Source organism: Acinetobacter piscicola (assembly GCF_002233755.1).
In the GTDB taxonomy this organism is placed as follows: Bacteria; Pseudomonadota; Gammaproteobacteria; order Pseudomonadales; family Moraxellaceae; genus Acinetobacter; species Acinetobacter piscicola.
Map to the genome: position 1 here is coordinate 1 of NZ_NIFO01000005.1, position 115,343 is coordinate 115,343.

104 protein-coding genes, 1 tRNA gene and 3 pseudogenes (1 of these 108 running past the window's edge) are annotated in these 115,343 nt (G+C 37.0%); 51 read left to right on the plus strand and 57 right to left on the minus strand.

The window, feature by feature from the left end:
* Positions 1-290 (minus strand): SDR family NAD(P)-dependent oxidoreductase (locus CDA10_RS09790; protein WP_157909352.1); only part of this gene is annotated, 290 nt, incomplete at its 3' end.
* Between the two features lie 119 nt (positions 291-409).
* On the opposite strand from CDA10_RS09790, the gene CDA10_RS09795 reads away from it, so the two are divergent.
* Positions 410-997, plus strand: a complete 588-nt coding sequence (locus CDA10_RS09795; protein WP_089605432.1) for a TetR/AcrR family transcriptional regulator — start codon at positions 410-412, stop codon at positions 995-997.
* 104 nt (positions 998-1,101) lie between these two features.
* On the opposite strand, the gene ggt is transcribed toward CDA10_RS09795, so the two are convergent.
* Complete coding sequence (gene ggt, locus CDA10_RS09800) at positions 1,102-3,066, minus strand: gamma-glutamyltransferase (protein WP_089605433.1); 1,965 nt, start codon at positions 3,064-3,066, stop codon at positions 1,102-1,104.
* A gap of 228 nt (positions 3,067-3,294) precedes the next feature.
* Between ggt and CDA10_RS09805 the strand changes: the two genes are divergently transcribed.
* Together CDA10_RS09805 and CDA10_RS09810 are read left to right on the plus strand one after the other, a co-directional pair.
* Positions 3,295-4,005, plus strand: coding sequence for a glutamine amidotransferase (locus CDA10_RS09805; protein ID WP_089605434.1), 711 nt, complete (start codon positions 3,295-3,297; stop codon positions 4,003-4,005).
* Positions 4,006-4,577: 572 nt separating this feature from the next.
* Positions 4,578-4,654 (plus strand) — tRNA-Ile (locus CDA10_RS09810).
* Positions 4,655-4,919: 265 nt separating this feature from the next.
* On the opposite strand, the gene CDA10_RS09815 is transcribed toward CDA10_RS09810, so the two are convergent.
* Positions 4,920-5,420, minus strand: coding sequence for a hypothetical protein (locus CDA10_RS09815; protein ID WP_089605435.1), 501 nt, complete (start codon positions 5,418-5,420; stop codon positions 4,920-4,922).
* 250 nt (positions 5,421-5,670) lie between these two features.
* On the opposite strand from CDA10_RS09815, the gene CDA10_RS09820 reads away from it, so the two are divergent.
* On the plus strand, positions 5,671-6,102 hold the full coding sequence (locus CDA10_RS09820; protein ID WP_089605436.1) for a hypothetical protein: 432 nt from the start codon (positions 5,671-5,673) through the stop codon (positions 6,100-6,102).
* Between the two features lie 157 nt (positions 6,103-6,259).
* On the opposite strand, the gene CDA10_RS09825 is transcribed toward CDA10_RS09820, so the two are convergent.
* From CDA10_RS09825 to CDA10_RS09835, 3 genes are all read right to left on the minus strand, one after another.
* Entirely contained in the window at positions 6,260-7,897 is a 1,638-nt protein-coding gene (locus CDA10_RS09825; RefSeq protein WP_089605437.1) for an AMP-binding protein, read from the minus strand.
* A 250-nt stretch (positions 7,898-8,147) separates the two neighbouring features.
* Complete coding sequence (locus CDA10_RS09830) at positions 8,148-9,284, minus strand: acyl-CoA dehydrogenase family protein (RefSeq protein ID WP_089605438.1); 1,137 nt, start codon at positions 9,282-9,284, stop codon at positions 8,148-8,150.
* 204 nt (positions 9,285-9,488) lie between these two features.
* On the minus strand, positions 9,489-10,259 hold the full coding sequence (locus CDA10_RS09835) for a 3-hydroxyacyl-CoA dehydrogenase (RefSeq protein ID WP_089605439.1): 771 nt from the start codon (positions 10,257-10,259) through the stop codon (positions 9,489-9,491).
* Between the two features lie 222 nt (positions 10,260-10,481).
* Here CDA10_RS09835 and CDA10_RS09840 point away from each other — a divergent pair, with 222 nt between their 5' ends.
* Together CDA10_RS09840 and CDA10_RS09845 are read left to right on the plus strand one after the other, a co-directional pair.
* The gene (locus tag CDA10_RS09840; RefSeq protein WP_171333984.1) at positions 10,482-11,462 is read left to right on the plus strand and encodes an AraC family transcriptional regulator; all 981 of its coding nucleotides are present in this window, start codon (positions 10,482-10,484) and stop codon (positions 11,460-11,462) included.
* A gap of 211 nt (positions 11,463-11,673) precedes the next feature.
* Entirely contained in the window at positions 11,674-12,021 is a 348-nt protein-coding gene (locus CDA10_RS09845; protein ID WP_089605441.1) for a hypothetical protein, read from the plus strand.
* A 69-nt stretch (positions 12,022-12,090) separates the two neighbouring features.
* Here the strand turns inward: CDA10_RS09845 and CDA10_RS09850 are convergent, their stop codons facing one another.
* Complete coding sequence (locus CDA10_RS09850; RefSeq protein ID WP_089605442.1) at positions 12,091-12,351, minus strand: hypothetical protein; 261 nt, start codon at positions 12,349-12,351, stop codon at positions 12,091-12,093.
* Between the two features lie 120 nt (positions 12,352-12,471).
* Here CDA10_RS09850 and CDA10_RS17150 point away from each other — a divergent pair.
* A pseudogene (locus tag CDA10_RS17150) lies at positions 12,472-12,758 on the plus strand (bestrophin family protein); the annotation flags it as partial.
* A 478-nt stretch (positions 12,759-13,236) separates the two neighbouring features.
* Here the strand turns inward: CDA10_RS17150 and prmC are convergent.
* A complete protein-coding gene (gene prmC, locus CDA10_RS09860; protein ID WP_089605443.1) occupies positions 13,237-14,055 on the minus strand; it encodes a peptide chain release factor N(5)-glutamine methyltransferase in 819 nt (272 codons plus the stop codon).
* Positions 14,055-15,143 carry a peptide chain release factor 1 gene (prfA, locus tag CDA10_RS09865; protein ID WP_089605444.1) on the minus strand — a complete coding sequence of 363 codons (1,089 nt, stop codon included), beginning with the start codon at positions 15,141-15,143 and terminating at the stop codon, positions 14,055-14,057. Before prfA ends, prmC begins: the two co-directional genes overlap by 1 nt.
* 391 nt (positions 15,144-15,534) lie before the next feature.
* On the opposite strand from prfA, the gene CDA10_RS09870 reads away from it, so the two are divergent.
* Positions 15,535-15,969: a hypothetical protein gene (locus CDA10_RS09870; protein WP_089605445.1), complete on the plus strand. Its 435-nt coding sequence runs from the start codon at positions 15,535-15,537 to the stop codon at positions 15,967-15,969.
* Positions 15,970-16,214: 245 nt separating this feature from the next.
* Here CDA10_RS09870 and CDA10_RS09875 read toward each other — a convergent pair whose 3' ends face one another.
* From CDA10_RS09875 to CDA10_RS09890, 4 genes are all read right to left on the minus strand, one after another.
* Positions 16,215-16,748: a hypothetical protein gene (locus CDA10_RS09875; RefSeq protein WP_089605446.1), complete on the minus strand. Its 534-nt coding sequence runs from the start codon at positions 16,746-16,748 to the stop codon at positions 16,215-16,217.
* Between the two features lie 204 nt (positions 16,749-16,952).
* Positions 16,953-18,260 (minus strand): type VI immunity family protein, encoded by a 1,308-nt coding sequence (locus CDA10_RS09880; RefSeq protein WP_089605610.1) that lies wholly within the window; start codon positions 18,258-18,260, stop codon positions 16,953-16,955.
* An 18-nt stretch (positions 18,261-18,278) separates the two neighbouring features.
* The gene (locus tag CDA10_RS09885) at positions 18,279-19,292 is read right to left on the minus strand and encodes a nuclease (RefSeq protein ID WP_089605447.1); all 1,014 of its coding nucleotides are present in this window, start codon (positions 19,290-19,292) and stop codon (positions 18,279-18,281) included.
* Positions 19,293-19,307: 15 nt separating this feature from the next.
* Positions 19,308-19,835, minus strand: a complete 528-nt coding sequence (locus CDA10_RS09890; RefSeq protein WP_089605448.1) for a PAAR domain-containing protein — start codon at positions 19,833-19,835, stop codon at positions 19,308-19,310.
* 408 nt (positions 19,836-20,243) lie between these two features.
* Between CDA10_RS09890 and CDA10_RS09895 the strand changes: the two genes are divergently transcribed.
* The 4 genes from CDA10_RS09895 (at position 20,244) to CDA10_RS09910 (ending at position 23,611) form a co-directional block, all read left to right on the plus strand.
* On the plus strand, positions 20,244-20,792 hold the full coding sequence (locus CDA10_RS09895; RefSeq protein ID WP_089605449.1) for a glycine zipper domain-containing protein: 549 nt from the start codon (positions 20,244-20,246) through the stop codon (positions 20,790-20,792).
* 170 nt (positions 20,793-20,962) lie between these two features.
* Positions 20,963-21,976 carry an LLM class flavin-dependent oxidoreductase gene (locus CDA10_RS09900; RefSeq protein WP_089605450.1) on the plus strand — a complete coding sequence of 338 codons (1,014 nt, stop codon included), beginning with the start codon at positions 20,963-20,965 and terminating at the stop codon, positions 21,974-21,976.
* A 242-nt stretch (positions 21,977-22,218) separates the two neighbouring features.
* Positions 22,219-22,695: an inner membrane protein YiaA gene (gene yiaA / locus CDA10_RS09905; RefSeq protein WP_089605451.1), complete on the plus strand. Its 477-nt coding sequence runs from the start codon at positions 22,219-22,221 to the stop codon at positions 22,693-22,695.
* Positions 22,696-23,056: 361 nt separating this feature from the next.
* On the plus strand, positions 23,057-23,611 hold the full coding sequence (locus CDA10_RS09910; protein WP_089605452.1) for an NAD(P)/FAD-dependent oxidoreductase: 555 nt from the start codon (positions 23,057-23,059) through the stop codon (positions 23,609-23,611).
* 648 nt (positions 23,612-24,259) lie between these two features.
* Here CDA10_RS09910 and CDA10_RS09915 read toward each other — a convergent pair.
* The gene (locus CDA10_RS09915; protein ID WP_089605453.1) at positions 24,260-24,679 is read right to left on the minus strand and encodes an OsmC family protein; all 420 of its coding nucleotides are present in this window, start codon (positions 24,677-24,679) and stop codon (positions 24,260-24,262) included.
* Positions 24,680-24,830: 151 nt separating this feature from the next.
* Here CDA10_RS09915 and crp point away from each other — a divergent pair, with 151 nt between their 5' ends.
* The gene (crp, locus tag CDA10_RS09920; RefSeq protein ID WP_089605454.1) at positions 24,831-25,541 is read left to right on the plus strand and encodes a cAMP-activated global transcriptional regulator CRP; all 711 of its coding nucleotides are present in this window, start codon (positions 24,831-24,833) and stop codon (positions 25,539-25,541) included.
* Between the two features lie 299 nt (positions 25,542-25,840).
* Positions 25,841-26,890: an NADP(H)-dependent aldo-keto reductase gene (locus tag CDA10_RS09925; protein WP_089605455.1), complete on the plus strand. Its 1,050-nt coding sequence runs from the start codon at positions 25,841-25,843 to the stop codon at positions 26,888-26,890.
* Between the two features lie 107 nt (positions 26,891-26,997).
* On the opposite strand, the gene CDA10_RS09930 is transcribed toward CDA10_RS09925, so the two are convergent.
* From CDA10_RS09930 to CDA10_RS09945, 4 genes are all read right to left on the minus strand, one after another.
* Entirely contained in the window at positions 26,998-27,783 is a 786-nt protein-coding gene (locus CDA10_RS09930) for a M48 family metallopeptidase (RefSeq protein ID WP_089605456.1), read from the minus strand.
* A gap of 114 nt (positions 27,784-27,897) precedes the next feature.
* Complete coding sequence (locus tag CDA10_RS09935) at positions 27,898-28,203, minus strand: hypothetical protein (protein WP_089605457.1); 306 nt, start codon at positions 28,201-28,203, stop codon at positions 27,898-27,900.
* 276 nt (positions 28,204-28,479) lie between these two features.
* The gene (locus CDA10_RS09940; RefSeq protein WP_089605458.1) at positions 28,480-29,799 is read right to left on the minus strand and encodes an adenylosuccinate synthase; all 1,320 of its coding nucleotides are present in this window, start codon (positions 29,797-29,799) and stop codon (positions 28,480-28,482) included.
* Between the two features lie 72 nt (positions 29,800-29,871).
* Entirely contained in the window at positions 29,872-31,038 is a 1,167-nt protein-coding gene (locus CDA10_RS09945; protein WP_089605459.1) for an ATP phosphoribosyltransferase regulatory subunit, read from the minus strand.
* 333 nt (positions 31,039-31,371) lie between these two features.
* On the opposite strand from CDA10_RS09945, the gene CDA10_RS09950 reads away from it, so the two are divergent.
* Positions 31,372-31,881: a hypothetical protein gene (locus CDA10_RS09950; protein WP_089605460.1), complete on the plus strand. Its 510-nt coding sequence runs from the start codon at positions 31,372-31,374 to the stop codon at positions 31,879-31,881.
* Positions 31,882-31,974: 93 nt separating this feature from the next.
* On the opposite strand, the gene CDA10_RS09955 is transcribed toward CDA10_RS09950, so the two are convergent.
* Positions 31,975-32,517 (minus strand): cysteine hydrolase family protein, encoded by a 543-nt coding sequence (locus CDA10_RS09955; RefSeq protein WP_089605461.1) that lies wholly within the window; start codon positions 32,515-32,517, stop codon positions 31,975-31,977.
* Positions 32,518-32,641: 124 nt separating this feature from the next.
* On the opposite strand from CDA10_RS09955, the gene CDA10_RS09960 reads away from it, so the two are divergent.
* Complete coding sequence (locus tag CDA10_RS09960; protein WP_089605462.1) at positions 32,642-33,052, plus strand: Lrp/AsnC family transcriptional regulator; 411 nt, start codon at positions 32,642-32,644, stop codon at positions 33,050-33,052.
* Positions 33,053-33,075: 23 nt separating this feature from the next.
* Here the strand turns inward: CDA10_RS09960 and CDA10_RS09965 are convergent.
* Positions 33,076-33,536, minus strand: a pseudogene (locus tag CDA10_RS09965) (Lrp/AsnC family transcriptional regulator).
* 150 nt (positions 33,537-33,686) lie between these two features.
* Here CDA10_RS09965 and CDA10_RS09970 point away from each other — a divergent pair.
* Together CDA10_RS09970 and CDA10_RS09975 are read left to right on the plus strand one after the other, a co-directional pair.
* Positions 33,687-34,430 (plus strand): AzlC family ABC transporter permease, encoded by a 744-nt coding sequence (locus CDA10_RS09970; RefSeq protein ID WP_089605463.1) that lies wholly within the window; start codon positions 33,687-33,689, stop codon positions 34,428-34,430.
* Positions 34,427-34,726, plus strand: coding sequence for an AzlD family protein (locus tag CDA10_RS09975; RefSeq protein ID WP_089605464.1), 300 nt, complete (start codon positions 34,427-34,429; stop codon positions 34,724-34,726). Before CDA10_RS09970 ends, CDA10_RS09975 begins: the two co-directional genes overlap by 4 nt.
* An 80-nt stretch (positions 34,727-34,806) precedes the next feature.
* Here CDA10_RS09975 and CDA10_RS09980 read toward each other — a convergent pair whose 3' ends face one another.
* Together CDA10_RS09980 and CDA10_RS09985 are read right to left on the minus strand one after the other, a co-directional pair.
* Positions 34,807-35,106 (minus strand): hypothetical protein, encoded by a 300-nt coding sequence (locus tag CDA10_RS09980; protein ID WP_089605465.1) that lies wholly within the window; start codon positions 35,104-35,106, stop codon positions 34,807-34,809.
* 104 nt (positions 35,107-35,210) lie between these two features.
* On the minus strand, positions 35,211-36,236 hold the full coding sequence (locus CDA10_RS09985) for a type I glyceraldehyde-3-phosphate dehydrogenase (RefSeq protein ID WP_089605466.1): 1,026 nt from the start codon (positions 36,234-36,236) through the stop codon (positions 35,211-35,213).
* Positions 36,237-36,680: 444 nt separating this feature from the next.
* Between CDA10_RS09985 and alaS the strand changes: the two genes are divergently transcribed.
* Positions 36,681-39,371, plus strand: a complete 2,691-nt coding sequence (gene alaS, locus CDA10_RS09990; protein WP_171333980.1) for an alanine--tRNA ligase — start codon at positions 36,681-36,683, stop codon at positions 39,369-39,371.
* A gap of 933 nt (positions 39,372-40,304) precedes the next feature.
* Here alaS and hfq read toward each other — a convergent pair.
* From hfq to tsaE, 4 genes are all read right to left on the minus strand, one after another.
* Positions 40,305-40,820: an RNA chaperone Hfq gene (gene hfq / locus CDA10_RS09995; RefSeq protein WP_089605468.1), complete on the minus strand. Its 516-nt coding sequence runs from the start codon at positions 40,818-40,820 to the stop codon at positions 40,305-40,307.
* A gap of 90 nt (positions 40,821-40,910) precedes the next feature.
* Positions 40,911-41,855, minus strand: a complete 945-nt coding sequence (miaA, locus tag CDA10_RS10000) for a tRNA (adenosine(37)-N6)-dimethylallyltransferase MiaA (RefSeq protein ID WP_089605469.1) — start codon at positions 41,853-41,855, stop codon at positions 40,911-40,913.
* A 6-nt stretch (positions 41,856-41,861) separates the two neighbouring features.
* Positions 41,862-43,919: a DNA mismatch repair endonuclease MutL gene (gene mutL, locus CDA10_RS10005; RefSeq protein ID WP_089605470.1), complete on the minus strand. Its 2,058-nt coding sequence runs from the start codon at positions 43,917-43,919 to the stop codon at positions 41,862-41,864.
* A gap of 132 nt (positions 43,920-44,051) precedes the next feature.
* Positions 44,052-44,522: a tRNA (adenosine(37)-N6)-threonylcarbamoyltransferase complex ATPase subunit type 1 TsaE gene (tsaE, locus tag CDA10_RS10010; RefSeq protein WP_089605611.1), complete on the minus strand. Its 471-nt coding sequence runs from the start codon at positions 44,520-44,522 to the stop codon at positions 44,052-44,054.
* A gap of 133 nt (positions 44,523-44,655) precedes the next feature.
* On the opposite strand from tsaE, the gene CDA10_RS10015 reads away from it, so the two are divergent.
* From CDA10_RS10015 to CDA10_RS10030, 4 genes are all read left to right on the plus strand, one after another.
* Positions 44,656-45,297 (plus strand): hypothetical protein, encoded by a 642-nt coding sequence (locus CDA10_RS10015; protein WP_089605471.1) that lies wholly within the window; start codon positions 44,656-44,658, stop codon positions 45,295-45,297.
* A 36-nt stretch (positions 45,298-45,333) separates the two neighbouring features.
* Complete coding sequence (locus CDA10_RS10020) at positions 45,334-46,242, plus strand: pseudouridine synthase (protein ID WP_089605472.1); 909 nt, start codon at positions 45,334-45,336, stop codon at positions 46,240-46,242.
* Between the two features lie 106 nt (positions 46,243-46,348).
* Entirely contained in the window at positions 46,349-46,663 is a 315-nt protein-coding gene (locus CDA10_RS10025) for a type II toxin-antitoxin system RelB/DinJ family antitoxin (RefSeq protein ID WP_089605473.1), read from the plus strand.
* A 100-nt stretch (positions 46,664-46,763) separates the two neighbouring features.
* Entirely contained in the window at positions 46,764-47,207 is a 444-nt protein-coding gene (locus CDA10_RS10030; RefSeq protein ID WP_089605474.1) for a GNAT family N-acetyltransferase, read from the plus strand.
* A gap of 130 nt (positions 47,208-47,337) precedes the next feature.
* Here CDA10_RS10030 and CDA10_RS10035 read toward each other — a convergent pair whose 3' ends face one another.
* Complete coding sequence (locus CDA10_RS10035; RefSeq protein ID WP_089605475.1) at positions 47,338-48,063, minus strand: pseudouridine synthase; 726 nt, start codon at positions 48,061-48,063, stop codon at positions 47,338-47,340.
* A gap of 312 nt (positions 48,064-48,375) precedes the next feature.
* Between CDA10_RS10035 and CDA10_RS10040 the strand changes: the two genes are divergently transcribed.
* On the plus strand, positions 48,376-48,834 hold the full coding sequence (locus tag CDA10_RS10040; protein ID WP_089605476.1) for a DUF441 domain-containing protein: 459 nt from the start codon (positions 48,376-48,378) through the stop codon (positions 48,832-48,834).
* A gap of 139 nt (positions 48,835-48,973) precedes the next feature.
* Here the strand turns inward: CDA10_RS10040 and CDA10_RS10045 are convergent, their stop codons facing one another.
* Positions 48,974-49,987 (minus strand): sensor domain-containing diguanylate cyclase, encoded by a 1,014-nt coding sequence (locus CDA10_RS10045; RefSeq protein ID WP_089605477.1) that lies wholly within the window; start codon positions 49,985-49,987, stop codon positions 48,974-48,976.
* Between the two features lie 197 nt (positions 49,988-50,184).
* The gene (locus CDA10_RS10050) at positions 50,185-51,105 is read right to left on the minus strand and encodes a LysR family transcriptional regulator (RefSeq protein ID WP_089605612.1); all 921 of its coding nucleotides are present in this window, start codon (positions 51,103-51,105) and stop codon (positions 50,185-50,187) included.
* Positions 51,106-51,436: 331 nt separating this feature from the next.
* On the opposite strand from CDA10_RS10050, the gene metE reads away from it, so the two are divergent.
* A complete protein-coding gene (gene metE / locus CDA10_RS10055; RefSeq protein ID WP_228704618.1) occupies positions 51,437-53,764 on the plus strand; it encodes a 5-methyltetrahydropteroyltriglutamate--homocysteine S-methyltransferase in 2,328 nt (775 codons plus the stop codon).
* A gap of 317 nt (positions 53,765-54,081) precedes the next feature.
* Here the strand turns inward: metE and CDA10_RS10060 are convergent, their stop codons facing one another.
* Positions 54,082-55,065: an ion transporter gene (locus CDA10_RS10060; protein WP_089605478.1), complete on the minus strand. Its 984-nt coding sequence runs from the start codon at positions 55,063-55,065 to the stop codon at positions 54,082-54,084.
* A 242-nt stretch (positions 55,066-55,307) separates the two neighbouring features.
* On the opposite strand from CDA10_RS10060, the gene CDA10_RS10065 reads away from it, so the two are divergent.
* The 3 genes and pseudogenes from CDA10_RS10065 to mqo all read left to right on the plus strand — a co-directional run bounded on the left by CDA10_RS10065 (position 55,308) and on the right by mqo (position 59,220).
* On the plus strand, positions 55,308-56,657 hold the full coding sequence (locus CDA10_RS10065; RefSeq protein WP_089605479.1) for an amino acid permease: 1,350 nt from the start codon (positions 55,308-55,310) through the stop codon (positions 56,655-56,657).
* A 211-nt stretch (positions 56,658-56,868) separates the two neighbouring features.
* Positions 56,869-57,310 (plus strand): annotated as a pseudogene (locus tag CDA10_RS10070) (Lrp/AsnC family transcriptional regulator).
* Between the two features lie 266 nt (positions 57,311-57,576).
* Positions 57,577-59,220: a malate dehydrogenase (quinone) gene (mqo, locus tag CDA10_RS10075; protein ID WP_089605480.1), complete on the plus strand. Its 1,644-nt coding sequence runs from the start codon at positions 57,577-57,579 to the stop codon at positions 59,218-59,220.
* A 66-nt stretch (positions 59,221-59,286) separates the two neighbouring features.
* On the opposite strand, the gene CDA10_RS10080 is transcribed toward mqo, so the two are convergent.
* The 6 genes from CDA10_RS10080 to CDA10_RS10105 form a co-directional block, all read right to left on the minus strand.
* On the minus strand, positions 59,287-59,502 hold the full coding sequence (locus tag CDA10_RS10080; RefSeq protein ID WP_089605481.1) for a hypothetical protein: 216 nt from the start codon (positions 59,500-59,502) through the stop codon (positions 59,287-59,289).
* Positions 59,503-59,521: 19 nt separating this feature from the next.
* On the minus strand, positions 59,522-61,207 hold the full coding sequence (locus tag CDA10_RS10085) for an ATP-dependent nuclease (RefSeq protein WP_089605482.1): 1,686 nt from the start codon (positions 61,205-61,207) through the stop codon (positions 59,522-59,524).
* A gap of 58 nt (positions 61,208-61,265) precedes the next feature.
* A complete protein-coding gene (locus tag CDA10_RS10090) occupies positions 61,266-63,905 on the minus strand; it encodes a bifunctional aconitate hydratase 2/2-methylisocitrate dehydratase (protein ID WP_089605614.1) in 2,640 nt (879 codons plus the stop codon).
* A 307-nt stretch (positions 63,906-64,212) separates the two neighbouring features.
* The gene (locus CDA10_RS10095) at positions 64,213-64,482 is read right to left on the minus strand and encodes a hypothetical protein (protein WP_089605483.1); all 270 of its coding nucleotides are present in this window, start codon (positions 64,480-64,482) and stop codon (positions 64,213-64,215) included.
* Between the two features lie 132 nt (positions 64,483-64,614).
* A complete protein-coding gene (locus CDA10_RS10100) occupies positions 64,615-64,989 on the minus strand; it encodes a hypothetical protein (protein ID WP_089605484.1) in 375 nt (124 codons plus the stop codon).
* A 169-nt stretch (positions 64,990-65,158) separates the two neighbouring features.
* Positions 65,159-65,923 carry a glutathione S-transferase family protein gene (locus tag CDA10_RS10105; RefSeq protein WP_089605485.1) on the minus strand — a complete coding sequence of 255 codons (765 nt, stop codon included), beginning with the start codon at positions 65,921-65,923 and terminating at the stop codon, positions 65,159-65,161.
* 378 nt (positions 65,924-66,301) lie between these two features.
* Between CDA10_RS10105 and CDA10_RS10110 the strand changes: the two genes are divergently transcribed.
* The 8 genes from CDA10_RS10110 (at position 66,302) to ychF (ending at position 76,023) form a co-directional block, all read left to right on the plus strand.
* Positions 66,302-67,507: an SfnB family sulfur acquisition oxidoreductase gene (locus tag CDA10_RS10110; RefSeq protein ID WP_089605486.1), complete on the plus strand. Its 1,206-nt coding sequence runs from the start codon at positions 66,302-66,304 to the stop codon at positions 67,505-67,507.
* Between the two features lie 43 nt (positions 67,508-67,550).
* Positions 67,551-68,795, plus strand: a complete 1,245-nt coding sequence (locus CDA10_RS10115; RefSeq protein WP_089605487.1) for an SfnB family sulfur acquisition oxidoreductase — start codon at positions 67,551-67,553, stop codon at positions 68,793-68,795.
* The gene (locus CDA10_RS10120; RefSeq protein ID WP_267284017.1) at positions 68,795-70,258 is read left to right on the plus strand and encodes an LLM class flavin-dependent oxidoreductase; all 1,464 of its coding nucleotides are present in this window, start codon (positions 68,795-68,797) and stop codon (positions 70,256-70,258) included. The genes CDA10_RS10115 and CDA10_RS10120 overlap by 1 nt, the downstream gene beginning before the upstream one ends.
* Positions 70,259-70,659: 401 nt before the next feature.
* Positions 70,660-70,854 carry a hypothetical protein gene (locus CDA10_RS10125; RefSeq protein ID WP_089605488.1) on the plus strand — a complete coding sequence of 65 codons (195 nt, stop codon included), beginning with the start codon at positions 70,660-70,662 and terminating at the stop codon, positions 70,852-70,854.
* 138 nt (positions 70,855-70,992) lie between these two features.
* The gene (locus tag CDA10_RS10130) at positions 70,993-71,961 is read left to right on the plus strand and encodes a ThiF family adenylyltransferase (protein WP_089605489.1); all 969 of its coding nucleotides are present in this window, start codon (positions 70,993-70,995) and stop codon (positions 71,959-71,961) included.
* The gene (locus CDA10_RS10135) at positions 71,954-72,421 is read left to right on the plus strand and encodes an HIT family protein (protein ID WP_089605490.1); all 468 of its coding nucleotides are present in this window, start codon (positions 71,954-71,956) and stop codon (positions 72,419-72,421) included. Before CDA10_RS10130 ends, CDA10_RS10135 begins: the two co-directional genes overlap by 8 nt.
* Positions 72,422-72,846: 425 nt before the next feature.
* Entirely contained in the window at positions 72,847-74,760 is a 1,914-nt protein-coding gene (locus CDA10_RS10140) for a TonB-dependent siderophore receptor (protein ID WP_089605491.1), read from the plus strand.
* Positions 74,761-74,931: 171 nt separating this feature from the next.
* The gene (gene ychF / locus CDA10_RS10145) at positions 74,932-76,023 is read left to right on the plus strand and encodes a redox-regulated ATPase YchF (RefSeq protein WP_089605492.1); all 1,092 of its coding nucleotides are present in this window, start codon (positions 74,932-74,934) and stop codon (positions 76,021-76,023) included.
* 107 nt (positions 76,024-76,130) lie between these two features.
* Here ychF and CDA10_RS10150 read toward each other — a convergent pair whose 3' ends face one another.
* Positions 76,131-76,661 carry an Mpo1 family 2-hydroxy fatty acid dioxygenase gene (locus CDA10_RS10150; RefSeq protein ID WP_089605493.1) on the minus strand — a complete coding sequence of 177 codons (531 nt, stop codon included), beginning with the start codon at positions 76,659-76,661 and terminating at the stop codon, positions 76,131-76,133.
* 116 nt (positions 76,662-76,777) lie between these two features.
* On the opposite strand from CDA10_RS10150, the gene CDA10_RS10155 reads away from it, so the two are divergent.
* Together CDA10_RS10155 and CDA10_RS10160 are read left to right on the plus strand one after the other, a co-directional pair.
* A complete protein-coding gene (locus CDA10_RS10155) occupies positions 76,778-77,473 on the plus strand; it encodes a Crp/Fnr family transcriptional regulator (protein WP_089605494.1) in 696 nt (231 codons plus the stop codon).
* Positions 77,474-77,670: 197 nt separating this feature from the next.
* Positions 77,671-78,003, plus strand: coding sequence for a hypothetical protein (locus tag CDA10_RS10160; RefSeq protein ID WP_089605616.1), 333 nt, complete (start codon positions 77,671-77,673; stop codon positions 78,001-78,003).
* A 385-nt stretch (positions 78,004-78,388) separates the two neighbouring features.
* Here the strand turns inward: CDA10_RS10160 and CDA10_RS10165 are convergent, their stop codons facing one another.
* Positions 78,389-78,871 carry a hypothetical protein gene (locus CDA10_RS10165; RefSeq protein WP_089605495.1) on the minus strand — a complete coding sequence of 161 codons (483 nt, stop codon included), beginning with the start codon at positions 78,869-78,871 and terminating at the stop codon, positions 78,389-78,391.
* A gap of 102 nt (positions 78,872-78,973) precedes the next feature.
* Between CDA10_RS10165 and CDA10_RS10170 the strand changes: the two genes are divergently transcribed.
* From CDA10_RS10170 to dapC, 5 genes are all read left to right on the plus strand, one after another.
* The gene (locus tag CDA10_RS10170; protein WP_089605496.1) at positions 78,974-79,711 is read left to right on the plus strand and encodes an AzlC family ABC transporter permease; all 738 of its coding nucleotides are present in this window, start codon (positions 78,974-78,976) and stop codon (positions 79,709-79,711) included.
* Position 79,712: 1 nt separating this feature from the next.
* A complete protein-coding gene (gene ygaH, locus CDA10_RS10175) occupies positions 79,713-80,054 on the plus strand; it encodes an L-valine transporter subunit YgaH (RefSeq protein ID WP_089605497.1) in 342 nt (113 codons plus the stop codon).
* Positions 80,055-80,270: 216 nt separating this feature from the next.
* A complete protein-coding gene (gene purT / locus CDA10_RS10180) occupies positions 80,271-81,491 on the plus strand; it encodes a formate-dependent phosphoribosylglycinamide formyltransferase (RefSeq protein ID WP_089605498.1) in 1,221 nt (406 codons plus the stop codon).
* An 85-nt stretch (positions 81,492-81,576) separates the two neighbouring features.
* Positions 81,577-84,243, plus strand: a complete 2,667-nt coding sequence (gene glnD, locus CDA10_RS10185; protein WP_089605499.1) for a [protein-PII] uridylyltransferase — start codon at positions 81,577-81,579, stop codon at positions 84,241-84,243.
* A 336-nt stretch (positions 84,244-84,579) separates the two neighbouring features.
* Positions 84,580-85,749, plus strand: coding sequence for a succinyldiaminopimelate transaminase (gene dapC, locus CDA10_RS10190; RefSeq protein ID WP_089605500.1), 1,170 nt, complete (start codon positions 84,580-84,582; stop codon positions 85,747-85,749).
* A 240-nt stretch (positions 85,750-85,989) separates the two neighbouring features.
* Here the strand turns inward: dapC and CDA10_RS10195 are convergent, their stop codons facing one another.
* A complete protein-coding gene (locus CDA10_RS10195; RefSeq protein WP_089605501.1) occupies positions 85,990-86,361 on the minus strand; it encodes a DUF4345 domain-containing protein in 372 nt (123 codons plus the stop codon).
* Positions 86,362-86,589: 228 nt separating this feature from the next.
* On the opposite strand from CDA10_RS10195, the gene CDA10_RS10200 reads away from it, so the two are divergent.
* The 3 genes from CDA10_RS10200 (at position 86,590) to CDA10_RS10210 (ending at position 93,372) form a co-directional block, all read left to right on the plus strand.
* Positions 86,590-87,780 (plus strand): efflux RND transporter periplasmic adaptor subunit, encoded by a 1,191-nt coding sequence (locus CDA10_RS10200; protein WP_089605502.1) that lies wholly within the window; start codon positions 86,590-86,592, stop codon positions 87,778-87,780.
* Position 87,781: 1 nt separating this feature from the next.
* Positions 87,782-90,955, plus strand: coding sequence for an efflux RND transporter permease subunit (locus CDA10_RS10205; RefSeq protein ID WP_089605503.1), 3,174 nt, complete (start codon positions 87,782-87,784; stop codon positions 90,953-90,955).
* Positions 90,956-91,314: 359 nt separating this feature from the next.
* Positions 91,315-93,372: a TonB-dependent receptor domain-containing protein gene (locus CDA10_RS10210; RefSeq protein WP_089605504.1), complete on the plus strand. Its 2,058-nt coding sequence runs from the start codon at positions 91,315-91,317 to the stop codon at positions 93,370-93,372.
* Between the two features lie 74 nt (positions 93,373-93,446).
* Here CDA10_RS10210 and CDA10_RS10215 read toward each other — a convergent pair whose 3' ends face one another.
* Together CDA10_RS10215 and msrB are read right to left on the minus strand one after the other, a co-directional pair.
* Entirely contained in the window at positions 93,447-93,929 is a 483-nt protein-coding gene (locus CDA10_RS10215; RefSeq protein ID WP_089605505.1) for a glutathione peroxidase, read from the minus strand.
* Positions 93,926-94,345 (minus strand): peptide-methionine (R)-S-oxide reductase MsrB, encoded by a 420-nt coding sequence (gene msrB / locus CDA10_RS10220; RefSeq protein WP_089605506.1) that lies wholly within the window; start codon positions 94,343-94,345, stop codon positions 93,926-93,928. The genes CDA10_RS10215 and msrB overlap by 4 nt, the downstream gene beginning before the upstream one ends.
* A 229-nt stretch (positions 94,346-94,574) precedes the next feature.
* Between msrB and CDA10_RS10225 the strand changes: the two genes are divergently transcribed.
* Both CDA10_RS10225 and CDA10_RS10230 read left to right on the plus strand, forming a co-directional pair.
* Positions 94,575-96,005, plus strand: a complete 1,431-nt coding sequence (locus CDA10_RS10225) for a pyridoxal phosphate-dependent aminotransferase (RefSeq protein WP_089605507.1) — start codon at positions 94,575-94,577, stop codon at positions 96,003-96,005.
* A gap of 582 nt (positions 96,006-96,587) precedes the next feature.
* Positions 96,588-97,646: an asparaginase gene (locus CDA10_RS10230; RefSeq protein ID WP_089605508.1), complete on the plus strand. Its 1,059-nt coding sequence runs from the start codon at positions 96,588-96,590 to the stop codon at positions 97,644-97,646.
* Positions 97,647-97,729: 83 nt separating this feature from the next.
* Here the strand turns inward: CDA10_RS10230 and CDA10_RS10235 are convergent, their stop codons facing one another.
* Both CDA10_RS10235 and tsaD read right to left on the minus strand, forming a co-directional pair.
* The gene (locus tag CDA10_RS10235; RefSeq protein ID WP_167374963.1) at positions 97,730-99,082 is read right to left on the minus strand and encodes an esterase-like activity of phytase family protein; all 1,353 of its coding nucleotides are present in this window, start codon (positions 99,080-99,082) and stop codon (positions 97,730-97,732) included.
* A gap of 325 nt (positions 99,083-99,407) precedes the next feature.
* Complete coding sequence (gene tsaD, locus CDA10_RS10240) at positions 99,408-100,418, minus strand: tRNA (adenosine(37)-N6)-threonylcarbamoyltransferase complex transferase subunit TsaD (protein WP_089605509.1); 1,011 nt, start codon at positions 100,416-100,418, stop codon at positions 99,408-99,410.
* Between the two features lie 146 nt (positions 100,419-100,564).
* Between tsaD and rpsU the strand changes: the two genes are divergently transcribed.
* Entirely contained in the window at positions 100,565-100,780 is a 216-nt protein-coding gene (gene rpsU / locus CDA10_RS10245; protein ID WP_001136722.1) for a 30S ribosomal protein S21, read from the plus strand.
* 38 nt (positions 100,781-100,818) lie between these two features.
* Positions 100,819-101,265: a GatB/YqeY domain-containing protein gene (locus CDA10_RS10250; protein ID WP_089605510.1), complete on the plus strand. Its 447-nt coding sequence runs from the start codon at positions 100,819-100,821 to the stop codon at positions 101,263-101,265.
* Positions 101,266-101,493: 228 nt separating this feature from the next.
* On the opposite strand, the gene CDA10_RS10255 is transcribed toward CDA10_RS10250, so the two are convergent.
* The 14 genes from CDA10_RS10255 to CDA10_RS10320 all read right to left on the minus strand — a co-directional run bounded on the left by CDA10_RS10255 (position 101,494) and on the right by CDA10_RS10320 (position 115,097).
* Entirely contained in the window at positions 101,494-101,907 is a 414-nt protein-coding gene (locus tag CDA10_RS10255; protein WP_228704619.1) for a GNAT family N-acetyltransferase, read from the minus strand.
* Positions 101,908-102,009: 102 nt separating this feature from the next.
* Entirely contained in the window at positions 102,010-102,369 is a 360-nt protein-coding gene (locus CDA10_RS10260) for a hypothetical protein (protein ID WP_089605511.1), read from the minus strand.
* Positions 102,370-102,473: 104 nt separating this feature from the next.
* On the minus strand, positions 102,474-103,919 hold the full coding sequence (locus CDA10_RS10265) for a M48 family metallopeptidase (RefSeq protein ID WP_089605512.1): 1,446 nt from the start codon (positions 103,917-103,919) through the stop codon (positions 102,474-102,476).
* A gap of 99 nt (positions 103,920-104,018) precedes the next feature.
* Positions 104,019-104,984: a 2-hydroxyacid dehydrogenase gene (locus CDA10_RS10270; RefSeq protein ID WP_089605513.1), complete on the minus strand. Its 966-nt coding sequence runs from the start codon at positions 104,982-104,984 to the stop codon at positions 104,019-104,021.
* 53 nt (positions 104,985-105,037) lie between these two features.
* Positions 105,038-105,757, minus strand: coding sequence for a hypothetical protein (locus tag CDA10_RS10275; RefSeq protein WP_089605514.1), 720 nt, complete (start codon positions 105,755-105,757; stop codon positions 105,038-105,040).
* 115 nt (positions 105,758-105,872) lie between these two features.
* Positions 105,873-107,762: a M48 family metalloprotease gene (locus CDA10_RS10280; RefSeq protein WP_089605515.1), complete on the minus strand. Its 1,890-nt coding sequence runs from the start codon at positions 107,760-107,762 to the stop codon at positions 105,873-105,875.
* Positions 107,763-107,901: 139 nt separating this feature from the next.
* Positions 107,902-109,446 carry an amidophosphoribosyltransferase gene (gene purF / locus CDA10_RS10285; RefSeq protein ID WP_089605516.1) on the minus strand — a complete coding sequence of 515 codons (1,545 nt, stop codon included), beginning with the start codon at positions 109,444-109,446 and terminating at the stop codon, positions 107,902-107,904.
* Between the two features lie 24 nt (positions 109,447-109,470).
* Positions 109,471-110,064, minus strand: coding sequence for a CvpA family protein (locus tag CDA10_RS10290; RefSeq protein WP_089605517.1), 594 nt, complete (start codon positions 110,062-110,064; stop codon positions 109,471-109,473).
* Positions 110,065-110,067: 3 nt separating this feature from the next.
* On the minus strand, positions 110,068-111,072 hold the full coding sequence (locus tag CDA10_RS10295; RefSeq protein WP_089605518.1) for a quinone-dependent dihydroorotate dehydrogenase: 1,005 nt from the start codon (positions 111,070-111,072) through the stop codon (positions 110,068-110,070).
* Positions 111,073-111,162: 90 nt separating this feature from the next.
* The gene (locus CDA10_RS10300; RefSeq protein WP_089605519.1) at positions 111,163-111,642 is read right to left on the minus strand and encodes a type II secretion system protein GspM; all 480 of its coding nucleotides are present in this window, start codon (positions 111,640-111,642) and stop codon (positions 111,163-111,165) included.
* Positions 111,642-112,784: a type II secretion system protein GspL gene (gene gspL, locus CDA10_RS10305; RefSeq protein ID WP_089605520.1), complete on the minus strand. Its 1,143-nt coding sequence runs from the start codon at positions 112,782-112,784 to the stop codon at positions 111,642-111,644. Before gspL ends, CDA10_RS10300 begins: the two co-directional genes overlap by 1 nt.
* 38 nt (positions 112,785-112,822) lie before the next feature.
* A complete protein-coding gene (locus CDA10_RS10310; protein WP_089605521.1) occupies positions 112,823-113,278 on the minus strand; it encodes a SixA phosphatase family protein in 456 nt (151 codons plus the stop codon).
* 93 nt (positions 113,279-113,371) lie between these two features.
* Complete coding sequence (locus CDA10_RS10315; protein ID WP_089605522.1) at positions 113,372-114,445, minus strand: NAD(P)H-dependent glycerol-3-phosphate dehydrogenase; 1,074 nt, start codon at positions 114,443-114,445, stop codon at positions 113,372-113,374.
* A gap of 76 nt (positions 114,446-114,521) precedes the next feature.
* Complete coding sequence (locus CDA10_RS10320; RefSeq protein ID WP_089605523.1) at positions 114,522-115,097, minus strand: nitroreductase family protein; 576 nt, start codon at positions 115,095-115,097, stop codon at positions 114,522-114,524.
* 237 nt (positions 115,098-115,334) lie between these two features.
* Here CDA10_RS10320 and CDA10_RS10325 point away from each other — a divergent pair, with 237 nt between their 5' ends.
* Positions 115,335-115,343, plus strand: partial view of a putative periplasmic lipoprotein gene (locus CDA10_RS10325; protein WP_089605524.1) — the 5' end (the start) only. The gene runs 372 nt beyond the window's last position; only the first 9 of its 381 coding nucleotides appear in the window; it begins with the start codon at positions 115,335-115,337; its stop codon lies beyond the right edge, outside the window.

Sequence of the window (115,343 nt, forward strand, 5' to 3'; positions counted from 1 at the left end):
GCATACTTTTTAAAACACCACCAAATATCAATTTCACCAATATTTGACTCAATCTCTTCAACCAATTGCATCACTTGTTCTTCTTTACGTGCATCTGAAGCAAAACCATATGCAACACCACCCGCCTGTTCAATTTCCTCAATCAATGGCTGTAATTTTTCTGCATTACGACGTGTCATACAAGTGATATAACCACCTTTTGCAAATCTTTTAGCAATTGCACCACCTGTCGCATCTCCTGCGCCAATCACTAATGCGACTTTTTGCTTTTGCTGTTCTAATCCATTCATAAGCTTTCTCGACAGAGGGTTTTAATGCTTTTATAAAATAACGGTCGTTATTATAACGATCACTATGTTATAATTTTTGGAAATCGTCAAGATCATTTTTTGATTTAGGAATAGTCAGTATGCGCTATAAATCAGGCTATAAAGAACAAAAGCGTCAAGAGCTGTTAGACATCAGCGGACAGTTGGCAAAAAGAAATGGTTTTAATGCCACAGGTGTAGATGGCTTTATGAAAGCTGCGGGTGTAACCAGTGGTGCTTTTTATTCACATTTTTCTTCAAAGAATGATTTATTTAAAGCGCTGATTGAAAATGAATTACAGCACAGCATTCAAATGTGGCAAGACAATCCTTATGACGAACCTTCACAATGGATTGATTTTGAACTGAATCGGTATTTAGCTTTATCACATGTTGAACAGCCTGATCGTGGTTGCGCACTGCCTTCACTTGCCTCAGAAATTGCGCGTTCAGATGATGAAATCAAGCAGGCCTATCAAAATGAGCTGATTCGAGGGCAACAAATTTTTCTAAAATATTTAGACAGTGAAGAAACAGCTTGGGCTGTCATGTGTCAATTGGTTGGTGCAATTTTAATGGCACGTAGCATCGCTGATGATGCATTGAAAATCACCATTTTAGAAGCGTCTAAAAAATCGATTAAAGCATTTATTACACATTCAGCGAATGATAAAGCGGATGTATTTTAAATCGATTGGGTTCATTGATATTCCGTTTTGATCAATCAAGTTAAATTATCAACAAACCCGAATCTGATTTAGATTCATTTACACGTTATAAGTAAAATGCAAGCTTATAGCGCTCCATTACCCAGTACTAATCCTTCACGGCGTGGATCAACACCACCAGCGTATTTTTTTTGATTATTCAAAGCAACTTGCATAATCGTTGAAACACCACTCGATTGTGCAGCCTGATTCACAACATGACCTTTATCCTGCAATTCTGTCACCAGTTCACTTAAATTCAATATTGTATTTGACCCATCGACATTGGTAATTAAACTATTGGTTGCACCAAAATTCACCAAGGATGTCGCTTGTTGAGCATCCAAATTCCAATCTAAAATACCCACCAATGTTTTCACAACAAACTGAATAATCGTTCCACCACCCGGTGAACCTGTCGCAACATAGAAATCGCCCGGTTGTGTGCCTTTAAATACGATTGTTGGCGCCATAGTACTTCTCGGTCGCTTATTTGCTTCAACACGATTGGCAACCAAAGCACCTGTTGCATCCATTGGATTGGCTGAAAAATCCGTAAGCTGATTGCTTAATAAGAAACCATCGACCATATGAAAAGAACCCATGCTGGATTCAACCGTTGAAGTGACAGATGCAACATTTCCATAAGCATCCACAATGGTAAATTGCGTCGTACCATGCTCAAGCGTTTTATCAACACCCGCAGCACTACTAAAATCACCAGCAGATGCGACGCCCATTGATTTATTTGGATTGATTAAAGCCGCGCGTTGTTTTAAATAGTTTTTATCCAAAAGACTTGGAATACCTTTTGCAGGTAGTGGCACAAAATCTGTATCCGCTACATATTTATCACGATCCGCATAAGCTAGACGTTCAGCTTCTGATACCAAATGCACACCCATTACATTGGGAATACCACCTTCATTGGTGGTTTGTGATGGTGGATATTGCGCTAAATCAAAATTCTCTAAAATACCTAAAGTTTGAAGTACCGCTATACCTCCTGAAGATGGTGGTGGCATGGTGCAAACATAATAAGCACTACGATATACAGAACAAATCGCTTCACGTTTAATCGCTTTGTAATTTTTTAAATCATCCAGTGTCATTAAACTTGGTGTGATTGGTGTTCTTGCGCTGTCATCTCCCACTGTTTGGCTGGCTTTTTGGATAATATTTTGAGCAATTTTACCCTGATAAAATGCTTGGGCGCCGTCATCAGCGATTTTCTTTAAAGTTTCTGAATATGCGACATTTTTCAATGTTTCGCCTACGTTATATGCTGTCCCATCTGCTTTAAAATAAGTTTGTACTGCATTTTTATCCAAAGCTAAATTGTCTTTGTTCGCGACTATTGCATTGGCTAAACGTCCCGGTACTTTAAATCCATTTGACGATAAATGAATTGCATTATCAAAGAGTTTGTTCCAAGCCAACTTTCCATGTTCGCTATGTGCCATATCAAACATTTTCATCGTACCGGGTACACCAATCGAACGCCCACTCCGTCGTGTAGTTGGCACAGGTGTTAATGAATTTGTATCCGCTTGATTTTGGCGAGCCAAATAATATTGTGTTGCAGCAGCGGGGGCCGTTTCACGACCATCATAGGCAGTCACTTTCTTAGATTTTGCATCGTAATACATCAAAAATGTACTACCTGCAATGGTGCTTGATTGCGGTTCAACCAGTCCTAATACAGCTTGTACCGCAATTGCAGCATCGACCGCAGAACCACCTGCTCGCAGCACGTCACAACCTGCCTTTGTGGCAAGCGGCGTATTTGCCACAACCATATACTTGTCAGAGTATTTAACTTTTAACCCAGTGCGATAACCAGATGCAGGCTCAGGAAATGCAGGATCCCCTGCTTGATCTGAGCCAACAACGACATTAGACCCATCATTTGCGGTTGCAGAACAACTATATGGGTTTGTATCTTTGTCTAAATCATTACGTACATGATCAGAATCAGAGTCATCATTACAACCATATAAGCTTAAAATGATGGAACAACAACACACCGTTAACATACGTTTTTTTAACATGTAGAACTCCTTTCTTCATTTTTATCAGCTTATCTATGGGTGAAATTTAAATTATATTATTGAATTACATAATAAAATTATTTATTTAATTTCAATAATTGATAAGCGGTTTTTATATAGTAGGTTCTCTTACAAATGAACTCCAATAAATTGTGGAAATATCAATTTAATTTCAATAATGTTATCTTGATATAAACACTTTTGCTTGCTAAGCAGTCAGATCAGGCTATGAATTCAAACTTTCCAAAAACTATTTATGCAATCCAACATCTCGCTTTTGAAGATCTCGGTTCACTTGAAGATTTATTTTACCAACTTGGCTTTCGAGTACGTTATTTCGAAGCAGGTATAGATAATTTAAAACAAGCTTTTGAATATGAAGGTCTGACGATTATTTTAGGTGGTCCAATTGGTGTTTATGAAACAGAGGATTATCCTTTTTTAAAAGATGAAATTCGCTATTTAAAACAGCGTTTAGAAAAGAATTTACCAACGATTGGTATTTGTCTTGGCGCACAATTGATTGCGCATGCATTGGGTGCAAAAGTGTATGCGGGACATGCGAAAGAAATTGGTTGGAGTACGTTAGATATTCGTTATGCGAACAATAATATTTTAGCGCCTTTAGCAGATACGGCTGTTTTGCATTGGCATGGTGATACTTTTGATCTTCCCGAAAATGCGACATTATTAGCAAGTTCAAAAATTTATTCTAATCAAGCTTTTCAAGTGGGACAACAGATTTTGGCATTACAATTTCATATTGAAGTTGCAGCAGATAGTTTAGAAAAATGGTTGATCGGACATACTTGTGAACTACGTAAGGCCAATATTAATATCCAAAATTTACGTGAAGATAATACTAAATATGCTGAGAATTTAGCAGACAAGGCAGAAATTATTTTTAAAGAATATCTAAAGAATATTGGATTGGTTTAATCAATTTTTTTATTTATTTTCAATAACAAAGCATCCAATTGGATGCTTTATTCTTTTTGTTATTTATTTTCCTGCATATACTTTATTTTGAGAATAAATAACCCATCAATTTACTAAACAATTAATATTAATAATTTTAAGAAAAATTTATTAATTAGTATTTAAAATACAATAACATAAGTATTTTTCGTTTTAAAATTAATCAAATTAATGCTTGCAGCACATCTTAAATCATATAGACTTTAGTTGTATAAGAATCATAAATTTAAGATGGCTATATGCTCAAAAGGATTGCAGCATGTTAATGACTTTGTTGATCGTTATTGTTTTGGTATTTTTTGTGATATGTGCATGGAGTGCATTTGAAATTTATATTGAAAAGCGAAAAAATCGCACTACCGTTTACAAACAAATTTCTCAAACTACAGATGAGAATCAATAATTTAATTAAAATTCCATCTCAATGCTTAAAAAACATGCATATCAATAATCTTGCTTTTAAAGTTCTTGTAATTCAATTCTAATTTCGCTAGTATTCTTTCTCGAAAATACTTGAAACACTAGTATTTATAGGGCCTGTAGCTCAGTTGGTTAGAGCAGCGGACTCATAATCCGTTGGTCCCCAGTTCAAGTCTGGGTGGGCCCACCAAATATTAAACCCTCTAAGCCATGAGTTTAGAGGGTTTTTCTTTTTAAATTAGAAAATATTTACAATCTCACTATCTGTTTACGTACTGTTCCAATTAGAAACCTTATAAAACTCGTTGATCCATTTGTTCAAAATCATTGAAATTGGCTTGATCCGATTTAGCACACATTGATTTATTCTTGATTAATCAAAATTTTTCCATTCATCTGAGAATCTCAGAAATAAAAAACCTCCTAAATAAGGAGGTCTTTTACCATGCAACGCATTAATTTAATGCAATCGCTCTTGCCATAATTTCTTGAGGTATATTTTCTTTTAAAAGGACGGTAAGCGTTTGCTCTTTCGAGTTAACTTCAACATTATTTTCATTGAGTACCGCATTTACATCTTTAGGCGTAAGTGTGTACATTGCACCTGTAATTGGATCAACAATTAATATTCCGATTAAACCACCAAAAATAATATTTCCGAAATACCAGCCACTAAGTCTTGATTTAACATCGACAGTTGTCGTTTGGTAACCCTCTTTAGCGAATGTAACCTTATAGCTTTCTGGTCTAAAATAGCCAGCTCCTTTGCGTAAGGTTACTGTCGCAGGTGTTTGCCCAACATGGATTTTTTCACCCTTCTTGTTGGTAATCGTGATTTGACTTAGCTCAGGAACACTTTTAAATGAGAGCGTTTGACTTGAGCCAGTAATAATACTCGCACAGCCTGTAAACGTAGTTGTTAGGACTAACATTGAAGCTGTAAATATTTTCTTCATAAAATTTCAATTCTGGAAGTTTGTTGCTAAATTATATGAATTGTATGTATTTTTGTAATCAACAACAATTAACCATATGACTGTTTGAAGATGTTTTAGTCAGTGAGCATTTTCCTTTTTGGGGACACGAATAACGTATAAATTTTTTGCTATGTAAATAAAGCAAATAATTTCAGTAGATTAATGGTTGTAATTATCGAATATAATGGATGATATATACAGGGTTGCGACGAAAAGCGGTTCATCAATTATGAGTCAAATATTATTCATTTTGGGTTTTATAATGCTGCCTGCTGCTCCACTATTTAGTCATTTATATTTTTATGAAAAAATTCAAAACTCTGAAAAAGCCAAACTTATATATTATCTAAGTTTAGTTCCTAGCATCATCCTTTTATGTAGTGCTGTTTATCTTTCACCCTCACAAACGTTAATCAAATCTGTAGAATGTGGCATCGTTAAACAATATAAAACGTATAAAACTCGACATCGATCTACATTTGAACGGATTACCATTGTGATGGATTCATCTGGCTATATTCGCTACTTGGATTTTGATAAAAATTTACCTCGTTTACAAAGCAATCAACATATCTGCTTTGAACTCTATGATCGGTTTAAAAATAAGGGCTTAAGTGAATCACGTATTATCAAAATCACATCGAATAAATCAGCGATGTAAAATGCTTATTAAAAAATGTTTATACATATTTTTATGTATTCAATCAAAATTATACTGTCGAATTCATTGTTAACTTCTCGCTCAATACATAAAAAAAAAGCACCCTTTCGGGTGCAAAATAAGCATTTAAAAGACACTAAAATAAAAACAAATAGATTTATTGAGTTTCTAACATTTTAGCGATTTCTTGCTGTTTCAATAAATTACGCTGAATTTTACCACTTGATGTTTTTGGTAAGCTTTCCACAAATTCGATTTCTTTAGGATAAGCATGTTTCGATAATCGAGAACGTACATAATCTTGAAGTTTGTCACTTAGCTGTTCAGATGCGGCATGTTGTGGTTTGAGCACCACAAAAGCTTTCACGATTTCAGTACGCTCAGGATCAGGTTTGCCGATCACTGCTGATTCTAAAACTTCTGTGCATTCGAGTAAGGTACTCTCAACATCAAAAGGGCCAACTCGATATCCTGATGTGGTAATCACATCATCTGCACGACCAATGAAATCCACTCCTCCTAAATCATTCAAGCGAACTGTATCTCCAGTTAAATAGTAATCGCCTACAAATGATTTACGATTATTTCCACCATAACCTTTAAACCATGTTAATGGTGATTGTGAAAAATCGATGGCGAGTGTTCCTATTTCACCACGCTCAACTTCTTCATTTTGAGTATTTAATACAACAAAACGATGACCCGGATTGGCAAAACCAGCTGAACCAATTTTAATTGGATGGTCTAAAGCGTGGTGATTACCAATCACCATACCCAGTTCAGTTTGTCCATATTGGTCATAAATATTGACATCTAAATCATGCTTAAACCAATGAATGACTTCAGGTGTTAATGGCTCTCCTGCACTACTCACAGCTCTTAAGTGATCTTTGATGGATGCATCAAACTTTTCTTTAAATCCAAAAAACATACGAAAAGCTGTAGGGGAACCCGTTAAATTACTTACTTTATATTTTTGAATCATTTGTAAGGCATGATCTACACTGAATGGACGTTCATCCATAATAATGCTATGCCCTAAGCCTAAAGGCCCTGTAATACCGTAATATAAGCCATATGCCCAACCTGGATCTGCGAGATTCCAAAATGAATCTTCTTCACGTAAATCTACCGCATGACGCATATATTCTTTAAAAGCTAAAATGGCTTTAAGCGGTACAGGGACAGACTTTGCCAAGCCTGTCGTTCCTGAAGTAAACATCATTAAAAAATCATCTTCAAAGGTCAGCATGACAGGCTGAGATTCTGCCGATTGCTTTTCCGCTTCTTGCCAAAAATTTGCATCTGACTGTGCTGTTGTATCTATGTGATAGACCGTTAAAATGTGAGGAATATCAATATTATTGAGTTTAATCCGTTGTTCTTCGTTGGTTACGATCAATTGCGTCTTTGCCGTTTCAACACGATGTTCAATCGCTTTTGACTCAAAGGCTGTGAATAAGGGCTGATAAATTGCACCGATACGCCAAGTTGCAAAAATGGTAATGAGTAATTCAGGTGTTCGAGGCAACAACCCTGCAATACAATCACCTGTTTTTAAACCAATTGACTGGAAATAGTTGGCTAATTTTCCTGATGCCTCAGCCAATTTTTCAAATGTCCATTGAGAAGTTTCACCGTTTTTACCTTCCCAAATTAATGCAACTTTATTTAAACCGACAAAACGTTCACAACATTCTACATAGGCATTGATTGATTGAGAATTTCCAACCAATTGCTCATTGATGAGTTTTTCATAATCAAACTCTTGATACGCTTGTTCTAGTGTTTTCATAGCAATACCTTTGCATTTGTTTTACAAATCATTTTGATTTGTAGTTCCATATTCTGCTTTCTAGCTTTTATTGAAAATGCCGAATCATTCAGCAAGCTTCTGTTCCTATAACCATATTTATAAAACACTGACAATTTCCAAACACCTCAATTGTGTTGCAGTTTTTGAACACTCATTTTTAAGTAAAAAAAAGATCAGCCTAGCGCTGATCTTTGGATTTTGATGCTTTTATTTATTCAATGAAAATATCTCAGCGATTAATCACAGCTCTTGCAATCACTAAGCGCTGAATATCTGAAGCACCTTCGTAAATTTGGCTGACTCGTACATCTCGATAAATGCGTTCTACGGGGAAATCAGAAACATAGCCATATCCACCATGAATTTGAATTGCATCTGAACATACTTTCTCTGCGATTTCCGAAGCAAAAAGTTTAGCCATCGAAGCTTCTTTTAAACAAGGTAGACCAGCATCTTTTAAGCTTGCCGCATGATAAATCAATTGTCGTGCTGCTTCGATTTGAGTTGCCATATCTGCCAGTCGAAAGGCAACTACTTGATGTTGCACCAATTCGACACCAAATGATTTACGTTGATTGGCATATTCAACCGCAGCATCTAAAGCGGCACGTGCCATACCGACACACTGCGAAGCAATGCCAATACGTCCTGATTCAAGATTAGACAAAGCAATTTTGTATCCCTCACCTTCATTACCGAGAATATTTTCAGCTGGAATTCGGCAATTTTCAAAGACAATTGTTGCTGTATCTGAGCAATGTTGTCCCATCTTTTCTTCAATTCGAGAAACGATATAACCGTCTGTATCTGTTGGTACAATAAAACAAGAAATACCTTTTTTACCCGCGGCTTTATCTGTAATTGCAAAGACAATCGCAAGTTGGGCATGCTGTCCTGTAGTGATGAATTGCTTGGTACCATTAATAATCCACGAGTCACCATCGCGTTCTGCTTTACATAGCAATGCACCAGCATCTGAACCTGCTTGCGGTTCAGTTAAACAAAAGCATCCTAACCACTCGCCTGTAGCGAGTTTTGTTAAATAGTCTTGCTTATGCTGCTCTGTGCCATATTTTTGAATAATGCCGCAGGGTAATGAATTCTGCACACTGACAATAGTTGAGATTGCGCCATCACCTGCTGCAATTTCCTCAATTGCAGCAACCAGTGAAATATAATCTAAGCCTGCACCGCCCCATTGCTCAGCAACAGTCATGCCTAAAGCACCCAGCTCACCTAATTCTTTCAGTTCTTGTGCAGGAAATCTTGATGTTTTGTCACGCTCTGCTGCGGTTGGTTTTAATTTATTCTGCGAATAATTTCGCATCATTTCCTGAACCATTTTTTGTTGTTCATTTAGAATCATTTGAGCATCCTTCCTCAGCAAATTTAAACAGAGTGTGATATAAAAATATGAATAAAATCATAACAAAGCTTTGCTGCTATGCCTTAAATGCATACTCGCTATTCAGTTTTTTGATTTAAAATTAGCTTATTAACGACCAATATCTAAATCCTAAATGTAACGTTATTTAGGATTTAGCAAATTTGGTCTATGAATATTTATAAATTATTTAGGTTGCATACGAATTGCACCATCTAAACGAATGGTTTCACCATTTAAATAACTGTTTTCACAAATATGCCCCACCAAATGAGCAAACTCTTCTGGTTTAGCCAAACGCGGTGGAAATGGCACCATTGCGCCTAAAGCATCCTGAACTTTTTCAGGTAAACTTTTTAACATTGGTGTTTCCATGATCCCAGGAGCAATGGTCATCACACGAATTGCATGTTGAGCAAGCTCACGTGCTAAAGGTAAAGTCATCGCAACCACAGCACCTTTAGATGCTGCATACGCAGCTTGACCAATTTGACCATCAAAAGCGGCAACAGAAGCTGTATTGACGATGACACCACGATCTTCTTCGCCTGCTTTTAATTCATAACGAGAAATCACATCTGCCGCAAAGCGCAGCATATTAAATGTACCAGATACATTGATATCTAATACTTTTTGAAATGCATCGAGTGCATGAATACCATTTTTACCCAAAACTTTCGCAGAAGGCCCAATCCCTGCACAATTAATTAAGCCATTTAATTGACCGTATTCTTGTTCTACATTTTTAAAAAAATGTTCTACTGCGACTGCATCTGTCACATCCAATTGAACAAATTTAGATTTTTCGCCTAAGCGTTGCTGCATTTCTTCACCAAGTGCTTGATTCATGTCTACCATGATCACTTTCGCACCTTTCTCAACCAAATGTGTTGCTGTTGCTGCACCAAGACCTGATGCACCACCCGTCACAACAAAAACTTTTCCTTCAATTTTCATCCTGTATTCCTATTAATTGTTTGAATCAATACGTTTAAAATAAACTTAATTAGACTTAAGATGCAGAGTAAACTGAGTCTCGCTTGAGTACAATTTCCAAAAGTTGCATCTGTTATGATGGATTTGGACAATTGAAAATTTACTTTAATTAAAGTTTTTCACAAAATCATGGAATAAGATGTGAATAATCAACAATTCAGTGAATACAAAGGAAGCATTTCTATGGCTTTGGTACATGAAGCTTTGTTTCATGTCAAAGAGAAAGGTTTTGATCTGCAACAAATTTTATATAACGCTGAAATTCCATCTGAATTACTCCATTCACCGAAAGCTCGTATTTCTGTTTCTGCATATGCAAGGCTCTGGACTGAAATCGCCAATCAAATGAATGATGAGTTCTTTGGCATGGACGCTCATCCAATGCGTCGTGGTAGCTATAAATTACTTTCCAAAATGGTGATGCATACAGATACATTACGCAGTGCAATTGAACAAATTTTGCAATATTTTAATTTTATTTTGGATGATTTCCACGGCAAATTGATTATTGATGAAAATTACGCCTACATTGTCATTACAGACAAATTACAAACCAAACGTATGTTTTGCTATGCAACTTATTTCATGCTGATTCATAGCTTGATTTGTTGGTTGGCTGATCAGCGTATATTAATCAATCGCATTCAATTGAAATGTACACAACCAATTGATGATTTAGATTATCGTGTGCGTTTTTGTGAAAAAATTAGCTACCAAGCGGATAATCATTATCTGCAATTTGATGCAAATTATTTAAATATTCACATAAAACATGACAAAAAATCTTGGTATACATTTATTCAAAATACACCAGAAAATTTATTAATTCGTTTTAAAAATCCTCATGCATTAAGCTCGATGATTCGTAAACAATTATTATCTGTCCCCCCTGCTGAATGGTATGAATTGAGTGAGTTGTCACAACAATTGAATATTTCAGAAGCGACCATTCAACGGCGTTTAAAAAGTGAAGGAATCAGTTACCAACAACTCAAGAATGATATTCGTCGAGATTTAGCCATCGAATTACTGAGTAAATCAACGCATAGCTTACAAGAAATTAGTGAGCAATTAAATTTTCAAGAACCCAGCGCTTTTCATCGCGCTTTTAAGAAATGGACAGGTGTAAGTCCAGGTACTTATCGTGAACTCAAAGTAATTTAAACAGCCCAGTCATTTTCTTCGTTTTAATTAGCATGCTGTTTTTATGTCACTTTTATAAAAATTCATTTTTTATATCTTATCGATGATTGCAGTCGATCTTAAAATGGTTGATTTTTATGCGATATAAGTGTAATTTTCACACAATTCAGAGCAACTTTTTCGCTCATTCTGTTGTAACTCCTCCCCTTTAATCAGCCTTTAGGTCAATACTATGCTTAAGATGATTGATGTACTAGATCAGAACCTAGTTCAAAACTTTATCAACTCCCTTTCAACCCAAACAGAACACCTCGATGAACTTATCGAAGGTATCTTAAACACATCTAATCACGATTTTGACAACGTGATGAATCAATTTTTCACGACTAATAATGCACAAGAAATTGCTCAAGCACTTGATATCAATCAAGATCGTCTACAAGCAATTCAAACAGGTTTTGCGATGCAGCAAGAATACATTGCTGATACTGCCAAAATCGTAGCACTTTGCCTTGCACTTGAAACCAATGCTTTAAAGCAAGTGGATATTGCAGATAGTTTAGAAGGCTATCCAATTTAATTGATTCGATAGCGTTGGATTATCTATTCGAAAGCAGCCTGAATGGCTGCTTTTTTATTAATTATTTTTTTAATATTTATAATGAATGAACAACACTAAATAACTCAATCCGAAAAAAACAGATGCAAGCAATCTTTTCCAGCGTTGTTCATTTTTGAGAGCACTTGTTTCTTTATTCTCTAATATGGTTTTTAAAAAATAAAAACTAATATAAAACAAAGCAATAATGATAGGAATACTGAAAAGAGCCAAACCTAAACATCCATCACCACTACAATCTACATTTCCGCTTCGGACTAAAATGGCTACGACCAAATTAATCGTGTTCATTATAAAAAATTTTGAATACGTCATATCTATCTATTTTTTTTAATTCTGTCTTTATCATTGTATGTCATTGAATACATCATGAAAATACCTGTATCTTATGCTTCTATTATAAAACACCCTGCTTTATTGCATCATCTAGTATATTGTTTTTGTTTAATTTTACCTTTTAACTAAGAAATCAGTTTTGGAATATGAACACCTGTTTTAGTTAGCTTGATTGCTTACTTATTCTTAGGATTAGATACGCTGAGCGCATAATTGGAAAAACCTTTGGGTTTGCAAGAAAGCGACCTTCCTTTAAATGCAATGACTCGCTTACTCGCTTAATTGAAAGAGAAATGCTGAATTCTGTAGATGAACCACTTTTAGAGCCAATTCGCGCGGTAAATAACAATCTTTCTGAATAAACAGCCTTTTTTAATTACGTTTAATACACTTACTTTATTATTTCTATGCATAAAAAAGCCTTGTTGATATTTGGATCAACAAGGCACTTATCACAGTAAAGTTACAACATTTAGACCAATAAACTAAGTTAACGTCAGTTCTAGATAAACTCTGATGTAAGTCATTGAAAAGATTGATCAGACACAGCGGAGTCTTACCGTTTAAAGTCAAGTGTAAGGATTAACCTTCGGTTCGACCTGAGAGGTATTACCTCGCAAGGCTTTCGGGATGAGTGGTACTGCCACGCAAGGGCAAAACCATTTGTCAGTCGCCAACTCGACAGATGCTATCAAGTACCTAATATATTGCAAAAACAGTACATTACAGATCTTGCGGAATATATTCCTCATGCCTCGAACAATGCGACTGACGTTTCCGTGTATCATATAGTTGGGAATATATCTTATTCCGAGCTCAGGTTAAGTTATTTAAATGAGGTTATTGCATCCAACGACCCAATGTTACACGATCATTACCGCCATAATCTTTTACAGTTCTGACTTCTTTAAAACCAGCACCTTTAAAAAGATTACTCACCGCTTCACCTTGATCATAACCATGTTCAAGGACAATCCAACCTTGCACAGCTAACCATTTTTTTCCTTGTTGGATAATATGTTCAATATCAGCCAAACCTTGTTTATCTGCAACCAAAGCTCGTTCAGGTTCAGAAGCTAAATTCAGCATATGCTGATCTTTTGCATCAATATAAGGTGGATTCGATACAATCACATCAAAATATTGACGATTCAATGCATCAAACCAACTGCCTAAAAAGAATTTAACCTGAGTTAAATCATGCTTTTCGGCATTATGCAACGCAACTTCTAAAGTCGGTTCATAAATATCTGTTGCGATCACTGACCAATTCGGACGCTCACTCGCGAGTGATAAGGCGATTGCACCCGTACCTGTACCTAAGTCAACAATACGTGCATCTTCTGGTAAATCAAGACGTAACACCGTTTCAACAAGAACTTCGGTATCTGGACGAGGTACTAGAGTATCACTCGTCACTGTAAGATCTAATGTCCAAAAGGGTTGCGAACCCGTGACATAAGCCAATGGTTCACCCGCTGCAATACGCTCTAAACCATTCACATAATCTTGTTCTTGCTCTGCTGTGAGCTCTTGTGCAGATTTGAGTGATAAATCGAAAGCATCAATTTTTAGAATATGCTCAAGAAGCCAAGCATTTTCTTGACGCTCGTAACTTTCAACTTCTCCACGTAAGGCTAAAGCCTGTGCAATATTCATTAGCCACCATTTTGCTGTGCAAGAAGTGCCAACTGATCGGCTTGATATTCACGATGTAAACTATTTAACAACTCGGTCAAATCGCCTTCCATCACCGCATCTAACTTATATAAAGTAAGGTTAATACGGTGATCTGTCATACGCCCTTGCGGATAGTTATAAGTACGAATACGTTCTGAACGATCACCCGAACCCACTAAATCACGACGCATTTCAGAGGTTGCGGCATCTGCGGCAGCACGTTTCGCATTTTCCAATCGCGAAGCCAATAAAGCCAATGCCTTAGCTTTGTTTTTATGTTGAGAACGCTCATCCTGACATTCAACCACAATTCCTGTTGGAATATGGGTAATACGTACAGCAGAATCTGTTTTGTTAATATGCTGACCACCTGCACCCGATGCACGATACGTATCAATACGTAAATCCGAAGGATTAATTTCAACCGTTGTATCCACATCAACTTCAGGAAGAATCGCCACGGTACATGCCGAAGTATGTACACGACCTTGTGATTCTGTCGCAGGAACACGTTGTACACGATGTGCACCACTTTCAAATTTTAAGCGACCATAAACCCCTTCGCCACTAACAAGGCAAATGATTTCCTTATAGCCACCGTGTTCGCCTTCATTTTCCGACAAAACTTCAATACGCCAGCCTTGAGACTCAGCATATTTACTATACATACGATATAAGTCACCTGAGAAAATGGCAGCTTCATCCCCACCTGTTCCTGCACGAACTTCTAAATACGCCGAATTAACATCATTCGGATCTTTAGGAATCATGAGAATGTTCAACTCAGCTTCGAGTTGTTCAATTAAAGCTTTATTCTCTTTAATTTCTTCTATCGCCATTTCCTTAAAATCAGGATCTGACAACATCGCTTCGGCAGTTTCTATATCGTCTTCAGCTTGTTTATACTTTTTCCAAACATCTGTAATTTCAGTTAAATCATTATGTTCACGTGACAAATTACGAAAACGCTTATTGTCTGAAATCACTTCGACATCTGCCAATAATGCTTCTAACTCTTCATGTCGATCACAGAGTTGATCTAATCGTAAACGTAACGATTCTTTCATTTTAAATACATTCTCAATCTAAGCCTTAGCGATGGCTATCTATATAAACCCATATAAACATTGATCAGCTAAGAAAATTCTATAATTGTGCATAGTTTACCGATTCTGCCCTTTAAATAACACATCTATATCAGTAACTATTGCAGAACGGATGATATTTACGTCCGCTAAGCCTTTTTTATTCGAAAATGAATATTATTTTCTTCATGATTTTTGCCTTTTATTGATCATTTGCACATTTAAACGCCAATTTTAATAGAAAGCATACATTCAGATACTAAACACTATCAATTTAAAGATACATCTCCATTTTCTCAGAAAATATTTTTGTTACATTCACCTCCATTGAATAAAGACAGAGCTGTCCAAATATTAGGACATGGAGAAACATATGAAATTAAATACGATCTTAATGACGACTGCATTGACAGTTTCATCTATGTTTACAATGAGTGCCCACGCAGACAACTCAACTCGAATCGCAGCAACTTCAGCTTTAGGTAGTGTTGTTGGTACTGCTGTAGGTAAGCAAATGGGTGGTAACACGGGTGCAATGATTGGTTCGGCTATTGGTGGTGCAGGCGGTGCTGCTGCTGCAACCAATAAACATGACCGTACTGCTGCTGCAATCGGTGGTGGTTTAGGTGGCGTTGGTGGTTATAGCGTTGGTAAAAGCATGGGCGGAACAACAGGTGGATACATCGGTGCTGCTGCTGGTGCTGCGGGTGGTTCAGTCTTAGGTAAAAAAGTTTCTGAAGACCGTCATGCAGATCAACGTAAGTACAATAAAAAGTACTACAAAAAACACCGTCGTCATAACCACTAAGCTATGTAATATGCAAGTTATGAAATATGCAAAAGCACCTTCGGGTGCTTTTTTATTTGTATCATTGAAAATATTTAAAATAAGCTTGCATCTCTTGTTTTGATTTAATCATGCTTCATTTTTTCTTGATACGCACAATTTCACAGACTAAGTGCGATTTAACTTTCTTTGCTTGTTTTAAAACCACTTTAAAACAATGCGTTTATAAAATTCAATTTGAAGCCCTTGAATATGAAATACACTTGTTAATACAAAAGTAATTTTGTATCACCACCATCTGCAAACACTTGATTAAAAGCATCTACAATTTTTTTATTTTTATCAGGATTATTAGGTAAAACAAACCAATAAGGATTTTCTCTGACGACGACAAAAAGTTTTAAATTTTTTTCTTCTGCCACTTTTTTGATATTACTAAATAATGCTTTTTCAACTTCATAATCTAGTTCAATTTTAATATCAAATTGCTCGTCGATACTCAATTTTTCAAAATCTTCTTTTGTGTATTTATCACCATATTCTTTCCAAACTTGCCGTACATCTTGCTCTATTTTCTTCTCTAGCGCTGTCGTATCTATTTGAGCATCTTTTAAAATTTCAGAATCTGAAATTCCATTGTCATAAAACTCTTTTATCTCTACATATTGCATATAAGAATGGTGTTCATTTAACCAATCACGAAAATTTGTAAACTCTTGACTATTTTGGGGAATCTCTTGTTTTTTTAACTCAGGAAGCGCTTCCTGAAGTAGGTAATAAATCTCATCTGAATTGCCCATTTTTGCTACCTTTGCTGTTATAGAAGTGTTTGTTGAAATTTCTGAAGTGTGAAAAACGGCTTCACATTTGGTAACGATGAAACTGATGAATATAATCAAAATAGTAAATACGTATTCCATTTTAAAATTCACTTATTAACTTAAAAAATAGGTCGAAAACTGCTTTATTCATCGTCTAGATAAGTGCAGTTAAGCTTTTATTGATTATTTATCAACTCTGACAATCTCACTGACCAAGTGCCATTTAATTTTTTTAGCTTCTTTCAAGACGGCATTTTCATAAAAATCTAAAAATCGAGGTGCAATATCACCTTTAAGTAAAACCACATGTTGACGATAGTCAGAAGTTGAATTTTCCTTATAAAAATTTATTGGATCATCTCTATGTTTAATACCAATACTAACAGGCTGCCCATCTAAATCGACTTGTTCGTCATAACGATAAATACCATCAATTTCACAAGATCGCCCAGACTCAAGGTAAATATTCTGTTTACGTGGTTTTCTTTCTTCATAGTGTCCACAATCTGGAAAAATATCTGGCGCATCCAAACGACGTATCCATTTACGACTGGCATCTACATCCAATACTTTATAGTGATTACCAACATCCCAACTAATTGACCAATATGCACCATTGCGTAAAGGGCGTAGTGCTTTATTTAAATTATAGTAACTTGCTAAAACAGGCAGATTGCTAGGTAATAATTGTGGGTAATCTTCCAGTTGAAATAAAAAACCATTCTCTTGCTGTTGCGGTTTTAAATCAAAAAATTCACAATATTTAGCAAAAGTTTTTACTTCACAAATCCGTTGTACCAAGGTGTTACTCAAATAAGTGAGCCAGTCAATACTTTTGATCCCATCTGCAATACGGCTTCTTTCCATAATATCAGCGCCTTGATAAATCCCCCAAAAGCGTTCACCTTGTGCCAAAGCATAATCACCAATACCAATCGGTTTAAAAGGACGCACATTCTGAAATCCTGCTATAGCATGATACACACTCAATTTATCAATACACATTTGAATTAAAGACATTAAAATTCTTTTTTGTGCTACATCAAAAGCTAGTTGATTGGGTACATGGAATGTTAGAGTTGAACCATCTAGAATTCGACCTTCCCATTCTCGATTGGTAAATGTCATCAGTGCATATTCAGGTGCCTCATCACGCTCACCTGATGCGCAATACCATTCAATTTGGTCATCGGGATGTGTATGTTTAGCAACAGCTTCTTGGATACTGGGCATCTTGGCAATATCATAATATCGACCTTTGCCTTTTTCACTCACATAAGCTCCCCAAGTGAAATGTTCTGCATAATGCTGATTGTATGCTTCTACACATTCGATAAGTGCCTGACGTTTTTCTGGGGTATGTCCTGCAAAATACAAAAAGTGCGCTTGAAACTCTGCTCCTGTAATAAATAGATCCGGTTGATCTTGACGATGTTCAACCCATTGAAAGTCTTTAAAATAAGGATCTAAATCTTCATAACTTTTAATGATCATCTTATTATTCTCGCCTTATGAATGTGCCAAAGTGGCAAAACCTGTAATCAATATCCCACCACCAACAGCTTCTGTAGCACTTATTGCTCCTGCGCTTGCAACTACTCCACCTGCGGCTCCTGCCAAAACCACCGTACCACAAATAAAAGCTCCTCCAATCCCGACACTGGCGGTGATCGGAATCATCAAACTTTGATATTCTTTTAAGGGAACATATTTGCGATAAAACTGTACTTGTGGAGATGGTGGTGCAAGCAGTTTGCCTAGACCACCCAACATACTGGGAATACCTTTCTTAGCCGTTAAACCCGTATTGGCAGGGCGAAATATTGCATTTTTATAAGGTGTTGGATTTTTAATTGGAGGATAGACTGGAATTTTTATTCCTCCACTTGGTGGTTTTCGAGTTTCACAACTACAATCTTTATCCGATACTTCTTTGACTCGATCTGGTGCAATTTTGATATAAGCTGCATATTGACCTGGAAACCAATCATCTTTACCGAATTTAATTTCAACCAAACGTTCTATATTCTCATCTTCAGGATAGAACCGACCCCAATCAATAGTACCTGACATGCGCATTTCAATAATTTCAGCAGCTTTGATTGTTAAAATGGTCAGGTCTGGAATACGAAAATCACCTTTTGAAAGATTTTCAATTTGTTTTTGGGCTGCACCGAGTGGAAATTCTGAAGGACGGTGCATTCGTTCTGGTTTACTACTCATAAGAGGTTTTGGTGCTTTACCTGTCATGTCATAACCAACTTCTGCTAAATACGCCCAAACGCCAAAATTTAAATCCGCTTCGCCACGAATGGCTTTAGTGACGGTCTGCTGATAAAGACTTTGTCCAATTTTCCCGATTTTAGGCGCTTTACTAGCAGCACAAATATGCGCACATAAGTAGCTTTTATTGGTTCCTGTTTCTAGTTTTATCTTTGCGCCTTTGGTCATGGTTTTTGTTTCTGAGGGTTCTGTCTTATTCGGACTATTAGAACCTGAACCACCTGTATTACGACCTGCCATTTTTATTTTCCTAATTTATAAGTCAGTTATATGGTATTGGTCAAATTCAGGTTCCTCTTCATCATCAAATATTTGCAGATTTACAGGGAGTTTTTCATGTGTCCAAAGATGCTCAGTTTGACCTTGTTCATTGGTATAACCTTCAATCACCGAGCCATCTCCAGCGGATAATCGATATTTTTGATTGGCTATAGGCTGATTATCATTATCCAACAACGTAAAAAACTCATGGTATTTTTGCGGTGTTGCAGTGAGCTGTTCTGGAATTGTGGTTTCACTGCTGCCATCTGACCATCCCATCAAGTTTTGACTTGAAATCACTTGATGACCGCAACTGAGCAAACAACCATGATATGCAATCTGACTTCCGTGATCGAGATGCCCAGCCCAACCTTGTTGAATCTTTTGAAGAGCATTACAGCACATGACCTTCATCCCCATACTTGCCACAGGGCGTCCCATAATAATTGTTCTAACATTACCCTCTACAACGACACCACCACCTGTGGTTCGATCACCCATACAAATATAATATTTCATCATTATGCCACCTTATTGTTTAGTTATTTTAATTTAAAAATAAAGCACAACTTTAGTTAACAATCACAACGATGTCTACTTAAACGCTATGGTAAATTTAACTCAACACTTAGATTTTTCACGTTTTTTTGTTCAAACATTTAATTGATTAATAATAAAATTTGAACAAATTCACAAACAATAATGGGACTAAGTTTTCTTGATATTTGTTTTAAAATTTAAACATTTCTAATACATTTCAAAAATTTGGGTTAGCAAAAACCCAATCATGTAGAAATTAAAGAGAGAAAAATACAATCCAGACACTAAACGACAAATCTAATTACCTTGCCATCCATAATTATTGCAAGATATTTCTATATTCTAAGCTCAAGTTCAATAAAACGAAGAAGCTTCGACAAGGAGTTTGATATGAAATTACAAGCAATTCTTGGCGCAACTGTAATTGCAGCCACAATGATGACTACAGCACATGCCGATAATTCGAGTCGTGTCGCTTTAACCTCTGCCCTTGGTGGTGTTGTCGGTGCAGCGATTGGACAACAAATGGGTGGATCAACAGGTGCAATGATCGGTTCAGCAATCGGTGGTGGCGCAGGTGCAGGTGCCGCAACCAATAAAAGAGACCGTAACGGTGCAATTATTGGTGGTGCGCTTGGCGGCGCAGGTGGTTATACCGTAGGTAAAAATGTAACAGGTACATCAACAGGTGGTTATGTAGGTGCAGGTCTTGGTGCTGCGGGTGGCGCAGCACTTGGTAAAAAAGTCAGCGCTGACAACCGATACGATGATCGCTATGACGACAGATATGATGATCGTTATGACCGTCGCTATGATGATCGCTACGATCGTCGTTATAATAGCAAAGGCTATCGTAATAACAGTTACCGTTATAATGACCGTAATTATCGCCATGACAATGGCAACCATTATGGTTGGTACAAAAACAAAAACCGTTAATTCTGTTTATCTTTAAGAAAACTAAGTAACAACGATCAAAGCACCTACGGGTGCTTTTTTACATGATAAGTACACTAATTATTGCAATATATCGAAATTACTCGATATACATTCTGTTTTTTATATCGTATTATATCGATATAAAATACACTCAGGTTTAGAGTCTCACTATGCCCGCTTTAACAGATACTCAATTAAAAGATACGAAATTTTCTATTCTTGAACTTGCACCAGTTCGCGAAGATCAAAATGCCGAATTCTCATTGAAGCATGCTTTAGCATTGGCTCAACATGCTGAGAAGCTTGGTTATGAACGTTTGTGGCTTGCAGAACATCATAATATGGATGGTATCGCAAGTTCAGCAACGGCTGTATTACTCGGTTATATACTGGCAAATACCCAAAAAATTCGTTTAGGTTCTGGTGGCATCATGCTTCCGAATCATGCTCCTCTCGTTGTTGCGGAACAGTTTGGGACATTGGCAACACTTTACCCAAACCGTATTGAACTGGGTTTAGGTCGTGCGCCTGGAACTGATCCTACAACCATGCGTGCCTTAAGACGTGGACATCAAGAAACTGAAGAACAATTTCCTCAAGATGTTTTAGAAATACTGAGCTATTTTGCAGATGCTCAACCTCACCAAAGAATTAAGGCAACACCTGGTCAAGGTACACACGTTCCAGTTTGGTTATTAGGTTCAAGCTTATTTAGCGCACAACTTGCTGCACGTTTAGGTCTTCCTTATTCATTTGCCTCTCATTTTGCGCCACGCATGTTAGGACAAGCCATTCAATTGTATCGTGACAATTTCCAACCCTCTGAATATTTAGATAAACCTTATGTTTCGATGGGTGTTCCAACTGTAGTCGCTTCGACAGATACAGAAGCTGAATATTTAGCAACCAGTGTTTATCAACGAATTTTGGCTTTATTGACAGGCCAAAGTTTAAAACTTAAAGCACCGATCGAAAGTATGGAAGGTCGCTGGTCAGTTTCTGAGAAAATGGCTGTACAAAACTTTCTTGCAATGGCGCAAATTGGCTCGCCTGAAACCGTGAAAAAAGGCTTGGAAAATCTGTTAGAGAAATATCAAGTCGATGAGTTTATTTTTACTTGTGATATTTACGATACAGATAAACGCTTAGAAAACTTTAGTTTATTGATGGATTTAAAAAAATAATTTTTAAAATTACTTTTCCTCTTTACCAAAATGAAATGCTAAGTTTCATTTTGGTTTTTTTAACTTGTATTCTAATAACACTCATACAATATTGATTTTAAATAACTTTATTTAAATAATAAAAATTTATGTCTATTTATTTTCATGCTTTACAATTCAATAATCATGAAGTGCTTTGCCATCTATTTTGATGTAGGCATAATAGATTATATAAAAACCAGTAAAATCAATAAGGAATAACAATGGATCAATACATCAACAAACCAACATCTGCTTTCATTGCTGTAAGTTGGGTCGCATTATTGGCTGGGGCAGCAGCTTATTGTATTGGCTTATTCAATGCACAATTGGCATTGAATGAAAAAGGTTATTATTTGATCTTGATTTTGTATGGCTTATTTTCGGCTGTATCTTTGCAAAAAATCGTTCGTGATAAACTAGAAGGTCAACAAGTTACGGCGATTTATTATGGACTGTGTTGGGCATCTGTCGTCATCTGTTTAGTGCTCTTAGCCTTAGGTTTATGGAATGCAACCATGGCTCTCAGTGAAAAAGGTTTCTATATCATGGCCTTTTTACTCAGCTTATTTGGTGCCGTCGCTGTTCAAAAAAATATTCGAGATTTAGAGTACTTGAAAAATCATAATAGTCACAGCCAGTTTGAAATTAATCCAAAAATCAATCCATTAGAAATTAAAGAAACTGAGGACCAGTTTTAAACTTATTCAGTTAATCATTAATCAATAAAAAGCAAAGGCTTGTAATATTCTACAAGCCTTTGCTCATATATCAACAACTTATAATTTATTACTTTTAAAACACAATTTTATTCAAATTAAAGTTTAACTTCACATATAATTAAATATCGTTAATGACGTACTACAAAATAAATCGAGTGATTCAATCTTTCAAATCCATTCATTGACTGGGTCATGCATATATAGGTATTTGATCAAACGATACAATAATGAAAATGACTGACAAGATTTCAAAAAAATCTTTACCTAATAGTCCAAGTTTAGTTATATGAATGTATATCAAAGCCAAGAGCTTTGAAAATAAAACAAAAAGGATATTGATATGCACACCAAGAAAAAAAGCCAAAGGGACGGTTTTTTTCAAAATACACCAGAGTTTTTTAAACATTATACAGGGACGCTCATTTCTGCGAGCGAAATTAAACATGCAAATTTTACAGGCTTAAATGTAGCAATTATTGGTGCAAATCAGTCAACAGCAGCGCATTTAGACTTTATTACACAACATGCTGAATCTGTGAAAGTTTTTCAAATTAAACCGTCTTTCATTTTACCGCAAACTGAAAAAGGCATTCATCGATTAATTTCTCACCCACTCATTATTAAAAATCGTCGTTTATTTAATAACCGCGTAAAATCATTATTAGCGATTCGTTACTTAGATTCGCAAGTGCAAGAACAATGGTTAAAACGCCAGTTAATGCCAAATTCAGCTGATGAAAATAAAGTTTTCCTCAAATCAGATACGTATTACACAGCCTTACAACGTCAAAATTGTAAATTAATGACTTGGCCGATTGTTAAAATCAACAATCATGCCGTACAGAGCATGGAAGGAATTGAACACCTAGCCGATGTCATTGTCACCACTTACTAAGTTTTGCGTTGTAAAAAGCATCTTTGAGAATGGTTTAATACCTTTCTCAAAGATTGAACAAACCATGAAATATTAACGCTGATCTTTTGAAATCATCGTTCATATTTAGCTATATACTCAACATTATTACGAATCGTCTTATATTTTTTTCATATTATTGATTGTCTAGTTCTTATTCTTTACTACACACTACATTAAAATTTTAGCTTTCCTTTCATTACTCAAAAGTACAAATCATCGTCTTCTATACATGTAGCGAATTGACAGTCTACAATTTCTCTTTTCGTGAAGGATGTATTATTTGCATATTGGCAACCACTCGCTTTATACCGCAGATAGATTCTACGGAATCAGTGGCTTGGGTTGAGTATTAAGTTTTACATTAAACCTCTTAAAGTCTTTGAGAATAAAAGCATATAGACACTGCTTATAGAGTAAAAATTATACAAAATTAGTATAAAAATAATTAAGTTAGTTTAAAAAAGTGGCTAGAAATATGTGTTTTTTAAGTTAATACACATTTTGAAACAATTTATTTCACAAAAAATAATACCTGATTAGTCATTATTTTTATATTTAATTTATATCTAAAAAACCATAAAAAAAGCCAATATCGATATTGGCTTTTTAAATTAAATGCTAACTTGGTTATAAGGCAATAATTTCAAAATCGTGGGTAATTTCAACACCGCCATCAGAGAGCATTTTACTTGCAGAACAATACTTTTCAGCAGACAACTCAACAGCTTTAGCCACTTGTTTTTCTTTAACATCTCGCCCTGTTACCACAAAATGTAAATGTATTTTTGTGAATACTGCAGGAATAGAATCTGCTCTTTCGGCCTTAAGCTGACATACTACGTCCGTCACGTCTTGGCGTGATTTCTTTAAAATAGTCACAATATCAAATGAAGCACACCCACCAAGTCCCATTAGTATTAACTCCATAGGACGTGGGCCACGGTTTTCACCACCATACTCAGCAGAGCCATCCATTACGATTTGGTGACCACTCTCCGATTTTGCTTCAAAAGCAACATTCTCTAACCAATGAACGCTAGTTTGCATTGCAACTACCTAAAAAAAGCTATAAATTTACAGGGTACCTGTACACTAGCATAAAATGAGTTGATAAGGAATTTCATCTCTACTGCTTCTACGTGACGAGTTCAATTTAGATCAAAAGATCTAGTTATTATCCAATTCGGAATTTTTAAGCATGCCTTCTAATTTTGCACAACTTAGTACAGATGCTTTGTCTCCTGGTCAACTACCTGAGTCAGTCAAAGCTTTACTCAAAAGAGCTCACATCAATCGTTTTCCAAAACGATCTACAATTATCGATGCAGGTTCTGAGTCAAAATCGCTGTATTTAATTTTAAAAGGTTCAGTTTCAATTATTTTACGCGAAGATGATGAGCGTGAAATTGTTGTTGCGTATTTGAACCCAGGGGATTTTTTCGGGGAAATGGGATTATTTGAGCAAAATCCTCAACGTACAGCGGAAGTGAGAACCCGTGACGTATGTGAAATTGCTGAAATTTCTTATGATAATTTCCACGAAATTAGCAAACAGTATCCAGACTTAAGCTATGCAGTATTTGCACAGCTTGTTCGCCGTTTGAAAAATACAACTCGCAAAGTAACAGATTTAGCATTTATTGACGTATCTGGTCGTATTGCACGTTGCTTAATCGATCTATCCTCTCAACCTGAAGCAATGATCTTGCCAAACGGTCGTCAAATCCGTATTACTCGCCAAGAAATTGGACGTATTGTTGGTTGTTCACGTGAAATGGTTGGTCGTGTTCTTAAAACACTTGAAGAACAAGGTATGATCGAAACTGATGGTAAAGCAATCCTAATTTTTGATGTCTCTTTAGATGAATCAACTTTTTCTGAAGATGATGCTGATCATGACGAAGAATAAAATAATTTAAGCTAAATTGAGAACTGACTCTTCTTATAAAATATTTGGCTGAAATAAGATCATCATTCTCTTATCGTTTAAATCTTGTATCTAAATAATGTTAAAAGCAAACTTTCGAGTTTGCTTTTTTTAGATTTATAGAGCTAAATTTCACCATTTATATAAGAATTTTTAACAAATTTATCACATATAGATAATAATATCATTTTATTAAAACCCCTGTTGTGAATTGATTTACGCTATGATTAACCTGCATCAATTATCCAACAAATTTTTAATTATTATTCTAAGGATGTTCAATGAAATCAAATCGTTTAGGGCAATCTGATCTTATCGTTCCAGAAATTTGCCTAGGTACAATGACCTTTGGTGAGCAGAATGATCAAAATCAAGCCTTTGAACAATTGGCTTACTCACTTGATCATAATCTCCATTTTTGGGATACAGCCGAGATGTATCCAGTGCCACCCAAACCTGAAACGCAAGGTTCAACAGAAACCATTATCGGAAATTGGATTGCTCAAAATGGGCAGCGCGACAAACTTATTTTAGCAACAAAGATTGCAGGCCCACAACAAGGTGGTAGCCATATTCGTGATGGTCATACAAAGTTCATTCAATCTGAAATTGAATCTGCGCTAGATTCCTCTCTAAAGCGATTACAGACAGATTATATTGACCTATACCAACTGCACTGGCCACAGCGCGCTACCAACTTCTTTGGCTCGCTAGGCTACACCAATCAGCATGCAGCGCTTACAGAGAATATAACTCCACTTGAAGAAACACTCATTGCACTATCTAACGAAGTTAAAAAGGGGCGCATTCGTCATATTGGACTGTCCAATGAAACCCCTTGGGGAACAATGAAATTCCTACATCTCGCTGAACTGCTTGGCCTAGAAAAAGTTGTAAGTGTGCAAAATCCTTATAGCTTGCTCAATCGTACTTATGAAGTAGGTATGGCTGAAATTGCTCAGTATGAAAATGTGGGATTGCTGGCATACTCTCCTCTTGCATTTGGTTTTTTAACTGGAAAATACCGTCATGGCGCTCGCCCTGCGGATGGACGTATTACATTATTTTCACGTTTTAGTCGTTATACCAACCCACAAAGTGAATGGGCAACTGAGCAATATGCCTTACTTGCCGAAAAACATGGACTCAGTTTAACGCAAATGGCTCTAGCTTTTATTAAACAACAGTTCTTTGTAGATAGTACCATTATCGGTGCAACGACCATGAATCAATTAAAAGAGAATATCGATGCATTTCAAATTGATTTGTCTGAAGAAATTTTGACTGAAATCAATGCAATTCATCAACAGCAGCCAAACCCAGCCCCTTAATACAAATTAACGATTCAGCTGAGTATTTTTATTGTTTTACAAATGATGACGTGCTTAAAAAACAAAAGGATGCTTACGCATCCTTTTGTTTTTAGACAAATTGTCTATTATCTTCCGCCACGTGCATTATAAACTGCCATTGCAGCAGGCAAATTCTTTTTCATCGCATTGATACGTGCCGCATCGGATGGATGTGTTGACAATATTGCAGAACCTTGGGCCCCACCTTGTTTTGCCATTTTTTCCCACAATGTAATCGAAGCCTGAGGGTTATATCCTGCTTTCGCCATCATGATCAGTCCACCTTGGTCAGCACGGCTCTCTAAGCTACGTGAGTATGGCAACCCAACACCAACTTGACTTCCCAAGTCGATTGCAGCATTACCTAACTCACCAATTTGGCTACCTGCATACGATTTACCAATGCCTACAGCTATATTTGTTAGAGCTTGTGCACCTAACTTTTGTTTAGAATGTTCTTCTAAAGCATGCGTCATTTCATGTCCCATCACAGCCGCAACTTCAGCTTCTGATAGATTCAATTTATTCACAATACCTGTATAAAATACAACCTTACCACCTGGTGCTACATAAGCATTAATCGTGTCAGATTTTAATACAGCCAATTGCCAATCAAACCTTTGCCCTGTCTGGTTCATTTGATCTGCATATGGTTTTAATTTAACAAATGCGCTATAAATTTTTTTATAGGTAGCAGATGAAGTATCTAAAGTATTGTTTCCACGTGCTTCTTGTACAGTTTTATTAAAACCTTGAGCCGCACTCATATTCAAAGTCGCTGAATCAGCACCAGCCATATCTGCAAACGTTGTACAACCCGAAATTGACAATGTAGCTGCAGCACATAAACCTAGCAGTAATTTGTTCTTCATTATAATTTTCTCCATAAAAAAGTTGAACTTTACAATGACGCGATTATATTCAATAACTTGGGAGCAATAAAATAAAATAAGTTACAGATTCATAGGATTTATGTAAGTGTTCTGTTATAAAAACTGCACAATTAACCAATAAACGAGACAAATCACATTTAAAATTAAATAAACTTGGCTTAATGGTTTTATTTTTTCATTAAGTTCGACATTTTTCCGTTTCGCAAAAAGAATCGCATTTTGAACCAAAATAATAGGAACCAAAATACAAGCAATAATCACACTCAAGCCTAATAGTGCACTATTAATCAATGTTTGGTCTGTTGTTTGTGCCTGAATAATCATTAATGCTATCGTCGGTGCTCCCCCCATAGCAAAGATCAGTGAGTAAAAGATTGTATTTGAAATATTTTTTAGCATCCCACAAACCCAGTTCCATTTTATTAATGATCTATTCTAACAAGCTTGCAATCTATGCATAGCATATTCAATCACGACTTTAGTCTTTATTCTTGAATTAAATAACTAAATAAAACACTTCAAAATAATCATAGTTGGATCAATTTAACGCTATTTATAATATACACATATATTGAATACTGATGATAAAAATAAATATCAGTGTCACTCACACTAAATTCTTAAATAAAAAAGCCTCGTAAATACGAGGCTCTCTTACTTTACTTAATTTAGAAATTAAGCATCAAATGGATGACGCAATACAATTGTTTCATCACGATCTGGACCAGTTGAAATAATATCAATTGGACATTCAATCAATTGCTCAATGCGTTTCACATAATTAATCGCATTTTGTGGCAATTGATCAAGTGATTTAGCACCGAAAGTAGACTCAGACCAACCTGGCATCGTTTCATAAATTGGTTTTAAAACTTCAAATGCAAGTGCATCTGATGAACCTGCACAACCAGAGTCAGCAGCTTCATAACCTACACAGATTTTTACTTCTTCCAAACCATCTAAAACATCAAGTTTAGTTAAGCAAATACCTGAAAGTGAGTTTACATCTACAGAACGGCGTAAGATTTCAGCGTCAAACCAACCACAACGGCGTTGACGACCAGTAGAAGCACCGAACTCTGAACCTACAGTTCCAAGATGTTTACCAATTGCATCACCCACGTCATTTGCAGCATCGTAAACCAACTCAGTTGGGAAAGGACCTGCACCTACACGTGTTGTATAAGCTTTAGTAATACCTAATACATAATCAAGGTGCAATGGACCAAGACCTGAACCAGAGCTTACACCACCTGCTGTTGTATTAGACGAAGTAACATACGGATATGTACCATGGTCAACATCTAGAAGTGAGCCTTGAGCACCTTCAAACATGATGTTTTCGCCATTTTTACGATAGTTATGAAGCTCAGTAAAAACATCAATTACTAATGGAGCAACAACTTCACGCCATTGATCACACAACGCAAGCACATCTTCAACTTTAACTGGCTCAACACCAAAGAATTGAGTCAATTGGAAGTTATGGTATTCAAGCAACTCTTCAAGTTGAGCTTTAAGATGATCACCACCACGTACTAAATCCGCAACACGAATCGCACGGCGAGCAACTTTATCTTCATAAGCTGGACCAATACCGCGGCCTGTCGTACCAATTTTCGCATTACCGCGTTTAATTTCACGAGCTTGATCAAGTGCAATATGGTGTGGAAGAATCAATGGACAGTTTGGAGAAATACGTAGACGCTCACGAACTGGAACACCTTCTTTCTCAAGAATATCCATTTCTTTAATCAATGCTTCTGGTGAAAGTACAACACCATTACCAATTAAGCACAGTACGTTTTCACGTAAAATACCTGATGGAATGAGGTGAAGAACTGTTTTCTTTCCACCAACAACGAGCGTATGACCTGCGTTATGTCCACCTTGATAACGAACAACCGCTGCCGCTTGATCTGTGAGCAGGTCAACGATTTTACCTTTACCTTCGTCGCCCCATTGGGTACCGAGTACCACAACATTCTTGCCCATAATAGCCTCATTACATCATGCTGTTAAAATTGAAAACCACACATCAATGAGAGAAACATTGATGCCTAGCGATTAAATATTTTCGATCTTCCATTCACCTGCAACAAGTATCATTTGGTGTGTTGCATTTGGAATAGAGCTTAAATCATCATTACCCAACAACTGTATTACACTTAAACCTTGGCTACGTGCTGTTACAATTGCTGCCGATAAGGCTTTGTCAGCACCCTTTGGTGCTACAACAGTTTCAATCTTTTTGAATTGACCGACACTCAGTGCATAAAGGTCACAACTAAAACCTGTTGCAGGACGTGCACGACCAAAATGCTCACCGATACCATCATAACGACCACCTAAAGCAAGCGGCGCCGCACGATTCGGGGCATATACAGCGTAGGTTAAACCTGTGTGGTAATGGTATGAACGCAATTCCACAACATCAATACCAATACGCAACTTAGGCCAACGTGCTTGAATCTCAACTTGAGTTGTCACAAGCACATCAAATGCATGCTTAAACGCTTCATCAGTTAAAATATTTGCACTTAAATTTGCTTGTAACGCAGTTAAATCACTTGCATAGCGACCTAAAGCGTAAAAATCTGAGCCAAATTTCAATTCTTTTGTAAATTCAGCAAGTTCAGGCAATGCTTTACGTTGATACAAGTCAGAAAGTTGATGCTCTGTATCTTTACTTAAGCCTGCTTGTTTCACTAAGCTTCTAAATAGACCAACATGCCCTAAATCTAAATGAACACTTTCAACTAACTCTGCTGTCTCAAGCAAACCTAGCATCACGTCAATCATTTCAACATCAGCGTCAATGCTATCTGAACCAAAGAGTTCTGCACCTAATTGTAATGGTGCACGGGTGGTATTAAAACCTTGAGGCTTGGTATGAAGTACAGTACCTGCATAGCAATAACGTGCCACGCCTTCTACTGGATGTACATGCGCATCAATACGTGCCACTTGTGGTGTCATATCGGCACGCACACCAAGTAAACGACCTGAAAGTTGGTCGATGACTTTAAAAGTGGCTAAGTCTAAATCTTGATTCGATTCGGAAAGAGAAGAAAGCGATTCGATGTATTCGATAAATGGCGTGTACACCAACTGATAACCTCGAGTTGCGAGGAAATCTAAAGCTTCACGGCGCAATTGTTCAATAATCTGCGCTTGCTCTGGTAATACATCAGCTACACCATCAGGTAATAACCATGTCTCTGAAATGGGCATGTTGTAAACCTAAATCCTGTCTGCGCGGAACTAATCCGCATAAAAAAATCGGGAGCACACCCGATTTCTCTTAGTTTACCACGTTCATTTACACTGTGCATTAATAAAATGACTTTTACCTAGGGAATAATAGGCTGCTCTAGACACATTTTAATCAAATCACAAAATGCATTGCAAAATAGTACCAATAGCGTCCTCTTATATTACATTTTCCAAACTTAAGTCATTTTATTACAAAGATTTAGATTGATATTTTTACGATTAAATTTATAATTTTTCACTCAAAAAACATACAAAGATTGAAGACACAACAAACTCTCTGGGGAAATATTAATGGAAATGCATAGCAATCTGTACTACAAACATCCTGACTCAAAAGTCATGGCTGAATTAAATCGTTTATTCGAAGAACACAAAGGAGATCAAGATAAATTTATTGCCTCGGCAATAGTACTTAATCCTGAGCAAGGTCAAGAACTTGCAACAGATATTGTAAATAGTGTTGATAATGTCGAATTCGATCTTGGGCCAGAATCACTTTATTCTATCGAAGGCTATTCTATTGCTCATTTTGTACATGGTTCATCTGGTGATGAATTTATCGAAGCAATTTTACTTTTTTTAAAAGCCTTAGTTCCAGATATTCATGCACAAGCTTGGGGTTGTGGTGATGATGATCCTTGGGAATTTTGGTTTAAATTTGAAGGTGATGAACTGGTTCGTGAAGATGACGAACCCTTTAATGATCCTGAGGAAGATGAAGAAATCAAAGCCTCAATTTACACATGGTGGCATGCAGATTTACCGAAGAAGATCAAAGAAGGTTTTTTAAACGAAGAATAACGTTGGGGCTTAGGAAGTTAAGCAAATTTAAAGGGAAGTATAAAAATCAAAATGAATATACTTCCCTTTTACTTAGGCTATTTTAAGTTTTGACTATTTTAAATAATCATCAATACTCACGACTTCTGAAAACATTTGAAACGCCGACAAACAGGCAGTTTGTACATCTTCTGCTTGAACCGTTCTGTCTGAATAGCTCAGTTGACGAGTGGCTGTAGCTTCCGCAATGATCGTAGGTTGGTATCCTAACTCTGCTGCTGCACGTGAGGTTGCATCAACACACATATGCGTCATCATGCCACTCACTACTAATTTTTCAATACCAAGCCGCTCTAATTCTGCTTTTAAAGTCGTTTGGAAAAAACTATTGGGATAGTGCTTTTCAATCACGATAGAATCAGCCTTTACACGTAAACCTGAATGAAGTGCTACACCCTCCGTCTCGGCTTCAAAGAATGATGCATTGGGCTGATTGGCTATATGTTGAATATAAATAATCGGTTGATCATTCTTTATAAAGCTAGCCTCCAGTCTATTGACTTGTTTTAGAGCCTGCTCTGCACAGAACAATTCCATCTTCCCTTGAGGGAAATAATCATTTTGTACATCTATGACTAATAATGCAGTTTTACTCATATTCTTTTCCTAACAGTTGTGTTGATGTTTTTATAAGATTAATCAAAACAGCTGGTGATTTGCAGTCACTCATGAAAGAATAATTCTCTAGAAACTTTCAAACTGAAAATTTGTTCAATTTACTATGTTGCCAAATGACCCGATTGATCTAAAAATCTTAAAAATACTGAAAACTGATTCTCGCCTAAGCAATAAAGAGATCGGGAAATTAGTACATCGTACAGGTCAAGCTGTAGGAAGTCGTATTGCCCGAATGCAAGATGAAGGAACAATTCAGAAATATACGATTACGCTGCACCATCAATCGACACAATTTATCCGTGTAATGATGCAAAATAATGACTTTGAACAGTTTGAAGCTTTTATCGCTCAATTTGATTCAATTGAAACTTGCTATAAAGTATGTGGTTCTGCCTGCTATATGTTGGTTACGCATTTCGATACTCATGCAATCAATCATTTTATAGAACAACTTTCTGAATGGGGACAATACTCAGTCGATAGTGTAGTAAGAGCGATAGAAACACAGCCTTAATTTTTATCTCCTCATCAACAAGATCAATCCAACGGTAGTTCCGTTGTATGCTTAATTTTTTGTAAAGGAATTTCAGTTTTAACATTTTGAATCCCTGAAATTTTATTCAAATGACTAATTTGAAACTTACGATAGGCTTCTAAATCTGATACCACGATTCTTAAAAAGAAATCGCAATCCCCTGCCATGAGCTGACATTCTACAATTTCTGGAATGTCCATATGGTATCAATGAATTGATTTACTGCACGTTCATCTTGGCTTTTCAACCAAATCCGCGCAAAAACAATGAGGCTTAAATTGACTTTCTGTGGATTCACTAAAGCGACATATTGGTCAATCACACCCGCATCTTCCAATTGCTTTACTCGACGCAAACATGGCGACGCAGATAATCCAATTTGTTCAGCTAATTCATTATTTTGCAATTTACCATCACGCTGCAAAGCTTGCAGAATACGGCGATCTGTTTGGTCTAGTTTCATAAAAACCTTTTTGGTATTTAAATTTAAAAAATTAAATATTTAAGCAATATTATTTCAAAATTAGTTTTTATAACAGCAACTTTAGCGAAATATAGCGAATCAATTGGCATAAAATAGAATCCACTCGTTCTACTTACCTTTGAGCTACGCATGTTTAGTTTTAAAAACACGATGCTAGAACTTTCTTATTCTTTAGGATTTAGGGAGTTTTTACGTGGGATTAAAGTTTCTATTCCAATGTTATTAGGGATTATTCCTTTTGCATTGGTTTTAGGAACACAAGCGGCTCAAAAAGGTTTTTCAGCTTTAGAAGTTCCTTTGCTCACAGGTTTAAATTTTGCAGGAGGTTCAGAATTCGCCATTATTGAAGTCTGGACACAACCACCACAACTTTTATTCTTGATTTTAATAACATTTTTGGTCAATAGCCGTCATATTCTAATGGGTGCAAGTCTTGCACCCTATATTCAACATCTACCTAACCGAAAAGCACTGCCATTATTGTTTTTTATGTGTGATGAAAGTTGGGCATTGAGTATTACAGATGCTCATAAAAATAATCCACGTAACCCCTATCATGGCTTTAGTGTGTTCTTTTATATCGGTTTATGTTTTGCCCTATATGTCATGTGGGTCGTTTTTACCACTTTAGGCGTAGGAATAGGCTCATTCCTTGGAGATGTGACTAAATTTGGCTTTGACATGGCATTTCCAGCTGTTTGTTTAGTGCTTTTACGAGGTATGTGGAAAGGCTTTAAACCTGCATTACCATGGTTATTTAGCTTAGTCGCAGCAGCATTGGCTTATCTCTATTTGCCGAATGGTTGGTACGTTTTAATCGGTTCTATTACTGGAGTTATAGCCGCATTTTTCTTAATAGGAGATGAAGAGTGATTCATACAGCGACTTTTATTGCGATTATATGTGTTGCGCTTACTACTTATTCAACACGTGTTTTAGGTTATTTATTACTCAAAAATAAAACATTAAGCAAAAAAACTACACGTATTTTACAAGTGATTCCGGGTTGTGTACTTATTTCAGTGATCGCTCCTTATTTTGTTTCAGACAATCCAGCGAATTTAATTGCAATTGTGCTTACTTTAGCTGCTGCTTGTTACTTATCGCTGTTGCCTACAGTAATGATCAGTATTGCTGCCACAGGTGCTTTGAGATACTTTTTAAACTAATTAAATGCGTATCTCTTTAATCGTGAATAATAACTTGAATAATCAAATGTAGTGATTCAATCGCTTCAAAATACGATGAATCATTTACCTGAAAAATTCTGTTGTAATAAACGAATGAATTCTGCATTTTGTAATTCAACTTGCGCCATACGACTTGTGGTTTTATCAATCACTTCTTGCTGTACATGCATTTTTTTTGCTAAATCCTGCATAATTTGTAAAGTCTGTTTGAGATGTTCTTCTTGCGCATTGATATGCTGCTCTTGATCTTGCTGAATCGTCAAAAGTTCTTGATTGTCTTTAGAAAGTTTTCCAGTTTGCCAAATTAAAAAAATCATTGCCAAATAAAGGAATACGATTCCTGTAATTATAAATATCATTGTATTCCCCAAAATAAAACTTGATATAACAGTATAAGTAAGTTACTCATCAAAAAATAATCATTAAATCTATCTAGAATGAATAAAACATTCATACGAAGTCATTATGAATTAAACAACTCACATAAATCGAGTAAACGATTTGCATAACCCCATTCATTATCATACCAAGCAAATACTTTCGCTTGATTCCCCACTACCATCGTTTGAGCTAGATCAACAATTAAAGAGTAAGGTGAATGATTAAAATCACTAGAAACCAATGCTTCGTCAGTGACTGACATGATCTCAGCATAATCATATTTAGCTGCTTGAATTAAGGTCTGATTAATTAAATGATTGGTAATTGGTGATTTTGCAATAAAAGTTAAATCAATCGCTGCAACATTGATGGTCGGAACACGAATCGAATAACCATCTATACGATTTTCCATCTTCGGCATCACTTGTTTCAATGCACCCAATGCGGAAGACGTGGTTGGGATAATGTTTTGACCAGAAGCACGTGCCCGACGTAAGTCACGATGCGCATGGTCTAAAACCGATTGATCTGCGGTTACGGCATGAATTTCCGTCATTAACGCAGTTTCTATGCCAAAAGCATCATCGATAATTTTAACCAATGGAACGAGTGCTTGCGTGGTACACGACACACTAGAAATAATTTGATCGGTTTCTTTGAGTTCATAGTGATTTACACCATAAACAATGGCTGCATCGACTGTATCAAAAGGTGCAGCACCAATAATGACGCGCTTCGCCCCTGCTATAAGGTGCTGCGTTGCCGCCTCTCTTGAACGAAATAGTCCAGTACATTCCAAAACCACATCAATATTTAAATCTGCCCATGGCAAATGCACTGGGTCTGCTTGTCTTAAAATTTGAACTTTAAGTTTGGTCTGTCGTGCATCGATAGACATGTAAATATGTTCATTTTCCTGAACAATATCTACAGCGCCATCAAAACGACCATGCGTAGTATCGTATTTAAATAAATGGACTAAGGTTTCAACATCTGCAATATCATTGATCGCAACGATTTCAAAATGGAAGTTTTTCGGATTTTCAAACCAAGCTCTTAATACATTTCGCCCAATTCTACCAAAGCCATTAATCGCCACACGTTGCATCATTTATCCTTAAAGTTGAAACAATAAATTTCAGCATTATATGTTATCGGATTTCTAAGCTTTACGGCGAATATTTATCAAAAAATTAACAGTAAATATTTGTTTTGAAATGATGCTTAATCCATACGAAATTTGATAAAAACTATAGGAATGACTTGGATATTCATGGTTATCATTTCTTAGATATCAATTTTTTTTAAATGCTAACCTTAGATTGTCATGACAAAATATTTACAATTTTAAAATACTGACTTTAAATCCGAGTTTCAACACAATGTAAATTACAGAGAAAACCAATAATTCACCTTAAAATCATTGGTGACGTTAGTATTTTCCGTTATACTTTGGCGTTTTAAAAAATTAAGCCTGTGTGAGCACTGAGCATAAAAATCAGACTCAGCAACACACTTTTAGCCAATATGAAAATTAAGGAGTGACTTGGTCGTGAGTACTCGTATTATGACAACTGCTGAAATACGTGAAGCTTTTTTGCGTTACTTTGAATCGCAAGGACATACACGTGTCGCGTCGAGTTCACTTGTACCCGCCAACGATCCTACTCTGCTCTTTGCCAATGCGGGGATGAACCAATTTAAAGATTGTTTCCTTGGCTTAGAAAAACGTGATTATGTTCGTGCAACATCTTCACAAAAAGTTGTACGCGCAGGTGGTAAACACAACGATTTAGATAACGTTGGTTATACCGCGCGCCACCATACATTCTTCGAAATGTTAGGTAACTTCTCTTTTGGTGACTACTTTAAACGTGATGCAATTAAATTTGCTTGGGAATTCCTAACGGGTGATGAATGGTTAGCGCTTCCTAAAGATAAATTGTACGCCACTGTTTACCATACAGATGATGAAGCTTTTGACATTTGGAACAAAGACGTTGGTCTAGATGCAAGTCATATTATCCGTATTGGTGATAAAGGCGAAAAATACGAATCAGATAACTTCTGGACAATGGGTGACACAGGTCCTTGTGGCCCTTGTTCAGAAATCTTCTTTGACCATGGCGACCACATTTGGGGTGGTTTACCAGGTTCACCTGAAGAAGATGGCGACCGTTTTATCGAGATCTGGAATAACGTTTTCATGCAGTTCAACCGTACTGCTGATGGTGTGCTTCATGCTCTGCCTGCACCATCTGTAGATACAGGTATGGGTTTAGAACGTATTTCAGCTGTCATGCAACATGTTAATTCAAACTATGACATTGACTTGTTCCAACACTTACTCAAATCTGCTGCTGAAATTATCGATGTAGATATGAGCCAAGCGGAAGCTGATGCCCAAGCCAATAACAAAGCAATTGAATACCCTGCCTCACTTAAAGTCGTTGCTGACCATGCTCGTTCATGTTGCTTCTTGATTGCTGATGGCGTAAACCCATCGAATGAAGGTCGTGGCTATGTGTTACGTCGTATCATCCGTCGCGCAATTCGTCACGGCAATAAAATGGGCGCAACAGGTACATTCTTCTACAAAATGTTGCAACCATTAATCGATGTTATGAGTGAAGCTTACCCTGAACTTGCTGAACGTCGTCAAGTCATTGAAGCTGCTTTAATTCGCGAAGAAGAATTATTTGCTAAAACACTTGAACAAGGTTTGAAATTACTTGAGGGTGAACTTGCCAACCTTAAAGGCAAAGTCATTCCAGGGGCAACAGTTTTTAAACTTTACGATACTTACGGCTTCCCTGCAGATTTGACCGCGGATATTGCACGTGAACGTGAATTAGAAATTGACGAAGCTGGTTTCGAAGTTGAAATGGCTGCTCAGCGTCAACGTGCACGTGATGCAGGTAAATTTGCTATTGACTATAACAGCATTGTTAAAGTTGATGGCGAAACTCAATTTGATGGCTATGCTGCGACTCAAGGTCAAGGTCAAATTATCGCGATCTATAAAGATGGCGAACAAGTTGATGAAGTCTTTGAAGGTGATGAAGCACTCATCGTATTAAACCAAACTCCTTTCTATGCAGAAAGCGGTGGTCAAATCGGTGATACAGGTATCTTCAAAAATGATACAGGTATTTTTGAAGTTCAGGATACCAAGAAGTCTGGTGGTGCTTTTGTACACCAAGGTATCGTGACGATGGGTAGCTTAAAAGCAACTCAACGTGTTGAAGCTATTGTTAAAGCTGATTTACGTGAAGCTACTGCGCGTAACCATTCTGCAACTCACCTGTTACATGCTGCTTTACGTCAAGTTTTGGGTGAGCATGTTCAACAAAAAGGTTCACTGGTTGCTTCAGACATCTTACGTTTTGACTTTGCCAATGACCAACCTGTAACTTTCGAACAACTACAACAAGTTGAACGTATTGTGAATGGTGAAGTGATTGCCAATACAGCTGTTTCTACAGAACTTCTAGACATCGAAGCCGCTAAAGAAAAAGGCGCAATGATGTTGTTCGGTGAAAAATACGGTGATGAAGTTCGTGTACTTTCTATGGGTTCAATCCAAGGTGAGAAAAATTTCTCTATCGAACTTTGTGGTGGTATCCATGTAAAACGCACGGGTGATATTGGTCTATTCAAAATCACTTCAGAAGGTGGTGTTGCAGCGGGTGTACGTCGTATCGAAGCCGTTACTGGTACAAAAGCACTTGAAATCGTTCAGAAAATTGATGCTGATATTCTTCATATTAATGATTTATTGAAAGCTCAAAAAGACCAAACTGTTGAAAAAGTGGAAGCAACTGTTGAAACAGCACATCAATTGCAAAAGCATATTGAGCAATTGAATCAAAAATTGGCGAACTTCCAAGCGAACGACTTAATGGGTCAAGTTCAAAATATTGCAGGTCGTCAAACGCTTATTGCCACAGTTCAAGGACAAGATGCGAAATCAGTTCGTCATCTTCATGATAGTGTCAAATCTAAATTAGAAAATGCAGTCATCGTACTTGCAGGTGTTGAAGGTGACAAAGTCAGCTTAATCGCATCTGTAGCGAAAGATTTTACTGCAAATCTAAAAGCGGGTGACATCATCAAACACTTAGCGACTGAGCTTGGTGGTAAAGGTGGTGGTAAACCTGACTTAGCACAAGGTGGCGCGCCACTAAACGAGAAGTTTGATCAAGTTATGGCAAATTTAACTGCTTGGCTTGCTCAAAAATAATACTTCACCTTTTGTGTCATGATCCTAATGCCAATTAGGGTCATGGCATATATGATGGTATGCTAAAAAACGAAAGCTTTAGTTTGATAAACTACAAAGACTTATGAAAAGTTTACCGTGAGCAAAAAAATTTCATAGAGCTAAATTTAAAGCAATTGAAATTAATAATTAGTTGATGCACAGCAATATTCACCTGATCCCATAGCTCTACTTGAAGAAAATAAAAAGCTCAAACAACAGCTAAGAATTGCTGAAATTGAAAGAGAATTTCTAAAAAATTAATAACGCACTTTTCCAAATAAAATCAGTGATATAAGCATACATTTTCTATAACCATCATACCTTGCCTACAACCTTATTAAATATATCAATTTCAAGATTTTGTGATTGGATAAAGTATGGTGTGAGGAAAAGAGTTATTCAAAGGAAAACACAATAATTCACAATGTGCAGTTCAAATCCAGTATGGGTAAATGATATTACTTATATTTGAACAGCCGAAGGATGGTTATATTTAGCTACCTTAAAAGATCTTTATAGCGAACAAATCGTTGGCTACAGTTAAATGAACGAATGACAACGCAACTTGTTTACCATGCTTAGAGCGATAAGTGAGTTCATCATCGTAATTATAAAACTAAGGAGAAAGCTAAAACAGATATTATCAAATGCAGTGAATTATTTTATAATCAGCAGAGAATTCAGAAAGAACTACATTTTAAGACATCAAATCAAATGGTCAGAGATTTTTACAAATGCGTTGCCTAGAATCTCTCAAATAGAAGTCTCCTGTAATTTCAACACACAATCATTATTTTCATTACATCGCTTTAAAACAGACCTCTCAGCGATATCTAATTTTACTCAGAACAAAAATACAAAAAAGACGCCATTTAGGCGTCTTTTCTAACAATTAGATTGAACAATCAAAAATTAACGATTGTTTTCATCTTCTTGTGAATCTTCAAATTTAGTTTCGCCACCAAAGTCAGAACCTTGACCACCAAAACCACCTTGACCACCAAAACCACCTTGACCGCCGAAGCCACCTTGACCGCCGAAGCCACCTTGGCTACCGAAACCGCCTTGACCACCAAAACCGCCTTGGCTACCAAAACCGCCCTGACCACCAAAACCGCCTTGTTGACCACCGAAGCCGCCTTGTTGACCACCGAAACCACCAGGTTGACCACCACCGAAACCACCAGTAGTACCTTGAGCACCAGCAGGAGCACCAGCAGGACGAGGATTACGTGCAGGAACAACTGTTGAAATCGCATGCTTATAAACCATTTGGCTTACAGTATTTTTCAACAAAACAACGTACTGGTCGAAAGATTCTATATGACCTTGTAGTTTGATACCGTTTACAAGAAAAATAGAAACAGGAATGCGTTCTTTACGGAGAGAATTTAAGAACGGATCTTGCAAAGTTTGACCTTTAGACATTTTATACTCCAAAAAAAATTAAAATCAGCGCAAAAACTATCTTTATTTTTCAATTAAAATTTATAAAAAAGATAGTTGTTAAATTTTGCTTTATCCGTATAAGTTTCGCAAGTCTTCTTGCGCCTGCTTTATCGTAAAAAAAGTTGTAAATTGATGTAATTCTTGCAAAGAACGCAACCATGTGTATTGACGTTTTGCTAATTGTCGTGTTGCAAATAACGCCTTATCACACATTTCTTGATAACTTTCTTGACATATATCACCATTTTTCAAAAAATCAATAGCTTGACGATATCCAACAGAGCGAAAAGCGGGTAAATTTTCATCGAGATCGTATTTTTTCATAAGAGTCTCCACCTCATTTAAAAATCCGATATCCCACATTTTCTCTAACCGCATTTCGATACGTTTATGCAATTCTACACGATCAGGCATTAAAGCATAATTATGAAAATTGTAGCGATATGGTTGTCTTTTTGGCTGTTCAGCTTGTAATTGTGTAATAGGTCGACCTGTTATTTTATAGACCTCTAGTGCCCGAATAATACGTTGCTTATCACTTACTTTAAATTTCTCACCTGCCAAAGAATCCACGGCTTTTAATTCATCATAAACCGCTTGCCAGCCTTCCGTTTCCCCCTTCAACTCAATCGCTGCTCGAATATCATAATCAGCGCTGGGTAAATTTGTTGCTAAGCCTTCAAGCAATGCTTTGAAATAGAGCATCGTTCCGCCGACCAAAATTGGGGTTTTCCCATGTGCATGGATATCATCAATCAAACGGCATGCATCCTCAACAAATTCTGCCGCAGAATAAACTTCAAGTGGTGTAATGATATCAATCAGATGATGCGGATAACGCTCCTGTTCGGCTTTTGAAGGCTTCGCCGTACCAATATCCATATCTTTAAAAACAAGCGCAGAATCAACTGAAATAAGCTCATAATTGCCTTGTTCGTATAGCTCGCATGCCAAAGCCGTTTTACCGCTTGCAGTCGGTCCCATTAAATTGATGACGGGCAATTGATTTGACATGTACAACTACTCTCCTCGAGCAAATAATTTATCTAATTGAGCCAATGGAAATGCACGCCATGTTGGACGACCATGATTACATTGACTCGCAAATTCTGTTTGTTCCATTTGTCGCAACAAAGCATTCATTTCTGAAAGGCTGAGTACCCGATGTGCTCTGACTGCCCCATGACATGCCATACCTGCCAAAATATGATCACGCTTTTGTTGTAATGCTTGAGCCTCATCATTCGGATCTAAATCATTTAATAATTCAGGCACTAGCGAATCAAAATCAGCTTTATGCAATATCGCAGGCACGCCACGTACAATCACTTGTTCATCACCATATTGGTCAATATCCAATCCCAATCGTTCTAATTGTGGTTTTAATTCATCAATACGCGTGGCTTGCATACGTGTAATAGAAATTACTTTAGGGATAAGCAGTTGTTGCGAAGTCCAAAACTCGGGTTTATCCCACGCTGACTTCATTTGCTGCAATAGAATTCGCTCATGTGCTGCATGCATATCAACAATGATTAAACCTTCGGTATTTTGCGCAAGAATGTAAATCGCATGCAGCTGTGCTATTGCAATCCCCAAAGGATATTCATCGATTTGAGATGTCGTAGACTGTGAAATGGCTTGTACTGAACGATTATAAGACTCTTGATCACTTAAACCTTGCGAGTTATTCCCTACTGCATGATTTGAATTGCTATGATCATTTTCACGTAAAGGCGCTAAATAGCTTTTTAATGCATTGTTGAGTTGCTGTGTGCCTTTGTATTGTTGCTGATTTTGGCTTTGATAATGAACCGCTTGTGGTTGATTTGAATTAAAATCAGTTAAACCATCATTGTGGAATTGATTCATTTGCACAGCATCGGTATTGCTTAGGCTATTTTCTGTCTGAGTATCAAAATAAGGGTTGCTCTGTAGATTCGTCGTATCACGATGTAATTGAAATTGCTCTTGATAACGAGGCTGTGGTGTTTGCCATGCAACAGCTTGCTCATCTTGTTTCATTGCGGATGATAATTCAACAGATGCCGTTTGAAATTGTGCCAGTGTTTCTTTCGCATAATGACGTACAAACTCATGTACTTCACGTTGATTTAAAAAACGAATTTCATGTTTCGTTGGATGAACATTCACATCGACATTTTCAGGATCAACTTCTAAAAACAACAAATAAGCTGAATGTTGATGCCCATGTAGAATACCGTCATATGCCATACGTAGAGCATGTGAAATGGTTTTATCTTTGACAATACGACCATTCACATAAACATACTGTAAATCTGCTTGCCCACGTGCATCTGAAGGATGCCCTAACCAACCCGATAAACGCATATTGATACTATCTGCATCAATCCAATACGCATTTTCTGTAAATGGGCGACCTAATAATTGTTGTACACGTTGAAAGCGTAATTCACCGCTATCTGCGATGGGTAAATTTAGCCGAATATTTTCATTATGTTCCAATACAAAACGAATATCGAAATGAGTTAACGCCATACGACGTACAATTTCTTCGATATGCCCAAATTCAGTGCTTGGTTTTTTTAAAAATTTACGTCGTGCAGGTACATTAAAAAACAAATCTTGAATGCGAATGTGTGTGCCTTGCTGAGCAGCAACGGCTTGAATATCTTGATTTTCAAAAGCAGTACCATTGACTTCAAGTTGATAACCGATACCTGAGTCATCCTGACTACTGGTCAGTGTGAGTCGTGAAACCGCGGCAATAGAAGCCAATGCTTCACCGCGAAATCCCAAACTTACAATCGCTTGCAACTCTTCCGCAGATTGGATCTTGCTAGTGGCATGTCTGGTTACGGACAATGCAAGGTCTTCTGCATGAATACCACGGCCATTATCAATAATTTCAATTAGCGTACTACCACCCTGTGCGACTCGGATAATCAGTTCCGTTGCACCTGCATCGATCGAATTCTCAAGTAATTCTTTCACCACTGATGACGGACGTTCAATCACCTCACCTGCTGCAATTTGGTTAGCCAAAGCAGGATCTAAAGTCTGAATACGTCTTAAACTGATATTTTCTTGCTGCATGCAATCAACCTAACAATTGACCTAAAAGTTATGTTACATAACCATCGTCATAAATTTATTTTGTATTTTAATCCACACAGCAATTCATTTAATCAATCTATGTTCATTACAAATAGCAAAGAAGCATCATTTTCAATGATTAAAATTTTGCAGTGCATCAATCAATTCTTCTGAAGTACTGCTTATCGTAATTTCACGAACAGTTTCATCATCTGTTTTTTGAATATCAATCACGTGATCTGCTTGAGGAATTTCCTCACCACCTTTCGATGGCCATTCAAATAAGAACAAAGCATTGGGAACATCTAAATAATCCCGAATACCCATTAATTCAAGCTCATACGGATCATTTAGGCGATATAAATCAAAATGAAAAATATCTTTTCCAACAATATTATAAGGCTCAACCAATGTATAAGTTGGGCTTTTAACAGCACCCTTATGCCCTAAACCTTGTAACCAATAACGGCTAAGTGTCGTTTTACCTGCACCTAAATCACCAATAAGATAAATCACGCCTTCTGCAATATGTTGCGCTAATTTTTGCGCTAATTTTTTGGTATCTAATTCATTGCTCAGGCTTAATTTACATGAATATTGCATAGCACTCACGATATGATTCAAACAAGCGACTATGATAGCATTGCAAGACAATATTGCCCAACTAGATTCATATACTGTTTAAATTTTAGTAAATTTATTCATTGCCCATTAAACATAGATTGTTCTTAAAATCATGACATTACAAAACAGAGTTGACCCTTGGGGTAATTTGATTGCAAATCCATCAAAACATGCTGAGTTAATGGGTAATCGAGGTGTTTTGCACAATACAGAACGACAAATTATCCGAAAGTGGAAACTTAAAGCTTGGATTACATGTCTTACACAATTTAAAGACACTAAAAGAGTCATTTTTGCTCCAAATCATTATTCTGAACTCTTTTTTTTAGATGAAGCAACAGCTTTTGCAGCAGGTCATCGCCCATGCGCTGAATGTCAACGCCAAAGAAGTAATCAATTTAAAATCTTGTGGCTAGAAACAAACTCATCAAACAAGAAAATAAAATTGTCCGAAATTGATGAACAATTACACTTGGAACGTATTGACAAAGATCAAAATAAAATCACTTTTCAAGCAATGATCAAAGACTTACCAATTGGCACTTGTATCGAATATATGAATGATTTTGTGATGATTGTTGCTGAACAACACTATTTGCTTTGGTCTTTTGATGGATATAAAAATAAAATAGATATAGAAGCAGAAAGCATTGTTAATGTTATTACCCCAAAATCAATCGTGAATATTTTTAAACATGGGTTTATTCCATATTTTCATCCATCAGCTCAAAAAATTGTCTGTAATAACCAGTAGCTAATCACTTTCAATGAATTTGGATAATATCGTTTTATGATACAAACTATAGATTTTACCCCGCCGATGCTCAATGGCGTTACAGCTTCTAAAGTTTTTTTAAATGCAGCAGAAAAAAATTGGCTAACAATTTATGAATATTTGTGTAATCACTTTCCCCACATCCCTGCAAATGAATGGCAACAACGTTTTGAAGATCAACTCATCATTGATATGCAAGGAAATTCACTGAATCTAGCTTCACCATTTCAGCAGAACACACACATTTATTACTATCGTTTTTTGGCACATGAAGTTCATGTACCATTTCAAGAAAAGATTCTATTTGAAAATAATGATTTAATGGTGATTGATAAGCCACATTTCCTTACGATTAGCCCCACTGGTCAGTATGTTCAAGAAACCTTATTGGTTCGATTAAAAAAAACCACGAATAATCCTGATTTAACCCCGATACATCGACTTGATCGTGAAACTGCAGGAATCGTATTGATTTCCAAACAGCCTTCTACTCGTGGTTTATATCAGCAAATGTTTGCAGAGCGCAAAGTTCAAAAGCTTTATCATGCGATTGCTCCTTACCGTGAAACTTTAGCATTTCCATGTGAAATCAGTTTACGCATGGAAAAAGGGCAACCTTTTTACACCATGCAGGTGGTAGATGGCATTGCCAACTCACAAACAGCAATTGAGATCATTGAACATGATCAATCTTGGGCAAAGTATCAACTCAAACCACTCACAGGTAAGCAACATCAGCTTCGTGTCCATCTGAACAGTTTAGATATCCCCATCAAAAATGATCCTTTTTACCCAAAAGTCATACACAAAAGAGAAGATGACTTTAGTCAGCCATTACAACTTTTAGCCAAACAAATTGAATTTATAGACCCCATAACACAGCAAGAAATGCACTTTTGTTCTGAATATGAATTGACACTGTAATTCCCATGTAATGACAAATATACGACTTTTTGATGATTAGACATTGAAATTCTGAATACTTTGATTAAAATAGACTTTCAAACTCAAATTTGTTTGGTTTAAATCCATGAGAAAAACGGAAGTCTATCAAGTACGCCTTGATTCACAAGAAAAAAAACAGGCGTTTGCTGTATTCAAACAATTGGGAATTACTCCTGCACAAGCAGTTCGGTTATTTTTCAAACAGGTTGTGATTACAAAATCAATCCCCTTCGCTATTGAGAACCAAAATATCAATATGGATCAATTGCTGAAATTGCGAAAAATTAAGCAAGAACAACAGCAAAATGGTCAACTCAATAATAGTGTTGACTTAATAGATGATGATGAAGATCTTTTTGCTGAGTTGAATGCCATATTGGGTGAAAGTGACAAAACTTAACAATGTTGCATTTTAAAACAATTAATTAGGTTCACTTTTGATTTTTTTGGTTATGCTCTTTTGTAAGTAAAGATAAAAATTCATTATAAAGGGGCTATAAATGATCGTCAGACGAGCGACCAAAGAAGACTTGAATCAACTTTCTGTTTTATTTGATGAATATCGTCAGTTTTATGGCGCTTCTTCCAATATCAAACAATCATTCGACTTTCTTACACAACGCTATGAAAATCAGGAAAGTGTTATTTTCATTCATGTAAAAGATGATGTTTTTACAGGTTTTGTACTTTTATATTTAGGTTTTTCTTCTGTCGCCTGCTCTACTTATTATATTTTAGACGATGTTTATGTTACTCCAATTTTTCGACGACAAGGTTCAGCTAAACAGTTGATTGATACTGCAATTTTATTTGCACGTCACGAAAATGCACAACGTATTAGCTTAGAAACTCAAAAAAATAATTACCACTCACATCAACTTTATGAACAAATGGGTTTCGTAAAAGACAACGAATTCCAAACCTATCATTGTTTCTTAAAGTAATTCCTCAACTCCACTACTTTGGAAATTTAGCCATTTAATGAACTAAATACATTTTTCAGAATTGTGAAATTAGACGTTTTGAGTTTCTTAAACGAGCTGAATAGTTGTTCCTAAACAGGGGTTTACTGGATTAAATTTCCAATAATGACTCAGTACTTTGATTCTTAGCCGCTAAAATCTGTTGTTCATTTAAGTAAATCCATTCACCTTCAGCCAATTGTGATAATTTTAATTGACCAATTTGAGCGCGATGCAAACGCTCTACCTTATTTCCAACCGCTGCAAGCATACGTTTAACTTGATGATATACACCTTGATGAATTGCCATGCTCAATTCAAATTCAGCAATTTGCTTCACTTCTGTCGCAGCAAAAATCCCCTTTTCATTGCGTAATTCAACACCAGTTTCTAATTGCTGAATTTGTGTATCATTGATCGGGTCAGCAGTTTGCATTTGATAAACTTTCGCCACATGCTTTTTGGGATGTGTCAAAGCCTGAAGAAACTGCCCATCATCTGTAAGCAATAATAATCCAGTTGTATCCTGATCAAGGCGTCCAACACATTGTAAGCCTCGATTCATCAATACATCATTAAACAAATCAAAAACACTATAATGATGAGTGGCTTGATGCGAACATTCATAACCTTGTGGCTTGTTTAAAGCAATATAGACCTTTTCACGGTACTGAAAAGTTTCACCATGCACTTTATATTCTAGATTTTGTAAATTCAGTTTAAATTTTGGATCTGAAACGATTTGATCTTGAATAGAAATAGCACTATTTTTGATCAGCTGCTGGCAGTGTTTTCGTGATCCAAAACCCTGTGATTGCAACATCTTTTCCAGCAACATACATTTCACCCTATTTTCTAAGCCGAACATTTTACATGAGGATACTGAACATAGCGATGCATAAGGAATAACAAACTCAATATTCAAAATTTTAACAACATAACCTTAGTCACATTATGATTGACTTTTCAATGAAATTTAACTGCTAAAAAATACGGTGAATGCTTTTTTAATATTAAAATTCAATAGAATAGATGATAATGCTGTAGATAATTTACAAACGCACTGTGCCAGATTAGGATTTATTTTAAAATTCATAGTGTTATTTTCAGTATAATACAGCGGTATTTTTATTTTAAACGATGAACTTTGATGAGTTTTTCTAGCCTTGACCTTAATTTAATTGTTCTCCTGATTCTTCTCGCCTGCGGTATTTTTAGTCATAACACAGCTGTAACCATCGCAGCAGGTGTACTCATTGTTTTTAGAATCACGCCTTTAAGCCAATTTTTCCCACTCTTACAAACGCATGGTTTAGAAGTAGGCATTATTATTCTAACCATTGGTGTATTGACTCCTATCGCAAGTGGCAAGATTCCGGGCGAAGTGATTTTAAAATCTTTTATGCATTGGAAATCTTTAACAGCGATTGCTATAGGGTTATTGGTTGCATGGCTTGGCGGGCGTGGCGTAAGTTTAATGACCAATCAACCGAATGTCGTTGCAGGATTACTTATTGGTACGGTTGCAGGTGTTGCATTATTGCGCGGCGTTCCAGTTGGCCCGTTGATTGCAGCAGGAATTTTGTCGTTATTTATTGGAAAGTCATAGCATATTGATGAAAAAAGATTGATTGGAAAATATCAAAGCGTAATATTGCAAAACTGGATTGGAAAATGAGCCAGCTTCTACATTGTGTTTAAAAAGTTTTCCACAAAATGTAGAAAAATCAATATCATCAAGACATTGCTTACAGGCTGTAATTCACTCCCTTGCGAATACGCTTATTCTCATACATTTTCAAATCAGCAAATTCAATCAATTTATTGAGTTCTAAACCATCTTCTGGAAATAAAGCTAAACCAACACTCGCCCCCATATCCAATTTTACATTCTCAAATATAAAGGGTAGCCCACACGCTTCGACAATTCTATTCATTGCTTTCTTGGCAATCTCTTGATTTGCAACACCACTTAGAATCACTGCAAATTCATCACCACCTAGACGTGCCACAACATCATCATGCCGTGTTGCATTGACAATTCGTTTGCCAATTTCTTTTAAAGCTTCATCGCCTAAACGATGTCCATATTGGTCATTGATTGGTTTCAAACCATCTACATCAATCATCAATATACCAAGTAGTCGCCCACCACGTTTGGCTTTATCCACCCCTTGTCTTAAACAATCTAGGAATAAAGCACGATTGGCAAGACCTGTTAAATTGTCTTGTGTTGCGAGTTTATAGAGTTCTTGTGCGCCATATTTGGTCGCGTGGTACATCGCTGCGGCAATCAGTTCAGACATTAAACTTAGCAAGTTAATGTCACTGTCTTTAAATGCATTGACACGTTCAGAATAAATTTTAAGAACACCGATAGGCTCATCACAATGAATTAACGGCACAACCGCCATTGAACGTAGCCCAACACGTCTACATGCTTCACGATCGACACGTTCATCAACTTCACTGTCTTTACAATACAGCGTTGTATTTTGCGCTATACATAACCCTGACAGACTGGAATCCATTTTCAAACGCAAACCTAGAAAATCGTTTGCTCCATTGGAAACAGCGCGATAAACCATGTCACCGTCTTCAGCGAGTTCGACAATAGCGCCCTTTGCTTGGGTAATCATTTGAATTTGTTCTGCGACAAGGGTCATCACCGCATTGATATCTAAACCCAATTTCGCAATTGCAGTTTGAGTCTGAATAACCGAAAGTAATTGTTTAGATGTCGGTTGCTTCGCTTTAGGCATAGATCATCCTAGACGAGTTTAAATCATGAATTCCAATTCATATCTTAAAATGATTATCGCTTTATTTAAAGCACAATTCACGTACGCATCACAGATAAAGATCAATATAAATCAAAATTTATAGGCTAATGCTAAGCGATAAGCTAAATCTGTATGAATTTTAGCGCATTAAAATTCATACATTGTGAATAAATAGATTAACTCAGATAATATTGATGACGCTTTTGAGAGAATTTCTCTAACTGTTTTAAGAAACCTTCAAAGTAGCTTTTTTCTTTTTCTTCAATACGATAGCCTGCATATAATGTACGGCGTAAACCATTTGCAGATACACAATCTAAACGACGAGAAGTCACCCAGCCTTTTTGTTCATATTCATTCACCACCCAATCGGGTAATGCTGCTATGCCTCGTCCACTTGCAACCAATTGAATCAACATCTGGGTTAAATCAGTCGTTCGGATTTGTTTAGGTTGAATATTTGCGGGAATAAATAACTTCGACATAATGTCCAAACGATGCTTATCTACAGGATAAGTAATCAAAGTTTCTTCCGCCAACTCTTGCACAGTAATACGCTCAGCACGAACCAATGGATGCGTATTTGAAAGCACTAAACGTGATTCATATTCAAAAATTGGAAAATACTCAATCCCTTTTAAAGCAATCGGATCTGCCGTAATCAATAAATCAAATTCAGCATTTTGTAAAAGCTCGTGCGGATTCGACTCAAAACCTGAAGCAAAATCTAAGTCTACATCGGGGTATTGTGAACGATATTGATTCAGCAAAGGCATTAACCAATCAAAGCAGCTATGACATTCTGAAGAAAAAATAATTCGCCCAGTCTGCCCATGCACAATTCGAGTAATGTCTGATTGTGCGATTTGGATTTGTGGAAGCACATCATCGGCAAGTTTAAGCAAACGTTGTCCTACATTTGAAAATGACACTGGACGTGTGCGACGGTTTACAACCTCTACCCCATACCAATGATCTAACTCTTTCAATTGATGAGAAATTGCAGAAGGTGTTAAACACAAATCACCCGCAGCAGCGACCAGTGAACCATGCTCACGTAAAGCAGTTAAAGTTTTTAAATGACGAATTTCTAACATGAGTAAAGACCAGAAAAACAACGTTTTGTTCTTAAAATGACTTTCAACAAACCATGCTTTCAACGTTGCTGAAAGTGCAAAGAACAATAAAGACAAGCTTTGCTTGAACACAAGCCGAAAAGCCATACTTCAAATAAAGCTCAAGCAAAACATAATGAATAATCATTCAAACAATAAACTTGCTATTGTTGAATGCGAATTACTTACATCTCTTCATGATCCAAAAAATAAAGATACAAATAAAATCACTTAAAGATGAATATAATTCACTATAACATGAATTTAATGAGTTTGTGTAATGATGAATTCTATTTAATGATAGCAACAATAAATGAATTCTAATCATCTGCATTTTAAAGGTTATACCGTGTCTATTCAAACTCATATTCTTGGCTATCCACGTATCGGTATAAAACGTGAATTAAAATTTGCAGAGGAAAGCTATTGGAAAGGTGAAATTTCTCAAACTGAATTTTTAGCAAAAGCTCAAGCTGTTGAAGCTGCAAACTGGCAAGCTCAGGTAGACGCAGGATTATCATTGATTACTGTTGGCGATTTTGTATTTTACGACAGTATTTTAACCCATGCGGTACGATTAGGTATTATTCCTACACGTTTTGCCGAAGCAGCTCAACTGAACCATGTTGATCAACAATTTTATTTAGCACGTGGTCGTGCGCCAGAATGTACAGATGTTGCCGCGCTTGAAATGACCAAATGGTTTGATACCAATTATCATTACCTCGTACCCGAATTAAATCCAACTCAACAATTTAATGCAGACTTCTCTGATTTATTTGCTCAAATTGACCGCGCAAAAGCTTTCAAGCAACCGCTTAAAGTTGTCGTTCCAGGTCTAGTAACATTCTTATATCTTTCTCGTATTGTCGATGTAAATAATGCAGAAGCTGAAAAACATGCATGTGAATGTGGAACAGAGCATGCTGAAATTGCTGCTGATCAAGCCACATTAAAATTCATTGATGCCCTTGTTCCAATCTACACAGCTTTATTTGACGAACTAAAAGCACGTGGTGTGGAATATGTACAAGTCGATGAGTCTGCATTGGTTTTAGATCTTACCCCAGAATGGCAAGCGGCTTTTGAACGTGTTTATAATCTCTTGCAACGTAAAGATGGCTTAAAACTGATTATTGCCACTTATTTTGAAACTTTAGGAGCAAATTTAAACCTTGCCGTTAATCTGCCTGTCGCAGGTTTGCACATTGATATCACAAGAGAAAAGCAAGGTGAATTCTTCTGGAAAAAGGTCATTGACCAACTGCCTACACATAAAATTTTATCTTTAGGTTTAATCAATGGTCGTAGTGTTTGGGCAAGTGATTTGGTTTATTTAAATCTGATTGTTCAAACGGCTAAAAAATCTTTAGATGATCGTTTATGGCTCTCTACAGGTTGCTCATTATTACATGTACCTGTTGACTTACGCTCTGAAACGATTCCTGCAGAAGTGAATGGCAAACTTGCCTTTGCCCGCCAAAAACTCAATGAATTAGTGGTATTAGCGTCTGGAAAGATTTATCCAAATGAAAAATTGTCTAAAGCCGCAGATAAGGCTTTTGATTTAGTCGGACAAGAACGTACCGAAACATTTGAGGATCGTTTCAAAGCACAACAACAAAAATTTAACTTACCATTGATACCCACCACAACCATTGGTTCATTCCCTCAAACTACGGAAATTCGTGCAGCCCGCTCAGCTTGGAACAATGGTGACTTAACCAACGATGCTTATGAAATCGCAATGCAGAAAGAAATTGCTTATGCAATCGAACAACAAGAACAATTAGGTTTAGATGTTTTAGTACATGGTGAAGCTGAACGCACAGACATGGTGGAATACTTCGCTGGTTTACTCGATGGTTTCTGGTTATCTAGATTTGGATGGGTACAATCATATGGTAGCCGTTGTGTACGCCCACCAATCATTGTAAGTGACATTACTCGCCCAACTGCAATGACTGTGAAGTGGATTGAATATGCCAACACCCTAACTGACAAGATCGTAAAAGGTATGTTGACTGGCCCTGTCACTATTTTAAATTGGTCTTTTCCACCTGCACACCGCACACGTCGTGAAGTGTGTTTACAACTCGCGGAAGCAATTCGTCAGGAAGTGTCTGATCTACAAAATGCGGGGATTGAAATTATCCAAATTGATGAAGCTGCATTCCGTGAAGGTTTACCCCTACGTAAAGCAGAGCAAGCTGAATATTGGGATTGGGCAGTTAAATCCTTCAAACACTGTTCAAGCAGTGCCAATATCGACACTCAGATTCATACACATATGTGTTATTCAGATTTTAAAGACTGCTTGCCACAAATCACAGCGATGGATGCGGATGTCATTACTATTGAAACCTCACGTTCAGGTTTACAACTTTTAGAAGTATTCCATCAGCAAAGCTATCCAAACGCCATCGGCCCAGGTGTCTACGACATTCACAGTCCGAGCACTCCAACTGCAGATCACATGCGCACAGTGATTGATCGTGCATTAAGAACCATCCCTGCTGAGCATCTTTGGGTCAATCCAGACTGTGGCTTAAAAACCCGTAACTGGGCTGAAACTAAAACAGCATTAACCGCTTTGGTGAAAATGGCCAAACAAGTTCGTGCAGAACTTGAAACAGCATAACAAAAATAACTTTAGAATAATAAATCTGAGAATAATAAGAAAATAACATTTTAAAATCATCAGCAGCCTCCATTTATGGAGGCATTTTTTATCAGTTCATATACATCAACGCAATTTCAAAAACATATCTTGGCAAATGTATTGAATTCTTTTTTGAAGGCTGTTGACTAGCCATCACGACAGAACAACCCGAATTCATCAACATAATTACAGCAGCCCTAGCGATGACTAATTTTCTTAAACATTCTTTTTAAAATCCATGATCTACTATAAATATCGGCTTAAATATGAATAATTTAATCCATTGTTCAAGAAAATTAATCAGGCAATTTATGCCCACAATGTGGACAGAAACAGTACTTATTTTTTTCATGCTCGAGCTCTTCTTCTTTTCTTTCTCGAATCAATTGCAAAATAATATCTCGTGTTTGCTCAGTGGAAAGCCCGATTTGCTTACGAATACTTTCAATCTTTTCGACATCTTCAATTAAGTCTATTTCACTATTGTTTAATAACGCTCTAAATCGAAGTTCTAATTCTTGCTTTCTTTGTTCTAGTTCATTGGCTAAACCTGTCGCTAAAATACCTGCGGGTAAAGCAGCCAAGCCCACACCTAGAATAGTAATCAACGCACCTAAAAAACGTCCCAACGGTGTAATGGGTGTAACATCTCCATAACCTACCGTCGTTAAAGTGACTACTGCCCACCACATCGATGCAGGAATAGAACTAAATACCGTGGGTTGAGCACTGCTTTCTACAACATAAATCCCAGCTGCTGCCATCACAATCATGATTAATAAAATAAAAATAACCGCTTGAAAAGAGCCTTTTTCACGCTCTATTACCCGTAGCAGAATCTGCAAAGAGACAAAATAACGGGTTAATTTTAATAAACGAAGTAAACGTAAAACACGTAAGAAGCGTAAATCGATGTGTACGAACAAGTTAAGATAGGCTGGTAAAATTGCCAATAAATCAATAATAGCCGCCCCACTGGTGATATAGCGCCAACGCTGTTTCGATTCAGACTCTAAAGGATTTTTCTCAACAACGCTCCAAAATCTGAGCACATATTCTGCTGTAAAAATAATAATCGACAGGTTTTCAAAAACATTAAAATAGACGTGATAAGCCTTATAAATCTCATTCACAGATTCAAGCAATACTGCTATCACATTTCCACTAATCAGCACGATGAGAAAATAATTAATACACCGACTGAACAGTGTTTCATAATCATCATTATGCAAGTTGTTGTATACAAAATGCCGTAATTTATACCATGCCGTAATTCGCATCATTGCACTTTTTATTGGAATTAAAGATGCATAGTAATACGCTAAGCCCTGCTAAGACAATGTTACAACGCTAAACAATGTACATTCTCACTGGTTGAAAATCATGAATCACTCGAGAAGACTGATAAATAAAATTTTATAAATAGATAAAAATTTATTATATTAGTCACATATTTTTCAGCATTGCTGATTTTACAGTTTACGTACATGTACACAGTACAACTCTCAAATATGGATCATTGATGTCTTCGCAACAAAACAGCCAGCTTAAACACGGCTTGAGCAATCGTCATATTCAATTGATTGCTTTAGGCGGCTCAATTGGCACAGGGCTTTTCTTAGGAATTTCTCAAACCATCAAACTTGCAGGGCCATCCGTTATTTTAGGCTATGCAATTGCAGGCTTAATTGCATTTTTTATGATGCGCCAACTGGGTGAAATGGTAGTTGAAGAACCTGTCAGTGGTTCATTCAGTTATTTTGCCTATAAATACTGGAGTCCATTTGCTGGTTTTATGTCTGGCTGGAATTACTGGGTGCTCAATGTCTTGGTTTGTATGGCTGAGCTGAGTGCAATTGGTTTATATGTTCAATATTGGTGGCCCGAAATCCCGACTTGGATATCTGCACTCGCCTTCTTTATCTTGATCAATGTGATTAACCTTTTGCATGTTAAAGTTTTTGGTGAAATGGAATTTTTATTTTCCATCATTAAAATTTTAGCCATTATCGCCATGATTGGTTTTGGTTCATGGTTACTGGCTAGTGGACATGCAGGTGAAACTGCTTCTATTTCAAACCTCTGGGCTTTGGGCGGATTCTTTCCGAATGGTCTGACGGGTTTAGTCATGGCAATGGCGATCATTATGTTCTCTTTTGGTGGGATCGAATTGGTTGGTATTGCTGCGGCAGAAACTCAAAATCCAACCCAAACGATTCCCAAAGCAGTCAATCAGATTGTTTATCGTGTACTTTTATTTTACGTGTTAACAATCATTGTTTTGTTATCGCTTTTCCCATGGAATCAAATTGCTGAAGGTGGTAGTCCTTTTGTGCTGATTTTTGATTCACTTGGAAGCCAAGGTGTTGCAACAGCACTTAATTTTGTTGTACTTACCGCTGCAATTTCTGTTTATAACGGAACAAGTTATGGTACGAGTCGTATGTTGCTTGGCTTAGCACAGCAAGGAAACGCACCTCAATTCCTCAGTAAAATTAATAAACGCGGTATTCCTTATACGGCTATTTTGACCTCGGCTTTAGTCACAGCAATCTGTGTGGTGCTAAACTATATTTTTCCAGAAAATGCATTTAAGTTATTAATGAGTCTTGTAATTTCAGCGATTGTGATTAACTGGACAGTGCTTTCTCTAACACATCTTAAGTTTAAGCGAAAAATGAATGCTTTAAATAAAGTGTCACTTTTCCCTTCGATTGGATATCCATTGAGTAATTATATTTGTGTCATTTTCATGTTGTGTATTTTGGCAATTATGTGGATGACACCTGATATGCGCATTGCTGTTATTTTAATTCCACTATGGATTGCATGTTTAAGTCTTGCATATTGGTTCAAAGTACGAAAAGTTTAAAGTCTTGGACAGCATCTTTAATGGCACCCTTCCGCTAAAGATGCTGTCCATAGAATCAAAGCCAGTCTCCCAAATGTCTTTGATTCAATAAGATTATTTTAGCGTTTCATTGAATGAAATGTTTCCCGAATTTGATCTTGTTTTAAATCATTTCCGGAATTAAATTTCATGATTTAGATCATTTACGGGAAAAAATTCTGAGGTATAGCGTATGAGTGACAACCAATACAATTTAGACAAGATAGATCGCAAAATTTTATCAGCACTCAGACAAGATGGCCGACTCACTGTAGCTCAACTTTCAGAAATGGTCGGTTTATCTTCCTCACCCTGTTGGACTCGAGTCAAACGCCTTGAATCACTCAATGTTATTGAAGGCTATACTGCAACGATTAATGCTAAAGCCATTGGTATTAATGAATTGTTCTTTATTGAAATTACTTTAGAACGCCATGATGATGAAATTTTAGAGCAATTTAGTGACTGGCGATTACGATTATCTGGTTAAAGTTGCTGTAAAAAATGCTGAACACTATGAGCGTTTTTTACGTAAAAACTTATACTCGATGAAAGGTATTCGCCATACTCGCTCTATTTTTGCTTTACGTCCATTAAAGTTAGAAAATAAATCAGACTTGATGATGATCGAATAATACAAATCAGATTTGAATATTTTTACTGAAATTTTTATGGATTTATGTTTTAATAATTACAGTATGAGATGAGCCTCTTACAGTATATGCCTCGATGCATATACGACTAGCCCCTAACCATGGGGCTTTTTATTGTCTAAATTTTCAACGATATACCATTCAGCACATTTATAATCAAAACTAAAAAGCGTTTACATAAGTTCACTATACCTGCTTATTTTGTACACTATTATTTAAGAATAAATCGAAGTAAAAAAGGAATAACTATGAAGAAATTTTTTAAATATCTACTCATCATCCTTGTTGTACTCTTTGTGATCGGACTAATTTTTCTATTTCGACCCACTGCCTCTAATTCAGTAAATACTAAAGCTGATGAACCTGTTGTAGATGTTGTTCTTGTTGGTGGCGGTATCATGAGTGCGACTTTAGGCACTTATTTGAGTGAATTAGAACCTTCATGGCAAGTGCGAATGTATGAACGCTTGGATCAAGTCGGTCAAGAAAGTTCAAAAGGTTTAAACAATGCAGGTACTGGGCATTCAGGCTTTATGGAAATGAACTATACCCCTGAAAAAGACGGTAAAGTTGACATCAAAAAAGCGATCGACACCGCTTCTCAGTTTGAGGTGAGTAAGCAATTTTGGTCTTATCAGGTTAAAAATGGTGTGCTCGGTCAACCGACTAGCTTCATTAATCCTGTTCCACACATTGCATTTGTTTGGGGTGATAGCGTCAACTATATGAAAAAGCGTTATGAAGCGATGATTCAAAGTCCAATGTTTGAAGGGTTAAAATATACTGAAAATCCTGCTGAAATTAAACAATGGGCGCCACTTGTGATGCAAGGTCGTGATGCAAATCAAAAAGTTGCTGCAACTCGTATGGATGTCGGTTCAGATGTAAATTATGGTTCTATTACCACTCAATTGGTTGATCATTTGAAAAAGCAGTCTAATTTCAAACTCGAAACATCTACTGAAGTTACAGGTATCAGTCCAAATGTAGATAAAACGTGGACCGTTTCATTTAAAAATTTAAAAACCAATGCAGAAAGTCATATCAAAACCCGTCATGTATTTATTGGTGCAGGAGGTGCTGCGATCAGATTATTGCAAATGACAGGTTTAGAAGAAACCAAACAATATGCAGGCTTCCCGATTGGCGGTATTTTCCTCATGACTGACAATCCAGCGGTTACCGCTCAACATACGGCTAAAGTGTATGGTAAACCTGAATTAGGTGCGCCTCCAATGTCTGTACCGCACATTGATACGCGTTATATTGATGGCAAAAAATATGTATTGTTTGGGCCATTTGCAACTTATTCAAACAAATTCCTTAAACATGGTTCTCAGTTTGATTTGATTGATGCCACCAATAAAAATAATGTGATTCCAATGGCGACGATTGGTGCTGAAAATTTAGATTTGGTGGAATACTTGGTGAGCCAAGTGGCAATGTCAAAACAAGATCAGTTTAACGAGCTTAAAAAATATTATCCTGAGGCTAAAATTGAAGATTGGAAATTGAATCAAGGTGGTCAGCGTGTTCAGATCATCAAGAAAGCACCGGGTAAAGAAGCGACTTTACAGTTTGGTACTGAAATTTTTGCATCTAAAGATGGTTCTGTGACCGCATTGCTTGGTGCTTCTCCTGGTGCTTCTACTTCTCCTTATATTATGTTGAATTTAATGGAGAAGGCTTTCCCTGAACAAGTGAAAGGTAAGTGGAATCCAAAGTTACATGAAATCGTTCAATCTTATGGGCAAGATTTAGGAACCAACCCTGCTCTGCTTGATCAAGTGCGTACTTATACCAGTGCCACTTTAGGTTTAAATTATACGCCTACTCGTAAAGCTGCAAATGATGCAACTGCAACAGTCCCTGCTGTAGCGAATGCGAATTAATTAGACACTTGTGGAATAAAAAGATGAGTTATGTGCTCATCTTTTTAGTTTTTTATAATGTGACAGTTATTCTATGTCATAAACCCAATTTCTAGCTTGTTGGTCTGTCGTAGTTTCACAAACATAGTAATCATGATCCCAAGCGTCTTGGTTAAAAATTTCCTTTTTAAAATAAGTGACTTGTTTACCATTTTCGACACAGACAAAGCTCTCACCTTGATCTTTGACTTGGGTTCCGTTGAGGAAGCCACCTATACAGAGAAATCGGGATTGTTTGGGCATTTTTACATCAACTTTTATATTACTTTATAAATTTACGCTCTAACTGGATAATAAGGTTATTTACATATTCATGATTACAATCATGAATATTTTCATAAACACCGTGCTGACTAACTTGTGTAGCTATATACTTCTTAAGCACATTTAGAACGGAATCAGTTAGAACCTTACCTTGGGCTTCTAACACATTTCTTAAAGCGATACTCCACTTACTAGTATCTTTACCAAATTTAGTATTTTTAAAATCAATCCCGAACTCTTCATCAATTTTATTCGAATAAATTTCGATTTTAAATAAATTTTCGATTTCTGTTTCTTTTTTTCCTTTTGCTACTAAATAGCTATAAGAATCATTATTTAACTCAGTAGACTCAAGTAATTTAGGTACAATTGATTTTGAGGCCTCATCGTTATCCACAATAACAAAACAAGAGCAAAGCATATCTTGGTAATGCTTAATTTCATAACTTAACTTCCCAATACCTCCTAGAAATTTAATTATTAAATCACCATCTTTCATCAATTTTGATAATTTCGGGCTCCTCTCGATTATAAGCTTTCTAAGAATAATACTGTCACATTCACCTTCAACAATAATAACTTTACGTGCATGTTCTAAATTATCTGAAGTTCTAACACCTAGACAATCACGAATTTCTTGAATTTTCTTAACTGATTTAACTTTATTATTTGATACTAAAATATTATTAGATAATTCATCTCTATCAACAAACACAGGGTTATGTGTTGAAATAACCAATTGATTTACTGAAGATAGTTCTTCAACAGCTACTTTCAAACTGTGCATTGCTGACGGATGTAAATGAGATTCTGGTTCCTCAATAGCAATAATAGATGCTCCATTATGAATTCTATTTCTGTCTTTTAACAAACCAATAGCTGCTAAGCTTTTAACCCCATCTCCTTTATATTTAATATCAGTCTTATCGCCATCATCAATCTCAATTACATAATCTTTTCTTAATCTATATCTTCTAGCTGAATCAGATATTCTTAATTGTACAGATTCAATATTTGGCAAAAATTTGTGTAAAGAATTTTTAATTGTATTTGCAACTTTATTTAGTACAGGTTTTTGCAAACTCTCAATAACAGCTAACGCCTTTTTAAACTCTTCATCACTTTCTAATTTTGCTAGTTCTTCTTCAACCATCTCATTAATTACATCTAGAGCTTCTTGCTCGGTTCTTACGGCTGGAATATATGTAAATTGAATTTTTTCAGCAATATATTTGGCAATTCTCTCTGATTTTTCAGATAGAGAACTACTACCACGCTTTGGTACAAGAATTTTACCAACATTATTTTGATCAAATGAAATCTGTATACACAAATCACTATTAATTTTACTTTTGATAACTTTGTGGAAATCTAATCTTTCCTCTTCATTGAGCTCAAAATTTAATATAAATAAAGTATTTTTAGCACGTGGCTTATTTTGAAGAGAAATTGGAAAATCTCTATACCAGTCATAATCATTTCTCTGTTTAAAGCGCACACTTCCTACGCTTTTAAACGATCGTCCATGAAATCTTAAAGTATCCATTGCTAACCTTAACGCGAGTAAAACAGTAGTTTTACCCTCATTATTCTTACCAACTAACACAGATTGATCTTTTAAATTAATTTCTCCCCCATCGGTAATACTTCTGAAGTTTTTAATTGTAAATTTTGTTAGTTTCATAAAAAAGCCCCACCTAAGTGGAGCTTTTATAAACTATTTTGATCTATTTTTCAATAAATTAGCTTAATTGAGCAGCAGCAATTTTCTTAGTATCAACATCTTTAGCAGCATCTGTATACTCGCCCATCTTGTCGAAGTTCAAATATTGGTAAATGTCAGCAGACATGCTGTCGATTTGAGCAGCATATTGTTGATACTCTTCAGGAGAAGGTAATTTACCCAATACCGCAGCTACAGAAGCAAGTTCAGCAGAAGCTAAGTAAACGTTTGCACCTTGACCTAAACGGTTCGGGAAGTTACGAGTAGAAGTCGATACACAAGTTGTGTTCGGTGCTACACGTGCTTGGTTACCCATACATAATGAACAACCTGGCATTTCAGTACGCGCGCCAGCTTTACCATAAATGTTATAGAAACCTTCTTCCATCAATTGGTGTTCATCCATACGAGTAGGAGGAGCAATCCAAAGACGAGTGTTCAACACGCCACCAGGAACTTTTTCAAGTAACTTACCAGTTGCACGGAAGTGACCGATATTCGTCATACATGAACCAACAAATACTTCGTCAATTTTCACGCCTTGAACGTCAGATAACAATTTCGCATCATCTGGATCGTTTGGACAGCAAAGAACTGGCTCAGTAATTGTTGCAAGGTCGATTTCATACACTTTAGTGTATTCAGCATCAGCATCAGCTTTAAGAAGTGATGGATTCGCTAACCATTTTTCCATGTTTTCAACACGACGCGCCATAGTACGAGCATCGCCATAACCTTGAGAAATCATCCACTTCAACATAGTGATGTTTGATTTCAAGTATTCAGCAACTTTCTCTTCAGAAAGCGTGATTGAACAACCAGCAGCTGAACGCTCAGCAGAAGCATCAGAAAGTTCAAATGCTTGCTCGACAGTAAGGTCAGTTTCCATTTCAGTAAGATCGATCTCAAGGATACGACCAGAGAAAATGTTTTTCTTGCCTTTCTTCTCTACAGTCAAGTCACCTTGTTGAATCGCAACATAAGGAATTGCATGTACTAGGTCACGTAGTGTGATACCAGGTTGCATTTTACCTTTGAACTTAACAAGAACAGATTCAGGCATATCAAGTGGCATAACACCAGTTGCAGCAGCAAACGCTACTAGACCAGAACCCGCTGGGAAAGAAATACCGATTGGGAAACGAGTATGCGAGTCACCACCAGTACCAACAGTATCCGGCATTAACATACGGTTTAACCAAGAGTGGATAATACCGTCGCCTGGGCGTAAAGATACACCACCACGGTTCATGATGAAATCAGGAAGCGTGTGTTGCATTTGAACGTCAACTGGCTTTGGATAAGCAGCTGTGTGACAGAAAGACTGCATAACTAGATCAGCAGAGAAACCTAGGCAAGCCAAGTCTTTCAATTCATCACGAGTCATAGGACCTGTTGTATCTTGCGAACCAACAGTTGTCATCTTAGGTTCACAGTAAGTACCAGGAAGTACACCTTGACCTTCAGGAAGACCACAAGCGCGACCTACCATTTTCTGTGCTTGAGTAAAGCCTTTACCTGTTGCAGCAGGTTGAACTGGAACACGGAATAAAGTTGAAGGTGCAAGACCTAAAGCTTCACGCGCTTTAGTTGTCAAGCCACGACCAACGATCAAGTTGATACGACCACCCGCACGTACTTCATCAAGAAGCACTGGAGTTTTCAATTCAGATTCAGCGATTTGCTCGCCTGCTTTGAACGCAGTTACTTTAGCAGCAGCATGATCAATCTTAAGAACGATTTCGTCGCCCATGTTCATGTTCGCAACGTCGATCTCTACAGGTAACGCACCTGCATCTTCCATTGTGTTGAAGAAAATCGGAGCGATTTTAGAACCTAAGCAGTAACCACCGTCTTTTTTGTTCGGGATGTGAGCAATGTCATCACCAAAGAACCAAAGTACAGAGTTCGTTGCAGATTTACGAGATGAACCTGTACCAACAACGTCACCTACGTAAGCAACTTGGTTGCCTTTCGCGATCAATTCTTTGATTTGGTTCAATGGACCAACTTCACCAGGAACTTCTGGGTTGATACCATCACGTACGTTTTTCAACATTGCATTTGCATGTAATGGAATATCTGGACGGCTCCACGCGTCTTGTGCAGGTGACAAGTCATCCGTGTTGGTTTCGCCAGTTACTTTGAAAACTGTAAGTTTAATTTCTTCTGGAACATCTTTGCGGCTAGTGAACCATTCAGCATCAGCCCAAGATTGCATCACTGCTTGCGCATTTGCATTTCCAGCTTTTGCTTTTTCAGCAATGTCATGGAACGCATCAAATACAAGAAGTGTTTTCTTTAATGCTTCTGCAGCTAAACCAGAAAGTGCAGCATCATCAAGCAACTCAACCAAAGGTGCTACGTTATAACCACCAAGCATAGTACCTAGTAAGTAAACCGCACGTTCTTTAGAAACTAATGGAGAAGTTGTTTCACCTTTAGCAACTGCAGTTAAGAAAGCAGCTTTAACGTAAGCAGCTTGGTCAACACCAGCAGGAACACGATTTTCAAGCAAATCAACTAAAAACGCCTCTTCGCCTGCAGGTGGATTTTTTAACAATTCAACCAGGTCAGCAGTCTGAGCATCATCAAGTGGCTTCGGTGGGACTCCGAGTGCGGCACGTTCTGCAACGTGTTGGCGGTAAGCTTCTAGCACGGTCATATTCCTCTTTTTTAAAAAATTGCCTGTGAATTCCAGCTTGTCAAAAGCTTCACTGGCAATATGGACTGTCAAATTTTACTAAAAATCAAGTCAAAAGTTAATGCATACTTCGTGTTTATTCGTGATGACCATTATTTTGTAAATAAATATCTGTCACCCATGTTCAACACTTATTTCCACATTCAACACCATCATATTCTATAATGTAACACCAAATCAGCTTTACTTTTAACGACATTTTGTAGGTATAAAAATGGCAACATAAATGTTGCCATGCTTTTATTACCAAGAATATTCAACCTTAGTGGACAGTTATGTTATTTATATAGTTTTGAAAATCATCACGACAACCTTCAAATTTCATTTGCACTTCATCCTCATGCAGCATGGCATGTTCTGCGCAAGCAAAGGAAATTCTGACTTGGTACAATTTTGCTTGTTCATCAATCGCTTGTTGAAAAAAAACTTGATCACCCAAACTCAAGACGTAATGACTTCCACAAATAACAACAACACCTTGTTCATCTTCCAAGAGCAAATCCGCATTTTGTAAATATGCAACAACTTCCATTTTTACCGCTCCTCTGCTACTTTTTATTGTCTATTTCTATATTTTATATATGCTTTTCTTATTTTATGCTAATCATTTTTTGTGACTAAAAGTATGTGATTTTTCATGATCTATAATATAAAAAACCGCTCTTTAGAACGGTTTGTAATCTGGCATTTTTTTCGGATCGTGTGGTGTATTTAAACACTGTTCAAAAGCTTGTTGTTTAAACTTCGCCTGCACAGCATCTTTATCAGCCTTCAGCTCTGTTTCAGGTAAAGCATAAATCTTTTCTAAATACTCAATCACAAATTGCTTTGTCGTCGCATCTTTTACTTTATTCGCATAATCAACAGCTTCTTTATGCGTAATCCCATTCTGACGATCAAGTGTAATCGAACGAGCAGCATTACCTATACTGGTACAATAGCCTTTCCAAATCTCTTCAGGAGTTGCAGGTTTCTTTTCAGTACAACCGACCATCAATAAAATAGTGCTTATTGCACTTAAAACTACAAGTTTCTGCATTAAAAAATCTCCAAATCCGCTCTATCATACTTAATTTCTAACGATTTTGAAAAATTTCTTCATTGTTATTATTGCTTTTATTTTCAAAAAAATTAATTTTAATATTTTAAAACAATAATATGCCTAACTCACCAAAGACTTTCATCTACTTTGTAAAAAGGTTCAGAAGCTAAATTCCTCGCCAATCTACACGGGCATTACGTTCAGTTGTATAGATTCTTTTCACATATTGACCTAAAGGCAACTCGAGTAAGTATTGTGTATGCTCAGAAAATTCATGTGAAACCGTTTCTATATGTTCTCTTTCCCACGGCGTTGTAGCTAATTCCAATAGTGGCGATAACATTGAACACACAGCAATATCTGCAAGCCCTAAGCGATCACCGACTAAATATCGACATTCGTTATCAATCAACTTCTGATTTAGGTCAATAATCATTTGATCCATAATCAGTTTTGATTCTTCAACTTTTTCTTTATTCAGTTGGTAACTTTTAGAAACCAATGTTTTTAAAATAGGTTTTGAAAATTTCTCGAATTGGCGTAAATAGCCTTTTTCACCAATCATGATATCTAAAGATTCATCACTTTCTGCCAAAGCATGAGCCAGCCCCCAACGTCGAACATGCAAGCCTAATTCATTGGCAATATCATTGATTTCTAAAGCATGTTCACGCAATGCAGGATCAGAACGAAGCAAGCGATGTTCAGGATAAATATCATCAAGATACAGCGCAATTTGTGTTGAGTCCGCGATATAGTGTTCGCCATCTTTGAGAATAGGCAATTTATTTTGCCCTGTTTTTAATTGAGCAAATGCACGATGTACACCAGGAATCAAATTCTGCGCAACATAATCCAGTTCTTTATGATCCAACAACCAACGTGCTTTTTCACTAAAGTGTGAGAGAGGAAATTGGTACAACGTGCGCATGTAGTCTCCAAATTATTCTTTTAATCAGAATCTTAGAAAATTCCTCGTAATTCCGTGTACTTTAGTCATTCATTGCTTAAATTACAATGTCCTTTTTATCCATTTGCTATGTCACTTCTTCAAAGATCTTATGCATTTTATATATCAGTTTATTTAAACGATATGCAGCAATGTGATAATCAATAGGAATGATCGGTATCTAATATACAATCAATTTTAAATAAACAATTTAAAATCAAAAACTTAAATTATCATATTTTATAAATTTATTTGCACTTTTTATTTTTTAATCATTTTTAGATAAGTTAAGCACAATACTTCGTTTAATTTTTACCGCAATATTGCTTAGCGTTTTGGTATCAACTGAATGGTGCCAATATGTCTAGTTTAAACTCATCTCAGCAAGCTTTTGTGATCGAAAACGATCAGCAAGCTTTAAATGCAGCTTACCAAGTTGCAGATTTTGCTTTGATTGAACGAAATCAACGTGATCAACTCCGTATTTTACCTAACGATGTGATTGAACAATTTAGCCTAAAGGGATTAGGCGGAATTCGTATTGCCAAAAAATACGGTGGCGCTGCTATTTCTAATGTGACCTTGGCGCATGTTTTCCGTATTTTATCGAAAGCAGATGCCAGTGTTGGGCAAATTCCTCAGAATCAGTTTGGTCTACTCAATGCGATTGAAAGTATTGCCAATGAAAAGCAAAAACAGTTTATTTATACCGAAATTTTAAAAGGTAAACGTCTTGCCAATGGTGGGCCAGAGCGCAATACCAAAGACAGTAAAACCATTGCCACACGTTTAGATCAAATCAACGGTCAATATCTATTAAATGGTGAAAAGTTTTATTCTACAGGTGCATCTTTTGCGGATTGGCTTGCCATACGTGCCATCGATGCTACTGGTAAAACTGTTCTGAATATTATTGATGCAAAAGCTGAAGGGGTTGAAATCGTCAATGATTGGGACGGTTTTGGACAACGTACAACAGCAAGTGGCACGGTTAAACTTAAAAATGTGGTGGTTAATCCTGATTTAATTTTAGATGAAAAACCATTGGCTGACCCTCGTAAATATCGTGGTGCATATTCTCAACTGATCCAAGTTGCAATCGATGTAGGCATTGCTGAGGCAGCATTTGCAGACACCTTATCTGCAATTCATAAAGCACGTCCAATCGTGGATGCCAATGTCGAAAAAGCCAGTTTTGAAGCTTATACCCTACAAGAAGTGGGCAAACTCGATATTTTGCTCAATGCAGCCGTCCTATTACTAGATGAAGCTGCTGAATATCTTGATCAGCTTGATTCACAAGACATTGTCAGTCCAGAGCAAGCCAGTAAAGCCTCGATTATCGTTGCTGAAGCTAAAGTCTATGCCAATGATGCAGCGCTACAGATTTCAGAAAAACTTTTGGAATTAGGTGGCAGTCGCTCCAGTTTAGAAATTCACAATTTAGATCAACATTGGCGTAATGCACGTGTACATACCCTGCATGATCCTGTGCGCTGGAAACATTACGCAATTGGTCATTTTTATTTGAATGGCACGCAAGATCAAAGGCATGCGTGGATTTAATCGTCAGATTTAACAGGCAAAACAAACATTCAAGGAAAATAAAATGACAACTTACCAAGATATTCATAAAGTTTTAGACGCAGAAAATACAGCTTTTACGCAGGCACATATTATCCAGTCTGATGCAGAGGCATTGGAAATCGCAGAACAGCTCAGTCAGCAATTTAAACTAAATGCAGTTTCTCGTGATACCGCACGTGAACTTCCTTTTGACGAAATTGAAGCATTTAGCCAATCTGGTTTATGGGCAATTACCGTTCCCAAACAATACGGCGGTGCCGATGTATCCAGTCATACTGTTGCAAAAATTATTGCCCTTTTTAGTGGTGCAGATGGCTCAATTGGGCAAATTCCACAAAATCATTTTTATGCATTAGAAGTATTGCGCAATACAGGTACAGATGCGCAAAAACAAAAACTCTACAGCGAAGTATTAAATGGCGCACGCTTTGGTAATGCATTATCAGAGTTTAAAACTAAGACTGCAGCTCAAAAGCATACGCAAATCACTCCATCTAAACGCAACAATACGCAGGGCTTTGAGGTCAATGGAGAAAAGTTCTATTGCACAGGCAGTCTTTTCGCACATCGTATTCCCACCCTTGTACGCGATGCCGATGATCGTGAATATTTAGCATTTATTCCATCCGATGCGCAAGGCTTACAACGCATAGATGATTGGTCTGGTTTTGGGCAAAAAACCACAGGCAGTGGTACTGTAAAATTTAATCAGGTCTTTGTAGATGCTGAAGATGTGATTGTCTTTGATACAGCATTTTCAAACCCAACACTGGTTGGGCCTTTTGCGCAAATTATGCATGCAGCAATTGAAACAGGGATTGCAAGAGCTGCATTTGAAGAAACACTTCAACGTGTCAAACAAGCGCGTGCATGGATTGATGCCAATGTGGAACGTGCCGACCAAGATCCTTTAACCATTTATGAAATTGGAAAGATTGCTGCGGATGTACGTGCTAGCGAAGTGCTCTTAAAACAAGCAGCACAGTCTATTGATGCAGCAAAACCAAACCCAACTGCTGAAAATATTGCCAAAGCCTCTATAGATGTTGCCAAAGTCCGTGCGCATAGCACCGAAACAGCCTTGAAAGCCTCATCAAAACTGATTGAGTTGGCAGGTAGTCGTGGTAGCCAACGTGCAGATGGCCTAGACCGTCATTGGCGTAATGCACGTGTACATACGCTGCATGATGCTTCTCGTTGGAAATATTATTTTATTGGAAATTATGTCTTGAACAATATTCTTCCACCACGTCGAGGAACATTGTAATGAGTAATAATATTCAAAATACTGAAATTCATACAGAAACGAACACAGAAATAAACAACGCCAAGAAAAAGATTCTTCTAAATGCCTTTGATATGAATAGTGTAGGACATATCAATCATGGTTTATGGGCACATCCACGAGATGAGTCACATCGTTTTAATGAGTTGGGTTATTGGACAGATTTAGCCAAAACGTTAGAACGTGGTCTGTTTGATGGTTTATTTATTGCAGATATCACAGGGACTTATGATGTCTATCAAAATGGTATCGATTTAACCCTTAGAGAATCGATTCAACTCCCAAGCCACGACCCTGCTACTTTGGTTTCTGCTATGGCTTCTGTCACAGAAAATTTAGGTTTTGGGGTAACGGTGAATTTAAGTTATGAAACGCCTTATCAGTTTGCACGTCGTTTTGGTAGTTTAGATCATCTGACTCAAGGCCGTATTGGCTGGAATATTGTCACAGGTTACTTAGACAGTGCTGAACGCTTAATCGGTCAAAAAGGTTTAAAAGACCATGATTTACGCTATGAACAGGCTGAAGAGTTTTTGGAGCTTTGCTACAAGTTTTGGGAAGGCTCTTGGGAAAATGATGCTGTCTTAAAAGATAAGCAAAAACGTATTTTCACAGATCCAAGCAAAGTGCATTCAATTCAGCATCATGGCCGTTTTTACCAAAGCGAAGGCGTATTTCAAGTTTCACCATCTCCGCAACGAACGCCTGTACTCTTCCAAGCAGGGGCTTCACCACGTGGATTGGTTTTTTCAACACGCCATGCAGAATGTGTTTTCATTGGTGGCGATCACCCTGAAAAAATTAAACAGCAGGTGGATAAAATCCGAGAACTTGCGACCCAGCAAGGGCGCCAACCTGAAGATGTAAAAATCTTTGTTGGAATTACCGTTGTGACTGCTGAAACAGATCTCTTGGCTCAACAAAAGTTGGCTGAATATATCCGCTATGCAAGTCCTGAAGCCGGTTTGGCACATTACTCAAGCTCTGTGGGTATTGACCTATCTAAATATGCCGATGATGAAGCTATTCCTTACCAACAGACCAATAGTATTGCTTCTGTAAATCACAAGTTTAAGGAAAAGAAAATCACACCTAACGACCTAAAAGCACAACATATTTTAGGTGGTCGTTATCCACTGTTTGTCGGTAGTGGTGAAACCGTCGCTAAACAGCTGATTCAGTTGATGGATGAAACAGGAATTGATGGCTTTAACCTAACACGAACCGTTGCACCTGAGTCACATCATGATTTTATTGATTTTGTTATTCCTGAATTACAGCAACGTGGTCGATTTAAAACAAAATACCACCAAGGCTCTTTGAGAAATAAAATTTTCAAGCAAGGCAATCATTTAACGACGCAGCACCCTGCTGCTCATTTCCGATGTCAAAACCCAAAGCAATCAAAAGCACAACAATTCGACTTATCCAAGCAAAGCGCTTAAACAACATTAAAAATTTAATTTATAAAGGGTGTTCACATGACACAAACCAATGCATCGCCAAAGGATGTAACAAACAATTGTCTAAATATATTATTTCAGCAACGCCAATATAGCTTTGTTGTAAAAAATGAATAATAAATTTCTTGCGAAAGTATCTTTTTAACTGATTTTTAAATTAACTAAAACGTTATGAGCCACCAGTTAGAGCTGTTTAAAATTAGACTCACACAAAAAGTCTCATGTTCTGAATAATTCCTTAACAATTGTCTTATATTTTTAACAGTCTGACCACCAGATATCAAAAAAAAATAATTAGAGCTTGACACTTTTTTTATAAAATTATATAAAAAAAGGGCTTTAAATAATAAAGCATTAAAAATAAATAATTTTGGAGAATCAAAATGAAAAAATCACAACTTCTATTAATATCATCTATTTTGTTAACTGCTCAAGTTGAAGCACAAACTGTGCCTTCCACTCAACAATTATCAAAAACAAATGAAAATGCTGAAGTTTCAGAAAATATTTTAGCAGCAAGTTGTAAAATGATGGATAATGAAAGCTTTGCTCGCATTATGACTGCTCGTTGTAACTAATATACTAAACAAATAAGTTTAATATATTTCCATGGTAGATTTTTAAAAAAAATCTACCATTTGTACTAAAAACAACCGATCCCCATTTAATGAAATGCAAAATATAATTTATAACTTTATACCATAAAAAGAGGTATCATGGATTCAATTTTCACTATTATAAATTCAGAGAATGTAACTATTGAAAAAGGTCTTGTGTATGTTAATAATAAATCAATAGGATTAATATGCCCGACTGTTCTTGAAGGTTTTACAGATGATAAGATAACACACATTTTTGGGCCTAAAGGAATTTCAGAAATATTAGATTATAATCCAGAAAAAATTTTGGAGTCCTTAATCGATGTTGGAGCAATTATTTTTGGAGCTACCGAAGACGAAGTATTACTCTCTAAGAAATACATTGATGATCCAGTATATAGTCGAACTTTTTCATATATATCTTCATCAGTTAAAAACTGCTCAGAATTAAACCAAGCTATGAATTATATTATTAATGCTAAAGTAGCGATAATAGGATGTGGAGGTATTGGGTCTATTTCAGCAATTTTATTGGCAGGTGCTGGAATAAAAAATTTGACATTAATTGATGGAGATACTATTGAGAAAAGTAATTTAAATCGTCAAATTTTATGGAATAAAAATGATATTGGAAAATTTAAAATTGATGTATTAAACAAAGTTATTAATGACAGATTTGATGGTATTAATTGTCAATTAATATTTGAAAAAATATCAGAAAATATGAAATTAAATACTAATTTTGATATAATTATTGTAACAGCTGATGAGCCACTAAGCTTGTATAAAAATTTAATGGAAAGTAATAAACATTTACCCCCTACTAACTTTATAGGTTCTGGTTATGTTCAAAATAATCTCACATTAACTATTGGTAACCTATATAAAAATCATGAAACTAAAGATAATTTTTTTTGGAAAAGAAATCCTTTTTTCATAGGACCCAGTTTTGGTCCATCAAATATTGAATTAGCAGGTATTATTTCATCTTTTGCATTAAACAAAATTGCTCATAATTCTAATGTAAGTAGTTTCTCATCAATATGGGACTCCACAAAATTTCCTAGGGAGATATTAAGTGTCTGAAAACTGTATTTTTTGCAAAATTGTAAATAATGAATTACCTCATCATCTTATTGATAGTAATGAAAAATTTATGGCTTTTCTAACTATATTTCCAAATACCCTAGGTGCAACTGTCATCATACCAAAAAAACATTATTCTAGTTATGCATTTGATTTAAGTGATGATACTCTATCTGAATTAGTTATATATTCAAAAAAAATTGCACAGAAATTGGATAATTTTTTTGAAGATGTCGGTAGAACAGCATTAGTTTTTGAAGGTTTTGGGGTTGATCATGTTCATGCCAAACTGTTTCCAATGCATGGAACTAAACTAACACATGAAAATTGGAAGCCTATAAAATCTTCTGTAGAAAAATTTTTTGATCAATATGAAGGATACATTTCTTCCCATGATTTTAAAAGAGAAGATGACTCGAAGCTAGCTTTATTAGCTGAAAAAATTAGAAACTTTGAATGACTATTTCTCAAATTGACAACTTTAGTATAGCTAGAGATGACTATGCATTAATTATGTAAAATATTTTAGTGTAGCCTTTTAGATAGTTACAAAAGGCTACGGCTGGTAAATTCAGCATTTATTATAAAGAATTTCATTATTTTTCATCCCACAGCTACGATTAATATCTTTTATTTAATAACTAAGAGGGATTAGATTCTCTAAGATAAAGAGTAAAGCTAGTAAATAATAAACCAGTAACCACAGGAATGTAAATGATTGTATATGTTAAATTTGAATATCTTAAAATTTCAAACTAACTATCCTATAAAGATAATTAGTTACTAAGTCATTATTATTTTAAATGATAAATCTTTCAAAGATATTACCGTATAGCACAAAATAAACTTTATAAATTTAAAAATACATACAAGGGAATTGTATATATGCGTTACCGTTTCAATATAGGTTTTTTCATATTTATTGTCTCAAGTACATGCTACGCCGAACAAGCTGTCGATCAAAATGCAGTGACCTCTGCAGAAGATGCTTTTGGCGTAACTGTCGGTACTGAATCTCTAGGGGTTTATAACAATAGTAATGTTAGGGGGTTCTCACCAAACGCAGCAGGAAATTATCGTATCGAAGGATTATATTTTGACCGACAAGCCAGTATAAATAATCGTATACAATCTGGTTCAAGTATTCGAGTTGGTTCTGCCGCTCAAGGTTATGCCTTTCCATCACCCACAGGAATTATTGATATTCATTTAAAAGACAGCGGTAATGAAAGCTCTTTTAAACCGAAAGTAACCTATGGAGCATACGGGACTTACGGTATTGAACTTGATGGAAAAATGCCAATCATTGAAGATAAATTCAGTGTTGCTGCAGGAACATCTGCTTTTAAAAACTACTATGGTGATGGGGGGAATTCTTCATCAGCATCGTTTGGTATTGTACCTCGTTGGAAACCAGACCCTCGAATCGAAGTAATATTTTTTGCAGGTAGTAGCTATTATTTTGATGAAACCACACCCGGTACTTATATTACCGATGGTAAATTTTTTCCCAATAATATCAAACGGGGTCATTATCCAGGTCCAGAATGGGCTATATCAGATTCGATAAGTACCAATTTAGGGACAATTGCAAAAGGTGCTTTTGGTGAATGGACTGTCCGAATGGGAAGATTTTATTCACAATTTGATATAGAAACGTCTTACGCAAACCTGTTTAAGTTAAGTGAGAATGGTGATATAGCTCGAACTATTGTTGCATACCCGTCTTCTAAATCTTCATCCTCAAGTGGTGAAATTCGAGTTTCACGGTCATTTGATGAAGGTCCTCGTAAACACTTACTTACGGCTTCACTACGTGATCGAACTGTAGATAGTACTTACGGTGGAGGAGACAGTGCTAATTTTGAAACAAATAATATCAATGATGCAATAAACCCTACCCGTCCTAATTTTCAATTTGGTTTGAAAACTAAGGATACGATTAAACAAGTGACAGGTGCCGCATCTTATGGGCTTGTGTGGGATCATATTGGTCAAGCCACTCTAGGCTTACAACGGACATCTTATAACAAAGAAGTAAATGATCCAGATGCACCTTTCAGTAAGAAAAGTAATGATTTGTGGCTACCATCTTTAAGTATTTCAGCACCCATTACTCAAAATATTTCCTTTTATACAAGTTATGTCAAAGGTGTAGAAGATGCAGGTGTTGCACCCAGTTACGCAGAGAATGGTAATCAAGTCTTAGCTGCAATCCAAACAAAACAGTGGGATGCTGGTATACAATGGAAATTGGGTAAGCAATCTAATTTTATTCTAGGTTATTACGATATTGAAAAACCTTATCTTGCTTTGAGCCAATCCAATCATTATGGGACTTTAGGTAAAGAAGTTCATCAAGGTTTTGAGTTGAGCCTAACCACAAATCCTATTCAAGATTTAACGATAGTTGCTGGTGCTGTGCTATCAAAACCACGTGTGAGTGATGTGATTTCAACAAATGAAACAATTGGTAAACGACCAGTTGCCCAATCTGATTATATTGCTCAATTGAGTTTAGATTATAATTTGCCGTTCTTGGAAAATATGTCGATTGATGCGAGTGTGAATTATCAAAGCAGCCAAGCAGCAACTGTTGATAATGTGATGATTTTACCAAGCTATATCACCCTAGATTTAGGCGCACGTTATCAATTTAAAATAGGCAATACGCCGATAAGACTGCGTGTCCTAGCAACCAATCTCACCAATAAATATACATATGCTGTTCTAGGAAATGGTGTCTATGAACCGATTGAAAAGTTAGGCGTTTCAGCATCGCTCTCTACTCAATTTTAAATTTTATTCTCCAACATATATTGGAGAATAAATAAACCCATTGATACCAAATAAACAATTTAAACCTAGATCATGACGATCCATTTAAAACTTATGCCTTAGACCTGACTTTGTCATGGCTTTCATGTAAAATCAGCGACAATTTTTATATAACACTGTGTGAGTCACTTCATGGGTTTTAATTGCGGTATTGTCGGCTTGCCGAACGTTGGTAAATCTACACTTTTCAATGCATTGACTAAAGCTGCTATTGCTGCGGAAAACTTCCCATTCTGTACCATTGAACCAAATACAGGCATCGTACCTGTACCTGATCCACGTTTAGACAAATTAACAGCGATTGTAAAACCACAACGTGTTATTCCAACCACAATGGAATTTGTAGACATCGCAGGTTTAGTTGCAGGTGCATCTAAAGGTGAAGGTTTGGGTAACCAATTCCTTGCAAACATCCGTGAAACTGATGCAATTGCTCACGTTGTGCGTTGTTTTGAAGATGAAAATGTTATCCATGTGAATGGTAAAATTGATCCATTAGATGATATCGCAACAATCAACACTGAACTTGCACTAGCAGACTTAGAAACTGTTGCAAAAGCAATTACTCGTTTGGCAAAATCAGCGAAAAGTGGTGACAAAGAAGCACTTGCGACTAAAGCTGTATTAGAAAAAATCCAACCGTTATTGGATGAAGGCAAGCCTGCTCGTGCTGCTGATTTAGATGATGATGAACGTAAATCAGTTCGTGGTTTTGGTTTAATGACTTTAAAACCAACCATGTATATTGCTAACGTTGCAGAAGATGGTTTTGAAAATAACCCACATTTAGATGCTGTTAAAAAATTAGCTGCTGAAGAAAATGCAATTGTTGTTCCATTATGCAACCAAATCGAAGCTGAAATTTCACTGCTTGAAGATGAAGATCGTGCAGAGTTTCTTGAAGCTTTGGGTATGGAAGAACCGGGCCTAAACGTGGTGATTCGTGCAGGTTATTCATTGCTTGGTCTACAAACTTACTTCACAGCAGGCGTACAAGAAGTACGTGCTTGGACAGTTAAAGTTGGCGCAACTGCACCTCAAGCAGCGGGTGTGATTCACACCGACTTTGAAAAAGGCTTTATTCGTGCTGAATGTGTTGCATATGATGACTTCATTCAATTCAACGGCGAATCTGGTGCAAAAGAAGCAGGTAAATGGCGCTTAGAAGGCAAAACTTACGTGGTTCAAGACGGCGACGTTTTACACTTCCGTTTTAATGTTTAATTCTTAGATAAATCTTTTCAATAGATTTGTAAGATAAAACAGAAATAAAAAATGCCCTGATGATTCAGGGCATTTTTTAATCTTAACTTAACATTAGAATCATCAGTTTATACATGTACTGCTTTGGCATCCATTTCAGCACGTTGTTTCTTTGCAGCTTCTAACATTCTCGCTTGTAAATCTTTACGCAAACCCAGTAGGAATACAAACTCAGCCAAAACGAATAAAGGACCAATGGCTAATCCAACAAGATCATCAACAAATGCAGGTTTTTTCTTTTCATAAAAATGCCCAACAAATTGGAATACCCAACCCACTACAAAGATGCCGATACTTAATATTAACCAAGTACCCATATCCATCTGAGCAATTTTATATGCAAATGGATATGCAATCGCAAAGATCAGCAACATCAAGCCACCAAAGATTTTGTCGAGACTTAAGTAATAAACCACACTCGCCACGATCAAAACTAAAGCTAAGGTAAGATCAAAACCTGCGATCATGACCCCTGCTCTAGCGGTTAAACATATAATTGAAAACACAATCATAGGAATACCAATAAAATGTGTCATGACATTTTTATGATCTAGGTGGTACGCAGCATATTGACTCAGTAACTGCTCAAGCTTTGACATTTCAATCGTCCTTGTAAAATACTTTTATTCAATATATAAAAAAAACCAGATGTAAGTTGTCGGCTAAGTGACAATTACAAATAATTGATTTTTAAGACTCACCATAAGGATTGAATGTGCTCACTGAAACGGAACTCAGCGTCTTACAAAATAATGTATGGTACTCACAACTACCGAGTCTATTTCAAGATTTTATTGTCAAACATGCGATACACTTATATGTAGAACGTGATCAAGCCATATTTCATCATGGCGATACTTTCGATGGGATCTATGCTGTCATTCAAGGCAAAGTCCGCTTAGGCTATATAGATATAGAAGGCAATGAATCCATAGCAGCCATCGCTGAACCGATTATGTGGTTTGGTGAAATTTCACTGGTTGACCAGCAGCCTCGTTCACATCATGCGATTGCACTCGAAAAAAGTACGATTTTAAAAATTTCGAATACGGCCATTGAGGAAATACTTAGGGAGCATCCACAGTTTTGGTTTCATATTGCACAATTAACCAGTCAAAAATTACGTATTGCATTTCTTGAACTGATTGCAATTCAAACCTTAAACATCAGTCAAAGACTGGCTCAACGCCTCCTTTTTATTTTGAATGGCTACGGTAATCATGTGCAAATTGAAAACCATATGATTCATCTATCACAGGAACAATTGGCCCAAATGCTGATGTGTTCAAGACAAACCATTAACCAAGAATTACACTTATTGGAACAACAAGGTATTTTAAAAATTGCCTTTAGAAAAGTGGAAATCCTTGATATTCAAAAGCTTCACGCACTGGCCTATTCCGCAATGTAAGTATTGAAAATAAATCACGATAAAGTACTTTATTAAATACTCAAAAATGATTGTTATTAATATTAAACTAAGCTTAAACAGTTGGAATCTATAATCATTTTTATCATTAAAATATACAAATGATCTATTCCGCTTTACATGAAATAGATTTATATTTCAGTTTAGGCGCCGATGCCATGATACCAAAGACGAAAAAGATGAAAAAAATCACAACACTTGTTACCGCTGGACTTTTCACAATACTCAGTGCTTCAGCTTTTGCATGCCCGAAAGGGACAACGCTGGTTGGTGGAACTGGACCAAACCATAAAGGTGGCTCATGTGTAGCGGCAAATGGTGCAGCTCAGAAAGCAAAAACCGAAACAACAAAAGCCAAAGCTGATGCGACCACTAAAGTTAAAGCTGAGACCGATGCAAAAGCCAAAGCGGCAACGCAAACAAAGGCTAAAGTTGAAACCAAAACTCAAATGACCAAAGATGCAAAAGATAAGGCAGTCAAAACAGCTTCAACAAATCCTTTGAAACCTTAAGCTTAATTCGACTAACGTCAGTTCGGGATAAACTCTGATGTAAGTTATTGAAAAGATAGATCAGGCATAGCGGAGTCTTACCGTTTAAAGTCAGATGTAAGGTTTAACCTTCGGTTCGACCTACTTTTCTTTCGGGAAAAGTAGGCAAAACCATTTGTCAGTCGCCAACTCGACAGATACCATCATGTATCTAATATCTTGCAAAAACAGTATATTGCAGATGTAGTCCTGCCTCGAACAATGCGACTGACGTTTCCGTGTATCATATAGTTGGGAATATATCTTATTCCGAGCTCAGGTAACTATTCTGTTTCAATACAAATAAAAATGGCGAAATTCTAATTTCGCCATTTTTAAATTTATAAAAAAATGAGAACATACAAAACTAGAAAATATTATTGTTGGCCTTTGTATTACCTAAACTCGGGTGATCAATCGCATCTTTACACTGTGCTTTATCACGTTCGTATTCTTGTTGAGTTTTTACAAGTTGACCATCTTTTTCCAAAGTTGCTCTTGCCCAAGAATCTAAACTGGTCAAAGCTTTACGACACAAAGCATATTTGCCTTCTGTCACAGAATCAGTCATTTTGACATTGATACGCCAGTCTGTACTGAGCTTACGCACAGGTTTACGTACATTTTCCTGAATCAAATTTAATTGTTTACGATATACAAATGGATCAACTTGGTTCATTAGTTTCCAAGCTTCCTTTGCATAAGTCGTCGCATCATTGGTCAGTTTAGGCGCAGTTTTAATCTCGACTTTCTCTTTAGGTTCAGTGGATGAATTACCACAAGCTGATAAAGCGATTGCACTAATCACCAAGCTCATACTCAATAAAACTTTCGACTGAATTGCGAACATCAAGTTACGCCTAAATAAACATTTCGGCACTATGCTATTAAATTCAGGTAAAATACACAATCTTGATTTCGTTTTTGTTTTATTCCCTCGCTTAGGTGTATCGTGTCCAAACACAATTCTCCAGTCGTTGCTGCTGGTTTTTGGCAAGGCGCTAAAGATAGTCAAGCCATTATCTTTACATATTTACCTGTGTCTTTTGCTTTTGGCGTTTCTGCAACACAATTCGGTTTTAGTGCATGGGAAGCTTTATTTCTATCCTGTTCTATGTATGCAGGAGCAAGCCAGTTCCTAGTTGTTGCACTTTTAGGTAGCGGCACTTCAATTTGGATGACAGCACTCACCGTTATTGCTTTAGACATTCGTCACGTTTTATATGGCCCTGCGCTACAAAATTTAATCCAAGATCGTTTAAATATGAAGAAAACGGCGATTTGGGCGTGGGGACTTACCGACGAAGTTTTTGCTGCGGGCATGATTAAACTGTCACAACGTCGCCAAGAATGGTCGGAATCATGGATGCTTGGACTGAGTTTATTTAGTTGGCTGTCATGGGCATTGGGTTCATTTTTAGGTGGTTTATTTGCAGATCAAGTCAGTCATCTACCGCAATTTTTACAAGCCGCATTGGACTTCTTACTCCCTGCTTTATTCCTGAGCTTCTTACTTGCAGCCTTTGAGAAGAAATATACTTTTGTTGTTGCTGTATCTTTAATTGTTTCAGCGATCGCTTGTTATTTTATCAATATGTCTGCTGCAATTTTCATCGGGATTGCATCGGGTATTTTGGCAGGATTATTTAAGCATTATGTCCTCAAACAACATGATGAAGTGAGTGTTTAAAATGGATTTGCAGATTATCTTGGTTGGAATATTGGTCGGTATTGCAAACTTTGCTTCACGTTTTGGGCCATTCTACGTGATTCAAAAAACTCAAAAAAATACGCAGAACCGTGGCGCAACTTGGTTAAGAATCGCTTTAAGTAGTATTGGCATTGCAGCCATTAGTTCGATGCTGATTGTTGCGACCCTTCCACCTTTAATTGAAACACCGAATAAAAGTATAGCGATGTTGGTTGGGTTTATTGTCCTCACTGGACTGTATTTTAAGTTTAAGCGCATTGTTTTAGCGACGTTAACAGCAGCTTTGGCCTATGGTTTGGTTTATACCTATATACCTGTTTGAAAATGCTCACTTAAAAATTGTCTGTACTTAACACTTAACGATAACACCCATCTAGGGAAGCGAATTGAAAACTAGCGATCATCAAGCGACTTTTGAATCAGGCGATTATCAAAAATTCTGTTAGACAATATCAAGATTTTATCTCAATTCCCCCTTAACACTCGCCCTAGTTCTGCTATGCTTAAACCTCATAAATTCTAAGCATGGAAGAATCGCATGAGCGTTACAATTGGTACTCCACTTCAATCTTCAGCTTTTAAGGTCTTGCTTTTGGGATCGGGTGAATTAGGTAAAGAAGTGGTCATTTCCCTACAACGTCTTGGTGTAGAAGTACACGCTGCTGACCGTTATGAAAATGCACCAGCCATGCAAGTTGCTCATTTCTCTTATGCCTTAAATATGGCAGACCCTACAGAATTAAAAACACTCATAGAAAAAGTAAAACCTGATTTAATTGTTCCCGAAATCGAAGCCATTGCAACTCAATTGCTTGTTGAAATAGAACAACAAAATATTGCAACTGTCATTCCTTCCGCAAAAGCGGTTAATCTCACTATGAACCGTGAAGGTATTCGTCGTTTAGCGGCTGAAGAATTAGGCTTACCGACATCTGCCTACCGTTTTGCTGATACCTTAGAAAGTTTCCGTGCTGCATGTGATGACATTGGTTATCCTAATTTTGTAAAACCTGTAATGTCTTCATCGGGTAAAGGTCAATCTCGCGTTAAAGAATTTTCTGAAGTTGATGCAGCTTGGGAATATGCTCAAACAGGCGGTCGGGTCAATCAAGGCACAGTCATTGTTGAATCACAAATTGATTTTGATTTTGAAATCACACTGCTCACTGTCCGTTCTAAAAATCCTGAAACAGGTGCAATTGAAACCTCATACTGTGACCCTATTGGACATCGTCAAGATGCAGGCGATTATGTTGAAAGCTGGCAGCCTCAACAGATGACCGAAGCGGCGTTAACAGAAGCAAAACGTATTGCCAATAAAGTGACTGTGGCGCTGGGTGGTTGCGGTATTTTTGGGGTAGAACTGTTTGTAAAAGCAGATAAAGTATGGTTTAGTGAAGTATCTCCTCGCCCACACGATACAGGTTTAGTCACGCTTGCATCACAGTTCCAAAGTGAATTTGAATTACATGCTCGTGCAATTTTAGGTTTACCTGTAAATACACAGCGCCACAGTGTTGCTGCGAGTGCAGTCATCTATGCAGGTGTAGATGCAAGCAATCTTTCTTATTCTGGCTTAAATTTTGCTTTACAAAATCCAAATACAGATTTGCGTCTGTTTGGAAAGCCAGAAGGTTTTAAACGTCGTCGTATGGGCGTAGTGACTGCTCGTGCTGAAAATACCGATAAAGCACGTGAACTTGCTTTTGAAACTGCATCAAAAGTTACTGTTAATTTAGGTTCTGCCGACATTTCATAAATGCTTTGTATCGTTGGCTAAAATTGAAATGATTTTAGCCAAACGCCTAAAAGAATTAACCCATAATTTTTCGGACAATATATCCATGATCAACACCTCTCCACTGTTGGAATATGTAAACGATAATCACGACATTCAAGGCATTACCCAATGGCGTAGCATTGTCGAACAACAGTTAAATGAGGCTTTTGATCATGGTTCTCCAATTCGAGATATTATTCGCACACGATCAAACTTGATCGATCAGGCTTTAACTTTTCTTTGGAATCATGCTGAGCTTGATCAAGAGGATTTTGGTCTTTTTGCAGTGGGTGGTTATGGGCGACGTGAGATGTTGCCCTATTCTGACGTCGATATCATGGTGCTTTCCAAAGATGAATTGACCGAAGCACAAGAAAAAAAGGTCACCTCATTTATTTCATCACTTTGGGACGTGGGGAATTTCAAACCAGGGATCAGCGTTCGTTCAATTCCCTCTTGTTTTGAGCAAGCCACCAATGATTTAACTGTTGCAACAACACTGATTGAAGCCCGTTTAATTACTGGTGACCAGCATCTTAGCAAATGGCCAAGACGTATCGTTTCACAAACTTGGACAGATCGAACCTTTTTTGATGCCAAAATGGATGAGCAAGCACGTCGTTATGCGCAACATCACAACACAGAAAGCAACTTAGAACCTGATATTAAAAATGCACCCGGTGGTATTCGAGATATTAACCAAATTGGCTGGATTGCTAAACGACATTTCCGTGTCAATCGTATTTATGACCTTGTACATCTAGGTTTTATTTCAGAATTTGAGCTGAGTGTTCTTGAAGATGCCGAAAACTTTCTTTGGGAAATTCGCCATCATTTACATCGTTTAACCAAACGTGATGAAAATCGTTTATTGTTTGATTATCAACGTGATATCGCTGCAAAATTTGGCTATAACCGTGAAGATGATCATCATCCAAACTATCCGATTGAACAGTTCATGAAACGTTACTATCGAACTGCGCAGCAAGTCAGCACACTGAATGAAATGCTATTGGCATACTTCAATGAGTCAGTCATCACACCACGTTTACCTAACTATGAACGTAAAATTGAAAATATTAATGAACATTTTAAATTGGTCGATGGCAAACTTGCCGTTCAACACCATAAAATTTTCTCTGAAAACCCAAGTGCAATTTTAGAAATTTTCTATTTATTGGCGAATCGTCCTGAAATTGAAGGAATCCGCGCGCGCACGTTAAGATTATTGACTTTAGCTGCAAAACGCATTGATCAAGCTTATCGTGCGAACCCAGCCAATCAAGCCTTATTTATGGCAATTATTCGTTCGCCACATCGTTTATACGAAACCATGGTTGCGATGAAACGTTATGGCGTATTGGGCAATTATATTCCTGCTTTTGGTCAGATTTTAGGGCTAATGCAATATGATTTATTTCATATTTATACGGTTGATGCGCATACCTTATTACTGATTCGAAATTTAAATCGTTTTAAAGAACCTGAATTTGCCAAAGATTACCCTGTCGTGAGTTCAGTCTTTCAGCGTTTAGTCCGTCGTGACATCGTATTTTTAGCTGCATTATTCCATGATATTGCCAAAGGTCGTGGCGGAGACCACAGTGAATTGGGAGCAGAAGATGCAATTGAATTCTGTCATGCGCATGGCTTTACTGAACGTGAATGTAATCTTGTCGCATGGTTAATTCAAAACCATTTATTGATGTCAATGACGGCGCAGAAAAAAGATATTTCTGATCCAGATGTTGTCAAAGAATTCGCTGAAAAGCTGGGCGACATGGAGCATTTAGATTATCTCTATACGCTCACTGTTGCCGATATTAATGCAACCAATCCAAAACTTTGGAATACGTGGCGTTCGTCTTTAATGCGCCAGTTGTACACCAATGCACGTGATGTGATTCGCTCAGGTCTAGGACGCCCTGTCGATTATCAAATGTTGATTGAAGACACTAAATTCTCTGCCAGTGAAGTTTTGGTGAATGAGTTCCCGCTTGATCAAGTTGAAAAAGTTTGGCAAGAACTCGGGGATGAATATTTCCTCAAAGAATCAGCAGATGAAATTGCATGGCATACTCGCGCTATTTTGCAGCATGGCGACAACCCTGCACCATTAGTACTCATGCGAGCGCACCGTAAAGCAGCACAAGATGCTGTACAAATCTTTATCTATACTCAAGATCAGCCCAACTTATTTGCAACCACGGTTGCGATTTTGGATCGTATGAATTTAGATGTACAGGATGCTCGTATTATCACTGCAACTAAAGCTTTTAGTTTAGATACTTATGTGGTTTTAGACCGTTTTGGTACATTGCTTACCGACCCAGAACGTGAGGAAACGGTAAAATCTGCTTTAGTCAAAGCACTCAGTGAATCTGATAAATATCCGGGTTTAATGCAACGTCGTATTCCACGTCAATTGCGCCATTTTGATATTGAGAATACCGTTGATATCACACTTAATGAAGCCTTGGGTCAAAATATGGTAGAAATTTCCACACTAGATCAACCCGGTTTATTGGCACGTGTTGGTGGACTCTTTATGATGCAAGGTTTGGACATTCACTCTGCTAGAATCGCAACACTGGGTGAAAAAGCAGAGGATATTTTCTTTGTCACTAAAAAAGATGGTACGCCATTAACAGATGCTGAATCTGAGGTTTTTGTTGCACAACTTAAAGCTGCTTTAGATGAAGCTTCTAGTCAAATTTCTGGTCAGTATTAAAGCTTTTTAATTCAAACTTAATAAGCTTATAAATAAATTTCGATACGCGTAAACGTCATCCGCAACTTGTTTGAGACAAGACTACTTAAGCTTTTGAATGTTTCTGCGATACATTAATCAAAAGATGGTAGTGAACGAGTTTTGCGGATGACAATGGTTTTGCCTACTTTTCCCGAAAGAAAAGTAGGCCGAGCCGAAGGCTAATCCCTTTATTTAAACGTTAGATGTAAGACTCCGTCACAAAATATCTAATTTTCCTTCGAACTTGATGGATATTCTTTAAATAAGTAATATCGATTAATTTCATAATCAAACATTAATCGTGGTAATTGTTTCATGAACTCTAGTTTGTCTTTATTACATCCTTATCCATTTGAAAAGTTAACTCAACTTTTTAAGGATGTACAACCCGCAGATTTGCCACTCATTCCATTATCGATTGGTGAACCAAAGCACCCTGCGCCTGAGTTTGTAAAACAAGCGATTATTGAGAATTTTCAACATCTTTCCACCTATCCCAACAGTAAAGGCTTGCCTGAACTTAGACTCAGTATTACCAATTGGTTAACACGTCGTTTTAAGCTCAGTACTATTAGTGCTGAAGATCATATTCTTCCCGTTACAGGTACACGTGAAGGGATTTTTTCTTTTGTTCAAGCCTTGATTAATCGTGATGATGCACCTTATGTAGTCATGCCAAATCCTTTTTATCAAATTTATGAAGGTGCAACACTTTTAGCAGGTGCAAAACCTTATTTTATCAATTGTACTGAAGAGAATCAGTATCTTGGCGATTTTGACTCAGTTCCTGCTGAGGTTTGGGAAAAAACAGCGTTATTATTTGTTTGTACACCGGGAAATCCTACAGGTGCGGTACTTTCAAAAGAACAATTAAAAAAATTAATTGCACTTTCAGACCAATATAATTTTGTTATTGCTTCTGATGAATGTTATTCAGAATTATGGTTTGACCAAGCGCCAACAGGTCTGCTCGAAGTCTGCGCTGAATTAGGGCGTGATGATTATAAAAACTGTATCGTTTTTCATTCTCTATCAAAACGTTCTAATCTACCCGGTATGCGCTCTGGTTTTGTTGCAGGTGATGCTGCGTTACTTAAACCTTATTTAAAATTCCGTACTTATCATGGTGCGGCAATGCCAGTTCAACATCAATTGGCTTCAATTGCTGCATGGGATGATGAAACACATGTTGAAGAAAATCGTAAGTTATACCGTGCCAAATTTGATCTATTTCAAAATGAATTAGGTGGATTACTTCCTTTACAAAAACCTGATGCAGGTTTTTATTATTGGCTCAAAGTAGATCACGATGAAAACTTTGCCAAAATGTTACTAGAGAAAGCCAATGTTAAGGTTTTACCGGGACGCTATTTATCCCGTGATACTGAACAAGGCAATCCGGGTGAAGGTCATGTGCGTATGGCTCTCGTTGCAGATATTGCGCAATGTGAAGAAGTTGTTAAACGCTTAAAAGCGATTTTATAATTTTTATTTTGGTGAAAAAGAAAAGGCTAAATCAGGTTTGATTTGCCTTTTCTTATTTGAATAACGTGTTTATCACTCATTAGTAACTCATACATCAACTGAACGCTATCCCCATAGTAACAATAGAAAAAATATGTACTCAAATACTTTTATTAGATACGTTGATTACCTTCACCTGCATATCCAGTTGTTTATTTATTAAATTATTAGATAACTTGCCGTTACCTTTGAAACTTGAACTTAATTCTCATCATTTACACCGTAAATTAATGTCCCTGCTAAAACGGTTTCCAACGCACAAAATAATAACGGCGCTTGTGTTTGCGGCTTTTCAATCAAGAAAGAAATCACTCGCCCCAATGCCATACCCAGAAGACTAGCTGCGATTGTCAGTTTTATACCTTTTTCGATTTGTGGATAATAGTTGCTAGCCACCAATAGACTAGCGACTGTAAGACCAAAACCACCATAAACTGCTCGGACTTCGTTACGCATATCCGCATCTATGTATTTTAGCCCAAACGTATTTACAACCATTGAAGGCTTAACTAAAGCCACTATTCCCATACCTGCAAAGAAACTGGCATTTAACAAACAGAATTTCTTTTTCATAAGAAGAACATCTCTTGTATAAATTAGAGTAATTACTCTAATTTAATATTTGAATAATTTTTTGTCAATTTTTTTTAAGAGCATCTCGTTACCATAGCAGCACAACAATCTTTTCTCATTGGATAAAACCTACATTTGTATGATTTTTTTTTGTTATCAATTACGCTTTCACCATTCGTTTAAATCTTCGTCTATACTTAGCCATCAATTTAAATTGACTATGGAAAGATGACTTCTCAAACTCCCAAAAAAACAAATAAAAAAGTTTGGTTTATTTTGGCAATCGTGATTGTATTGTTGCTTGTTACACTTTTATTATGGAAAACAAGTACTTCAAACAAAACAGCTACGACAGAAAAACCAAAGAATGCAGAAATAACTGAACAAAAAGCTGCGTTAACTGTGACGGTCGTTCAACCTGAGCAGCAAAACTGGAAACAAAATTTTACTGCAAATGGCAATATTGCTGCATGGCAAGAAGTGATCATTGGAAGTGAACTATCGGGGCAAAGAATTACCAAAGTTTCTGTCAATGTCGGTGATCAGGTTAAACGTGGTCAAGTTTTAGCAGAAATTAACAGTGAAAGTATTCGTGCAGATTTAGCTACAGCAAAAGCCAATTATGCAGAAGCTCAAGCCGTACTTGCAGATGCCAGTGCAAACAATAAACGCTTTCAACAATTGAAGAATACTGGTGCAATTTCAGCTCAAGAAGTGACTCAAAATCAAACCTCACAAAATACCGCACATGCTCGCTTAGATGCTGCTAAAGCCCAAATTGATAGCAATCAGTTACGACTGACTCAGACTCAAGTCATTGCACCTGATCATGGTGTGATTTCCGCTCGTACTGCGACTGTCGGTTCGTTGGCGCAAACAGGACAAGAAATGTTCCGTTTAATTCGTGATGATCGTCTGGAATGGCGAGCAGAAGTCACGTCAACGGATTTATATAAACTCAAACAAGGGATGACAGCACAACTTATTTCACCTGATCCATCACAGCCAACCGTCACAGGTACTGTGCGTATGATTGCCCCTGTTATTGACCCGCAAACGCGTTATGGCTTGGTTTATGTTGATCTTCCGACCACAGATGCAGTGCGTATGGGCATGTTCGTCAAAGGCTCTTTTGATTTAGGTGAAAAACCAGCCTTAACTCTTCCTCAAACAACGTTATTGTTACGAGATGGATTCACTTATATCTTTATTGTGAATAAGAATAATCGTGTTACTCAACAAAAAGTAACGATTGGACGACGTTTAGGTGATCACATTGAGGTTTTAAATTTACCAAGTCATGTTAAAGTTGTTGCATCTGGTGTAGGTTTCTTAGCTGATGGTGATCTCATCTCAATAGGTCAAGCCATTCCAGATACACCACTCACCAAGCAACTTGTGAATACTCAGGAGAAATAATATGAATTTCTCCGCTTGGTCGATCCGTAATCCAATCCCAAGTATTTTACTTTTTATCATGCTTGGTCTTGCAGGTTTAATGTGTTTTCATTGGATGAAAATACAGCAATTCCCCGATATTGAATTGCCCATGGTTACTGTGACAGCAGCCCTACCGGGTGCTGCCCCACCACAGCTCGAGACCGAAGTTGCACGTAAAATTGAAAATTCAATTGCAACTTTACAAGGTTTAAGAAATCAATATACCGATATCCAAGATGGTGTGGTCACAATTACTGCCGAATTTCAGCTCGAAAAACCATTACAAGAAGCTGTTGATGATGTCAGAAATGCTGTATCACAAGTTCGTTCAGATTTGCCTGCTGATTTACGCGACCCTATTGTCAGTAAAATCAATCTTTCAGGTTCTCCTATTTTAACCTATACCATCCAGTCTCCTCGTATGGATGAAGAACAACTCTCTTGGTTTGTGGATTATGATATTTCACGTGCCATGCTTCAAGTCAAAGGTGTGGGTGCTGTTGCGCGCGTCGGTGGTGTAACTCGTCAAGTAGAGGTCGAATTAGATCCTGAAAAGCTATTGGCCTTGAATGCAACAGCAACTGATATCTCGCGTCAATTACGTTTGGTTCAACAAGATGCTTCTGGTGGTCAAACTAAGATTGGCGGTAGTGAACAATCTATTCGTACCATTGCAACTGTAAAAACTGCCGCAGAAATTGGGGCAATGGACATTGCACTCAGTGATGGTCGGCACATTCGTTTAGATCAACTGGCAACTGTTCGAGATGGTATCGCTGAACGTCGCTCCGCAGCATTACTCAATGGACAGTCCGTTATTGGCTTTGAAATTACACGGAGTAAAGGTGCAAGTGAAGTTGATGTTGAAAAAGGTGTCACTGTTGCTTTAGAAAAGCTCAAAGCCAGCCACCCCGATATTAAAATTGATGAGGCCTTTAATTTTGTAAATCCTGTAGTCGATAACTATAAAGGCTCGATGTCTTTATTGTATGAAGGTGCTCTTTTAGCCATTTTGGTGGTTTGGCTGTTTTTACGTGATTGGCGGGCAACATTGATTGCAGCGACAGCACTACCATTATCAATATTACCTGCTTTGATCGGCATGTATTATTTAGGTTTTACCCTCAATACAGTGACATTACTGGCATTGTCTCTTGTTGTTGGTATTTTGGTGGATGATGCCATCGTTGAAATTGAAAATATTATACGGCACTTACGCATGGGTAAAACCCCTTATGCTGCTGCCATGGAAGCTGCTGATGAAATTGGTCTAGCCGTAATTGCAACAACCTTTACATTGATTGCTGTATTTTTACCAACGGCATTTATGAGTGGGATTGCTGGCAAATTTTTTGTGCAATTTGGTTGGACAGCAGCTTTGGCCATTTTTGCATCATTATTGGTCGCACGATTACTCACACCAATGATGTCAGCCTACATTCTCAAACCTTGGATTAAAAAAGATTATTCTTCCGAAGAGTCACAAGTTTCAGCTGAGTCAAATCTAAAACTAGATCAAGATTCAGGTACAAGTACATTAGCTCATGACCGTGCCCATGACGGTCGAGTGATGAGTACTTATATGCGAATGGTCACATGGTGTTTAAACCATCGCTGGATCACCATTTTAAGTGCAATTGCATTTTTTATTGGCTCTGTGATGCTGATTCCATTGTTGCCAACAGGTTTTGTTCCACCACCAGACACTGGACAAACCCAAGTCAGAGTTGAACTCACTCCCGGTTCACAGTTTGCAGATACTTTAAAAGCAGCAGAATATGCACGAGTCCTAATTCAAGATCATCCTGAAATTAAAAGTGTTTATACCACCATAGGGGGTGGTTCTGCCGGTACAGATCCATTTGCAGGTGGTGCATCAAGTGAACCAAGAAAAGCAACCTTAACCATTCAAACCACTGAACGTTCTGATCGCTCACTGAGTTTGCAAGAAATCGAAAATGAAATACGTCAGCGTTTAGCACCGCTTCCGGGCGCTAGAATCCAAGTCGGAATTGCGGGGAATAATAGCCAGTATCAAATTGCACTTTCAGGAGATGATCCTGAAGCATTGGTTGCTACAGCACAACAACTCGAACGTGAAATACGTACAATACCGAACATTGGTAGTGTAACTTCAAGTGCAGCGTTGATCCGCCCTGAACTGGTCATTCGCCCAGACTTCGCGAAAGCGGCAGATTTAGGGGTCACCACTTATGATATTGCTGAAACATTACGTATCGCAACAGCTGGTGATTTTGATCAGAACTTAGCAAAGCTTAACTTGTCTCAACGTCAAATTCCTGTGGTTATTAAACTGCCTTTGTCTGCACGACAAGATCAGGATTTAATTAAGCGCTTGATGGTGAAAGGTAGCCAAGGTCCTGTGATGCTTGGAACAATCGCACAAGTGAATATTGAGAGTGGTCCTTCTCAGATTGACCGTTTTAACCGTTTACGTAATATCAATTTTAATATTGAATTGAATAATCAACCTTTAGGGGATATCGCTGCAAAAGTCGATCAATTACCGACGATGCAGAAACTTCCACCAACAGTTACACGAACAAATATCGGTGATGCAGAAGTCATGCAAGAGCTTTTTGCTAGCTTTGGTTTAGCCATGCTAACAGGCGTGTTGTGTATCTATGTTGTTTTAGTCTTACTCTTTAAAGACTTCTTACAACCAATCACGATTTTGGTTGCCCTACCTTTAGCTTTGGGTGGCGCATTTGTACTGTTGCTTTTAGCAAAGAGTAGTTTCTCTATGCCGAGCTTGATTGGTTTGATTATGCTGATGGGAATCGCCAGTAAAAACTCTATTCTACTTGTAGACTACGCCATTATTGCAAGAAATGAAAAAGCTTACTCACGTATGAATGCCCTGCTGGATGCTTGTCATAAACGTGCTCGCCCAATCATTATGACGACATTGGCAATGGGTGCAGGGATGTTACCCATCGCTTTAGGTATTGGAACAGATCCGAGCTTTAGAGCACCAATGGCTATTTCTGTAATCGGTGGATTGATAACGAGTACATTCTTATCATTATTGGTTATTCCAGTGGTATATACATTTATTGATGACATTAACCAAAAAATTCATCACTTAAGAAAGCCAAAATCTGTGTTGGAAAGTTCAGCTCATGAGTCTTAATCTTTATGGATAATTGCTTAGGTTAAAAGTATTCAATCACAATACCAGTCAATTCAGTTGGCTGGTATTTTATAAATTTCACATAAAAAATAACTATAAATTTACCGTATTTAACTATCGTATTTTCAATGCTTAAGTTTGATTTTTTAGTAGCTACTCTAGACCACATAAGCTTCCCTCTCTCATTTATTTTACCTTTTATAAAAAATAATCAATTGATTTATATAATCTAATAAAAGAATATCCTATAAATTAATATTGATAATTATTATCATTATCAATTGCATTTATATTTCTGCCTCGTTACAATGCGCAACAATCTCTCCACAATCCATTAGTAATTTAAGTTGCGTATTAACATGAATAAACAATTAATATTTAAGACATTGTCTATCTCAGTAATCACTGCGATGTCCCTTTCAACCCATGCAAATGAGACAACTGAAGATGCTGTGCAGTTGCAAACCATAGTTGTAACAGCGAGTAGCCAAGCTGTAGATATTAAAAAAGCACCTGCAAGTATTAGTGTAATTACAAGTGAAGATATAGAGAAACAACCTGTAGGTAGTCTTGCAGAATTATTAAGCAAAGTTCCTGGTGTAACAGGTGGAATTAGCCCCTCTGGTGATGGTTCTAAAATTAAACTCCGTGGTTTACCAGACAACTACACGCTCATTTTAGTCGATGGTAAGCGTATGGGTTCTTCAAGAGATACCAACTATCGTCCAGATTTAGGTCGCCAAGATTTAAATTGGATTACACCAGATATGATTGAGCGAATCGAAGTTGTTCGTGGCCCTATGTCCTCTTTGTATGGTTCTGATGCAATGGGTGGTGTTATTAATATTATTACCAAGAAAATTCCGGATGCTTGGGGAAGTCATGTCACTTTAAACTATACTCAACCAACCACTTCTTCTGATTTAGGTTCTTCTTTTCAAACGGGTTTAATGGCGGCAGGCCCTCTAACAAACAGTCTCGGTTTACGTCTCACTGCGGGTATAACTGAACGCGAAGCAGATAAAAAATATGAGGCAGGTAAAGGTACAACAGGCTCTCAAGATCAAAATTATAATGCAATGTTGCATTATCAACCGAGCGATCAACACGCATTTAGCTTAGAGCTTGGTCATAGTCTGCAAAAAAACGAAAAGGGTTCAAGAATCAATGCAACAACGGGTGCAGAACAAACAACAAGTTGGGGCGCCAATGAACTTGAACATAACTCGTATAGTCTATCCCATGAGGGTAAATGGGCAATCGGTACATCTAAGTTAAATGCCTATTACAACGATTATGACTCAAGTGTCTCCGACTCTACGACTAAATCAAATGAAATGATTATTGAAGGTAATTTAACCATGCCTTTTAAATCTATATTTGAACAGGTTGTAACTATAGGCGGGCAATGGAAAAAACAAGAATTGACCAATACCGATACAATTGGAACGTTGCCTGGAGGAAGTTGGAATGGTATCAGTTACACCGACCCTAAAGTTGATAATAAAAACTGGGCAATATTTATTGAAGACAATATTTCGCTCTTAGACAATTTAACTTTAACTTTGGGTAATCGCTTAGACCATGACGATAAATATGGCACGAAGAATAGTCCACGTGGTTATTTAGTCTATAACCCGACAGATGATTTGGTTATTAAAGGTGGTGTTGCAAAAGGTTTCCGTGCGCCTACAGTCAAAGAATCATCTCCTGGTGCAGCAACTCAATCGGGCGGAAATGGTTGTAATGGCTTAAAAGGTCAGACTTGGTATGATGAAAATGGTAAACCACATACTTACACCAGTGGTGGTTGTTATATGACAGGTAATCCAAACCTTCAGCCTGAGGAAAGTACCAACTATGAAATTGGGGTGAATTATAGCGGTTTCGGTAGTGACTTAGGTTTAACACTATTCCATACAGATTTCAAAAATAAAATTGCTTATTCTCCTTTAGGTTATTATCACGGGACATGGTTTACACGTAATGAAAATATTCAAAATGCAGTGACCCGTGGTCTTGAAATGGTTGCAAACTTCCCTGTTCTAGACAATCTAAAATGGAATAATAATGCGACATATTTCTTGAAAGCAAAAAATGAAGATACTGGTGCAGTTTTAATCAATACACCGAAATTAACTGTGAATTCGGCATTGAATTGGCAGGCTACAGATCCATTGAATATCGAATTAACTGCTCAATACTTAGGTAAACAGTATTTAACAGAGACGACTAAAGTATCCACCATGCAAAAAGCGCATACCATTGTCAATTTATCGAGTAACTATCAAGTGAATGATAAATTAACGGTTCGTGGCGGTTTTATAAACCTATTCGACAAGAAACTGTCAAATAGTGGGGATGCTTATCTTATTGAACGTCAAAAAGTATTTGTTGGTGCAACGATTAAGTTCTAAAGCTTTGATCAATAGTTATATTTTTAGACTTTGGCATGCCCTACATGTTTCGACATAGGGCATTTCCAAATCGATTATCCAGCTAAAGCATTTTCAATATCTTTTTCAATATCTTCTGGCTTCGTTGTAGGTGCATAACGATTAATCACTTCACCTTTTTTATTAATCAAAAATTTAGTGAAATTCCACTTAATCCCATTGCCTAAAATTCCCTTACTATTATTGGTTAGGTAGCGGAAAATGGCATGTGCTTCAGGGCCTTTAACATCAACTTTCGCAAACATTGGGAATTTAACACCGTAATTACGTTGGCAATATTCTCCAATTTGCTCATTTGAACCGGGGTCTTGACCACCAAATTGATTACAAGGAAAACCAAGTACTTCAAGCCCTTGAGCATTATATTTTTCATGAAGCTTTTCTAAGCCTGCAAATTGAGGGGTAAATCCACACTTACTTGCAGTATTTACAATCAATAAAACTTTTCCGTCATAATCAGAAAAAGATTTATTTTCACCTTCTAGCAATTCAGCCTCAAACTGATAAATATTGGTCATGGATAAGTTTCCTCGTCGCTTTTTTCTTGCGTTTTTAATTCTAAAGAAGCTGAGTTTACGCAATAACGTAAACCTGTAGGTTGCGGGCCATCTTCAAAAACATGCCCTAAATGCGCATCACAATGATGGCAAATAATTTCAGTTCTCTGCATCCCATGAGATGCATCGTCTTGTTCTTCTACAACAACTGAATTCACTGGCTTATAAAAACTCGGCCAACCACACCCACTGTCATATTTATTTTCTGAAGAGAATAACTCTGCTCCACAACAGCGGCAAACATAGGTTCCTTGTTGCTTTGTATTCCAATACTTACCAGTAAAAGCGGGTTCAGTTCCCTTTTGACGTGTAATTTTAAATTCTTCTGGCGACAACTCTCTTTGCCATTCTCGGTCTGTTTTATTCAGTTTTCCCATGATTACTTCCCTTTCTATCTTGCTATTTACAATAGGATAATCCTATATTTACGTGATTCATCTTAAAATTTCTAGTCTTTCGTTAACAATTTACAAAAGACTAATAATTCCCATAAAAGCAAAAAGAAAGCAAAATAACAAAACATGGTGAGCACTTTTATTTCCTAAATGCTTTTTTATAAGCAAATTTAATGTTAGTCTTGTTGGCATTCTTGCTCAGGATTAAAAAATGTCGCAAAAAAAGAGCGTTATTTTTAAACATCTACTGCCTGTGATTAAACAATATCAACAGGTAGGATTTACGCATGAAAAAATTGTTGCTTTACTCAGAGATGAACATGATCTCGACCTTGTAACAACTGAAACATTTAAAAGTTATTTATACCGTTATGCAAAAGTGACCTCCACTCTTTCCGAGAACATCAAAATGCCGAACACTCACCAAACCCCACGCGAAATAAAAAAATCGTCTAAGCTCGAGCATGTTTGCTACGACATACGTGGACCTGTGTTACGAGCGGCCAATGAGATGGAAGAAGCCGGTCATAAAATTATTAAATTAAATATTGGTAACCCTGCCCCTTTTGGTTTTGAAGCACCACAAGAAATTATCAATGATGTGGCGCTGAATTTACCCAATGCAGTGGGTTATACAGATTCTAAGGGGATTTTCCCTGCTCGTAAGGCAATTTGTCAGTATTATCAACAAAAAGGCATTTTAGATATGCACGTAAATGACGTGTATATCGGTAATGGTGTCTCTGAACTGATTGTCATGGCAATGCAAGGCTTGCTGGACGATGGCGATGAAATGCTTGTTCCGATGCCTGATTATCCATTATGGACGGCTGCGGTAAATCTTTCAGGCGGTACTGCAGTTCACTATAAATGTGATGAAGAAAATGCTTGGTATCCCGATATTGTAGATATGGAAAGCAAAATCACGCCCAATACACGTGGTGTTGTGATTATCAATCCAAACAACCCAACAGGTTCTGTTTATCCACGCCATGTACTTGAGCAAATTGTTGCTTTAGCGAAAAAATATGACCTAATTTTATTTGCCGATGAAATCTACGATAAAATTATTTATGACGGTATAGAGCATGTCTCTGTAGCAGCTTTGGCGGGCGACCAGTTATGTGTTTCTTTCAATGGTTTGTCTAAAGCCTATCGCATTGCTGGATATCGTTCAGGTTGGATGGCGATCACGGGTGATAAATCACGTGCTGCGGATTATATTGAAGGTTTAGACATGCTCGCTTCAATGCGTTTGTGTGCAAATCATCAAGCACAGTATGCGATTCAAACAGCTCTCGGTGGTTATCAATCTATTAATGATTTAATCCGTCCGGGTGGTCGCTTATACGAACAGCGTAATATTGCATGGGAAATGTTGAATGACATTCCCGGTGTTTCATGCGTAAAACCTGAAGGTGCAATGTACTGCTTCCCCAAACTTGATCCTGAAATTTATCCAATTGAAGATGATGAAAAATTCATGTTGGATTTCTTAAAAGCGGAGAAAGTTTTACTTGTTCAAGGAACTGGTTTTAACTGGCCAACACCTGATCATTTCCGTGTGGTGTTCTTGCCTGCTGAAAATGAATTACGTGAAGCAATGAACCGTTTAAGTCGCTTCTTGGCAAAAATTCGTTAATGGCTTAATCCACTTTCAAATGAATAATGTATAAAGATCGAGAAAGGCATTCAATTGGTTGGATGCCTTTTTTCTGTAAAATGACTTATAAATCATGGGAAAATAATATTTTTTTCGCCCATGCAAATTACAACTTATTGATATGAGTATTTTAAATTGAGCACTTTTATTTTATAACTTTAGAAAATAACCTACCCATAAATTCATTCACATCTTCACGTTATTTTAAAATAGACTTTTTGCGTAAGGTGCGTAGTGATGAACATTTATTTATAATGGAAACTCCCTCTCCTTTAAAAGAGTGAGCTTTATTACATGCAAGAGAGAGAAGGAATTTTCAATATTAATTTTCGATCATTTTTTGTTTTTTGCAAGATATCTAATAATCAATGCTTTTAAATACCAATACCGCTTATATAACGCACAATTAAAAATTACGGAAACCACGACGTTATAAATTTGAATGATTAATAAAAAAATTACATTTTCAAATCGGTATAGGCAAATAAATACACTTTATATTAAGTTAAAAGTGGAACAAAAATTGCTGGAACAGCAATAGATTTCTTTTAAGGATGATTTATGAAAAAAACATTTACGGCTCTTGCCCTTTCTATCGGTTTAATCTTACCTATTTCATCATTTGCTAAGAGCAATGTCGTTGTGGTTGCAACTGGCGGAACGATTGCAGGCGCTGGTGCAAGTTCAACCAATAGTGCAACGTATACAGCAGCTAAGGTTCCAGTAGATGCACTACTCAATGCTGTGCCTCAAATTCAAAACCTTGCGAATGTGACAGGTGTACAGGCTTTACAAGTTGCATCTGAAAGTATTACAGATAAAGAGTTGCTGACGATTGCTCGCAAAGTCAATGAGCTGGTTAAAAAGCCTGATGTTAATGGTGTAGTGATCACCCACGGAACAGATACTTTAGAAGAAACGGCGTATTTCCTCAGTTTAACTATTCATACAGATAAACCAATTGTTGTTGTCGGTTCGATGCGTCCACCTTCAGCACTTTCTGCTGATGGCCCTTTGAATTTGTATAGTGCTGTTGCCTTAGCGGCTTCAGACAGTGCAAAAGGCAAAGGGGTTTTTGTGCTGATGAATGATGATATTTTTGCAGCACGAGATGTTACCAAAACCATCAATATTCATACGGATGCTTTTGTAAGCCAATGGGGCCCTTTAGGAACTCTGGTTGAAGGTAAACCCTATTGGTTCAGAAATGTCGCTAAACGTTTCAACAATAACTCTGAGTTTAATATCGAGAATATTCAAGGTGATGCATTACCTTTGGTTCAAATTGTGTATGGTTCAGGCAATATGCTTCCAGATGCTTATTTAGCATATGCAAAAGCTGGTGCTAAAGCGATTATCAATGCTGGAACAGGTAATGGTTCAGTTGCAAATTACATCGTGCCAACATTGAATGAGTTGCAACAACAAGGTGTACAAATCATTCGTTCTTCACGGGTTCCTCAAGGTTTTGTATTGCGTAATGCAGAACAACCTGATGACAAATATGGTTGGGTGGTTGCACATGATTTAAATCCACAAAAAGCTAAACTTTTAACAGCTTTAGCACTGACCAAAACCAAAGATGCAAAAGAAATTCAGCGTATTTTCTGGGAATACTAAATTTTAATTTATAAATTTTTTATTGATTAAAAATACAAAAAACCGTTCATTTGTATGAACGGTTTTTTAATTCAGCAGAAAAACTATTCGATAGGTCTTAAATCTAAACGATCAATAATATAAAGCATATTTGCATCAATTCTATTTTTTTCTTTATCTAAATACTTCTGTTCTAACACACCATCCGTTTCGGAAAATGCATAATCATCATCATTTAAAACCGCTAAATGTTGATTATCAATGACCCATAAACCTTCAACTTTATCATGCGGATACTTTAATCGCTCAACCAAATCTACAACCAATGTTTTAGCGACAGGATAAATATGATATTGCGCAAGCCCTTCCCATCCTTTTTCTAAGACATATTGTTCTAAGGTTTGCCCTTCTATTAACAACCCTAAATACTCATCTTGTTTTAATTGTTCAGTTTCTTGCACAGATTCAAGTTCAGTCGCTTGCTTTAAATCAATTTTATAAACACGTTTGAAAGCTTGTGTATTATCTTTATAGAAATCATCATCACGTTCTGAGACTAAAAAGCTGTTGTTATTGAGCGCCACTATCGCGGTATTGGAGTGCACTGTTGTGTTGGCTTCTTGGCGATAAAGATATTGCGAAACTGCTTGAGTTTCAAGATTAATCATCACAATTCTAGTCAAATCTGAATTCACTACAGATTTATCAGGATTACTCATCGTAGATTGCATAATGCCTAACAAATACTTCTGATCTGGCGTGACGGTTAAACCTTCCATCCCCCTGTTTTGACGTCGATTGGCATATTCTAAAGGCAATAAATAACCAGATTTGCGACGACTATCTTGTGCATAAGCATTAATTCGATCTATTTCGATACCTTCAGCATTAAAATGCACAATATGTGGGCCGTATTCATCGCTGACCCAAAAAGTACCATCTTTTAATGCAACCAGACCTTCTGAGTCTAAGCCAAATTCATCCGTTCCATTTTCCAAAATTTGGCCATTCTGATCATAAGCAATTTCTTTGGTTGCCCCAAAATGTTGATTAGGTAAGCCCGTAATGGTTTTACCCGTCGGATCTTTAAGTAGAATTTCTTTTATTTTGTGAATACTGCCATCTGTCTGTAACTCAAATAAACCAATCTTAGGGGTATAGCTTGGATCTAAAAATATTTTTCCATGATCACCATTCACATCATAAGTTGTATTTGGCCCACGATCTGTCAATGCATAAAATTGATGTTTTTCAGTTGGGTGTGCTGCTATTTCTGAACCAAAACCACCACAATGAATTTCAATAAAATGACCTTGTTTCGCACCATCTGGAATATTGTGAATATTTAAAATATCGTAAGGTAGTTGAACGCCTTGAGAGAACTTTTTATATAAATTGTCGGCTGGATAATTTTCAATTTCTTGCTGACCCATTTGATCGAATTCTGAATTTTTCATTGTTTACTCTAATTTAATTTTAATCTTTTTTATCATATATAAATCTCACAACAACCACACTTATACATTTGTGAATACTTCTATAAAAAAAAGAGGCTTTCGCCTCTTTTAATAAAATTTTTTAATAGATATCTTGAAAAGTCAAAAATGATCGAAAATTCCTTCTCCCTCTGGGAGAAGGTTAGGATGAGGGAGATTTATCATATAAATCCTCACCTTCTTACGCGTAATAACGCTTATCCTTTAAAATGAAAGAGAACTTCCAATATAAATATATGTTCAGCACAACTCGCCCTTATGCAAGAAACCAATCAAAAGTTCAAAATTATTCAGGCTTGGTCAATTCTGTCATTGGCCAACGTGGTGTAGTCGTTACAGATAAACCATCATTTTGCCCTGCTTTTAAACGTTGATAACCTGCAAATGCGATCATTGCACCATTATCAGTACACAAAGCAGGTTCTGCATAATAAACAGTACCTTTAATTTTTACTAAATCCGCTTCCAAACGTTCACGTAAACGTTTATTGGCACTGACACCACCTGCGATGACCAAACGTCTTAAACCTGTTTGTTTTAAGGCTTTGATAGATTTTTTAACCAAGGTATCAACCAAGGCTTCTTGGAAAGATGCCGCAATATCTGCATCACGTTGTTCTTCACCTAGTTTTTTTAACTGTACAGAAACTGCTGTTTTTAATCCGCTAAATGAAAAGTCTAAGCCTTGATGCAACATGGGACGAGGAAATTCAAAAGCCTCTTTATCACCTTGATCTGCCAATTTTGAAATATTTGGCCCACCTGGGTACGGTAGTTTCAGCATTTTAGCGACTTTATCAAAAGCTTCACCCGCCGCATCATCAATCGATTCACCGAGAATTTCATACTCGCCAATGCTATGTGCCGCCATCAATTGTGTATGACCACCTGATACTAACAAAGCAACAAACGGAAATTCAGGTGGATTTTCTGATAAAAGTGGCGCAAGCATATGGCCTTCCATATGATGCACGCCAATCGCAGGTTTATCGAGTGCAAAAGCCAAAGTACGACCAAATAAAGCACCCGTCATGAGTGCTCCCATTAGACCTGGGCCTCGTGTATAAGCAATCGCATCAATTTCAGATTTTTTCACATCACTTTGTTCAAGCAATTGATTAATCAATGGAATCAGTTTACGAACATGATCACGTGAAGCCAATTCAGGTACAACACCACCATACTCGGCATGTAGTTTTATTTGACTATAAAGCACCTGTCCTCTTAAGCCGACTTCACTATCATAGAGCGCTAATCCTGTTTCATCACATGAAGTTTCTAAGCCAAGAACGATCATTAAACTGCCTTTTACACATTTCAAAATATTGCTAATACCATTATAGACTTGTGGTATGAGATGTAAATGAGTAAAATACTGCACTTCACTTGTGATCTTGGGTAATTCGACCCGAGATCTTATCCATAACTTAATGAGGATTCTTCATGCCACAAGTTAAATTGAAAGAAGGCGAACCAGTTGACGTAGCTATCCGTCGTTTCAAACGTTCATGCGAAAAAGCTGGTGTTTTAGCAGACGTTCGTAAACGCGAATTCTATGAGAAACCAACTCAAGAACGTAAACGTAAAAAAGCTGCTGCTGTTAAACGCTACCAAAAGAAATTGGCACGCGAATCAGTACGTACAACTCGCCTTTACTAAGATTAATTTGTGATTGATTGACTAACTGGACCATATAAATGACTACTTTAAAAGACCAAATAACTGAAGTTTTAAAAGCAACAATGCGTGCGAAAGAAATGAGTAAGTTAACGGTCATTCGTAGTCTACAGGCAGCAATCAAGCAAATCGAAGTCGATGAGCGCATTGAGCTTGACGATAGTCGGGTTCTTGCGGTCATTGAAAAGCAAATCAAACAACGTAAAGAATCGATTAAAGCCTTTGAAGGTGCTAATCGACAAGACTTAGCTAGTAAGGAACAAGCCGAGGTTGAGATTTTATCTCAATTTCTACCAGCAGCTATGACTGAGGAAGAACTTGATTCAATCATTGCGCAAACGATTACTGCGCAAGAAGCTACTAGCATGAAAGATATGGGTAAGGTGATGAATTCTCTACGTCCGATCATAGCCGGACGTGCCGATCCTGCACAAGTTTCTGCAAAAATCAAAGCAAAACTTGGCTAATCCCACTATTGTAAAGTCTGTTTTTTTGTTTGGTTTGGTCTATTTAATTTCTTATTAAAAACTATTTTGCAATGAAATGGTTTGATTGAATATTAAATAGCCCAAAATCATTAAATATCTTCTACTTTTTTCTTTTCAAATTGATATCTACAAATGTCTCGTAAAACTCCATTCACTGGATTTGTTACAGATTGATATTCTATTTCTAATAATTCAAAATTTACTCGTTCACACAATATACGTGCTGCTATTTGCAACATCTACATACGCTTTTAATTCACGAAAAGATCCTCTTGTGAATAATGTATTCACAAATAACAAAAGCGCCTGTCGCATATAACCTTGCCTTTGATAACGAGCATTCCCCCAAAGGCCTATTGAAGCTTTATTTTCATCCCAATAAATACAATGAATATCCACAATACCTAAAAATGCATGACTTCTTTTTGAGCGAATAACAAATACAAAATTTTCTTTATTGAGTAATACTATCAATCGAGAACAACAAAAAGCCTGTGAAGCTTCTAGATTTGGCGCTTCCAAAGCCCACGGCAAACTGGCAGGAAATCTACGCAAATCATTTAAACTTTCTTTTATTCCTATATAAATATCTACTGCGTCAGATTCTTGGACAATATTCAAAACGATCTGATCATTTTCAATTTAAAACTGTGTTAAATCCATATCCTTACGCATTTATAGATTTTGCCTGATGAATAAAAAAATGCTGACTACCCGTTTTGTTTAATGTAAGTCACACTGAATATTATATTTTTTTAAAATTTGCATCTCAGGTGAAACCATCACTTTGTCAATAATATTTTGTTTGGTTACTGACATGAGCGAAGGTGGCAAATCTGCACGATTTGCATCTGTCGTTTTATACATATCATCTACATATTTTTGAATCATCCCACAAAATTGTGACTGCTGTTGTGGGCTAAATTGATTTAGTTGAGGATCTAAACTACGTAAAAAAAACTTCATATCCGCATTGTATTGGTTTGAAATTTTTTCGACATCACGTACATAACGTTCTGATACGCTTGCCATAATTTGACTCGAAGATAAAACCAACAATATTGTCACAAAGATTTTTTTCATTTTCAATCAATTACATTCAACAAATATTCGAGATAAATTCTAACTTTTTAATTTAAAAATAAACAGTTAAATTTGTTTAATTGGTCGGTATTCAAGACTTTCATTTATATTTTAAATTTTTGCTCATCTTGCATTACCTTTAAACGCGCCTCTATTTTAGCACTCATTGCATTATTCTCTTTCGCCAAACGCTGAGCATGCAATAAAGTCTTAATAGCATTCTCCTCATCTCCACTCCAATATTGAACCTCTGATCGATTACGTAATACATTTACCGTTCGCATTGGATTAGCTTTATCTAAATTGGCGGCTTGCTGCAACAACTGCCACCCACTGATATCTCGATTATTGTTGTTAATAAAGCGATTCACCAATTGCTCTGCTTCTTTAGACTTATTTTGCCGAATATACACTTCAGCCAATTTATAGCTGAGCGCACGATTTTCGGGGGTAATTCTTTGTTTGGATACAATCACTTGATATGCATCATTTATTTTATTTTGACCTAAATAAATATCAGTTTGAATCAAAGTGACCAAAGCATGTTCCGAATTGATCTTTTTGGCTAAATTTAGCTGGATTTGGGCATTTTGATAATCTCCTCTTATGCTCTGATATTTAGCTAAGGCTAATAAACCCTCCATATTCTTTTGACTAGCTAGCGAGTATAATTGTTCTTCCGTCGCTTGAGATGAAACCACCGCTAAATACCATTTAATAATTTCAAAATCTTGCTGACTATTACTATAGGGGATTCGAGGATATTGACTAGCTCGCAACTTAGTTTCACTCATACGTTCAGCGGTTAACGGATGTGTAGACCAAAAATCAGGGAAAAATCCGATAGGTCGATAACGCTGTTGAAGATTTTCAAAAAATTCTGGCATTCCTTCAGGATTATATCCAGCTGAATACAGATATTGCATGCCAATTCGATCTGCCTCTCTCTCCTGACTTCGGCTATAATGCAATTCATTGTCAATAGCCAAGGCCTGAGCACCATACATTAATGCTGTTCCTGCCTCCACATTAGCCTTTGAGGCCAATACTGCACCTGCAACAAGACCAAGCAAAGATAATAAGCTTTGACCATTTATTGCTTCATTACCACGAGAAAAGTGTCTTTGAGTAACATGTGCTATTTCATGCCCCATTACACTCGCAACTTGATCCATATTTTTAGCAGAAATTACCAATCCAGCATTTAACGCAAAAACTCCGCCAACTTGCGCAAAGGCATTAATATCAGGATCTCTTATTATCACCAACCCAATGGGTTCACCTAATTGCGTTTGGCTAACAAGGCGATTGAATATTATAAAAAATTGATCTTCAAGCCATACATCATTAATTAATGGATATTTAAATCTAATTTTACGTAAAACTTTTTCTCCTACAATCAACTCTAATTGCTTATTAATTATACCGACACCACTTCCAATTTCAGGCACTTCTGTTTGTTGTGAAGTGCTCAAACTAAAGGAAAAGTCATCAGCTAAGCCTAACGAACTGCTTAGACAAAGGCATAGGCTCAGTAAAGTCTTCTTCAAAGGAATGCTCAATCATGGCTAACATATCAAATATAACATTGAATTTAGAACAAATTTGCAATGAAGTGTTATCTTGTTTTAACCAAAATTCATCCTGAATTAAAAATCCGAATTAACTAAATATCTTGGTGTACGGTCTTCCAAAGCATCTACTAAATTTTGATAAGCCAATTCAGCCATTTTCTTTCTCGTTTCAGTAGTTGCTGAACCAATATGCGGTAAAGTCACGACATTATCCAATTGAAATAATGGAGATTCTTGTAATGGCTCTCGCTGATAAACATCTAAGCCTGCTGCGAAAATTTGCTTTTGTTGCAAAGCTTCAATCAAAGCCTGCTCATCGACCACTGAACCACGTGCAATATTAATAAATACTGCATGTTTTTGCATGAGCGCAAATTCTTTTGCACCCATCAAAGCTTGAGAATCATGATTTAAATCTACAGCAACAACAACAAAATCAGACTGTTGCAACAATTCTTCTAAGCTTTTATATTGCGCATTTAGTGGTTGCGCTGTTTCTAATTTTTCACGGCGATTATGGTAAATAATATTCATATTAAAACCATGAAAACCACGTCGAGCGATCGCTACACCAATATTTCCTAAACCAATAATGCCTAATGTTTTACCAAAAACATCCTGACCAAACTGAGCACTTCCAACAGTACGCTTCCACTCACCTTGCTTCGTCCATTGATCTAAATAAGGTACTGTTCTTGCAGCACTCATTAACAATGTAAATGCTAAATCCGCTGTCGATTCTGTTAACACATGAGGTGTATTAGATAACCAAATTTTTTTCTGATTTAAATATTTCAGGTCGTAATTGTCATAACCAACACTGACAGAAGAAATTATTTTAAGTTTTTGTGCAGGCTCAAGATTTGATTCATTTAATAAACGTCCAGCGCCAATCATTGCATCTGCATCGACGACTTCTTGGCGAATTTGTTCATTAATATCACCAGCTTTCGGATTCAACACCACCACTTGATAACGGGATTCTAAACGTGCTTGAATTTCTTGATCAAATTGACTAAATACAATAACTTTTTTGCTCATATCCCTTCTCTATTGCTTTTAAAACACTAACTTTTTAATAGCGTCTTAAATCCCTAATTCACTCTATTCTGCATAAATTGCCATAAGCGACGTTTTAAAACGGGCTGATCAATCATCTCTTGCAAACTTGCCAATTGAATAATATCTGCGACTTGTACATGCGGAAGTTGTCCAAGGCTAATCACTTGGCGTTCATTTTTCAAAGCATCAATAAAACCTTGAATATAAATATTTGCGCCTTTTCCATCTTGCAGCTGTAAAATTGGAAATGGCCACTTCAATTCATAATATTGCCCAACAATGGCATGCTGAATATTTAACCAAAGTTTAAGTTGATCCGCTGTGAGTTGAGTGCAATTCACTAAAATCACACAACTTACAATACAAAATGCTTGTATTTCAAATGAATCTAATTGAACCGAAGGCTCTGTTTGAAAATCAATTTTCTTAGAAATTTGTGCAGTAGTGGAAGTCTCATTTTGTTGTGCGACTTGAATATTATTCTTTAATAAAGAAACTTCTGCCTGCGGGCTTATATTTGCCTTTTCAACATTCGTTACATGTGTTTCTGCACGTTGTTGAATAGTTTGATTTTCTTGAGATAAATTCTGAGCTAAATCAAATTGAATAACACTCGTTTGCTCCAACGAAGCAATATCGCGATATAGATTATTTTGGTATAGACGTGTTTGCACATCAGACCGTGGAATCCACTGATCGATTCCCATTGCAGCCATTAAACTGCGCTGATGTTCTTGCAAATTCACACTCATTACGGATTCAATACTATTTATTCCAATGACTATTTTAACGCTCTTTTCATGCTTTTGTTGAGCTTCTCACAAGAAAATAGTCAAATACTGTAAATTTATTCATCAAGTAAATAAATCACATAATCATGACACTATTTTTCTTATGCATTTGATCAACGATTTCCGCAGTCGCAAAACCCAACCGCCAGTACAATAATTCTAAAACATCCAATTCATCTTGGGTGATAATACGGTCATTCCACAGACAAATTTCAGCCACACCTAAAATACTTAAACGATCACGCAATAAAAGTCCTGCAATGTCATTCAAAATTTCACCTAAATCTATTGGTTCGTCAGAAATTTCTTCAAACAGCTCAAGTTCAGCCTTAGATAATACACGCTCTAAAATTTGATAACGTACTTCAAGCTGATTGGCACTGTTGATTTGCTGAACATGTAACAATGCATCAATTAAACGTACAATTTGTGGTTTCACTGTTTCTAATGATGAAGGTGTATGCATCGGAAGCAATTGTAGCTCTGATTTCACCCGTTCAATCAACAATGCATCAAGCAATCCAATTTCACCATCTTCTTGAATAATCTTGGCAAGCTTCGTAACAAATTGTCTAGCACTGGTTGCAGGCATATTACCTAGATTTTCACATGCATCATGAAAAATCTGAATGTGGAATCGACCATCTATATTTAACAGTGAATCGACAATTGCACGACTCACTTCTGCATTGGATGGAATATATTCACGAAATTGACGAATCATTAGAATCGCCACCATCACTTCTCTGGAACCCGCCGCGGTTTGCATCGCTCTTTGGATTAGATCTGGGCGTTCAACTTGTCGACGTACTTCGGAGTTTAACGGTTTGATCGCATCATTTAATGCAAAGCTAATCGGAGACAATCTCAAGAGTGGCAAAGGTTGTGGAGAAACCCATGGATTATAAGCCTCACCACTAGATTCTTCCAAAGGTCGCAATAAACTAAATAATGGCTGATTACGTAACTTCTTTAAATTTTCTAGCTGTAAATCTTGTAATAAAGTTGGATTAAGCTCATAGATTCGATCTTCAATACTCGGATGAATATTCAACCAACTTTGTGGGCTTAATGAATTGGCGAAACACATATGCGCGATCGCTTCCGAATATTCACTGTGAATCTGTGAACCCGCATGATGCACATAAATACGTAATAAAGTTTGCACATTGGCATTATTTAACAATAATTTCTTAGTTTTATAATCATTATAAAAAGTACGCCCACCAAGGATAAAATATTTAGTCAAACGATTGACCAAAATTCCCATGCTTCCGATTAACCAAATGACCCCGCCAACAGCGACAAAACTGGTTTCAAATTTGTGTTGTGTACGATTGGAATAACGATTGTAACCTTGTTTTGCAATCTTACTTCCCAACTGACTAAATGTGGTTAAGCCGCTATATAAAATTTTCAACCGTGTATTTTCTTTCGCCTCACCTGACAAAATTTGATTAAACTCATGCCCCAATAGTCCGTAGAGTTCTAATTCATCTAAATTTTGTAATGCACCCCAAGTCAAAATAATGACCGTATCACGAGGATGAAAACCTGCTGTGAGCGCATTCACACCCACCTCATCTGGTAATACATAAAGTGTTGGCGGTTCAATTTCAAAAGTTTTAGCCAGTTTATTTGCTAATTTTAATGCCACACTTTCTTCTGGTGTACTTTCTATTTGGCTTAAACGACGAGCTCTTAATTGTTTTGCCAAAGAGTGTCCGCCCGAACGGAACACATAAAATTCATAGGCAATTGACCAGCCAATAACAACCAATAACATACCCACCCAATAAGGGCTAAGTGTATGCCAGAAAATAGATTGCTCAGGCTTAACATAATGAACCAATAAACCAAGAACCGTATTGAGTATAAAAATCGCCAAAATGACCGCAAGCAAACAGATGCTAGCAGTCCATAACATGTTTTTATTTTTAATCAAATAATGATTGACATCTTTCAATGTAAATTTCCTCATTACATTGCTAAACAATCATAAATGAAAAAAGTAGGAAATACCTACTTTTTTCAATGTACTTTTTTATTCAGACGACTTAAAGCATGCATCAGACACACTTTAAGTTCAACACTGAATCAAGCGCTTACATTTCTTCTTTGATACCACTTAAATCAACAGATGCCGCATCGATGTTGACATCAATATAACCATCTTTTTCTTTTTTCGCAGTATCGCTACGACTTTGTTCAAGATCTGTTAAATATTGCTCATCAATATCACCCGTCACATAAATACCGTCAAACACAGAACAATCAAAATCTTGTACTTCAGGTATTTTCTTGGTGCGTACAGCAGCGATTAAATCATCCAAATCTTGGAAAATTAAACGGTCTGCACCAATAATCTCTTGAATTTCTTCAACATTACGATGTGATGCAATCAGCTCAGCTTTCGCTGGCATATCGATACCATAAACGTTTGGATATTTCACCATAGGCGCTGCGGATGCAAAATATACTTTCTTTGCACCTGCATCTCGTGCCATCTGAATGATTTCATTACACGTTGTACCACGTACAATAGAATCATCGACCAGTAAAACATTCTTACCTTTAAATTCTAACTCTACAGGGTTTAACTTCTGACGCACTGATTTTTTACGTTGTTGTTGACCTGGCATAATGAAGGTACGACCGATATAACGGTTCTTCATAAAGCCTTCACGGAATTTTACGCCGAGAATATTTGCCAACTCTAGCGCTGAAGTACGACTAGTATCTGGAATTGGAATAACAACATCAATATCATGCTGTTCGCCCCATTCACGAAGGATTTTATGTGCCAAAGTTTCGCCCATTTTCAAACGTGCTTTGTACACAGATATCCCATCAATCGTTGCATCTGGACGTGCAAAATAAACATATTCAAAAATACATGGACGATAACGTGGGTTCTCAGCACATTGCTGTGCAAAGAAATTACCATCTGCATCAATGAAAATTGCTTCACCTGGTGCAATATCACGCTCAACTTTAAAACCTAAGGCAGTGATTGCCACCGATTCAGAAGCGATAACGTATTCTTTCTCACCATTTTCAGTTAAACGTGAACCATAAATCAGTGGACGGATACCATTAGGGTCGCGGAAGCCAACTAAACCATGCCCCGTAATCATAGCAACCACACCATAAGCACCTTTACAGCGTTCATGTACACGTTTTACAGTATGGAAAATATCTTCTGGTGTCGGTTTTAATGACGCTGATTTTTGCAGCTCATGTGCAAAAACATTCAACAATACTTCTGAGTCTGAATCGGTATTCATATGACGTAAGTCAGTTTTGAATAGATCATCATGAATATCAACAGCATTGGTCAAATTACCGTTATGTGCCAATGTAATCCCATAAGGAGAGTTTACATAAAACGGTTGTGCCTCAGCACTACTTGAAGAGCCTGCGGTAGGATAACGCACATGGCCAATACCATAATTACCCAATAAAGCACGCATATGACGAGTATGAAATACATCACGCACCATACCATTATCTTTTCTTAAAAATAACCGCCCATTATGGCAAGTTACGATCCCAGCTGCATCCTGCCCACGATGCTGTAACATCGTTAAAGCATCAAATAACATTTGGTTCACAGGTGCTTTACCGGCTATACCAACAACTCCACACATAACTACCTCGCAGACCAGCTAGGACTAATAAAACGGATTTTTGGTTGAATGAGCTGCTTCTTCATCTTTTTTCAAATTTGATGATGAGTCAGCATCACTCACAGAAGCGTCATTTGGGCGATCTTCTGAATGTATATGATGTAATGCTTCATTGGCTGCATCTTTTGAAATTTCAGATGCTAAAGGCGCAAATGGCAATAAACTTTGAATAACTTTAGATTGTTTCCACGTTGGAGAGCTTTCAACCCAAGGACCAATTCCTTGCATCGTTATGAGGACGATAAACAAACCTTTCAAGGTGCCTAACGCACTTCCTGCTAAACGGTTGACTGGGGCAAGTTTCAACGTTTTTAAAATTGAGTTAAGTAATGCGGTTACAACCCATGTTAGAACAATAATCACCAAGACAATAAATGCAAATGCTGCAATTTTTTGCACCACAGGATCTTGACTGAGTGCAGACATGGAAGGCGCGATGATATTTGCATATTTTGCACCAACAATTAGTGCAAATATCCATCCTATCAAGTTCGCAAAGGCTTTAACGAATCCTTGTCGCAAACCGTTTAGCCCTCCAATGAGCAATATAATCAGTAAGATAATGTCTAAGGTGTTCATGTTTTATGTCATAGCATTTACACAATCTTGAATTAAAGTAGGACCTGTATAGATCATACCACTATAAATCTGAACTAAAGTTGCACCCGCTTGTTGTTTTGCAACAGCATGTTCACCCGCTAAAATCCCACCAACACCAATCAATGGCACTTCACCTTTCAATTGTTTTGAGAACTCAGCCAAACATGCTGTACTTTTTTCAAAGACTGGCGCACCAGATAAACCGCCTGCTTCTTCACCAAAGGCTAAACCTTCAACACCTTCACGAGACAAGGTTGTATTGGTGACAATAAGACCATCTATTTTAAACTGTATTAATTGCGATGCAATAAATTGAATGTCTGACTGCTCAAGATCAGGCGCAACCTTTAACACCAAAGGCACATAATGCTGATGTTCTTCGGCAAGTTCGAGTTGGCGTTTCTTTAATGTTTCGAGCAATTCTGTTAGCGCATGACCACTTTGCAGTGAGCGTAAGTTTTTCGTATTTGGTGAAGAGATATTGACAGTAATATAAGAAGCGTAATTATATACTTTTTCTAAGCAGATTAAATAATCAGAAACCGCATCATCAACGTCTGTTGACGCATTTTTTCCGATATTGATGCCAAGAATACCTTTAAATTTAGATGCTTTAACATTCTCAACCAGTTGATCTACACCATCATTATTAAAACCCATACGGTTAATAATGGCTTTTGCTTGAGGAATACGGAAAAGTCTAGGCTTAGGATTACCCTCTTGTGGCTTTGGTGTAATGGTGCCGATTTCAATAAAACCAAAGCCCAATGCAGCTAAGGCATCGATATACGCACCATTTTTATCCAAACCTGCTGCCAAACCAACAGGATTTGGAAACTCGATCCCCATACAGGTGACAGGTTTTGCAATCACAGGATGGCGTATCACGCCCATTTTATGGGCAGATTTAAGCATGGATAATGTGAGTTCATGTGCACGCTCTGGTGCTAAAGAAAATAACAAAGGGCGAGCAAGTGAATACAACATATCTACAAAAGTCTACTGCTTTTTAAGTTGCCACATTATAGGCACAGTAGCTTGAAAAGGCTATGCTTGAAGCAGGTTTATTTTCACTGCTTATTGTACTGTCGCCGTTAATTTAATCTGAGCACCTTCTTTGAGTAATTCTAGTTTTTCAACACTGACGCCCATTTGCGTAAGTTGTGTTAAAAAATTGGCTAAAACCGCATAATTCTGATGTTGAGCTACGATTTGTAACTGCTCACCAAGCTGTTGCGATGCAACAGAAAGCCCCTGTTGCTGTGCGACTCTTTGTATTTTGTCCGATGTGGTCAGCGTCAAATCATCTGTAGGCTTCATGGTGACGACATTACTCTGCATCCACACCACGAGTTCTTTCATATCATTTAATCGAACTTGTTGTTTCTCTGCAGCTTTATGCATAAACCATAAAGCAGAGCCGACAGCAGCAATGATGACAAAAACCGTCGTGAAAATCACCATTACTTTTTCACGCACTGACATTTTATCTAAATGATCAGAAATTTTCTCAGACCATGCATCTAAGCGATTTTGTACATTTTCCATTGTTTTCATTATTGTATTTTCACCAAACCGACAACACCTGAACCTTGGGTTTGTATATTACCCAACTCTGCTTTAAAGCCCTGTTCATTCAGTTGCTTGACTAAAACTTGTAGGCCATCCGAAGATTTTGCAAGCAAATCCATATTTAAGATCGCATTATCATAATTCACACGATTTGCAATGATTTGATGCTGCATCAAAATTGGACCAACACGACTCAGCAATTGTAAAACTTCAGTGTTTGCAGCCTGACTCAATGCTAATTTATTTTTAAACTGACGCTCAACAGATTCTTCTGTGATTCGTTGTTCATTTGGAAACCATTTTTTATATTGATCAACTGCAATCAATGCTGTTTGATCGGCTACCTTTTTTAACTTAAACCAACGTAATGCATCATAACTCAGTTGCGTCACAATCAAAGCAACCAATACGATCGCACAAGCTTGCCAGTAACGTGAAACACCCACACTTTCCGACTTAGCTTTAGGAAGCACATTATAAGGGTGTAGTTTTGGTTTTTTTATTTCAACAAACTGATAATCAAATGCTTCACGGCGATCAGTTGTTGCTACAGCAAATAGACTAATCGCTTGCTCATTGGTTAATTCACTGTATTTATAGGTCTTATTTTGATCAGCAAAATCAAGATACAAACCTAAATCATCAATTGAATTACCTAAAAATTCATTTTCGCGAACCAATAACTGACCATTGATATTAGCTACAACACTTTGCCCAACTTCTGGTATAGGCAAAATTAAAAAATCGGGCAATAACGAAACAATTTTGACTGGAATCAACGACAGTGCATGCTGCATCGTCGTAACAGCATATTGGTTAATTCCAAGCACTGAAACTTGATCAGGCTGTTGAAAGTGTGAAAAAACCTTCATTTGGTCAATCGGTAAAATTACATATTCTTCAAGTAAATATTTAATACCATCTACACCCAACTGTTTATATTGAGTTTTATTAAATTTCTGCTGAAGAATTTGCACTTCACGACTTGGAAAAAAAACAACCGCTTCCTCGCCTTGGTAAAGCTTAATATCTTGAATTAATTGTTCCAGACTCGAAGATTTAGTCCAATCATCCCCTCTAGACCACTGCCAAACCCCATTGGCTTCAGGCATCCATAAGTACAACATCTATCGTATTCTGCCGTTCATTTATTTTGTTTATGCTTTTATACAGTTGGAATAAAGGCTTTGGTTTGCGTTGAAAGCCCATGAGCAATCACGCTTTGTTCATATAATCGTGCTTCTGCCAAAGCAAAAGGATGAAAATGTTCGTGTGTTAATTGCTCTGCAATATGCGCAACAACATTCATATGACACACCACCACAATACTTTCAAATGGTAATTGTGACAACCACTCAATCGCAAGTTTCGCATCATCTTCAGGTTTTATTTTGTCACAGATCAGTACAGGAACATTTGGAAAATATTTTTGTGCATGTGCCAAAGTTTCTTGTGCTCTCAACAACGTACTTACGACAAACACATCAGGCTGAACATTATTCTTCACAAATTCAGCTGTTTGCTGTGCTTGTAAATGTCCTCGTTCCGTCAAAGGGCGTTTACTGTCCACACCATTGATTGGTGGCGCTGCTTCACCATGACGCACTAAGGTCAGTTGCATAAGATTTCCCTATTTTATATTGCACTGATTATAACGATGCTTTATGACAAATCCACCGTTATCATTCAGAATACTATCTACTTTTTATACAATTCACACTTCATTGTGCGGTAGTACAAATTCAACATCGCTACGATGCCCATTCTTCATTAAAGATACTGCGATATTTAAAGGTGGAGCACCCTCAAAAATCACCTCATACAATGCAGTTGTGATTGGCATATACACATCAAGTTCTTTTGCACGAGCATTCACCTGCACAATGGTATTGATCCCTTCTGCGGTCTGTCCAAGTTCAGTCGTTGCTTGTTCCAATGTTTTCCCAGAACCCAAAGCAAAACCCACTTGATAATTACGACTCAGCGGGCTGCTACAAGTGGCAAACAAATCGCCCACTCCAGACAACCCCAAGAAAGTCAACGGATTTGCTCCAAGCTTAACCGCAAAACGACTCATTTCAGCCAAAGCACGCGTTAAAATCATACTTTTAGTATTTTCACCGACTTTATAAGCTGCTGCCATCCCCATTGCAACAGCATAAATATTTTTCAATGCCCCACCCAACTCAACACCATGTACGTCATCACTTGCAAAAACACGGAATAACGCACTATGTAAAGCCTGCTGAACTGCATAACGAACTAATTCAGATTCACTTGCAATCACTGTTCCTGCGGGTTGCCCTGCCACAATTTCTTTGGCTAGATTTGGCCCAGAAAGTACACCATAAGGTACTTCTGGTAATTCTTCATGAATAATATCACTCATAAAGCTAAACGTTTTCGCCTCGATTCCTTTGGTCAAAGAAATCACAGCTTGAGCGGTAATAAACGGTTTAATTTGGCGTAAAACATCTCTAAATGAATGACTCGGGATCGCTACAAAAATAATATCACGGTCACAAACTGCTTTTTCTAAATTAGATTCAGCACGCAAGCCTGTTTCTAGTTGAAAATCAGGTAAATAACGTTTATTGACATGCGTTGTATTGATTTCAGCAGCAATCGCTTCATCACGAATCCAAATCATGGTGTCGCAGCCATTACGTACAGCTGTATTTGCCATTGCTGTCCCGAAACTACCACCACCTAGGACAGTCACTCTTAACGCTGTTTTTTGATCAACTGCGATAGGTTCAACTAAATCTTTAAATTGTAAATCTGACATTATTGTTATCCCAAGGATTCAATTTTTTAAAAATAGCTTTTTAAAATATTACTTTCGACGTATAGAGCGTGCTTATTTATACACGCCAAAACTCAACATACTGCTTTATATCAATTTCAGAACGTGGTGCTATTTCTTTAGCTGCCGTACCGACATAAATAATCCCAGAAATTAGATCTCGTTCAGCCAGTCCAAATGCTGATTTTAATAATTTAGATTCCACCACAGCCCCACTACGCCACATGGTTGAAAAACCTTGAGCCTGTAGTGACAGTAAAAAATTTTCAATTGCAGCACCAGAACTTAAAGTTTGTTCAAAAAACGGAACTTTCGGATGATCTTGGAATTTAGTGACTGCAAGCACCAATAAAGGTGCTCGGAAAGGATGGTTTTTAACACGATCAATTTGTGCAGCATCTAATTCACCCAAATCTGCAACAGCATTTGTCAAAAGCTCACCAAAAGCGACTCGTTGCTCACCTTCAATCACAAAAAATTGTGTTGGTTTAAGCCGATGATGATCAGGTGCAGCTAAAGCCGCCTCAAATGCAATATTGAGTTGCTCATGTGTAGGTGCAGGTTCAATTAATTGTCCAATCGATTGACGTTGATGGATATTGTCATGCACTGCTTTAAAGTTCGAATCTGACATTGACCTTTCTATTACCCATTCAAGTGAATTCAGCTCCAAGATTAGCATAATCTAAAATCATTGCGCTATCTCAGTCTAGGCTGACTTATCCCAGTCAGCTGTTTTTTCACAGTGAAACAATATAAAAACGCAAATTTTATACAGGATTTTCAATATTTAGCAGAATGTATATGTTCCAATGTTTACCAGTTTCACGATTTTTAAATCACTTTTTTAATATTGAATTTGGGAATGAATATGAAAAAA

Excerpts from the sequence above, each read along its gene's own strand:
- CDA10_RS09950 (WP_089605460.1), top strand. The coding sequence starts at position 31,372 with ATGGAAATGCATAGCAATCTGTACTACAAACATCCTGACTCAAAAGTC.
- rpsU (WP_001136722.1), top strand. The coding sequence starts at position 100,565 with ATGCCACAAGTTAAATTGAAAGAAGGCGAACCAGTTGACGTAGCTATC.
- CDA10_RS09940 (WP_089605458.1), bottom strand. The coding sequence starts at position 29,799 with ATGGGCAAGAATGTTGTGGTACTCGGTACCCAATGGGGCGACGAAGGT.
- CDA10_RS10275 (WP_089605514.1), bottom strand. The coding sequence starts at position 105,757 with ATGAGTGTGAATTTGCAAGAACATCAGCGCAGTTTAATGGCTGCAATG.
- CDA10_RS10205 (WP_089605503.1), top strand. The coding sequence starts at position 87,782 with ATGAATTTCTCCGCTTGGTCGATCCGTAATCCAATCCCAAGTATTTTA.
- CDA10_RS09935 (WP_089605457.1), bottom strand. The coding sequence starts at position 28,203 with ATGCTAAAAAATATTTCAAATACAATCTTTTACTCACTGATCTTTGCT.
- CDA10_RS09885 (WP_089605447.1), bottom strand. The coding sequence starts at position 19,292 with ATGGCAGGTCGTAATACAGGTGGTTCAGGTTCTAATAGTCCGAATAAG.
- miaA (WP_089605469.1), bottom strand. The coding sequence starts at position 41,855 with ATGTCAAATCAATTGCCCGTCATCAATTTAATGGGACCGACTGCAAGC.
- CDA10_RS10065 (WP_089605479.1), top strand. The coding sequence starts at position 55,308 with ATGTCTTCGCAACAAAACAGCCAGCTTAAACACGGCTTGAGCAATCGT.
- CDA10_RS09815 (WP_089605435.1), bottom strand. The coding sequence starts at position 5,420 with ATGAAGAAAATATTTACAGCTTCAATGTTAGTCCTAACAACTACGTTT.
- CDA10_RS10015 (WP_089605471.1), top strand. The coding sequence starts at position 44,656 with ATGACATTACAAAACAGAGTTGACCCTTGGGGTAATTTGATTGCAAAT.
- CDA10_RS10130 (WP_089605489.1), top strand. The coding sequence starts at position 70,993 with ATGGATTCAATTTTCACTATTATAAATTCAGAGAATGTAACTATTGAA.
- ychF (WP_089605492.1), top strand. The coding sequence starts at position 74,932 with ATGGGTTTTAATTGCGGTATTGTCGGCTTGCCGAACGTTGGTAAATCT.
- CDA10_RS10120 (WP_267284017.1), top strand. The coding sequence starts at position 68,795 with ATGAGTAATAATATTCAAAATACTGAAATTCATACAGAAACGAACACA.
- CDA10_RS10250 (WP_089605510.1), top strand. The coding sequence starts at position 100,819 with ATGACTACTTTAAAAGACCAAATAACTGAAGTTTTAAAAGCAACAATG.
- CDA10_RS10080 (WP_089605481.1), bottom strand. The coding sequence starts at position 59,502 with ATGCCCAAACAATCCCGATTTCTCTGTATAGGTGGCTTCCTCAACGGA.
- msrB (WP_089605506.1), bottom strand. The coding sequence starts at position 94,345 with ATGGGAAAACTGAATAAAACAGACCGAGAATGGCAAAGAGAGTTGTCG.
- CDA10_RS10310 (WP_089605521.1), bottom strand. The coding sequence starts at position 113,278 with ATGCAACTGACCTTAGTGCGTCATGGTGAAGCAGCGCCACCAATCAAT.
- CDA10_RS10095 (WP_089605483.1), bottom strand. The coding sequence starts at position 64,482 with ATGGAAGTTGTTGCATATTTACAAAATGCGGATTTGCTCTTGGAAGAT.
- CDA10_RS10230 (WP_089605508.1), top strand. The coding sequence starts at position 96,588 with ATGAAAAAAACATTTACGGCTCTTGCCCTTTCTATCGGTTTAATCTTA.
- CDA10_RS10270 (WP_089605513.1), bottom strand. The coding sequence starts at position 104,984 with ATGAGCAAAAAAGTTATTGTATTTAGTCAATTTGATCAAGAAATTCAA.
- CDA10_RS10195 (WP_089605501.1), bottom strand. The coding sequence starts at position 86,361 with ATGAAAAAGAAATTCTGTTTGTTAAATGCCAGTTTCTTTGCAGGTATG.
- CDA10_RS09850 (WP_089605442.1), bottom strand. The coding sequence starts at position 12,351 with ATGAACACGATTAATTTGGTCGTAGCCATTTTAGTCCGAAGCGGAAAT.
- CDA10_RS09835 (WP_089605439.1), bottom strand. The coding sequence starts at position 10,259 with ATGAAAATTGAAGGAAAAGTTTTTGTTGTGACGGGTGGTGCATCAGGT.
- tsaE (WP_089605611.1), bottom strand. The coding sequence starts at position 44,522 with ATGCAATATTCATGTAAATTAAGCCTGAGCAATGAATTAGATACCAAA.
- CDA10_RS10040 (WP_089605476.1), top strand. The coding sequence starts at position 48,376 with ATGAGTTTTTCTAGCCTTGACCTTAATTTAATTGTTCTCCTGATTCTT.
- CDA10_RS10045 (WP_089605477.1), bottom strand. The coding sequence starts at position 49,987 with ATGCCTAAAGCGAAGCAACCGACATCTAAACAATTACTTTCGGTTATT.
- CDA10_RS10110 (WP_089605486.1), top strand. The coding sequence starts at position 66,302 with ATGTCTAGTTTAAACTCATCTCAGCAAGCTTTTGTGATCGAAAACGAT.
- dapC (WP_089605500.1), top strand. The coding sequence starts at position 84,580 with ATGAACTCTAGTTTGTCTTTATTACATCCTTATCCATTTGAAAAGTTA.
- ygaH (WP_089605497.1), top strand. The coding sequence starts at position 79,713 with ATGGATTTGCAGATTATCTTGGTTGGAATATTGGTCGGTATTGCAAAC.
- CDA10_RS10210 (WP_089605504.1), top strand. The coding sequence starts at position 91,315 with ATGAATAAACAATTAATATTTAAGACATTGTCTATCTCAGTAATCACT.
- CDA10_RS10320 (WP_089605523.1), bottom strand. The coding sequence starts at position 115,097 with ATGTCAGATTCGAACTTTAAAGCAGTGCATGACAATATCCATCAACGT.
- CDA10_RS10035 (WP_089605475.1), bottom strand. The coding sequence starts at position 48,063 with ATGTTGCTGGAAAAGATGTTGCAATCACAGGGTTTTGGATCACGAAAA.
- CDA10_RS10150 (WP_089605493.1), bottom strand. The coding sequence starts at position 76,661 with ATGTCAAAGCTTGAGCAGTTACTGAGTCAATATGCTGCGTACCACCTA.
- CDA10_RS10105 (WP_089605485.1), bottom strand. The coding sequence starts at position 65,923 with ATGCGCACGTTGTACCAATTTCCTCTCTCACACTTTAGTGAAAAAGCA.
- glnD (WP_089605499.1), top strand. The coding sequence starts at position 81,577 with ATGATCAACACCTCTCCACTGTTGGAATATGTAAACGATAATCACGAC.
- CDA10_RS09910 (WP_089605452.1), top strand. The coding sequence starts at position 23,057 with ATGCACACCAAGAAAAAAAGCCAAAGGGACGGTTTTTTTCAAAATACA.
- gspL (WP_089605520.1), bottom strand. The coding sequence starts at position 112,784 with ATGTTGTACTTATGGATGCCTGAAGCCAATGGGGTTTGGCAGTGGTCT.
- metE (WP_228704618.1), top strand. The coding sequence starts at position 51,437 with ATGAATTCTAATCATCTGCATTTTAAAGGTTATACCGTGTCTATTCAA.
- CDA10_RS10315 (WP_089605522.1), bottom strand. The coding sequence starts at position 114,445 with ATGTCAGATTTACAATTTAAAGATTTAGTTGAACCTATCGCAGTTGAT.
- CDA10_RS09970 (WP_089605463.1), top strand. The coding sequence starts at position 33,687 with ATGTTTAGTTTTAAAAACACGATGCTAGAACTTTCTTATTCTTTAGGA.
- mqo (WP_089605480.1), top strand. The coding sequence starts at position 57,577 with ATGAAGAAATTTTTTAAATATCTACTCATCATCCTTGTTGTACTCTTT.
- CDA10_RS10030 (WP_089605474.1), top strand. The coding sequence starts at position 46,764 with ATGATCGTCAGACGAGCGACCAAAGAAGACTTGAATCAACTTTCTGTT.
- CDA10_RS10165 (WP_089605495.1), bottom strand. The coding sequence starts at position 78,871 with ATGTTCGCAATTCAGTCGAAAGTTTTATTGAGTATGAGCTTGGTGATT.
- CDA10_RS09845 (WP_089605441.1), top strand. The coding sequence starts at position 11,674 with ATGCTTAAGATGATTGATGTACTAGATCAGAACCTAGTTCAAAACTTT.
- purF (WP_089605516.1), bottom strand. The coding sequence starts at position 109,446 with ATGTGTGGAGTTGTTGGTATAGCCGGTAAAGCACCTGTGAACCAAATG.
- CDA10_RS09945 (WP_089605459.1), bottom strand. The coding sequence starts at position 31,038 with ATGCCCATTTCAGAGACATGGTTATTACCTGATGGTGTAGCTGATGTA.
- hfq (WP_089605468.1), bottom strand. The coding sequence starts at position 40,820 with ATGTCTAAAGGTCAAACTTTGCAAGATCCGTTCTTAAATTCTCTCCGT.
- CDA10_RS09900 (WP_089605450.1), top strand. The coding sequence starts at position 20,963 with ATGCCCGCTTTAACAGATACTCAATTAAAAGATACGAAATTTTCTATT.
- CDA10_RS10260 (WP_089605511.1), bottom strand. The coding sequence starts at position 102,369 with ATGAAAAAAATCTTTGTGACAATATTGTTGGTTTTATCTTCGAGTCAA.
- CDA10_RS09870 (WP_089605445.1), top strand. The coding sequence starts at position 15,535 with ATGAAATTAAATACGATCTTAATGACGACTGCATTGACAGTTTCATCT.
- CDA10_RS10020 (WP_089605472.1), top strand. The coding sequence starts at position 45,334 with ATGATACAAACTATAGATTTTACCCCGCCGATGCTCAATGGCGTTACA.
- CDA10_RS10085 (WP_089605482.1), bottom strand. The coding sequence starts at position 61,207 with ATGAAACTAACAAAATTTACAATTAAAAACTTCAGAAGTATTACCGAT.
- CDA10_RS10115 (WP_089605487.1), top strand. The coding sequence starts at position 67,551 with ATGACAACTTACCAAGATATTCATAAAGTTTTAGACGCAGAAAATACA.
- CDA10_RS09925 (WP_089605455.1), top strand. The coding sequence starts at position 25,841 with ATGAAATCAAATCGTTTAGGGCAATCTGATCTTATCGTTCCAGAAATT.
- tsaD (WP_089605509.1), bottom strand. The coding sequence starts at position 100,418 with ATGATCGTTCTTGGCTTAGAAACTTCATGTGATGAAACAGGATTAGCG.
- CDA10_RS10215 (WP_089605505.1), bottom strand. The coding sequence starts at position 93,929 with ATGACCAATATTTATCAGTTTGAGGCTGAATTGCTAGAAGGTGAAAAT.
- CDA10_RS10235 (WP_167374963.1), bottom strand. The coding sequence starts at position 99,082 with ATGAAAAATTCAGAATTCGATCAAATGGGTCAGCAAGAAATTGAAAAT.
- CDA10_RS09825 (WP_089605437.1), bottom strand. The coding sequence starts at position 7,897 with ATGAAAACACTAGAACAAGCGTATCAAGAGTTTGATTATGAAAAACTC.
- CDA10_RS09890 (WP_089605448.1), bottom strand. The coding sequence starts at position 19,835 with ATGATGAAATATTATATTTGTATGGGTGATCGAACCACAGGTGGTGGT.
- CDA10_RS09985 (WP_089605466.1), bottom strand. The coding sequence starts at position 36,236 with ATGCAACGTGTGGCGATTAATGGCTTTGGTAGAATTGGGCGAAATGTA.
- yiaA (WP_089605451.1), top strand. The coding sequence starts at position 22,219 with ATGGATCAATACATCAACAAACCAACATCTGCTTTCATTGCTGTAAGT.
- CDA10_RS09960 (WP_089605462.1), top strand. The coding sequence starts at position 32,642 with ATGTTGCCAAATGACCCGATTGATCTAAAAATCTTAAAAATACTGAAA.
- CDA10_RS10025 (WP_089605473.1), top strand. The coding sequence starts at position 46,349 with ATGAGAAAAACGGAAGTCTATCAAGTACGCCTTGATTCACAAGAAAAA.
- CDA10_RS09805 (WP_089605434.1), top strand. The coding sequence starts at position 3,295 with ATGAATTCAAACTTTCCAAAAACTATTTATGCAATCCAACATCTCGCT.
- CDA10_RS10290 (WP_089605517.1), bottom strand. The coding sequence starts at position 110,064 with ATGAACACCTTAGACATTATCTTACTGATTATATTGCTCATTGGAGGG.
- CDA10_RS10160 (WP_089605616.1), top strand. The coding sequence starts at position 77,671 with ATGAAAAAAATCACAACACTTGTTACCGCTGGACTTTTCACAATACTC.
- purT (WP_089605498.1), top strand. The coding sequence starts at position 80,271 with ATGAGCGTTACAATTGGTACTCCACTTCAATCTTCAGCTTTTAAGGTC.
- CDA10_RS09820 (WP_089605436.1), top strand. The coding sequence starts at position 5,671 with ATGAGTCAAATATTATTCATTTTGGGTTTTATAATGCTGCCTGCTGCT.
- CDA10_RS09930 (WP_089605456.1), bottom strand. The coding sequence starts at position 27,783 with ATGAAGAACAAATTACTGCTAGGTTTATGTGCTGCAGCTACATTGTCA.
- CDA10_RS10140 (WP_089605491.1), top strand. The coding sequence starts at position 72,847 with ATGCGTTACCGTTTCAATATAGGTTTTTTCATATTTATTGTCTCAAGT.
- CDA10_RS09875 (WP_089605446.1), bottom strand. The coding sequence starts at position 16,748 with ATGGGCAATTCAGATGAGATTTATTACCTACTTCAGGAAGCGCTTCCT.
- CDA10_RS09915 (WP_089605453.1), bottom strand. The coding sequence starts at position 24,679 with ATGCAAACTAGCGTTCATTGGTTAGAGAATGTTGCTTTTGAAGCAAAA.
- CDA10_RS10200 (WP_089605502.1), top strand. The coding sequence starts at position 86,590 with ATGACTTCTCAAACTCCCAAAAAAACAAATAAAAAAGTTTGGTTTATT.
- prmC (WP_089605443.1), bottom strand. The coding sequence starts at position 14,055 with ATGAATATTGCACAGGCTTTAGCCTTACGTGGAGAAGTTGAAAGTTAC.
- CDA10_RS09795 (WP_089605432.1), top strand. The coding sequence starts at position 410 with ATGCGCTATAAATCAGGCTATAAAGAACAAAAGCGTCAAGAGCTGTTA.
- CDA10_RS10225 (WP_089605507.1), top strand. The coding sequence starts at position 94,575 with ATGTCGCAAAAAAAGAGCGTTATTTTTAAACATCTACTGCCTGTGATT.
- CDA10_RS10125 (WP_089605488.1), top strand. The coding sequence starts at position 70,660 with ATGAAAAAATCACAACTTCTATTAATATCATCTATTTTGTTAACTGCT.
- CDA10_RS10100 (WP_089605484.1), bottom strand. The coding sequence starts at position 64,989 with ATGCAGAAACTTGTAGTTTTAAGTGCAATAAGCACTATTTTATTGATG.
- CDA10_RS10300 (WP_089605519.1), bottom strand. The coding sequence starts at position 111,642 with ATGAAAACAATGGAAAATGTACAAAATCGCTTAGATGCATGGTCTGAG.
- prfA (WP_089605444.1), bottom strand. The coding sequence starts at position 15,143 with ATGAAAGAATCGTTACGTTTACGATTAGATCAACTCTGTGATCGACAT.
- crp (WP_089605454.1), top strand. The coding sequence starts at position 24,831 with ATGCCTTCTAATTTTGCACAACTTAGTACAGATGCTTTGTCTCCTGGT.
- CDA10_RS09830 (WP_089605438.1), bottom strand. The coding sequence starts at position 9,284 with ATGATTCTAAATGAACAACAAAAAATGGTTCAGGAAATGATGCGAAAT.
- CDA10_RS10060 (WP_089605478.1), bottom strand. The coding sequence starts at position 55,065 with ATGCGAATTACGGCATGGTATAAATTACGGCATTTTGTATACAACAAC.
- mutL (WP_089605470.1), bottom strand. The coding sequence starts at position 43,919 with ATGCAGCAAGAAAATATCAGTTTAAGACGTATTCAGACTTTAGATCCT.
- CDA10_RS09840 (WP_171333984.1), top strand. The coding sequence starts at position 10,482 with ATGGCTTTGGTACATGAAGCTTTGTTTCATGTCAAAGAGAAAGGTTTT.
- ggt (WP_089605433.1), bottom strand. The coding sequence starts at position 3,066 with ATGTTAAAAAAACGTATGTTAACGGTGTGTTGTTGTTCCATCATTTTA.
- CDA10_RS09955 (WP_089605461.1), bottom strand. The coding sequence starts at position 32,517 with ATGAGTAAAACTGCATTATTAGTCATAGATGTACAAAATGATTATTTC.
- CDA10_RS10050 (WP_089605612.1), bottom strand. The coding sequence starts at position 51,105 with ATGTTAGAAATTCGTCATTTAAAAACTTTAACTGCTTTACGTGAGCAT.
- CDA10_RS10295 (WP_089605518.1), bottom strand. The coding sequence starts at position 111,072 with ATGTTGTATTCACTTGCTCGCCCTTTGTTATTTTCTTTAGCACCAGAG.
- CDA10_RS09980 (WP_089605465.1), bottom strand. The coding sequence starts at position 35,106 with ATGATATTTATAATTACAGGAATCGTATTCCTTTATTTGGCAATGATT.
- CDA10_RS09895 (WP_089605449.1), top strand. The coding sequence starts at position 20,244 with ATGAAATTACAAGCAATTCTTGGCGCAACTGTAATTGCAGCCACAATG.